Genomic DNA, 115,343 nt, shown 5'->3' on the forward strand with positions numbered 1-115,343 from the left:
AGCGCCGATGGTAGTGTGGGGCTTCCCCATGCGAGAGTAGGGAACTGCCAGGCATCAAATAAAGCAGAAGGCCATCCGTCAGGATGGCCTTTTTGCGTTGATGCAGAAAAAATGCCGGATGCGACGCTGGCGCGTCTTCTCCAGCCTGCTCTTGCCTATCCGTCCTGCTTTTGCATCCGCTCCACCACAAAATCAGCCAGCCCCTCAACATCATTAATATCCAGTAACGCGACATCAAGATTAAGCGGCACATCACTGGCTACAGCAATAACATGCCTGTCTATCACTAATTCTTCCGGTCGATGTCCGGCTCCATCGCGAAACAGCACAATCTTCGCGATCTCTTCATGCTTGAACCCTTCAACCAGAATCAGATCCAGCTTTGAGGTATCCATTCGACTTGCGAGAAAATTCAGATCCAGCGCTTCTTCGTCTGGCGTCTCCGTTATTAGCGCCCAACGCTGCTGGCTGGCAACGATGGTTTGCGCCGCGCCGGCCTTGCGCAGCTCATAGCTATCTTTGCCCGGTTTATCGACATCCATATCATGATGCGTATGTTTAATCAGCCCCGGGCGGATCCCTCTGGCGCATAATACCGGGATAAGTTTTTTCAACAGCGTCGTTTTTCCGGTGCCGCTCCACGCGGCAAAGGCGAGTAGCGGTATCATTGTTTTTCCTGCCATCGGGCAAGCTCCTCTGGCGTATTCACGTTCACAAATGCTTCTTTACGGTCGCTAAAATCAACCGCGTGACCGCCAGCAAGATTCATAAATGCCATTACCCGGCGTTCTCCTGCTTGTAGATATTCCTGCAATAAAGGTTCAATAGCGCGATTTACCAGAGAAATAGTTGGATGATCGCGTTCACCGTCATGGACCCACACAACAGGTGCATCTTTGCGCTGATGATTAAGCCGGGAGACTAAATCGTGGGGAATATAAGGCGTATCGCACGGACAAAACAGAAACCACTCACCTGCTTCCTGCTGCATTACCGAAAGCATTCCCGCCAGCGGGCCAGGATAATCCGCCAGGGAATCCGCTATTACTTTCAGACCACTGGCCTGATAGATTTCCTGATGACGATTGGCATTAACCACGACGTGAGAGAGCTGCGTCATAAGCGCGTCAGCGACATGTTGCCATAATGGTTTGCCGTTTAATTCAAGCAATCCTTTATCTACGCCGCCCATTCGTCTGGCTTTACCGCCCGCCAGTATAACGCCTGTTATCGTCGTCATCAGATTCACCGATATCGCCTCTTTTATTGTGGGATTGACCCTGCTAACGTGTCTGTCTCAAGAGTAAGGAGCATTACTATGAAATGTAAACGTCTGAATGAAGTTATTGAACTCCTCCAGCCAGCCTGGCAAAAAGAGCCAGACCTTAACCTGCTGCAATTTTTGCAGAAACTGGCGAAAGAGTCAGGTTTTGACGGCGAACTGGCGGATTTGACGGATGACATTCTGATCTATCACCTGAAAATGCGCGATTCCGCGAAAGATGCGGTGATCCCTGGGTTGCAGAAAGATTATGAAGAAGACTTCAAAACGGCGCTATTACGCGCGCGTGGCGTAATTAAAGAGTAAAAGCTTGTAAGCGCTACCAACAAAATCATTGTGAAATGATATCCTTCATCATTCGTAATGTTTTCCGGATGATGGGATGAACAACAGCGCTTTTACTTTCCAGACACTACACCCGGATACCATCATGGACGCTCTGTTTGAGCATGGGATCCGGGTGGATTCCGGTCTTACCCCGCTTAACAGCTATGAAAACCGTGTCTATCAATTTCAGGACGAAGATCGTCGACGTTTTGTCGTCAAATTTTATCGCCCTGAACGTTGGACAGCCGATCAAATCCTCGAAGAACATCAATTTGCGTTGCAGCTGGTAAGCGATGAAGTTCCGGTCGCAGCACCTGTGGCCTTTAACGGTCAGACTTTATTGAATCATCAGGGATTTTATTTTGCCGTTTTCCCAAGCGTCGGTGGTCGTCAGTTCGAAGCCGATAATATTGATCAGATGGAAGCGGTTGGGCGTTATTTAGGGCGCATGCACCAGACGGGGCGCAAACAGCTTTTTATCCATCGCCCGACCATCGGTCTGAATGAATATCTCATTGAACCACGCAAGCTGTTTGAAAATGCTACGCTGATACCTTCTGGGCTGAAAGCGGCCTTCCTTAAGGCAACGGATGAGCTTATTACCGCCGTTACAGCACACTGGCGGGAGGACTTCACCGTTCTGCGATTACATGGTGACTGCCATGCCGGAAATATTCTCTGGCGCGATGGCCCAATGTTTGTCGATCTGGATGATGCGCGTAATGGCCCTGCAATTCAGGACCTGTGGATGTTGCTGAATGGCGATAAAGCTGAGCAGCGGATGCAGTTAGAAACTATTATTGAAGCTTATGAAGAATTTAGCGAGTTCGACACCGCTGAAATCGGACTGATTGAACCTTTACGCGCCATGCGTTTGGTTTATTATCTTGCCTGGCTAATGCGGCGTTGGGCTGATCCCGCGTTCCCGAAAAATTTCCCGTGGTTAACCGGGGAAGATTACTGGCTGCGACAGACGGCGACTTTTATAGAACAGGCAAAAGTTCTACAAGAACCCCCTTTGCAATTAACACCTATGTATTAATCGGAGAGAGTAGATCATGAAAAAGATTTGGCTGGCGCTGGCTGGTTTGGTTTTAGCGTTTAGCGCATCGGCGGCGCAGTATGAAGATGGTAAACAATACACCACGCTGGAAAAGCCGGTTGCTGGTGCACCGCAAGTGCTGGAGTTTTTTTCTTTCTTCTGCCCACACTGCTATCAGTTTGAAGAAGTTCTGCATATTTCTGAGAATGTGAAGAAAAAACTGCCGGAAGGTGTGAAGATGACTAAATACCACGTCAACTTCATGGGCGGGGAGCTGGGGCAATCTCTGACACAAGCGTGGGCTGTGGCGATGGCGCTGGGCGTAGAAGATAAAGTGACTGTACCACTGTTTGAAGGCGTACAGAAAACACAGACCATTCGCTCTACGGCCGACATTCGTGATGTCTTCATCAACGCAGGTATTAAAGGTGAAGAGTATGATGCAGCATGGAACAGCTTTGTTGTTAAATCTCTGGTCGCTCAGCAAGAAAAAGCGGCTGCAGATGTACAATTGCGTGGCGTTCCAGCGATGTTTGTTAACGGTAAATATCAGCTGAATCCGCAGGGTATGGATACCAGCAATATGGATGTTTTTGTTCAGCAGTATGCTGATACAGTGAAATATCTGTCTGAGAAAAAATAATTTATTGTAATTCACATAAAGCCCGTGAATATTCACGGGCTTTTTTTGTTGTTTAATCAATATAAATACTTTCTGATAATTCACCTCGTTTCTGGACATTTTAATATCAAGCGCGGATATTAAAAGTTTTGCTGTTTTATCAGGGAATAATAGAAATGATACGTAAGTCAGCCACAGGTGTTATTGTTGCATTAGCCATTATTTGGGGCGGTGGAACATGGTATGAAGGGACTCAAATCCAGTCTGGCGTCGAAAAATTTATTAAAGATTTTAACGACAGTAAAAAGAAGGGAGAGCATGCCTATGATATGACCGCCAGCTATAAAAACTTTGACAAAGGTTTTTTTAGCTCTCATTTTCAAATGCTTATTACCTTTGATAAAGGTGCGCCAGATCTCAATATCAAGCCAGGACAAGGTATTGCATTTGATGTGGATGTCGATCATGGTCCCTTGCCGCTATCAATGCTAAAAAGCGGCAATATCTTACCTGCTATGGCGGCAGCAAAAGTTAAATTAGTCAATAATGAACTGACACAGCCGCTATTTATTGCCGCAAAAGATAGAGCGCCCGTCGAAGCGACATTGCGATTCGCTTTTGGCGGTTCTTTCTCTACAACTCTGGACGTTGCCCCTGCAGAGTATGGAAAACTCTCCTTTGGTGAAGGTCGGTTTACTTTTAATGGTGATGACAGTTCATTGTCTAATCTGGATGTTGAAGGCAAAGTCGAAGATATTGTTCTGGAATTATCGCCAATGAACAAAGTCATGGCGAAAAATTTTACCATTAATTCTCTGACGCGATTAGAAGAAAAGAAATTTCCGGTTGGTGAAAGCGAGTCGAAATTTAATCAGATTTGCATTGTCAATCACGGTAGCGAAGTTGCCAAAATCGACGCTTTCGTCGCGAAAACCACACTAGAGCGCGTAAAAGATAAAGATTATATCAATGTCAATCTGACTTACGAACTTGATAAGTTAACAAAAGGGAATCAACAACTCGGTAGCGGTCAGTGGTCATTGATTGCTGAATCTATTGATCCCTTAGCAGTTCGCCAGTTTATCATCCAGTACAACATTGCGACGCAGAAGCAACTTGCAGCACACCCTGAGTTAGCAAATGATGAAGATGCACTGGAAGCAATGAATACTGCATTGTTCAAAGAGTATTTACCGTTATTACAAAAAAGTGAGCCGATCATTAAACTACCTGTAAGCTGGAAGAACGCTGTCGGTGAACTAAATGCTAATCTGGATATTAGTATTGTCGATCCAGCCAAATCTTCATCATCCACAAACAAAGATATTAAATCGTTCAATCTGGATATGAATGTACCGATTAATGTCGTCACTGAAATAGCTAAACAGCTTAATTTATCTGAAGGAATGGATGCTGAAAAAGCTCAAAAGCTGGCTGATAAACAAATCGGCGGAATGGCAACATTAGGTAAGATGTTTCAGTTAATCACAGTTGACAACAATATTGCCTCGCTGCAACTGCATTATTTGCCAGGTAAAGTTGTTTTTAACGGTCAGGAGATGAGCGAAGAAGAATTTATGTCTCGTGCCGGACGTTTAGTGCATTAAAATGATAACTCGCCTCTGCTAATACGGAGGCGAGTTATAACTACTTATCCTGATGCCGTGATGACATCAGTGAAGTCAGAAGTCGGTCTTTTTCCTGCCACAGTGTGTTCAGCCACTGCTGAAAATGACGTTTGAAGCTTTTGTCATTGATATAGTCGCCATGCAACTCTTCGGCAATGGGTTGTAAATCCACATGCACGACAATCCGCGTCAGTTTGCCACTTAACATATCGAAGAATGGCTGGCGGTTATTGTCCGGATAACACAGCGTAACATTGAGTAGTTTATCGAATTGTTTACCCAGTACATTCAGCGCCATCGCGATACCGGCGGCTTTGGGAGGCAGGAGGTTTTTAAATGTCGAGTGGGTTTGCTGGTGTTTCTGTTCAGTAAAACGGGAGCCTTCAACAAAATTCACAATCGTGGTGGGATGCAGGCGAAACTTTTCGCAAGATCGGCGAGTGGTTTCAACATCTTTACCGCGCCGTTCCGGATGACGTATCAAATAAGCGCGGGAATAGCGCTTCATAAATGGCATATCCAGCGCCCAGCATGCCAGGCCAAGGAAAGGCACCCAGGCCAGTTGCTGCTTGAGAAAATATTTGTTCATTGGAATATGCTTACGAAACAACACGCACAGTACAACAATATCAGCCCAACTGCGGTGGTTACAAATAAGCAGATACCAGTTCTTTTTACTTAGCTCTTCCAGTCCGCGAACTTCCCATTGCAGGTGTGGGTTAAGGTGCAGTAATAGCGCTAATCCTTCACACCAGCAATACATCATAAAATCACAAAAAAGTGATACCTTTCGCCAAATCACTGGCACAGGTAACAATAGTTTTACGATCCCGGCAATGATGATCGGGACAGAACAAAAAATGGTGACCAAAATGGTCAATACGATACTCACCAAAAGTGTTATCGCAGCGAGTATTCTCGTCATAATTAAATTATTCAAAAGGTTAGCCATAGACAGTGCGCTAAAGAAGCGCAAGGCGCAGATTTTAGCAGAAAACGGCCCAAATAACGGATGATCCTTAGATAGAAAAATAATTCATATCTATCCACATTAGAAAAAATCCCTATTACTCAATCACCAGCAATGTTTTTATTTTTAACTTTATGAAAAACAACAACAAATATAATGCTGTAACAAGCATGATAATAAATTAAAAGTGATGTAAATAATTTATACACAAAGTTATCCACATGACGATTTGCGAGCGATCCAGAAGATCTACAAAAGATTTTCACGAAAAGCGGTGAAAAACTCATGTTTTCATCCTGTCTGTGGCATCCTTTACGCATAATCTGATAAACAGGCACGGACATTATGGTTCAGATCCCCCAAAACCCACTAATCCTTGTAGATGGTTCATCTTATCTTTATCGCGCATATCACGCGTTTCCGCCGCTGACTAACAGCGCAGGCGAGCCAACCGGTGCGATGTACGGTGTCCTCAACATGCTGCGTAGTCTGATCATGCAATACCAACCGACGCATGCAGCGGTGGTCTTTGACGCCAAGGGAAAAACCTTTCGTGATGAACTGTTTGAACATTACAAATCACATCGCCCGCCAATGCCGGACGATTTGCGCGCGCAGATCGAACCCCTGCACACTATGGTAAAAGCGATGGGGCTGCCTCTGCTGGCCGTTTCTGGCGTAGAAGCAGACGACGTTATCGGTACTCTGGCGCGCGAAGCCGAAAAAGCCGGGCGTCCGGTATTGATCAGCACCGGTGATAAAGATATGGCGCAGCTGGTGACGCCAAATATTACGCTTATCAACACCATGACGAATACCATCCTCGGCCCGGAAGAGGTGGTGAATAAGTACGGCGTACCGCCAGAACTGATCATCGACTTCCTCGCGCTGATGGGCGACTCCTCTGATAACATTCCTGGCGTACCGGGCGTCGGCGAAAAAACCGCGCAGGCGCTGCTACAAGGTCTTGGCGGCCTGGATACGCTGTATGCCGAGCCGGAAAAAATTGCTGGATTGAGCTTCCGCGGCGCGAAAACAATGGCGGCGAAGCTTGAGCAAAATAAAGAGGTGGCCTATCTCTCTTACCAGCTGGCGACGATTAAAACCGACGTTGAACTGGAACTGACCTGCGAACAACTGGAAGTACAACAACCGGCGGCTGAAGAGTTGTTGGGGCTGTTCAAAAAGTATGAGTTCAAGCGTTGGACTGCTGATGTCGAAGCGGGCAAATGGTTACAGGCCAAAGGGGCAAAACCAGCCGCGAAGCCGCAGGAAACCATTGTTGTCGACGAAACACCCGAAGTGACTGCAACGGTGATTTCTTACGATAACTACGTCACTATTCTGGACGAAGAAACTCTAAAAGCATGGATTACGAAGCTGGAAAAAGCGTCTGTATTTGCGTTTGATACCGAAACCGACAGCCTCGATAACATCTCTGCCAACCTGGTAGGGCTTTCTTTTGCTATCGAGCCAGGCGTAGCGGCCTATATTCCGGTTGCTCATGATTATCTTGATGCGCCCGATCAGATCTCCCGCGAGCGTGCACTCGAGTTGCTAAAACCGCTGTTGGAAGATGAAAAGGCGCTGAAGGTCGGGCAAAACCTGAAATACGATCGCGGCATTCTGGCGAACTACGGCATTGAGCTGCGGGGGATTGCGTTTGATACCATGCTCGAGTCCTACATTCTCAACAGCGTTGCCGGTCGCCACGATATGGACAGCCTCGCGGAACGTTGGTTGAAGCACAAAACCATTACTTTTGAAGAGATTGCCGGTAAAGGTAAAAATCAACTGACCTTTAACCAGATTGCCCTGGAAGAGGCCGGACGCTATGCTGCCGAAGATGCAGATGTCACCTTGCAGCTGCATCTGAAAATGTGGCCGGATCTGCAAAAACACAAAGGGCCACTAAACGTCTTCGAAAACATCGAAATGCCGCTGGTACCGGTACTTTCGCGCATCGAACGTAACGGTGTGAAGATTGACCCGAAAGTGCTGCACAATCATTCTGAAGAACTCACCCTGCGTCTGGCTGAGCTGGAAAAGAAAGCGCATGAAATTGCAGGTGAAGAATTTAACCTTTCTTCCACCAAGCAACTGCAAACTATTCTTTTTGAAAAACAGGGTATTAAACCGCTGAAGAAAACGCCGGGCGGTGCGCCGTCAACGTCGGAAGAGGTACTGGAAGAGCTGGCACTGGACTATCCGTTGCCAAAAGTGATTCTGGAGTATCGTGGTCTGGCGAAGCTGAAATCGACCTACACCGACAAGCTGCCGCTGATGATCAACCCGAAAACCGGGCGCGTGCATACTTCCTATCACCAGGCAGTAACTGCAACGGGGCGTTTATCCTCAACCGATCCTAACCTGCAAAACATTCCGGTGCGTAACGAAGAAGGCCGCCGTATCCGCCAGGCGTTTATTGCGCCGCAGGATTACGTGATTGTCTCGGCGGACTACTCGCAGATTGAACTGCGCATTATGGCGCATCTTTCACGAGACAAAGGCTTGCTGACCGCATTTGCAGAAGGAAAAGATATCCACCGGGCAACGGCTGCAGAAGTGTTTGGTTTGCCACTGGAAACTGTCACCAGCGAACAACGCCGTAGCGCGAAAGCGATCAACTTTGGTCTGATTTATGGCATGAGTGCTTTCGGTCTGGCACGGCAATTGAACATTCCACGTAAAGAAGCACAGAAGTACATGGACCTTTACTTCGAACGCTACCCAGGCGTACTGGAGTATATGGAACGCACTCGTGCGCAGGCGAAAGAGCAGGGATACGTTGAAACCCTGGACGGACGTCGCCTTTATCTGCCGGATATCAAATCCAGCAACGGTGCACGCCGTGCTGCGGCTGAACGTGCAGCCATTAACGCACCAATGCAGGGAACCGCTGCGGATATCATCAAACGGGCTATGATTGCCGTTGATGCCTGGCTACAGGAAGAGCAACCGCGCGTGCGTATGATCATGCAGGTACACGATGAACTGGTGTTTGAAGTTCATAAAGATGATGTCGATGCGGTAGCGAAGAAGATCCATCAGTTGATGGAAAACTGTACCCGCCTGGATGTGCCGTTGCTGGTGGAAGTGGGTAGTGGCGAAAACTGGGATCAGGCGCACTAAGATTTGCCTTAACAAGCCTTTTTTTCGTAACTAAGCAACATAACCAGCCACGATTTGTGATGGGTATTAGAAATTCCTATGCAACAACTGAAAAAAAATTACAAAAAGTGCTTTCTGAACTGAACAAAAAAGAGTAAAGTTAGTCGCGTAGGGTACAGAGGTAAGATGTTCTATCTTTCAGACCTTTTACTTCACGTAATCGGATTTGGCTGAATTTTTTAGCCGCCCCAGTCAGTAATGACTGGGGCGTTTTTTATTGTGCGAAAGAAAAGCTCCGTATTGCCGGATACGTTGTGCTTAACAGGCCTACGGTAGGAAAATAGCTCATTGAGTTTGCATGATTTTATGTGCCAGATACGCGATATCCGGCACATGCGTAAGGGCTAGAAAATTATTCGCCGTCCTGCGTTTCTTCTACAGGCTGCATCTCGCTGAACCAGGTATCCAGTTTCTGCCGCAGCTTATCCACACCTTGCTTCTTCAGAGAAGAGAATGTCTCTACCTGCACATCACCGTTAAACGCCAGCACTGCTTCACGCACCATATTCAATTGCGCTTTACGTGCACCGCTCGCCAGTTTATCCGCTTTGGTCAGCAACACCAGTACGGCGATATTGCTGTCCACCGCCCACTCAATCATCTGCTGGTCGAGATCTTTCAGCGGATGGCGAATATCCATCAGCACGACCAGGCCTTGTAGACTCTGACGTTTTTCGAGGTACTCACCGAGCGCGCGCTGCCATTTGCGCTTCATCTCTTCAGGAACTTCCGCGTAGCCATAGCCAGGCAAGTCGACCAGACGTTTGCCCTCAGCCACTTCAAACAGGTTGATAAGCTGGGTACGTCCTGGTGTTTTCGAGGTACGCGCCAGGCTTTTCTGGTTAGTCAGCGTGTTCAGCGCGCTGGATTTACCTGCGTTGGAACGGCCTGCAAAAGCCACTTCGATCCCGGTATCGGAAGGTAAGTGGCGAATATCAGGCGCACTCATCACAAAATGCGTCTGTTGATAATTCAAATTAGTCAAAGCGGTCGTCTCCGTCAGTCAAAGCTTTGCGGCGATTATACCTGAACCACAATAAAAGACGGATTTTTCGGCGTGAACGGTGTAAGTAAATACCATGTACTTTGTGAGACATTGCCGATTGTTTTTATGAGAAATCGAAGAGAAATTTCTGCGACGCATGTCAAATAGGCTAAATAAATCATGTGATTAGTTTTATACAATAATCTGAAAATGAGTAAATACTGATGATAGTTTATTGTTTGTTTAACACAGAAGCGTAAAGTAGCACCCATAGAGCGAGGACGCTAACAGGAACGATGACTCAGGATGAGGGTCAGGAGCGCCAGGAGGCGAAGACAGAGGATTGTCAGGAAGACAAACGTCCGGAGACGTCACTAAAGGGAAATGGAATCAACACGGAATGTTCCGGCTAATGGAAAAACAGGGTGTGTTGGCGGCCTGCAAGGATTGTAAGACCCGTTAAGGGTTGTGAGTCAGGAAAAAAGGCGACAGAGTAATCTGTCGCCTTTTTTCTTTGCTTGCTTTCTGTTAGATTCCGCCGCAAATCTATACTAAATAAAACGGCTAAAAGACGAATTGATATGAAACCATCATCTTCAAACTCACGCAGCAAAGGTCATGCAAAAGCGCGTCGTAAAACCCGCGAAGAGCTGAATCAGGAAGCTCGTGATCGCAAGCGCCAGAAAAAACGTCGTGGTCATGCACCAGGCAGCCGCGCAGCGGGCGGTAGCACTACTTCGGGTAGCAAAGGCCAGAATGCACCGAAAGATCCACGTATTGGCAGTAAAACCCCTATTCCATTGGGCGTGACTGAAAAAGTCACCAAACAGCACAAACCGAAGAGTGAGAAACCTATGCTTTCACCGCAGGCGGAGTTGGAGTTACTGGAGACGGATGAGCGTCTGGATGCGCTGCTGGAACGTCTGGAAGCAGGCGAAACCCTGAGTGCCGAAGAGCAATCCTGGGTAGATGCCAAGCTGGATCGTATTGATGAGCTGATGCAGAAACTCGGCCTCTCTTATGACGACGACGAAGAAGAGGAAGAAGACGAGAAGCAAGAAGACATGATGCGTCTGCTGCGGGGCAACTAACGGATTGCCGCCGTGGGCCTTCCCGTTCTGCTGATAACCCTTCCGGTTATATGTTATCTGGTGTGGTTATTCGTTAAACTACAGCGGTTGTCGCGGCGACAAAAGTGGCTGCGCAACCGGCTGATGACCCGAAACGGGCATCCGCCGGTACGCCGTAGCCGCCAGAGACGCCATCGGAAGGAGTGAGCATGTCTGTACAGCAAATCGACTGGGACCTGGCCCTGATCCAGAAATATAACTATTCCGGGCCACGATACACCTCGTACCCGACCGCGCTGGAGTTTTCAGAAGACTTCGGTGAACAGGCGTTTTTACAAGCCGTGGCGCGCTACCCAGAGCGTCCCTTATCTCTCTACGTACATATCCCGTTCTGCCACAAACTTTGCTACTTCTGCGGTTGCAACAAGATTGTGACTCGTCAGCAGCACAAGGCCGACCAGTATCTGGACGTGCTTGAGCAAGAAATCGTTCATCGTGCTCCGCTTTTTGCCGGGCGCAAGGTGAGCCAGCTGCACTGGGGCGGTGGAACGCCAACATACCTGAATAAAGCGCAAATCAGCCGCCTGATGAAGCTGTTGCGCGAAAACTTCCAGTTCAATGCCGATGCGGAAATCTCGATCGAAGTCGATCCGCGCGAAATCGAACTGGATGTACTGGATCATTTACGCGCGGAAGGCTTTAATCGCCTGAGCATGGGCGTGCAGGACTTCAACAAAGAAGTACAGCGTCTGGTTAACCGCGAGCAGGATGAAGAGTTCATCTTTGCGCTGCTTAACCATGCGCGTGAGATTGGCTTTACCTCCACCAACATTGACCTGATTTACGGCCTGCCGAAACAGACGCCGGAGAGTTTCGCTTTTACCCTGAAACGCGTGGCGGAACTGAACCCTGACCGTCTGAGCGTCTTTAACTACGCGCATCTGCCAACTATTTTTGCCGCCCAGCGCAAAATCAAAGATGCTGACTTGCCGAGTCCGCAACAAAAACTCGATATTCTGCAGGAAACCATCGCCTTCCTGACACAATCGGGCTATCAGTTTATCGGTATGGATCACTTTGCTCGCCCGGATGACGAGCTGGCAGTGGCCCAGCGTGAAGGCGTGCTGCATCGTAACTTCCAGGGCTACACCACCCAGGGCGATACCGACCTGCTTGGGATGGGCGTTTCCGCCATCAGCATGATTGGCGACTGCTACGCGCAGAACCAGAAAGAGTTGAAGCAGTACTATCAGCAGGTGGATGAACAAGGTAATGCGCTGTGGCGTGGTATTGCGCTAACGCGTGATGACTGTATTCGCCGCGATGTGATTAAGTCGCTCATCTGCAACTTCCGTCTGGATTACGCCCCCATTGAGCAACAGTGGGATTTGCACTTCGCTGATTACTTTGCGGAAGATCTCAAGCTGCTGGCCCCATTAGCAAAAGACGGGCTGGTGGATGTGGATGAGAAGGGGATTCAGGTGACGGCGAAAGGTCGCTTGCTGATCCGCAACATTTGCATGTGCTTTGATACTTATCTGCGCCAGAAAGCGCGAATGCAGCAGTTCTCACGGGTGATTTAAATAGTGAATGGCGCTTCGTTTACAACGGTGATAAACGAAAGCGCCATCAATGTGCTGAGAACAAGGTTGCCTGATGCGCTACGCTTGTCAGGTCTACAAAATCTGTTTTTGTAGGCCGGATAAGGCGTTCACGCCGCATCCGGCATGAACAAAGAGCACTTCATCAGCAATCTGAAACTCAGCTAAACAGCCCAATCATTGCGGCACACAGCACGGCAGCAACGGCAGTTTGCGGCGTGTGGCTGTTAACTGCGCCACTTGATAGCAGATTAATTATTGATTCCAGCATAATGACACTCCCCCCGTTTTTCGGGCATGATCATACTGAACTTACCGGAACAGTAAAGCGCAAAATAACAGCAATTTGCGCTCAATAATCAATCTTTACATGGCGAGCCTGAATCACTCCATCCCCAGCTCTTTTAACTTACGCGTCAGGGTGTTACGCCCCCAGCCAAGTAAGCGTGCTGCTTCCTGTTTATGCCCCTGCGTATGTCGCAACGCGGTAGTCAGTAACGTCCGCTCCAGCTCTGGTTGCGCTTCAGACAGCAAGTTTTGATGACCGGAACGTAGCGCCCGATCTGCCCACTGTGCTAACAGCGTTGCCCAACTGTCCGGCTGCATTTGTGAAGTGCTTTCCGGTACGGTTGATTCAAACAGTTCGCCAGGCAAATCCTGAATCAACACTTCCTGTCCGGCAGCCATTACCGTTAGCCAGCGGCAGGTGTTTTCCAGCTGGCGCACGTTGCCTGGCCACGCCAGACGCGTCAGAGCGGCTTCAGTTTCCGGATGCAGCAACTTTGCTTCTACGCCCAGCTCGCGAGCGGCAACTTGTAAAAAATGGCGTGCCAGACGGGGAATATCTTCCCGACGCTCACGCAGCGGCGGCAGATGAACACGGATAACGTTCAGGCGGTGGAACAAATCCTCACGGAACTTGCCTTCCTGCACCCGCTGTTCGAGATTCTGGTGAGTGGCAGCGATAATCCGCACATCCACTTTCACCGGCGCATAGCCGCCAACGCGATAAAACTGACCGTCTGCCAGCACGCGCAGCAAACGCGTCTGCACATCCAGTGGCATATCGCCAATTTCATCGAGAAATAACGTGCCGCCATCGGCCTGTTCAAAACGCCCCTGACGAATGGTATTCGCGCCGGTAAACGCGCCTTTCTCGTGACCGAACAGTTCTGATTCGATCAAATCCTTCGGGATAGCAGCCATATTGAGCGCGATAAACGGCGCTTTGGCTCGCGGGCTGTGGCGATGCAGGGCATGAGCAACCAGTTCTTTACCAGTGCCGGATTCGCCGTTGATCAGCACGCTAATGGAAGAGCGCGAAAGCCGACCGATAATACGGAACACGTCCTGCATGGCTGGCGCTTCGCCGATGATATCGGTCGTTGGGCCGTTAAGCTGAACATTACGCGGCTGCTGCTGTTCCTGGTAATGACTGATGGCGCGCTCAACCAGCGCCACGGCTTCGTCGATATCAAACGGTTTAGGCAGATAATCAAACGCCCCTTGTTGATAGGCGCTGACGGCAGCATCCAGATCGGAATGTGCGGTCATAATGATGACCGGAAGCATCGGATGGCGCTGTTTAATCTGCTTGAGCAGCGCCAGCCCGTCCATTCCCGGCATACGGATATCTGAAAGCAGCACATCCGGCGTTTTGCTCGCCAGCGCCTCCAGTACCTCCGCACCGTTCTCAAACGTCGTACAGGTTAAACCTGCCCCAGCGAGCGCACGTTCAAGCACCCAACGGATGGAACTATCGTCATCGACTACCCAGACTATCCCTCGTTGCATAAACGTCACCTTTATTTCCTGATAGGCAGGTAAACCGAGAACTCGGTATGACCTGGCCAACTGGTAAATTCAATTTTGCCTGAATGCTGATCAATCAAATTACGGGCGATGGATAAGCCAAGCCCGGTGCCACCTTCGCGGCCGCTGACCATCGGGTAAAACAGCGTATCCTGCAAATGAGGCGGAATGCCTGGCCCGTTATCTTCCACATCAATCCGCGCCGCCAGCCGATATCGTTCGCCGTGTAAGGTCAGTTGAAACGCGGTGCGGGTACGCAGAATGATTTCACCACCTTCCGGCCCCAGCGCCTGTAGCGCATTGCGCACAATATTCAGCAAGACCTGTTCAATTTGATCCGGGTCGTGCGCCAGTTCCGGCAGGCTGGGGTCGTAATCACGAATCAACCGCACGTTGTCCGGCAGTTCCATCGACACCAGCGTCACCACGCGTTCAGCCACTTTGTGAATACTTTCGGTAACGCGCGTACCGGGCAGCTGCGGCCCCAACAGACGGTCGACCAGATTTCGCAGCCGGTCCGCCTGTTCGATAATCACTTTGGTATATTCCAGCAGCGACGGGTCAGGTAACGCTTTGCTGAGCAGCTGTGCCGCGCCGCGTAAGCCGCCAAGCGGATTTTTAATCTCATGCGCCAGGCCGCGGACTAAATCACGGGCAGCAACCTGCTGGGCGTGCTGTAGCTGTTCCTGACTTAAGCGGCGCTGGTTATCCATCGGTGCCATCTCCAGCAGGATCATGCCGTCCGGCATACGCTGAGCCGTCACAGAAAGGATATGCGAGCGACCATCGATGACCAGCGTCACTTCGTTATCGGTAAAACCTTGCCCCGCCTCCAGACTTTCTTGCATCAACTCGATATTTAATGAGAAATAGCTCAACAGTTCCGGTAACGGTGTACCAAACAATTTGCGGGAGCTTTGGGCGAGCAGTTGTTGCGCGGCGGGGTTGGCGTAATGGATCGCCAGATTGTCATCAATTAACAAAATACTGTTAATCAGCGAGTTGAGGATCTGCCCAGCATCGGGCTGCGTGCCTGTTGCCATAAAGCAGTCTCCTGAACAGGTTGCACCATTTTAGTGCATTATAGCTTTTTACGGATAAAAAGCGCGAAGCATCTGAGAATTGACGGAGAAAAAAGCCCATGCAGAGATGGGCTGAAAGTTTCCACGGCAACTAAATCCCGGCGTTGTTGCGCCGGGTAGTACAACTTCAACTATTAGACGCTGTAGTACAGCTCAAACTCTACCGGATGCGGAGTCATACGCACGCGGTCATCTTCTTCGCGACGCAGAGCGATGTACGCATCGATCGCTTCATCAGTGAACACGCCACCGGCTTTCAGGAACTCGCGGTCCAGATCCAGTTCGTTCAGTGCTTCTTCCAGAGAGCCTGCAACCTGTGGGATCTCTTTCGCTTCTTCTGGCGGCAGGTCATACAGGTTTTTGTCCATGGCTTCGCCCGGATGGATCTTGTTTTTGATGCCATCAAGACCGGCCATCAGCAGGGCAGCAAAGCACAGGTACGGGTTAGCCGCCGGGTCCGGGAACCGTACTTCGATACGACGTGCTTTCGGAGAAGAAACCACCGGAATACGGATAGACGCAGAACGGTTACGCGCAGAGTAAGCCAGCATTACCGGTGCTTCGTAGCCCGGGACCAGACGCTTGTAAGAGTTGGTGGTCGGGTTTGCCAGGGCGTTAATCGCTTTCGCGTGTTTGATTACGCCGCCAATGTAGTACAGCGCCTGTTCAGACAGACCTGCGTATTTGTCGCCAGCAAACAGGTTAACGCCGTTTTTAGACAGCGACATGTGGCAGTGCATACCGGAACCGTTATCACCGAACATCGGTTTTGGCATAAAGGTCGCGGTTTTACCGAAGCGGTGCGCCACGTTGTGCACGACATATTTGTAGATCTGAATTTCGTCAGCTTTTTTGGTCATGGTATTGAAGCGGGTAGCCACTTCGTTCTGACCTGCGGTAGCGACTTCGTGGTGATGAGCTTCAACCACCAGACCCATCTGTTCCATCACCAGGCACATTTCAGAACGGATATCCTGAGCTGAGTCTACCGGAGGCACCGGGAAGTAACCACCTTTCACTGCCGGACGGTGACCTTTGTTACCACCTTCGTATTGGGTGGAGGAGTTCCATGCGCCTTCGATATCGTCGATAGCAACGTGGGAACCGGAGATAGATGATCCGAAACGGATGTCATCGAACAGGAAGAATTCAGGTTCTGGCCCGAACAGTACGGTGTCGGCAATGCCAGTGGAACGCAGGTAATCTTCGGCGCGCTTCGCAATAGAGCGCGGGTCACGGTCATAGCCTTGCAGGGTGCCAGGTTCAAGGATGTCGCAACGGATAATCAGGGTGGAGTCGGCGAAGAACGGGTCAATCACTGCGGTGGATGCGTCTGGCATCAGCACCATGTCGGATTCGTTAATGCCTTTCCAGCCGCCAATCGAGGAGCCGTCAAACATTTTGCCTTCTTCGAAGAATTCAGCATTCACCTGATGAGCAGGGATAGTGACGTGCTGTTCTTTACCTTTGGTATCGGTGAAGCGCAAATCAACAAACTTCACTTCGTGCTCGTTCAGCATCGTCAGTACGTGTTCAGCGGACATACTTTAACTCTCCTGGATTGGTCATTGTCGTCGTGGTAACGAAATCTGCAATTATTTTGGCCGTGTCGCCGTAAAAAAGATAAAGCGAAATCTGTGCCAACTTTTAAATTGCCCCTAAAAGGCGTTATCATGCTTAACATCGTGCAAAAGGGCTGCACCATGATGTGAATGTTGCACCAATATAGTGCTTCAATGGAAACATTAAGCACCATGTTGGTGCAATGACCTTTGGATAACCCTTTTTATGCTCCGTGAAAGCGATCACAAAGGGACTCTGCAATACTTGTTTGCGGAGGATGTTTGTGATCCTGTTTTGTAGTGCGATTAATCCGTGTACAATAACGCGCTATTTCTAATGCCTGAGGCAAAGTTGTGATCGAAAAATTGCGTAATATCGCCATCATCGCGCACGTCGACCATGGTAAAACCACCCTGGTAGACAAGCTGCTCCAACAATCCGGTACGTTCGACTCTCGTGCCGAAACCCAAGAGCGCGTGATGGACTCCAACGATTTGGAGAAAGAGCGTGGGATTACCATCCTCGCGAAAAACACCGCTATCAAATGGAATGATTACCGTATCAATATCGTTGATACCCCGGGGCACGCCGACTTCGGTGGTGAAGTTGAACGTGTAATGTCCATGGTAGACTCAGTGCTGCTGGTGGTTGACGCATTTGACGGCCCGATGCCGCAAACGCGCTTCGTAACCAAAAAAGCGTTTGCTTACGGCCTGAAGCCGATTGTTGTTATCAACAAAGTTGACCGCCCTGGCGCGCGTCCTGACTGGGTTGTGGATCAGGTATTCGACCTGTTCGTAAACCTCGACGCGACCGACGAGCAGCTGGACTTCCCGATCGTTTACGCTTCCGCGCTGAACGGTATCGCGGGTCTGGACCACGAAGATATGGCGGAAGACATGACCCCGCTGTATCAGGCGATTATTGACCACGTTCCTGCGCCGGACGTAGACCTTGACGGTCCGTTCCAGATGCAGATTTCTCAGCTCGATTACAACAGCTATGTTGGTGTTATCGGCATTGGCCGCATCAAGCGCGGTAAAGTGAAGCCGAACCAGCAAGTTACTATCATCGATAGCGAAGGCAAAACCCGCAACGCGAAAGTCGGTAAAGTGCTGGGCCACCTCGGTCTGGAACGTATCGAAACCGATCTGGCGGAAGCTGGCGATATCGTGGCGATCACGGGCCTTGGCGAACTGAACATTTCTGACACCGTTTGCGACACGCAAAACGTTGAAGCGCTGCCGGCACTCTCCGTTGATGAGCCAACCGTTTCTATGTTCTTCTGCGTTAACACCTCGCCGTTCTGCGGTAAAGAAGGTAAGTTCGTAACGTCTCGTCAGATCCTGGATCGTCTGAACAAAGAACTGGTACACAACGTTGCGCTGCGCGTAGAAGAAACCGAAGACGCCGATGCGTTCCGCGTTTCTGGTCGTGGCGAACTGCACCTGTCTGTTCTGATCGAAAACATGCGTCGTGAAGGTTTCGAACTGGCGGTATCCCGTCCGAAAGTTATCTTCCGTGAAATCGACGGTCGTAAACAAGAGCCGTATGAAAACGTGACTCTGGACGTTGAAGAACAGCATCAGGGTTCTGTGATGCAGGCGCTGGGCGAACGTAAAGGCGACCTGAAAAACATGAATCCAGACGGTAAAGGCCGCGTACGTCTCGACTACGTGATCCCAAGCCGTGGTCTGATTGGCTTCCGTTCTGAGTTCATGACCATGACTTCCGGTACAGGTCTGCTGTACTCCACCTTCAGCCATTACGACGACGTTCGTCCGGGTGAAGTGGGTCAGCGTCAGAACGGCGTACTGATCTCTAACGGTCAGGGTAAAGCGGTAGCGTTCGCGCTGTTCGGTCTGCAGGATCGCGGTAAGCTGTTCCTCGGTCACGGTGCAGAAGTTTACGAAGGTCAGATTATCGGTATTCACAGCCGCTCTAACGACCTGACTGTAAACTGCCTGACCGGTAAGAAACTGACCAACATGCGTGCTTCCGGTACTGACGAAGCCGTTGTTCTGGTTCCGCCTATCCGCATGACTCTGGAACAAGCTCTGGAGTTCATCGATGATGACGAACTGGTAGAAGTGACTCCGACCTCTATCCGTATTCGTAAACGTCACCTGACGGAAAACGATCGTCGTCGCGCTAACCGCGCACCGAAAGACGATTAATTTCGTTTTTTAGTCATAAAAAACCTGCCAGCGATGGCAGGTTTTTTTTTGCCTGTCGTGAGCACTCACCAATGCGAGTATCTCCCTTATAAGTCTGTGGTTACGTCAATAGAGAGCTTTGTCACAATTATCTGCAAAGTCATACGCCGTTAATTGCTTTCTTTTTTGGCGTAAGCGTAAGATGCCTCATCTGGTTTAAACCAAAAGGATTAAACAATGACGGGAAATCAATCCACCGTAGAAAATGCAAAAGAGAAACTGGATCGGTGGTTAAAAGATGGCATCACTACGCCGGGTGGAAAACTCCCTTCAGAAAGAGAGCTGGGAGAGCTGCTGGGCATTAAACGTATGACGTTACGCCAGGCGTTGCTGAACCTCGAGGCAGAATCCAAAATCTTCCGTAAGGATCGTAAAGGGTGGTTCGTGACTCAGCCGAGATTTAATTACAGCCCGGAGCTGTCGGCGAGCTTTCAGCGGGCCGCAATTGAGCAAGGGCGGGAACCTTCCTGGGGGTTTACCGAGAAAAGCCGTACCAGCGACATTCCCCAGACGCTTGCGCCACTGATTGCAGTGACGCCATCAACCGAACTCTATCGTATTACCGGCTGGGGGGCGCTGGAAGGACATAAAGTTTTCTATCACGAAACATATATTAATCCTGAAGTTGCCCCAGGTTTTATTGAACAACTTGAAAACCACTCATTTTCTGCAGTCTGGGAAAAGTGCTACCAAAAAGAGACGGTAGTAAAAAAATTGATTTTCAAACCCGTCAGAATGCCGGGCGATATCAGCAAGTATCTTGGCGGTTCTGCGGGTATGCCTGCGATCTTAATTGAAAAGCATCGCGCCGACCAGCAAGGCAATATTGTCCAGATAGATATTGAATATTGGCGATTTGAGGCCGTAGACCTCATCATTAATCTGTAGGTGTTTTATGGTGACAACAAATAACGCAAGAAAGATTCTACAACGTGTCGATACTCTTCCTCTTTATTTACATGCCTATGCCTTTCATTTAAATATGCGGCTGGAAAGAGTATTGCCTGCTGATTTACTTGATATCGCGAGTGAAAATAATCTGCGGGGCGTCAAAATTCATGTTCTGGATGGCGAGCGTTTTTCTCTTGGCAATATGGACGATAAAGAACTCTCTGCCTTTGGTGATAAAGCCCGCCGTCTGAACCTTGATATTCATATTGAAACCAGCGCCTCAGATAAGGCATCTATTGACGAAGCCGTCGCCATCGCGTTGAAAACCGGGGCATCGTCCGTACGTTTTTATCCACGTTATGAAGGTAATTTGCGCGACGTATTATCGATCATCGCTAACGACATTGCCTATGTACGGGAAACGTATCAGGACAGCGGTCTGACTTTTACGATCGAGCAGCATGAAGATTTAAAAAGCCATGAGCTGGTGTCGTTGGTCAAAGAAAGTGAGATGGAGTCTCTTTCCTTACTGTTTGATTTTGCGAACATGATCAATGCAAATGAGCATCCCATCGACGCTTTAAAAACGATGGCGCCACATATTACCCAGGTGCATATCAAAGATGCATTGATTGTTAAAGAACAGGGTGGTCTGGGCCATAAAGCCTGTATTTCAGGTCAGGGAGATATGCCCTTCAAAGCGTTATTAACGCACCTTATCTGCCTGGGCGATGATGAGCCGCAGGTGACGGCATATGGCCTGGAAGAAGAGGTTGATTATTATGCTCCGGCGTTCCGCTTTGAAGACGAAGATGATAATCCGTGGATCCCTTATCGCCAGATGAGTGAAACACCACTACCAGAAAATCATTTACTGGATGCGCGGTTACGTAAAGAAAAAGAAGATGCGATTAATCAGATAAATCATGTGCGTAACGTACTACAACAAATAAAACAAGAGGCAAGCCATCTTCTGAACCACTAATAAGTTTTAACTCATACGCAGTTAATAAAACCATTCCATAAGAATGGTCGATATCTTATTGCCTTTAAAACAGTGATTTTAAAAATCGCTTAGGGGATGTTATGCTCACGAAAAAGAAATGGGCGTTATTTAGTCTATTAACACTGTGTGGCGGTACAATTTATAAATTACCGTCGTTGAAAGATGCGTTTTATATCCCGATGCAGGAATATTTCCATTTGACTAATGGTCAAATTGGTAATGCTATGTCGGTAAACTCGTTTGTCACCACAGTGGGCTTTTTTCTGTCTATTTATTTTGCCGATAAACTACCGCGCAGATACACCATGTCACTCTCACTCATTGCGACGGGATTACTGGGTGTTTATTTGACAACAATGCCGGGATATTGGGGCATCCTCTTTGTCTGGGCGCTATTTGGCGTTACCTGCGACATGATGAACTGGCCGGTCTTGCTCAAGTCAGTAAGTCGATTGGGCAATAGCGAACAACAAGGTCGTTTGTTTGGCTTCTTCGAAACAGGGCGTGGCATTGTCGATACCGTGGTGGCATTTTCTGCGTTGGCAGTTTTTACCTGGTTTGGCAGTGGCTTATTGGGCTTTAAAGCGGGTATCTGGTTCTATTCCCTTATTGTGATTGCTGTGGGCGTTATCATTTTCTTTGTCCTCAATGACAAAGAAGAGGCACCGTCCGTGGAGGCGAAAAAAGAAGACGGAGCATCGCAAAACACCAGTATGACCTCGGTGCTGAAAGACAAAACCATCTGGCTTATCGCTTTCAACGTCTTCTTCGTTTACGCGGTTTACTGTGGCCTGACGTTCTTCATTCCATTCCTGAAAAACATCTATCTACTGCCCGTTGCGCTGGTGGGGGCTTACGGCATCATTAACCAATACTGTCTGAAAATGATTGGTGGACCGATTGGTGGCATGATTTCAGATAAGATCCTGAAATCGCCGAGTAAATATCTATGCTACACCTTTATCATCAGTACCGCTGCGCTCGTACTGTTGATTATGCTGCCGCACGAAAGTATGCCGGTCTATTTAGGGATGGCATGTACGCTGGGCTTTGGCGCGATAGTCTTTACACAGCGAGCCGTATTTTTTGCACCTATTGGCGAAGCAAAAATTGCTGAAAATAAAACAGGCGCGGCGATGGCGTTGGGTAGCTTTATCGGTTACGCCCCGGCGATGTTCTGCTTCAGTCTGTATGGCTACATTCTGGATTTAAATCCGGGGATTATTGGCTACAAAATCGTGTTTGGCATTATGGCCTGCTTCGCATTCTGTGGTGCGGTGGTTTCCGTAATGCTGGTTAAGCGAATTAGCCAACGTAAGAAAGAGATGCTGGCGGCTGAAGCTTAATTAATGGCCGGATGTGCTTAATCCGGCCAACGAAAACCGTATCAACCGTAGGCCGCATCCGGCAAAATAAAATCCGCTGAATCCCCAGCGGATTTTTCGAAGTTTCAATTTCAGGATACTTCTTGCTCGGCAACCACCAGTTCAACATTCTCTTCACTTAACAACTGGCAGAAAGAATTGGGAGGCGGGGCATCAGTAAAAAAAGCCCTGACATTCCGCGCATTGCCAATTGAAACAGCAGCAGACGCGGCAAACTTAGTATGGTCTGCCACTAGCAATGTATTCCTCGCATGTTTAATCATCGTTCTCGCGACTAACGCTTCATTGACATCAAATTCCAGCAGGGTGCCGTCATGTTCAATGGCACCTATACTGGTGATTAAATAATCTGCGCGAAAACCTTCAATAAAATCCACGGCTCCTGGGCCGATAATCCCGCCGTTATGAGCGCGTAAAGTGCCTCCCGGCACCATCACTTCAATATCCTGATTCTTATAAAGAATCTGTGCCACACGCAGGCTGTTAGTGATAATGCGTAAATCACGACGGTTGAGTAATGCCCTGGCAACGGCTTCTACGGTTGTACCGATGGTGATGAAGACAGTACAGCGTTCGGGAAGGTAATCGGCGACCGCCTCAGCGATCGCCCGTTTCTCGGCGGTTAGCGAAAGTTCCCGTTGCTCAAAAGCGGTATTCATGACGCTGGAGACGCGCCCGGCTCCTCCATGATGACGGGTGATCAACCCCTGCTCACTGAGTTTTCGGATATCCCGGCGCACGGTTTGCGTTGAAACATCCAGCAGTTGTGCCAGTTCTTCAATATTCATATAACCGCGTTCTGCGATTAGATGAACGAGTTGGTCATGGCGTGGATTACCTGTCACTTCGATGATACTCATGAATACTCCCTTGCCCCTCCTCGGTAGATGTTTACCATTTTACGCATAAAGTGACAAAAATGATTCGGTTTGCTCACGATTAGGAATGCCAGCCCGACCGCCAGGCTGGGTACATTTCATCGCGGCAGCCGCACTGGCAAAACGAATAGCCTCTTTTGTTGGCATTTTTTCTGCCAACGCTACCGCGAGTGCACCGTGAAAAACATCGCCTGCTCCAGTGGTATCAACCACATTGACAGAAAATGCCTCCTGTTGACACAAATGATCATCTTCAATCCACAACGAACCTTCAGAACCCAGCGTGACATACACTTTACCTGCTGTTTGTGTCGTTGCCTGGTACAAGCTTTCTTCAGGTGACTGAAGGCCAGTCATACGTTTCAGCCCTGGCGTAGAGAACACAGCATGATCGGCAAGCGCGACAAGTGGAGAAATATCCTGCGGTGTCATATCGGCGTCTAAAAGTGTTGTCACACCCGCAAGGCGCGCTAGCGAGAATGCTTTTTCAGTACCGCTATGCCAGCGAACATCGGCCAGAATCAGATCATAACGAGAGAAATCGATCGCTTCTAACCATTCGGCATCAGTACCGAGATCGGGACTTGGATAATTAACGATAATCCGTTCGCCATGCTGATCAACGAGGATCGCTGATTGCGACGAACGGGCGTTAGGATATCGGCGGCAAAATGCGGTATTGACGCCCCAACCCTCAAGTTCTGCAAGTAAGGTATTTCCACAACTGTCATCGCCGACGCGACCGATGAAATCAACCTCCACGCCAAGTTTTGCGATTGCAACAGCGGCTGTTGCTGCCGGGCCGCCACCAATCTCAAGATAATGATTTGCCTGATATTTCCCGCCGCCCTCCGGCAGAGTGGGCAAAGAATAAATCCTGTCCTGAACTGTGATACCCACGCATGCAATTCTGGTCATATTTGTCTTGTCCTGTTTAATTTTGTCGTCTTTGGTCAATTTAAATGACACAAATGATCAGATTAGTGATGTGTGTCGTGTTTTTGAACATAAATTACAAATATGCTCAAAAACAGACGAAAACGAATTTTCAATTGTCATTATTTTGTCAATGTCAGACAGGAGAGCATTCATGGCAACCATTGCATTTCTCGGGCTGGGGCAGATGGGTAGCCCAATGGCTAACAATCTATTGCAAAAAGGGCATTCATTGCAGGTATTTGATGTCAATGCACAGGCCGTCGATGCGCTAGTTACGCAGGGGGCCACTGCGGCACAAACCCCAGCGGAAGCGGCAGCAGGCGCTGAATTTATCATCACTATGCTTCCCAATGGGGACATTGTTCGACAGGTGCTGTTGGGGGAAAAAGGCGTCTGTGAAACTGTTTCATCTGACGCGTTAGTGATTGATATGTCGACTATTCATCCCTTACAGACCGATGCATTAATACGGGAATTACAAGAAAAAGGCATCAATATGATGGACGCCCCCGTGGGCAGAACGTCCGTGAATGCGATTGATGGCACATTGCTGATTTTAGCGGGTGGCACTGATGAGCAGATTGCGCGTGCACGCCCGATTCTCATGTGCATGGGTAATGAGCTGGTCGAGGCTGGCGGCCCAGGAATGGGGATCCGCGTGAAGCTAATTAACAACTATATGAGCATTGCGCTTAATGCGCTGTCCTCCGAAGCCGCTGTGTTATGTGAGTCACTGGGATTAAATCTTGATGTCGCAATTAAGGTGATGAGTGGTACTGCAGCAGGGAAAGGACATTTTACGACCACCTGGCCTGGCAAAGTGCTGAAAGGCGATCTTTCTCCCGCCTTCATGGTGGACCTGGCATTGAAAGATCTGCGTATTGCAGTTGACGTCGCTCGGGAAACGGGGGCGCCGCTCAATATGGGGATTGCAGCAGAAAGTTATTACGCCGCAGCAAGCCAAGACGGCAAAGGGCGGCAGGACTGGAGCGCCCTGCTAAATCAGGTTCGCCAGCAGGCTGGTCTTTAATTTTATCTATTAACAGGAGTTTCTATGTCATCCCACTTCACCCCATTTACGCTGAAAGATATCTCCCGCCCAGGTGGTGGATTCGCCATGTTAGCTGTCGATCAGCGTGAGGCCATGCGCCTGATGTTTGCGGCAGCAGGGCAGCCAAAACCCATCGCCGACAGTGTACTCACCGATTTTAAAGTCGCCGCGACCCGAATCCTTTCTCCTTATGCTTCTGCCGTTCTGGCGGATAAACAATTTTGTCTTGAGCAAATAGTCGAGCAGGGCGCTGTTGCTAATTCTTGCGGCCTGATTGTCGCTGCCGATCTTTTTATCCCAGGTAATGGCATCCCGGTTGATAGCGTTGAAATAGATATGTCCGTCGACCCGCATAAAGCCCGTGAAATGGGGGCTAAGGCAATGAAATTACTTGTACTCTGGCGTGAAGATGAACCCGCAGAGGAACGTCTGGCAATGGTTGATAAATTTGTTCGTCGCTGCCGTAGTGCCGGGCTGGTTAGCATTATTGAACCTGTGGTGCGTCCACCTCGTCGCGGTTGGGACTTTGATCGTGAAAGCGCCATTGTTGCCGCCGCCGCAGAGCTTGGTGGAACAGAGGCTGATCTTTACAAAGCCGAGATGCCATTAGGGGGCAAAGGCGATGAAAAAACCTTACTTGCCGCCTGTCAGAAACTTAACGATCAGATGAAGATGCCGTGGGTAATTCTTTCTTCTGGCGTCGATGCCGATATTTTTGGCCGCGCAGTCAGTATTGCCATGAAAGGTGGTGCGTCGGGCTTCCTGGCTGGACGAGCGGTTTGGGCGTCGGTTGTTGGTGCACAAGATCCACAAACTATGCTGCGCGATGTCTCCGTTCCACGCTTGCAACGGCTGGCTGAAATTGTCGATGAAGGTATCGCGCAACGCTAATCCCCTATGGATATCGATTCTGGAGAATAACAATGGATAAAATTACCCAGGTTTTATTTTCAGATATTGGGAAAGTCACCACTCAATATGTTGAAGTACCACACCAGGAACTTAAACCGCACGAAGTACGGATTGCGCCCGTGTTCTACGGGATATGCGGTTCGGATCTGCATGTTTTGAAAGGCGGTCATCCGTTTGCCAAACCGCCTGTCGTCCCCGGTCATGAAATTGCAGCGCGCGTTACGGAAGTTGGCAGCGACGTTAAAAATGTACAGCCGGGCGATCATGTTGTGGTCGATCCCATCATGGCTTGCATGGAATGCCGGGCCTGCAAAGCAGGACGTTTTAATCTTTGTGAACCACCGCAGGTTGCCGGTTTTCGCGCGCCGGGCTTTGCTCGCTCACAGCACATTGTTCCTGCGCGTAATTGCCATGTCGCACCAGCCTCTTTACCGCTAAAAGTGTTGGCCTTTGCCGAACCGGCGGCTTGTGCTCGCCATTGCGTTAACCGGATGCCGAAGACTTCTCTGGAAAGCGTACTGGTTATTGGTGCCGGAACGATTGGATTATCTATCGTGCAGGCACTGCGCATTATGGGAGCAGGGAAGATCACCGTGATTGAACCTGACGCTGCCAAACGCGCCCTGGCGTTAAAGCTGGGCGCAGCAGAAGTTTGGGCTCCAGGGGAACTGGCCGCAGATGTGCGATTTACGGGGGCGATTGATGTTGTTGCAGCGCAGCCCACGCTTAACGATGCATGTACCCGTGTGTATGCCGGAGGCACCGTCGTGTGCATGGGCGTACCGAGTGGGCCGCGTGAAATACCGCTACCGATGATGCAACGTTTCGAGCGTGACTTGCTCAACTCTGGCATGTACATCCCTGAAGATTTCGATGCCGTTATCGAATGGCTGGCGGATGGGCGGTTTGATACCAGTGAACTGGTTACCGATTTATTTGCCATTGAGGATGCAGCGGCAGCGTTCGAACGTGCGCAGCAAAATGATTCCATAAAAGTCATGCTGCAATTTGCGCCGGAATGATTTTCTAAATCTCTGTCTGGCGCTGCGCCACGCTAGCGCCACCCTACAACAATTAAAAAGGACACTGCGATGAGTCAAATCACCAGTCCTGCAACTTATTCAATTAGTCGGCCACAGGACGTAATTGATATTGTTAATAAGAACTCTGCAATCAACACCAGCATCGGCGTTATTTTTATCGCTTTAGGCGGCATATTGATTGATGCCTACCAGGCGGCGATGGTGGGGTTTGGTAATAAATACATTGCCGCTCAATTTGGCATTTCGCCGGGCCTTGCCGCAACCGTTAATGCGTCAGTATTAATCGCCGCGTTAATTGGCGGTTTATTAGCGAACCGAGTAATAAACCGCTTTGGGCAAAAGCGAGCATTTATTATTGGCATGGGGCTGTGCACCATCGGGGCTGCTGCGGTAGCTATTGCGCCCAGTATCTGGTGGGTACTGGTGTGCCGCGTCATCATGGGCTTTGGCTTAGGCATCGACTTCCCTTTGGCAACCAATGCCGTGGCAGAGCTTCGTGGTTCAACGTCGAAGAAAACCGGAACGTCGGTCAACCTCTGGCAAATGGCCTGGTATGTTTCGACAACCGTTGTTTATTTGGTGCTTTTGCCGCTGCTTCTGTCGGGTATCGCTGAAGAACAATTGTGGCGTTACGGAATATTCATCGGAGCTATTTTCGCAGTCATCTTCATGGTTTTGCGTTACTTCTTTATTGGTGAATCCGCAATGTGGGCCGCTCGCGTCGGGCGTTACCAGGAAGCCTGCGACATTCTGGGAAAACGTTATGGTGTTCAGGCTCGCGTTGCGGCACCGGATACAGCAGAAGCGAAATTCTCGGAAAAAGCAGAGAGTAAATACAGTGGTGGATATGGCATCTTATTTAATGATCGTTACCGCAAGCGCACCATTCTTGGCTGTGTCGTGGCAACCATGCAGGCGTGGCAATATAACGCCGTAGGTGTTTATCTTCCTCTTACGTTGGCGGGAATAATAAGTGGTGGACTTACTGGCGCATTGACGGGTTCTGCCGTCGTGAATGCCCTTTGTGGGGTGACTGGCGGGATGATCGGCTCGTTTATTCTCCAACGACTGGGTACTCGCCGACAATCGATGTATGGATTTGCCGTTGTGACCTTAGCATTACTGTCGTTAGGTGCGCTGGCAACGACTAACCCCTGGCTGTCTTTAGGGTTATTGGGATCAATTATTTTCTTCCATTCAGCGGGTCCTGGTGGGCTGGGTATGACCATTGCCACACTCTCTTATCCTCCTGCTATTCGCCCTACAGGGGTCGGATTTGCCCGCGCGATTATGCGCACCGGTGCGATTGCCGGGCTTATTTTCTGGCCGATGCTGTGGGGTGCGTTGAAAACTGAAGCGTTTTACTGGTTGGCAATTGTGCCATTCCTGGGATTCCTGACCTGCGTATTGATTAATTGGGAACCTTTGGGGGCGAATGTGGATGCCGAAGACGCGGAAGTTCTGGCGGAATTGAACAAATAAACATAACGCGTATCGGCATCAGGCCGATGCGCGTATTTATCAGACTGCCCACTTTGTAGTGGGTTATTCCCCAATTTCTCGCCGACCAGGAGAGGAAAATGATGTCTGAAACGTTACCCACAACGCGAGAAGGACTTTCCGGTAAAGCCATGAGACGTGTCGTAATGGGCAGTTTCGCGGGCGCGTTGATGGAATGGTATGACTTCTTTATTTTTGGCACGGCAGCAGGGCTGGTATTTGCTCCGCTTTTTTTCCCGAACAGCGATCCTTTTATAGGTCTTATAGCCTCCTTTGCGACCTTTGGCGTTGGTTTTTTGACCCGTCCTTTAGGTGGTATCGTCTTTGGCCATTTTGGCGATAAAATTGGGCGAAAAATAACACTTATCTGGACACTGGCTATTGTCGGTTGCTCCACATTTTTGATTGGTTTTATTCCGACGTATCAGGAAATTGGGATCTGGGCACCGCTCATATTAATGGCGCTGCGTTTAATTCAGGGCTTTGGCCTTGGTGGCGAGTATGGCGGAGCGGCATTGATGACCATTGAATCTGCGCCCGAATCCCGGCGCGGTTTTTTAGGTTCACTCCCGCAAACGGCTGCGTCTGTGGGTATTATGCTGGCAACCGGTGTTTTTGCGCTCTGTAACCATTTACTGACCCAGGAACAGTTTCTCTCCTGGGGATGGCGTATTCCGTTCTGGCTTTCTGCGGTGATGTTGATCGTTGGATTATTTATCCGCCTGCATACTGAGGAGACACTGGATTTTCAAAAGCAAAAAACGACGAATAATAAAGAAAAGTCTGTTCCTCCGTTGATTGAATTATTCAAAAAACATCCGCGAAATATTTTATTGGCACTGGGCGCGAGGCTGGCGGAGAGTGTCTCTTCCAATATTATTAACGCCTTTGGTATTGTTTATATTTCCAGCCAATTAGCATTATCGCGAGATATTCCCCTGACGGGTATGTTGATTGCCTCGGCGATCGGTATTTTCAGTTGCCCATTGGTTGGATGGTTATCAGATCGTATAGGTCAAAAATGTCTGTATTTATCAGGCGCGGGATTTTGTGTCCTGTTCGCGTTTCCTTTCTTCTTATTGCTGGATAGTAAAAGTACGCTCATCATCTGGTGCAGTATGATCCTCGGCTATAACTTAGGCCCGACGATGATGTTCGCCGTGCAGCCGACACTCTTCACCCGCATGTTCGGCACCAAAGTACGATATACCGGCCTTTCTTTTGCCTATCAATTTTCCGCGATTCTTGGCGGATTAAGCCCTCTTATCGCCTCAAGTTTGCTGGCGCTAGGGGGAGGAAAGCCGTGGTATGTCGCTCTGTTTTTATTTGCTGTCTCAGTTCTTTCTTTTGTTTGCGTCTGGCTGATTGAGCCGACTGATGAACAAGAAACCGCTTCTTACCGCTACATCAGGGAACAATCTCATGAAAACTGAACGGAAAAACGAACATCACCTGGCGCTACAGCTCGCATTTGACGCGCCCTGGCCTGGGCCTGTAGGAGAGTTAGTTACGCTGGAAAAAGGCAATATTCGCCTGCAGATTTATCCGCATGATGGTGCCAGGATAACCTCGTTACAGGCATTTGGTTCTGAAGTATTACGCCAATGGCAGCCGCAACGCAGAGCTTTTCAGTACGGCTGTTTTCCAATGGTGCCGTGGGCAGGGCGACTGGGGAATGCGACGCTGAATGCTGGTGGGCAATGTTATTCTTTACCCGCCAATAAACCACCACATGCGTTGCATGGTATGGCTTGTTACTCAACGTGGGAAATCATCGACAAAACAATAGATTCCCTGACTTTACGTATGCCCCTGGCTTCACCGTGGCCCTGGCAAGGGGAAGTGGTTCAGACTTTTTTGCTGGAGAATGATGCGCTGGTTTTGCAACTGGAAATCCATTCACATACCGATACATTCCCGGCCTCTGCAGGCTGGCATCCGTGGTTTGCGAAAAAGCTGACTCCGCAAAGTACAGAATCGTTGCAGGTGCTTTTTGATGCGGACTGGCAAGAAGAAGCGGGTAGTGATGAACTGCCAACAGGAAATCGCATCTCTCCTCAAGCCGGTCCCTGGGATGACTGTTTTGGTTTTTATGACGGGGTGAAGGTTAAGCTACTGTGACCTGGTAAACTCGCGATGACCATGACCTCTTCTGCAAACAGTCTGGTGGTATTTGATAAACAGCCCGATGCCACCTGTATTAACCCGCTGACTCAGGCACCTAACGCAATAAATCTAACGCCGGAATTGGTGACGCCAGAGAAGCCGCTGGTCATCGAAACTCGTTGGCAATTTACACCTGAATCTTAACCATTCATCTATTGCGAAAAAGCCAGTGAAATTACTCTGCTTTTTCGCAATCAGCATCACAAGATTACCCTTATTGCCACATAGCCAAACCCATCCTTTCCCGCTACAGTTAATTTCTTGTGGCGAGAAAGGAGGCAAAAATGCTCTATATCTTTGATTTAGGTAATGTGATTGTCGATATCGACTTTAACCGTGTACTGGGAACCTGGAGCGATTTAACGCGTATTCCGCTGGCATCGCTTAAGAAGAGTTTTCATATGGGGGAGGCGTTTCATCAGCATGAGCGCGGGGAAATTAGCGATGAAGCGTTCGCAGAGGCGATGTGCCATGAGATGGCTCTACCGCTAAGCTACGAGCAGTTCTCCCACGGCTGGCAGGCGGTGTTTGTCGCGCTGCGCCCGGAAGTGATCGCCATCATGCATAAACTGCGTGAGCAGGGGCATCGCGTGGTGGTGCTTTCCAATACCAACCGCCTGCATACCACCTTCTGGCCGGAGGAATACCCGGAAATCCGTGATGCTGCTGACCATATCTATCTTTCGCAAGATCTGGGCATGCGCAAACCTGAAGCGCGAATTTACCAGCATGTTTTGCAGGCAGAAGGTTTTTCACCCAGCGATACAGTCTTTTTCGACGATAACGCCGATAATATAGAAGGAGCAAATCAGCTAGGCATTACCAGTATTCTGGTGAAAGATAAAACCACCATCCCGGACTATTTCGCGAAGGTGTTATGCTAAAAACCATCCATGAAAAAGCCAGGCATCGTACCCGTCCGCTATGGGCCTGGCTGAAACTACTCTGGCAACGCATTAATGAGGACAACATGACCACCCTGGCAGGTAATCTTGCCTATGTGTCGTTGCTCTCATTAGTGCCGCTGGTTGCCGTTGTTTTTGCACTTTTCGCCGCTTTTCCCATGTTTTCCGACGTCAGCATTCAGTTGCGTCACTTTATTTTTGCCAACTTTCTGCCTGCCACTGGCGACGTTATCCAGCAATATATTGAACAGTTTGTTGCCAATTCCAACAAGATGACCGCCGTCGGGGCATGTGGCCTGATCGTCACGGCGTTATTGTTGATGTATTCCATTGATAGTGCATTGAATGCCATCTGGCGAAGTAAACGGGTACGGCCAAAAATTTACTCGTTTGCTGTGTACTGGATGATCCTGACGTTAGGGCCGCTGCTGGCAGGGGCCAGTCTGGCGATCAGTTCCTATTTGCTCTCCCTGCGCTGGGCGAGCGATCTCAATACTGTCATCGACAATGTGCTGCGTATTTTTCCGCTGCTGTTGTCGTGGATCTCCTTTTGGTTGCTTTACAGCATCGTTCCCACCATCCGCGTACCGAATCGTGATGCTATTGTCGGCGCGTTTGTCGCCGCACTCCTGTTCGAAGCAGGAAAGAAAGGTTTCGCGCTTTATATCACCATGTTCCCGTCATATCAGCTCATTTACGGCGTGCTGGCGGTGATCCCCATTCTCTTTGTCTGGGTGTACTGGACATGGTGTATCGTCTTGCTTGGCGCGGAAATTACTGTCACTCTCGGGGAATACCGCAAACTAAAACAAGCAGCTGAACAAGAAGAAGACGACGAACCATGATTGCATTAATTCAACGCGTAACCCGTGCCAGCGTCACCGTGGAGGGAGAAGTGACGGGCGAAATTGGCGCGGGACTTTTGGTGTTATTGGGTGTCGAAAAGGATGACGACGAACAGAAAGCAAACCGTCTGTGCGAGCGTGTGCTCGGCTATCGTATCTTCAGCGATGCCGAAGGCAAGATGAACCTCAACGTGCAACAGGCGGGCGGTAGTGTGCTGGTAGTTTCCCAGTTTACCCTCGCCGCAGATACCGAACGGGGGATGCGCCCAAGTTTCTCCAAAGGTGCATCACCGGATCGCGCAGAGGCGTTATATGACTATTTCGTCGAACGCTGCCGTCAGCAGGAGATGAACACGCAAACAGGACGCTTCGCTGCGGATATGCAGGTATCGCTGGTCAATGATGGTCCCGTGACATTCTGGTTGCAGGTATGAGTCAGCTTCCAGGGGTGTCACGGGAAACAAGAGAGAGTATCGCTATGTATCACCTTCGGGTTCCACAAACAGAAGAAGAATTAGAGCGCTACTATCAGTTCCGCTGGGAGATGTTGCGTAAACCCCTGCATCAACCAAAAGGTTCGGAACGCGACGCCTGGGATGCGATGGCGCATCACCAGATGGTCGTCGACGAGCAGGGAAATCTGGTGGCAGTAGGGCGACTGTATATTAATGCCGATAACGAAGCATCCATTCGCTTTATGGCCGTTCATCCCGACGTGCAAGACAAAGGGCTGGGAACGCTGATGGCGATGACCCTGGAGTCAGTGGCGCGCCAGGAAGGCGTTAAGCGCGTGACCTGCAGCGCCCGTGAAGACGCGGTGGAGTTTTTTGCCAAGCTGGGGTTTGTTAATCAGGGGGAGATCACCACGCCAACCACCACGCCAATTCGCCATTTTTTGATGATTAAACCCGTCGCCACTCTGGATGACATTCTGCATCGCGGCGACTGGTGCGCGCAGTTGCAACAAGCGTGGTATGAACACATCCCGCTTAGTGAAAAAATGGGCGTGCGCATTCAGCAATATACCGGGCAAAAATTTATCACCACCATGCCGGAAACCGGCAATCAGAATCCGCATCATACGCTGTTTGCCGGGAGTTTATTCTCGCTGGCAACGCTTACCGGTTGGGGGCTAATCTGGTTGATGCTGCGCGAACGCCATCTCGGTGGAACGATTATTCTGGCGGATGCGCATATCCGCTACAGCAAGCCGATTAGCGGTAAACCTCATGCGGTAGCCGACCTCGGTGCCTTAAGCGGCGATCTTGACCGTCTGGCGCGCGGACGAAAAGCACGGGTACAGATGCAGGTCGAAATCTTTGGCGACGAGACGCCGGGGGCAGTGTTTGAAGGCACGTATATCGTTCTTCCCGCGAAGCCATTTGGCCCGTATGAAGAGGGCGGGAACGAAGAAGAGTAGGGTGGATATTTTACTTATCAATAAACGCTTCAGCCGGGAGATTAAAACGCTCGCTTAACGCCTTGATATGGCGAACGGTGAGCGCCCGGCGCCCATTAAGAATATTACTCACATTGGATTTAGAGCCAAGTTCTTGTGCCAAATCAGCTGCTTTAAGCCCATGTTGATCCATGAGCATCCTTAACAGACTTACGCCACAAGGGGTTGCCGCTAATCGCTGATTGAAATGCTGAAATTCTGGAGCGTTATTTTCATAGTCGCGTATCCGTGCGCAGAGTAATTCAAACAAAGGGTTTTCCAGATCGTCACGATCAACTAAAAATTCGATCAGTTTCAGCGCCTTATGGTATTCCTCTTGATCCGCTTTAGGGCCACATAAAGGGATGTCTTTCACTGCGTGGGTGAAGGTCTTAACCAGCATTTCAAAATTGGCCGAGTCTTCTGCTGGAGTGTGATGGGTTCTCATTTTTATGGCTCCGGTACCAGGTTGTGAGTCGGTCGTATTCATTGTGGGTAACAATATATTTGATTAAACATTTTTGGAGCCTGAAATCTATATAGGCGATAAGCCGTAAATGATTGCCTGCAATATTAATAACCCACCATTTATCTCTGTATTTAAAATTATCCAGTGAGGGAATATATCTCTTCATCTCACCCGGATCGCTAAACGCTGTTTTCTCAAGAAGATTTAATAAATCAATAAGTGCATCTTCGTAAGGTGGAAAGCGTTTTATCGCCTCGTTAAAAGGCTTGTGGCTGATAACATGCAGGGTGTAATTCCATTACGAGTTTTCAACATGAAAACACTGTAAGGCAGACCTGTGATATTTTCAAGTTGAAAACAATTTTTATCTGGATCCGGAGTTACCTACCTGCTCTCCAGGCCACATCCCGTAGCGCCGTACGCGCTGTCTCGCTGAAAAAATCCGTGGTGATAAACTCTGCAATTCCTTTTTCCGGTGCCATTGTAAAACTCATTCTTCTGTATGAATGTACAGTTTTATACCCCCGTTTTTGCTGGATGGATACAGGGAAATTCACAGGCGTGAAAAATCTGGAAAGCGCCTCGCAAATGTAAAGACAAACCCGGCAGAGACATGGTTTTGCTGGAGCACTATCAGTAAGCTAGTGGTTTCAAGGGTACGTCAATGACGTGCAAAAAGGATTATTACTCTAAGCCAATGGCGTATAGTTATACTCTTCATCGAAACGGAAATTTTTACTGAAGATGTTCAAAAACTGCTGAACGACGATGAATTCAGTCGTTTTCAGTTTTTCCTGGCCTTGAATCCTGACTATGGTGAGGTAATACCTGAAACTGGTGGGTTAAGAAAGGTTCGATGGGTGTCAGGAGGAAAGGGGAAACGTGCTGGTGTCAGGGTTATTTACTTTCATCAGGTTAAACATTATGAGATCAGATTACTGCTTATTTATCGTAAGGGTATTAAAGATGATCTGTCTCCCCAGGAAAAAGCAATGCTCCGGTTGTTAAATACGAGGTGGTAAATGGATAAGGCACTTTTTGAGCGGTTGACTCACAGCATGGCCCAGATGAATGAAATTATTGAAGGAACGCGACAGCCTTCGCGGACTTTTGAAGTTGATGCTATGAAAATCAAAGAAATACGCCGCGCTTCAGGGTTGTCACAATCTAAATTTGCCGATCTTATTTCTGTAAGCGTAGACACGTTGCGTAACTGGGAGCAGGGGCGGCGTTCACCGACCGGGCCTGCAAAGGCTTTGCTGCGAGCGATTGCCAATGATCCGCAACATGTGCTGCAAGCACTTAACCGTTAGAGGCATGTTTATGCCATACAGAAAGCACCAGCATTCAGAACTCCTATGAAAGCGGCATAGTGCCGCCTGCTCAGGAGTTTTGCTATGACCCGTAATCGTGCTGAACGTCGCCATCATATGGCGCGATTAAAAAAAATCCGCTGTCGTTATCGCACTGCAGGCGATGGAAGCAAAAAAGCATCAGGTATTTGCTTTCGTACTCCCTGTATGTGTTCTTGTTGGATGTGTGGGCATCGACGCTATCATAATGGTCCCCGCGTATCGGAAATTCGTGCAAAAGCACGCTATGCGAATTAAGGGAAAATGATGAACTATTTTAAGGAAGCACATTTTTAGAACTCTTAACAGGAGACTAAAAATGTCCACCTTTAATACGCGTAAAGATAGGGATCGTAATGGTAAAGCGAAGCCGCATAAGCATTCAGGGATCCCAACACTGACAGGTAAATGGCGTCACCCTTCAATGGATTGTTGGGTAAACTACAGTATACCGGGCGATCATGAATGGAAGCGGCTCTATACTACGCTTCGCCGTCGCGCCGATGATCGACGCCAATGCTATAGAGTGATGCGGGGGGATGATCCGGACGGAATCGTTTGGTTCCCGGACTGTTATCCGCAAATTTACTACTACTAGCAATCAAAGACCAGTTGGTGGCAGCACTGACTGGTCTGCGATGGATGATAAATTTTACCTTAAACCTGGTGCGGTAAAGACGCTGACTTTTTTCGGGTACACCATGCGAATAAGGCAACCGAAGACCCATGCAAAACAGATCAAAAAATAAATATTCTTGAATGTGATATATCATAAGAATTCATAGTTCATCCTTATTGTTTGTCTTTTTTCTGTGGGTGCGCCAGCATCTGATTAATAATAAATTATCCCGGACGATAGCTGAACCGTGTTTCAATAATAATTTAAATAAGTGCAACTGTTGCATTATTTCTGGAAAACGTCTCGCAAAAACAAAACAATATGAAAAAATCCGCTTTCGGTAATTAACTTTCTGGCGTAATTTTCGCACATACATTAATGAGAAATATATGTAAGGTGGTGAAAATGGCGATGAATACGGTTTTTCTTCATTTATCAGAAGAGGTAATTAAAAGGCTGAATAAGCTCAGGGGTTGGCGTAAAGTTTCGCGATCTGCAATTTTACGCGAAGCGGTAGAGCAATATCTGGAGCGGCAGCAATTTCCGGTGCGTAAGGCAAAAGGCGGCAGGAAAAGGGGCGAGGCAGTTGGTGTTGAAGAACTATGTAAGCAGCATAAGGAATGACAAAAAGATTTTTTCATTCTTGAATATAAAAACAAAAAGCCAGATGCTCTTATTCTGGCATTAACACAAGGCTGTTTTACCTGAACTTATAATAACTGCAACTGTTACATCATATCTGGAAAACGCCTCGCAAAAATAAAAAGTGATGCGTAAATGAGCTTTCTTTAAAGGTTTTGCAAGAGTATTTTGCTCATCATGCATTCAAAAATGATATACTGGAGGTATATATGAGCGCTATGGCAGGTATGGATATGGGCAGAATTTTACTCGATTTATCCGATGAGGTGATTAAGCGACTTGATGATCTCAAAGTGCAGCGCAATCTTCCTCGCGCAGAGCTGTTACGAGAAGCGGTAGATCAATATCTGGAAAATCAATCGAAAACGACAATATCCAGTGCTCTTGGTATCTGGCAAGGGTGTGATGAAGATGGTGTCGAATATCAGCGTAAGCTGCGCGAGGAATGGTAATGGCAAAAAGAACTGCGCTTTTTGATACCAATATCCTTATCGATTTGTTCAGCGGACGAATTGAGGCAAAACAGGCACTGGAGGCATGGCCCCTACAGAATGCGATTAGTCTGGTCACCTGGATGGAGGTGCTAGTTGGCGCTAAAAAATATGATCAAGAACATCGCACACGGATTGCAATGAGTGCGTTTAACGTTATTGGGATTTCGCAGGATATCGCGGAACGAAGCGTTGCTTTAAGGCAGGAGTATAGAATGAAACTTCCAGATGCCATTATTCTGGCAACAGCACAGATTTATGGCTTTGAACTAGTAACGCGAAATACGAGAGATTTTGCGGGAATAGCAGGTGTCGTCACACCTTATGAGCTGTAATCCGGGCGACCTGCGCCACCCGGAAAACGTCAGAGATTACTCCCCTTCACCCGGAAACAGGAACGGGTTGATGGAACTGCGGGCATAGCCTTCTTGCTCCATTCGCGCGTCCAGTACCAGAGAGGCGAGGTCATCTGCCACGGCTTCAACTTTCGGCTCTTTTTCCTGATAAAGAATCTTCAGGTAAGTGCCGCAGTCATCGCAGCTTTCGGCTTTAATCGCGGCCTGTTCGTCATCCAGCGACCAGTAATGCAGTTTGCCGCTCTGTTCACAGTTGCTGCATTTTACGCGCACCACGTGCCATTCGGTTTCACACAGGTTGCAGTGCAGGTAACGCAGCCCCTGAGAGGTGCCAATTTGCACCATGCTTGAAACCGGCATAGAGCCGCAGACCGGGCAGAACTGACGCTGTTCGCCGTATTCAGCGCGGGCTTTGCCGGGGATCAGATTGGCCATCTGCGCCCAGTAGAGCGACAGTGCAGCCCAGATAAACGGCGCTTTATCGCTGCTGACGGACGAGAAATCAGAGGCAAACAGTGCGCTGGCCATATCTTCCAGCTCCTGGGTCGATGCCTTCTCCAGATTCTCAATCACTGCCAGCGCCGGGCCGCTCATTTCAGGTTTCAGCTCAGCAATCAGCGCCATCAGCAGCTTTTGCCAGTGCTTATCACGCGGCAGAACGTGAATATCCAGCGGGGGCTTGCCCTGTGCGCTGGCTTCTTTAATGCGTGCAGTCAGATCCATCTCCAGCGGATGGTCGTACAGCACCACTTCCTGGGCGTGGGCGATAAGCGCAGCAAAGCGCAGGTAATCACCCAGCGGATTATTTTCTGCCAGCTCGCGCAGACGCTCGGCGCGGCGGTTGTATAAATTCTTGAGCCGAGGGAACAATAACGGCGGAATCATATCCGCCGTACGTTTCTCGCTCGAACCCAGCTCATCTTGCGGGATTATGCGAATACTCATTCAGCTTTCTTTTCCGTTGTCTTGCGGACCTCACGGTACCAGCGCGGGTGATGTTTCTTCGCCCAGGCGCTGGTAACCCATCCTTCCACCATGGCGGTAATCGTGCCTTTCACCCAAAGGGCGGCATAGATATGCACCATGATAACCACAATTAACGCCACTGCGGCAAATGAATGCAGCATTAACGCGAATCGGATCACCGGGATTGAGAAAGCAGGCGCAAAATAAGGACGCCAGATAATCACGCCGCTCACCAGCAGCAGAACCAGGAAAATAATCGCCGCCCAGAAAACGCATTTCTGACCGAAGTTATAACGCCCGGTGTCACCTACTTCCTCGTTGACGACGATCTTACGAATATTCTTTGCCCAAAAGATATCATCCCGATTGATTAGGTTGTGATGCCAGTAACGGAAAAACATGATGATGAACGAGGCAAACATAACTACGCCGACAAACGGGTGCAGAATTCGCGCCAGCTGCGGTGTGCCCATGATTTGCATCAACCAGTTGAAGGAAGGGAAGAAAAAGCCCAGCCCGCTCACCGCCGCCAGGATGAAGCAGAAGGCGGTGATCCAGTGGTTGATACGTTCCGGCGCGGTGTAGCGCACGATGGTGTCACGTCGTTTCATTTGCGCTCCTCGTCTTTCTCTTCGTGCAGATTGTTCTCTTCCTCATCCGCACGGTTCGGACCGACACCCACGTAGTGGAAGATACTGGCCGCAAAGGTAGCCGCAAAGCCAACAGCCGCGAGCGGTTTCCAGATGCCTTTCCAGAATTTCACGGTTTGGCTGATTTCCGGGTTCTCCGGCAAGCCATGATACAGATTTGGCTTGTCAGCATGGTGCAGCACGTACATGACGTGTGTACCACCAACGCCTGCCGGATCGTACAGACCCGCATTGTCGTAACCACGGGTTTTCAGCTCAGCCACGCGCTCGCTCGCCAGCGTTTTCATCGACTCTTTCGTACCGAAGTGAATCGCGCCCGTTGGGCAGGTCTTCACGCAGGCCGGTTCTTGCCCAACCACCACGCGGTCAACGCACAACGTACATTTGTAGACGCGGTTGTCTTCCGGGTTGAGGCGCGGAATGTCGAACGGGCAGCCCGCAATGCAATAACCGCAGCCAATGCACTGCTCGGACTGGAAGTCGACGATACCGTTGGCATACTGAATAATTGCCCCTTCCGCCGGGCACGCTTTCAGGCAGCCTGGATCGGAACAGTGCATACAGCCGTCTTTGCGGATCAGCCATTCCAGTTTGTCGTTCTGCTCCACTTCCGAGAAGCGCATTACCGTCCACGATTTGGCGCTTAAATCATTGGGGTTGTCGTACACCCCAATGTTATTGCCGACGGTATCGCGAATGTCGTTCCACTCTGAACACGCCACCTGACAGGCTTTACAGCCGATGCAGGTGGTGACGTCGATGAGTTTCGCCACTTCTTCCTGGAAGTCCCGCGCCTGAGGCGCGGGGGTCAGACCGTTAGTCGCGGAGCGACGAATAATGTCTTGCGATTGATAAGCCATATGTCGTCTCCGTTATACCTTTTCCACATTCACAAGGAAGGACTTAAACTCTGGCGTCTGCGTGTTCGCATCACCAACGAATGGCGTCAACGTATTGGCAATAAAGCCTTTTTTCGCAACACCTTCATAGCCCCAGTGAATCGGAATACCGATGGTATCGATATCTTTGCCGTTCGCTTTCAGCGTGCGAATGCGTTTGGTCACCACCGCTTTGGCTTTGATATAGCCACGGTTGGAGGAGACTTTCACGGTATCGCCCTGGGCAATGCCAAGTTTATTCGCCAGCGACTCCCCGATTTCCACAAACTGCTCTGGTTGCAAAATCGCGTTCAACAGCGCGTGTTTGGTCCAGTAGTGGAAGTGCTCGGTCAGACGATAGGTGGTTCCGACATACGGGAACTTATCGGCTTTACCCAATGCTTCGGCGTCGTCTTTAAAGATACGCGCAGCCGGGTTCGAGATAACGTTTGGATGCAGCGGGTTAGTTCCCAGCGGCGTTTCAAACGGCTCGTAGTGTTCCGGGAATGGACCTTCCGCCATCTTATCGAGGGCAAACAGACGCCCCATGCCTTCCTGCTGCATGATAAACGGCCCGACGCCACTGCCCGGAGGTGCTGCGCTGTAGTCCGGAATATCCCAGCCGGTCCACTTAGTGCCGTCCCATTTCAGTAACTGACGCTTCGGATCCCACGGGTTACCCTGCGGGTCTGCGGAGGCGCGGTTATACAGGATGCGGCGGTTAAGCGGCCATGCCCATGCCCAGCCCAGCGTGTTACCGAGGCCAGACGGATCGGCGTTATCACGGCGTGCCATCTGGTTACCTGCTGGCGTCCAGCTACCGGCGAAAATCCAGCAGCCACAGGAGGTTGTACCGTCATCGCGCAGTTGGGCGAACGAGCTAAGTTGTTGGCCTTTCTTGACGATAACCGCACCGGTTGCCGGATCGGTAATATCGGCCAGCGCCTTACCGTTACTCTCCATCGCCACTTCTTCTGAAGATGGCTCATGCGGGATAGCGTAGTTCCAGGTCATGTTCAGCACCTGGTCCGGGTTCGCACCACCCTGTTCGGCATACATCTTGCGCAAGCGCAGGAAGATACCGGAGAGGATCTCGCCGTCAGTCAGCGCAATCCCCGGGGCGTCCGCACCTTTCCAGTGCCACTGCAACCAGCGACCTGAGTTAACGATAGAACCGTTCTCTTCCGCGAAGCAGGTCGATGGCAGACGGAACACTTCGGTCTGGATCTTCGACGAGTCAACTTCGTTCAGCTCACCGTGGTTCTGCCAGAAGTTAGAGGTTTCAGTGTTCAGCGGGTCGATGGTGACGAGGAACTTCAGTTTCGACAGACAACCGATCACTTTGTTTTTGTTCGGGAATGAGGCAACCGGGTTAAAGCCCTGGCAGATATAGCCATTGACCTTGCCCTCTTTCATCATCTCGAAGTATTGCAGGACGTCGTAGCCTTTATCCCACTTCGGCAACCAGTCAAAGCCCCAGCTATTTTCCGCCGTTGCTTTATCGCCAAAGAAGGCCTTCATCATGGAGACGAATAATTTCGGGTAGTTGCTCCAGTAGTTAACCTGTCCTTCCAGCAGCGGTTTCGGCGTGCTGGCGGCGAGGTAGGTTTGCAGATCAGTCTGCTTCTCGCTTGGCAGCGTCATGTAACCTGGCAGGCTCTGCGACAGCAGCCCCAGGTCCGTCAGCCCCTGAATGTTGGAGTGACCGCGCAGGGCGTTAACGCCGCCGCCTGCCATCCCCATGTTGCCGAGCAGCAGTTGGATCATCGCCATCGTACGAATGTTCTGCGCACCAACGGAGTGTTGCGTCCAGCCGAGCGCGTAGAGGAACGAGGCGGTTTTATCGTGAGCACTGGTTTCTGCGATGTATTCGCAGACTTTCAGGAACGCGTCTTTTGGCGTACCACAGATGTTTTCAACCACATCTGGCGTGTAGCGGGAAACGTGCTGTTTCAGCAAGTTCCACACGCAGCGCGGATGTTGCAGCGTGGTATCGCGTTTGGCGAAGCCGTTTTCGTCCAGTTCGTAGGTCCAGCTGGATTTATCGTACTTGCGTTTTTCCGCGTCGTAGCCGGTGAACAGGCCATCTTCAAAGCCGTAATCCTCACGCACGATAAGGCTAGCGTTGGTATAGGCTTCGGTGTATTCGCGGTTGAATTTTTCATTGTTCAGCAGGTACAGCAATACGCCTGACAGGAAAGCAATGTCAGTACCGGAACGAATAGGAGCATAGTAGTCAGCCACCGCCGCCGTACGCGTAAAGCGAGGATCGATCACAATCAGCTTCGCGCCGTTGTGAATTTTGGCTTCCATCGCCCAGCGGAACCCGACCGGGTGAGCTTCAGCGGCGTTACCGCCCATCACCACGACGAGGTTGGCGTTCTTGATGTCGACCCAGTGGTTGGTCATCGCGCCGCGACCAAATGTTGGAGCAAGACTTGCTACCGTTGGTCCGTGTCAGACACGCGCCTGGTTGTCGACCGCGAGCATACCCAGCGCGCGGGAGAATTTTTGCGTTAAATAGCCGGTTTCGTTACTCGACGCGGAAGCACACAGCATCCCGGTGGAGAGCCAGCGGTTAACAGTCACGCCTTCGGCGTTTTGCGCAATGTAGTTAGCATCGCGGTCTTCTTTCATCAGTTTGGCGATGCGATCAAACGCCTCTTCCCAACTGATTTGCTGCCATTTATCAGAACCTGGCGCACGGTATTCCGGAAACTTCAGACGGCTTTCGGAGTGGATGAAATCCACCAGGCCAGCGCCTTTCGGACAAAGTGCACCGCGGTTGACCGGGTGATCCGGGTCGCCTTCGATATGGAAGATAGATGCTTTGGCGTTTTTTGCTCCGTCACCGAGGCTGTACATCAACAGCCCACAGCCTACGGAACAATAGGTGCAGGTATTACGGGTTTCGCGGGTGCGCAGCAGTTTATACTGCCGGGTTTCCGCGAGTGCTACGCTGGGTGCAAAACCCAGTGCCGCTGCCGTGGTGCCTGCCATACCGCCAGCGCAGATCTTAAAGAACTGCCTTCTGCTGACCTGCATGGATTGCTCCTTGTTTCGACATTGTCACGTCCCATTTACATTCGCTTGCTGAGTGTGCAGGGAGTGGGAGTTATTTTTCTTTGCGGAAGGGGCCGCAAAGGTCCAGAATTGGCTCAATTTCCCTCCATCCAGGAAGGGTTTGTAACAGAATACCATAATGTTGGTGTGTGTGTTCTTATCTGGTTAATATAAAGTGAAAAAAACACGGCAAAAAGAAGTCAAAAATGTGACAAATATCACAGGCGTTAGCCAAATTGAGTTATGGCGTCGTGACGATTTACAACACCCACGCTTAGATGAGGTGGCGGAAGAAGTTCCCGTTGCGCTGGTGTACAACGGTATTTCGCATGTGGTGATGATGGCATCGCCCAAAGACCTTGAACTGTTTGCGCTCGGTTTTTCGCTTTCCGAAGGAATTATCGAAAGCCCACGCGATATCTTCGGCATGGATGTTGTTCCTTCCTGTAACGGTCTGGAAGTGCAAATTGAGCTGTCCAGCCGCCGTTTTATGGGGCTTAAAGAGCGCCGCCGCGCGCTGGCCGGGCGCACGGGCTGTGGCGTATGCGGCGTGGAGCAACTTAATGACATCGGTAAACCGGTGCAGCCGCTGCCGTTCACTCAGACATTTGATCTCAACAAACTGGATGATGCGTTGCGCCAACTCACCGACTTCCAGCCAGTGGGGCAACTGACCGGTTGTACCCACGCCGCAGCCTGGATGTTGCCATCTGGCGAACTGGCAGGCGGGCATGAAGACGTGGGCCGCCATGTGGCGCTGGATAAACTGTTAGGCCGCCGGGCGCAAGAAGGTGAAAGCTGGCAGCAAGGTGCGGTGCTGGTTTCCAGCCGTGCCAGTTATGAAATGGTGCAAAAGTCGGCGATGTGCGGCGTAGAGATTTTGTTTGCGGTGTCTGCCGCGACCACGCTTGCTGTAGAAGTGGCTGAACGCTGTAATTTGACGCTGGTGGGCTTTTGTAAGCCGGGGCGGGCAACGGTTTATACCCATCCGCAGCGTTTGATTCATAATTAAAGAAATACCGCAATTCTGATTCTGGATTGCGGTTTTATTTTTCTATTAAATAATCCTCAATATATTATTCAGCATTCAAATAATAATTTCATCACAAGAAATTATCTCGTTAACTCCGGTTTATATCGATATACTCCAGTCGCATTAATCCTTTAAGAATTAATCATTATTTATATAAGACATTTTGTTTTAATCATCGCATCAATAAATAAATGTTTCCGATGAGTGAATGAAAATAACAAACCTTGCACCAGTTGTAAAAACAGCAATGTATTTTCAATAGTAGGTGATGGATTATGAGTATTGAAAAATGAGTACATTACAGTTACCTGGCAGTTCATATTCTACAGAAGTTAATTTAAACGGCTTAATTGAGGTGCTCAGCAAGCATCTTTACTCCACTCCCGTGGTTGCCGTGCGCGAGCTGGTGCAGAACGGCCATGATGCGATTGTGCGCCGCAGGATTGAGCAGCCCGATGCGCCAAAGGATAACCAAATTCGTGTGGTGGCTGACGTGGCGAAGTCCACTATCACTATTACCGATACCGGTGCGGGACTGACAGAAAGCTAAATTCACGGCTTCCTGGCGACAGTGGGCGTGGGTTATACCCGAATGTTGCGCCAGCAGGATGACAACACCGGTTTAATTGGTATGTTCGGCCTCGGTTTTTTGTCGGCCTTTGTACTGGCAAAAGAGGTCACGGTGTTGACCACATCCTGGCAAACGCCGGATCAGAGCTGGAAATACCACTCTACTGACGGGCAAAAATATACCGTTACGCCGCATCAGTCCTCGGAAACAGGAACGCAGGTGATTCTGACGCTCAAAGAAGAGTACAGCCATCTGGCGAGTAATAATTTGTTGAACCGCGTTCTTTCCCGCTACTGCATATTGCTGCACGAACCGGTCTATGTCGGCGATGCCAGCGAGCCGGTAAATAAACTTCAACCACCGTGGCGTGACGTTGCCCCCGAAGGCGTAACCATGCACCGCGCACTGGTACAGCGTAAAAATCTCGCCTTTGCCGCCCAGTTTGAATCCTCCTTCGAACCGATTTGCACCATTCCGGTGGTGCCAGCGGGAATGAGCGATGCGGTTGGGATTTTATGGATTCAGGATGGCGCGACCTACGGCACCAGCGATAACCGCAACCTGTCGTTGTTTTTGCGCGGCATGTTACTGGATGATGAAGCGCGTGAGTTGTTACCGCCCTGGGCCGGATTTATTGGCGGCGTGATTGAGTCATCGAAACTGACGCCGACGGCAAGCAGGGAAGATCTCCAGCGGGATGAAACTTGGGTTGCGGTACAAGAGGCGTTAAAAGAGGCGCTGATCTCTGGTTTGTCCGATCTCGCACAAAATCAGCCAGAAATCTGGCGGCGTGTATTAATGCGCCACAACGAAGCGTTGCTGGGTGCGGCCTTGTGTGATGACCGTCTGTTTGATTTGCTCAAAGATCGCTTGCAGGTGCCAACGTCAAAAGGCGCGCTGCTGGCGAAGGATTTACGCGTTAATAACAGCATTCATATTCTGTTAAGCCGCGACGGCGGTTTTGAAGAGATGTTGTTCCACATTCTGCAACGGCCTGTAGCCCGTGGCGATCGCTATGCGGTGGTGCCATTTTTACGCCGTTGGGCGCTGTTATATCACTGCCGGATTATCGAAGTCGGTACGCAAACAGGTAATGAGCAGTTGTTCAGCCTGGCAGAATTACCTGAAGAGCAGGTGGCTTATCTGGAAGAGCATCTCTGCGATGGCGAGCAATTAATTATCTCCCGCTTCGAACCAGCGGTTTTACCGCTCGTGGTCACGCCAGACCGCGAAGCAGAATTAAAACAAATTCTCGAACAGGATGACGCAGATAAACGCATCAGTACCGCAGCGTTAATGCTGGCGCGGCAATTTACCTCGCAAATCCAAAAAACGAAAACCTCAAGTCTGTATATCAATCTTAATAACCCCTGTGTCATGCAACTGGTGACGGCCTTACAACAGCATCAGCAGCCAGCGGCAGCATTACGGTTATTAAAATCACTGAAAGTGATTTTGTGCTCCAGCGGTAATAAAGAACAGCAGTGGGATTTACACCAGGCACTGGAAGATTTTACTCAGGTTATTCCTGTCTTAATTAATCAAGGAAAATAAAATGGATACATGGGAGTGGTACAACAAATATAGTCAGGAGTTGCGCGATGCCGGGCAAGAATATATTCCGCAGCTTATTGATGATTTTTCAGAAAGTGTTTTGCACCTGCAAATAGAAAAATGCGATTCGCTATTGCCGGAAATGAAAGCGCTGAATCAAGTAGCTAAAAATCCGTGGCTGGAAATATTTATCGGTCACTGGGAGATGCGTCATCGCCTGACTAACTATGAAGAAGGCGAAAAAGTGCTGCCAGACGTGGTAGCGCTGTTTGAAAAAGCGCACCGGGAAGAGGCGAAGGATTGCCCGCAATCCATTTGCGTTACCCAAGATTTATCAGCCTGCTACGAAAATATCGATGGTCCAGGCTGGGCGAATGAACGCATGGCAGTATGTGAAGAAACCATTGCGCGCATTGATCCGACCTGGAGCTGCTTTATGTGTTTATCCTGCGAGTATGCCAGTGCACTGGTGGACTCCAACAAAACAGAAGAAGCGTTGGTTTATATCGACAGGCAAATCGAGGCGGTGAAAGCAGCGGGGAGTGAATATTTAGAAGCGCTGCTGGCAACACGCGCTGATATTTTGGTTGCCCTTCAGCGCTACGATGAAGCTCGTGAACTGATTGATGAACTGGCAAAAGAGAATGATTACTGGGGCCGTGATCGCATCAATTATCATCTCAAAAAACTGTACATTATGGCGTTATGCGGGCAGGACGAAGAAGTCTGGGAAGAATTACCGCGTTGGTCAGATCTGACCCCCTATTCATGGGGCATGTGGGTAAAGATTATTACCGTACTGCTTCCTCGCCATCCACAGAGAAACCACTGGCAGCTGGCGCGCATCATCCAGACAATGCTGGATCAACGTTCGCAGGCCGGGGCGCACCGCAAAGCGGTTGATCTGGCAAAACTGCAAATCACTCTGGCGCTGGAGCGTGAATCCGTCTGGGTGGCCAAAATGGCGATGAAACAGGCCCAACGGCACATGCCGAAATTACGTTCGTTAGTGGGCGTTGATCGCGAGTTTCTCGAACTTAGTGAAAAAATCGCCGCCAAAGAGGCGGAGTTGCTTGCTCGTCCGGTTGTAGAAGTCCCTGAAAATAGCGATGAAGAAACGCAGCCAGATCCAGAAAAAGACGTAGAGATATTCCGTCGCGCTTATCTGAACACGCCAGATGATGCGGAATTGCTGGGCAAACTGGTCAATGCGTTAAACGCCTGTAATGCGATTAATGAGTCGATCGAACTTCTGCAACGCCACGTTGAAAGCCATCTTCAGGAAGATAACGGCCTTTGCTTCGATCTACTGGATCTCTTGCTTAACCGTGGCGATCAGCAAGCGATCGAGCACCTGGCGAAGCTGTATGAACAGGCGGGTCTGCTACATATGGCACTGTGGTTCCGTGCGCGGGTGATCAACCAACAGGAAGACTGGAGTGAACTGGAGTCGATTGGGCAACAGTTGCTGGAAAACGAAAAAGGGCGTGAGTGGGTCGGCGTTTATCGCATGTGTTCCTGGGCAGCACAAAAACAGGAAGCCTGGGAGCGACAGCTGGATTATTTACAGCAATTGCAGCAACTGATGATTAGCCGTGAAGAAGATATTCGTAATCTCCAGTGGGATATCATGGCGACCGCCAGCATCTTACAACAGTGGGATTTGGTGCGTGCTATTGCTGCTGAACTGGAAATCGAACTCACGGAAGGCGAAGGTTTTATCGACGAAAAATGGGGGCTGCTAAACATTCGCTTCCGGGAAAATTACGAATACCGCTATTACTATGCTCAACGCATTGGGCCGGTAACAGCAAGGATCATTGAGCCAACTTACCGGACCGATTTCCCGCAACATGTTGATGAAATAGTGGTTTTCGATGCAGAAATGTTGAATACCCGACCTGAAGACGAAGAAGAGCAGAAGAATTTCACGCCACTTTATGGGTGTCTGAAAACCATTATCCCGACCGAGTACGGCGAGTCCTGGTTCTGCGAAGGTGTTATGCCTGGTGAAGAACAGTTTAATGCCTTCCGTGAGGCGCTTCGTGAACGAAACTGGTACTACTGGAGCAACAGTAATGATGACTATACGTTAACCGATAGTCATCAGGGAGAAGGCGCTGATCCGCTGCCTGCATTCTATTTTGTTATTAGCGCACCGCGTTCAGTTTCTAAAGGTGATATCGATAAGACCTTGCACGAATTGACCGCTGACTGGGAACATCCGTTGTGCTGGTGGCGTCTTGCCAAAGAAGCCGGAGCGAATGAAGAGAAACATGCTGCTATTGCCGAGCGTTATGGGATGTAGTGCGTGATTAATGGCGGGGGAAATGACACTCCCTCTCGCCAGGGTTGTGCCGTTAATTAAAATAAGTCCTGTGATTTAGAAATTAAATTACAGGACTTATTCATTTTGTGAATATTATCAATTTATTTATAAACAAAACGCGTGTAGTGACGCTTTCTTTTTTCCTTTATTATATTCACTCTCTTATTTATCTATTTATAAGGCAATTAAATGAAAAGGAATTTATTATCTTCAGCTATTATTATCGGCATAATGGCCCTCGGTATCACCGGATGTGATGATAAAAAAGCCGAAACAGAAACTCCCCCGCCCGCCAATAGTCAACCTGCCGCACCAGCCCCTGAAGCGAAACCTACTGAAGCTCCCGTTGCAAAAGCAGAAGCTAAACCTGAAACGCCTGCGCAACCGGAGGTGGATGAACAAGCGGTTTTCGATGAAAAAATGGATGTCTATATCAAGTGCTACAACAAGTTACAGATCCCTGTACAGCGCAGTCTGGCGCGGTATGCTGACTGGCTGAAAGATTTTAAACAGGGACCAACGGGTAAAGAGAGTCATGTTTATGGCATCTACGGCATTAGTGAATCCAGTCTTTCTGAGTGTGAAAAAGGCGTGAAAAGTGTTGTGGCGTTAACACCTGAGCTGCAACCTATTGATGGCGTAGCGTTGAATTATATTAATACCGCAGTCGCGCTGGGGAATACTATTAATGAAATGGATAAATATTACACCCAGGAAAATTATAAAGACGATGCGTTTGCCAAAGGGAAAACGCTGCACCAGACATTCTTAAAAAATATTGAAGCCTTTGAGCCGGTTGCGGAATCTTATCACTCGGCGATTCAGGAAATTAATGATAAACGCCAGCTTGTGGAACTGAAAAATATTGAACAAAGAGAAGGGAAAACATTCAACTACTACTCTCTGGCGGTCATGATTTCAGCGAAACAAATTAATAACCTGATATCGCAAGAGAATTTTGATGCAGAAGCGGCGATGAAGAAAGTGACTGAACTGGAAACGCTGGTGGCGCAGGCCAAAGAAGCGGATAAAGGCGGCATGAATTTTTCATTCATCCTTTCGGCAGACCAGTATCAGCTTGAGGCTAAAAAATATGTTCGCCGCGTCAGAGATAAAGTCCCGTACTCTGACTGGGATAAAGAGCAACTTCAGGACGCAAATTCAAGCTGGATGGTCCAGGATTCTTTCCCGAAAGCATTACGCGAGTACAACGAAATGGTCGATGATTATAATCGCCTGCGTTAAACATTTTTGATTTTGCTGATCAATGTAATGTCGGATACGGCAGTGGACATCAGCCTGACCGAGCCAGCGCAACAGACGAGCTGCTAACCGAAGTGGCAGTGTTGTGCGGATACGGGAGCATATCAATTCATAGTACCGGGGCGATGAAGCCCCGGCGTGAGAGATTATTGCCCGTAATAAGCATTGGCCCCATGCTTACGCAGGTAGTGTTTATCTAACAGTTCGTTTTGCATGGCAGGAAGCTGCGGCGCAAGCTGGCGTGAGAACAGGCCCATATAGGCGCATTCTTCCAGTACTACGGCATTATGCACCGCATCGGCGGCGTTTTTACCCCAGGCGAACGGACCGTGAGAATGCACCAGTACCGCCGGGATTTGTGCCGGACTCCTGCCGCGCTCTTCGAAAGTTTCAATGATCACTTCGCCGGTCTGGTATTCATACTCGCCGTTAATCTCCTCTGCGGTCATCAGGCGCGTGCAGGGGATGGCACCATAGAAGTAATCGGCGTGCGTGGTGCCCCAGGCGGGGAGATCCAGCCCGGCCTGCGACCAGATGGTCGCGTGGCGCGAGTGGGTATGCACAATGCCACCGATTTCGGCATAGCGACGGTAGAGCGCCAGATGCGTTGGCGTGTCGGACGAGGGCTTTTTGCTGCCTTCCACCACCTTGCCGCTGGCTATCTCAACCACCACCATATCGTCGGCGGTCATCACTTCATACTCGACGCCGGAAGGTTTGATCACCATCCATTGCCGCGTCTCGTCTACCGCGCTGACATTGCCCCAGGTGAACGTCACCAGATGGTGAGCGGGAAGCGCCAGATTCGCCGCCAGCACGTCGGCTTTCAGTTGCTCTAACATATAAATCCAGCCTCCTGCATACGCGCTTCAATCCAGCGCCGTGCCTGAATAATCTCCAGCACCGGCTCGTTGGCTTTTTCGGTCCACATCTCAATCAGAAATGATCCGCGATAGTTAAGCTCATGCAGCGTTTTGAAAATGCCAACAAAATCGACACAGCCTTCGCCAAACGGCACATCACGGAACTGTCCGGGGCTTTGCCCGGTAACGGGTTGAGTGTCTTTCAGGTGGATCGCGGCGATACGGTCAATGCCCAGTTTTAGTTCAGCGGGAACATCATTGCCCCAGGCGCTAAGATTGCCGACGTCCGGGTAGACGGTGAACCACGGCGAGGCGAGCATCTCGTCCCATTTTTTCCATTTGCTGATGGAGTTCATAAACGCGGTGTCCATTATCTCCACCGCCAGCATTACTTGTGAAGCCGCCGCCTGTTCGACTGCCCACGCCAGCCCTTCAGCAAAACGTTGCTGGGTGCCTTCGTCATGGTCTTCGTAATAGACGTCGTAACCCGCCAGTTGAATGGTACGAATGCCGAGATCGCGCGCCAGGCGAATCGCTTTACTCATGATTTCCCGCGCCCGTTCGCGTACCGCCTCGTCCCGGCTGCCAAAAGGAAAACGGCGATGGGCAGACAAACACATTGACGGAATGGCAACACCCGTTTCGATCATCGCAGTGACCAGCGAAGCCCTTTGCGCGGCGCTCCAGTCAAGACGTGAGAGCCGTTCGTCGGTTTCATCCACCGACATTTCGACAAAATCAAAACCGCAGCTTTTTGCCAGCACCAGCCGCTCCGGCCAGGAGAGATCTTTCGCCAGCGCTTTTTCATAAATCCCTAACGGATGATTACGCACGTTGGCCTCCCCAGATAGCGTCGATTTGTGCATGGAAATCGCCAGCTACCTGCGCTGGATTTGCTGCGCCTGCCAGTGCTCGCCCGGCTATAAACGCTTTCACGCGGATATCTTTAAACAGCGGTAGGTCAGCAGGGGTAATCCCGCCAGTAATCGAAAGCTCAAGGCCGATATCGGAAAGCGCTTTCATGCGTGCCAGATCGGCCTCGCCCCACTGTTGCCCGCTGGCCTGCGCATCGCGACCGCGATGATAAATGGCCTGCCGCACGCCAATACGATGCCAGTCGCGGGCGTCGTCCAGCGTCCAGTTACCAAACAGCTCTATCTGAATTTCACCGCCGCAGTTCTGCGCCATGGCGTGGCCTTTTTCTACCGTGGCGAGCGGCGCGGCGCAGATGATGGTCATCCAGTTAGCGCCTGCGGTAAATGCTTGTTGAGCGAGTGTTTCACCAGCGTCGGCGACCTTCCAGTCAGCAACGATGATTTTCTCCGGGCACTGTTCGCGCAAGGCTTTCACCGCGCCAAGCCCTTCGTTTAAGCAGAGAATGGTGCCCGCTTCAACAATATCGACGCTGTCTTTTAACAGCGTAACGTCGCGCTGTGCGGCCTCAAGTGATGAGTGGTCGAGGGCCAGTTGCAGAAGTGGTCTGCTCATAATGTGTGCTCCTTGATGCGGGTGTGATAACCCTGAAGTGCGGCAATGAGATGCTGATAGCGTTGGTATTTTTGTTGGTAAAGCTGATGGGCGGTCATATCCGGTAGCAGGGTGCGTACCGGGTGCTGTAAGCCTCGTTGGGCTTCGCTGAAATCGCGATAAACCCCGGTGCCGACGCGGGCAGCGAGCGCCGCGCCAAAACAACCCGTTTCCTCCACCTGCGGCAATTCGATTCGTAAGCCGCTAACGTCCGCCAGCATTTGCATCCAGACATCGGAATGCGCTGGGCCGCCAGTCACGCGCAGGGTGTGCACATCAGTAAAACGTTCGCGCATCCGGTTGAGGTGGGTCATATGGCTGAACACCACGCCTTCATAGATGGCCTGCAACAGGTGCGCGCGGGTGTGAATGGCCTGCATCCCGTAGAAACCGCTGGTCATCTCGAGTCCGGCGTTGCTGCCGTACAGGAACGGCAGGAAAAAGAGATCGCCACTGGCTTTCGGCAAGCTGGCAACGGCTTGGTTAATCTCATCAAACGAGATTTCTCCCCACTGCGCGGTAAACCATTCGAGGTTGCCGGAAGAGGTGGGGCTGGCTTCGTGAACGATAAATTCACCGTCATTAACGTAGCGGCCATAGACATACGGATGCGCTTCACCGTCACCTAAACCGTGGGTTATGCCGCTGGTCACCGCCCAGGTCCCCATCACCGCATTGAGGGTGAATTCGTCTTCGATCCCGGCGCAGAGTGCGGTGGAAACCACATCAAACAGGCCGCCGACAACGGGCGTACCCGCTTTCAGACCGGTCAGGGCGGCTGTCTGGGCGGTGATCTCCCCGCAGATTTCGGCAGATCCGACAACAGACGGCAGGGCGTGATTGATTTCAGCGATCCCCAGCCAGTCGGTGAGGCACGGGTCATATTCCCCGCGACTCATGTTGTAGAGATTGGACTCGGAAATATTGCTCTCTTCACAACCTTTGACGCCGGTTAAACACCAGCGCAGGTAGTCGTGCGTCATCATCACGCAGCCAATTTGCGCGTAGCGTTCCGGTTCGTGCTCTTTCAGCCAGCGTAACAGCGACACCGGATGCCCGGTCCACAAGGTTTGTCGGGTCAACGGGTAGAGTTTTTCCGGGATACCATCTTCCTGCCAGCGACGAACGATTTCCATCGCCCGGCGATCCGAGGACAAAATGGCGTTACCGAGCGGCTTGTTGTTTTTATCCAGCAAAAACAAGCCCTTTCCTTGTGCGGAGATGCCGATACCGACAATTTGTTCCCCGCTAACGCCGGAATGGGTAAGCAGGGCGCGAATGACAGCCATGCAGCATTGCCACAGTTCTGCCATATCGCGCTCTGCCCAACCTGGCTGCGGGCTTAATGCGCACAGCGGCAGGCGCTGCACGCCTGCCTCCCGGCCTTTGCGGTCATACAGCCCGGCTTTCAGCCAGCTACCGCCACAATCTAACCCCAGCCAGTATTGCGTCATGGTTTATTGCACCTCATCCACGGCTTTCAGCAGATCGGCGCCCTGCGGAACATCTTTAACAAACATGTCGCGAACCTGGTTCCCCAGCGCATCGCTAAAGGCTTTGCGATCGAGATCGGTGATGACTTCTACGCCCGCGTCTTTCATGCCGTCGATGATTTTTTGCTGATTTTCGGCGACTAGTTTGCGCTGGTAATTACCCGCTTCTTGCGCGGATGAGATAAGCACTTGCTGGAACTCCGGGCTTAAGCCATCAAACTTCGCTTTGTTGATTACCACCAGAAGCGGTGAATAGGCGTGGTGTGTCAGAGAAAGATACTTCTGCACTTCATAAAATTTTGCCGACCAGACGACGTTGATCGGATGCTCCTGGGCGTCGATGGTGCGGGTTTCCAGCCCGGTATAGACTTCGGCAAACGGCATCGGGATTGGGTTAGCGCCAAAAACTTTGAATGCCGCGATATTCATCGGGCTATTGTTGGTGCGAATTTTCAGCCCTTTCAGGTCAGCAGGCGTTTTAACCGGTGCGCGCGAGTTGGTGACATCGCGCCAGCCGTTTTCCCAGTAGGCCAGTACTTTCAGTCCTTTACCTTCAAGAGAGGCTTTCAGGTCATCACCGACTTTACCATCAAGCGTTTTATGCGCATGGGCGGTGTCGCGGAACAGGAACGGGACATCGAGCAGGTTGATGACGGGTGAGAGTCCCGTAAAGTTGTTAGAGCCAGACATCTCCATATCAATAGTGCCGCCACGCACGCCGCTGATCATCGCCTGCGCATTACCGAGGGTGCTATCCGGGAACAGTTTTAATTTCAGTTCGCCTTTGGTTTTTTCCTGCAGTAATTCATTAAATTTTTTTGCCGCAATATGTTGTGAATCGGTTTGTGAGGTTTCATAACCGAAACGTAATGATTGTGCCGCCAGAGAAGATGTGCTGAACGCCGCCACTCCGGCAATTAATAATGCATAGGTTACAGAACGTAATTTCATTATGATTTCCTTTTAACTCATCCATTTAAGAGGAGCGGTAATAAGCTCCGGTATAAAAATAAATAATGCTAACAACATGAATAAAACCATGACGTAAGGCACAACGCCTTTTACCGCATCGTCAAATTTAAGTTTCGCCACGCCGCATACCACGTTAAGAACGTTACCGACTGGAGGCGTAATCAGTGATATTGAACAGTTGATAATAAACATGATGCCGAAATAGACCGGATCTATTCCCGCTTCTTTCACTAATGGCATTAATACAGGTGTAAGAATTAAGACGGTAGGCGTTAAGTCCATTACCGTACTGATCACCATAATAGCGAGCATAATGACGATGAATAATAAGCGAGGCGAATCTACCAACGGTTGTAATAGCTCTGATACCATCATGGGTAATTCGGCGATAGTAATAAGCCATGCAGATACCGCAGCAGAGGCCACCAGGAACATCACCACCGAAGTGGTTTTCGCTGCGTTAATCAGTACATGATAAAGCGTGGAGAAGGTCATTTCGCGATAGACCACCACCGAGACGAACAGGGCGTAGAAGGCGGCAACCGCGCCTGCTTCGGTGGGTGTGAATAACCCCGAACGGAAACCGCCAATAATGATTATCGGTAAAAAGAGCGCCCAAATACCGGAAACTAAGGATTGCCAGACTTCCCGCAGTGAGGCTTTCGGCTGACAAGGTAAATTCAGTCGTTTTGCCTGCCACCACCAGGTAATCATCAGTGTGACGCCCATCATGATGCCCGGTGCGATGCCCGCCATAAACAGTTTGCTGATGGAGAGTCCGCTGGAGACGCCGAAGATAATGAGCGGAATAGAGGGTGGGATAATGGCCGCAATAATACCCCCGGAACCGATTAGCCCAGCGGCGCGGTTTACCGGATAGTTGGCCTGACGCATCATCGGCACCAGCAGCGCCGCGACGGCTGCGGTATCGGCAACCGCAGAACCGGACAGGCTTGCCATGATCATTGCCGCTAGTACACCAACGTAGCCCAGACCGCCCGGCCTGTGGCCTACCAGCTTCATTGGCAAGTCGACAATACGTTGCGACAGGCCGCCCGCGTTCATGATCTCACCCGCCAGTACAAAGAAGGGAATGGCTAACAGGGAGAAGCTGTCTGCGCCATTTACCAACGTTTGTGCCAGAATTTGCACATCAAAGATATCCATCCAGAACATCAATGAAATGCCGCACAGCAATAATGCCCAGGCGATGGGAACACCAATCGCGATAGCCCCCAACAAACTGACAATAAATATAAGGATTGTCATCGTCAGGCTCCTTGTTGGTTTCGGCTGGGGGTATTTGTGAACTGCCGGTATAAGTGACGTAATTCCAGCATCGCGATAATCAGGCTGGTGGGGATAGCGGCGGCGTACATTAAGCCAACGGGTACACCGAGAATGGGAGATAAGTTGCTCCAGTCCTGCGCTGTTTTTTCTATAGCGCCCCAGGCCAGCCCCAGACACAGTAATAAAATGAGCGTATGGGTTAGCAGCGAAACACGTTGTTGATTAGCAGGTGAGAGTTTTTCGATTAAAAAAATAACCTGCACATGGCTGTTGTCCATATAAGCAACGATAGCGCCAATAAAGGTTAACCAGACAAATAAAAGCCGGGATAATTCATCAATCGATAATATGCTTGTGTGGAATCCATATCGAAGAATTATATTAATAAAAATAATACAAGACAGTATTGCGATGATGATCGCAAGAATGCCTTCGAGTATCCGTTTCATAACGAGTCCTTCTTGTTATGCAATATGTTTTCATTAATTAATGTTGTTGGTATTCGTAATATTTATTGGAAAGCGACTAATCAGACATTCAATGTGCTATTTAAGTGAAACGGATTAACGAGATTCATTCAGAGTGTGAATGCCGTTACGTAATATTTCTATTCGATGTTGTACATCAGCCTTCGCATTTATTTCGAGCAGCTTGATGCCAGCAAAATGCAATGTTGACGGTTCTGCTACATTAAATAACTCGCGAACATGATCTGTGGTCATCAGGCTTTCTGCGCAGAATGGTGCAAACGGCGCGTGCAAATCCTGCCATTCGCCGTATGTTCCGTTTAGCGTCGTACCAGAGAACATCAACGCGCCGAGTTTCCCGGCCTGTTTCGCCATTTGGGTATGGGTCAGCGGCAGCGCTGTATTGCGCCCTTCAATAGCGGAGCGCGCCCAGTTAATACAGATACTGACGTCATAATCGGCAATGACCTGCAGAACATTTTCTAAAGGCAGAAAACCTTTACGGGGTGCAGAAGACGTCATGGCATCGCAGTGTTCCAGCAGCAGTTTGCACGGCCAGTCCCAGCTGGCGATTTCTTTCAACGAGCGGGCAAAAGCATCCGTCGCTTGCATAACATTGGGATTCGTTGCTAACGGTGCAGCCTGGATCTCCAGTGCGAGTACTTTATTTACCTGCAATGAGTTGATTTTATTCAATAAGTGGCGATAGTACGCCACGCAGGCCTGACGCTGCTCTTCATCGCTGGAGGCGAGGCCAAAACCTTTGTTTTCGCTGCGGCGACGCATGGTTTCCATCACAGCGGTGACGACAAATTTCCAGCTCTCTGGTGTATGACGGAGTAACCATTGATCGCCAAGAGGATGAAAATTTTCCAGGCAGGGTTGTTCCAGACCGCGAATATCAGGGGTATCTGATAATTGTCGCCAGAATTCCTTCTCTTCCTCTTCACTTCTTTGGCGAAAAGAAGGTGCACAGGGATACGCACCGATAATATAACCGGCATTATTCGCTTTCATTTTGTGCTCCAGTAATAATTTTTTTATAAAGCAGAGAGGGCCACTTTAACCACGATTTTCCGTATTGCCGTTGCGGCATTTTTATTACATGCCGGGCGGTGAACATCCTGCGGGAAGAAAATAGCGTAGCTGCCCGGTATCATTTCTATAAATGATTCATGTTCACTATCGTGATAAAAAATAATATCGCGCTGCTCTAATAGGGATTCGCTGACTTTATTATTTCCTGTATCAATAGCAATGCCGATTTTCTCTTCGCCCCATGCCAGGAACTGGATATCGATATAGCGACGATGCACTTCCGGGCGGTTTTCCACCGCCTCGCGCGTCGTTAAATCGATAATTTGCGCATAAATATTTTTACCGTCGATTTCGACAACGCCCGGCTCCAGGACATTGAAGTTGGTAGCGCGCAGAAAATCGAGCGCCTTTTCAATGGCGGCGGGCAAACGGCACGGGTTAGGTTGCGCGATATGTCCAAAAATCATGGCTTATCTCCTTATAATGCCTGGATTTTTTCCCACACACTGTCATCAACGGTGATGCCGTTACGGCGGTTTTCGGCCAGCAGGGTAGTAAATTCGTGGCCGGGTAAGCGAATGGCCTGATTTTCGTCAGCACGCTCGGCACTGGTAACGTAATCCATGATGCGTTGTAGCTTGGCGTCGCGGGTGGTGCCTTCGATCAGTTTGTCTACTTCAATGGCGATAAAGATTTGCGAAATGCCGTATTCGTCGCTGTTATCCTGGGTGACTTCAGCAACTGATGCGCCATCAGAAAGGAGAGTAGCGATCATATCCAGCACAATCGACATGCCCGAACCTTTCCAGTAGCCCATCGGCAAAATGCGGCGATTTTTCTCGATAACGCCAGGTTCTTTGGTCAAATTGCCCTCATCATCAAAGCCACCATCTACCGGGAGCTGACGACCAGCCAGGCGATTAACTTCTAACATGCCGTAAGAGAACATCGACATCGACATATCGACCATGGTGATCGGCGTGGAAGGAATGGCGACGATCAGCGGGTTGGTGCCGATGCGACACTCTTTTGCGCCCCACGGTGGCATTACGGCGATGGAGTTGGTCCAGCAGATGCCAATGTAGCCTTTCTCCGCCGCCTGCCAGCCATAGCTGCCACCGCGCATCCAGTGGTTGGCATTACGTAACGCCACCAGGCCAATCCCATGATTTGCCGCCAGTTCAATGGCGCGATCCATCATCTTTTTCGCCGTCAGGTTACCGATCGAACGCTGGGCGTCCCACTGCTCAATTGCGCCGAGGCTGGTCACGCGTTTTGGTTGGGCGTCAGGAATGATATCGCCATTATCCAGTTGTTGAATGAAGCGTGGGAAACGGTTAACACCGTGAGAATAAACGCCGGACTCGGTGGTGCGGGCGAACATCTCTGCGCAGGCGTCAGCCGTTTCGCTGTCAACGCCGCGTGAAATTAAGACCCGATTAAAGGCTGCTTTTAACTGCTCAAATGTTACTTTCATCCCTGGCTTCCTTGTTTTTTTTGATCGCTCTTTTAGCTTAAAATTCCACTATGCGAAATTTGATTTCAAATATATCGATCGCTTTTTAACAAAGCAATCCGCACCATGATTTTCAAAAATCATCTAAATCAAATAGTTATAAATTATCTGTCGAGATCGTGAACTGCGACACACTTTGCGTTACCATCAGGTCGCGATAAAAAGGGGAAGAAAGCGATGGGAAAAAAAGAGCACGAGTTGGCGCAGGAAAAAGAGCGCCCAGCTGGAAGTCAGAGCCTGTTTCGCGGGTTGATGCTGATTGAGATTTTGAGCAATTATCCAAACGGTTGCCCGCTGGCGCATCTTTCGGAACTGGCAGGTTTAAATAAGAGTACCGTCCATCGCTTATTGCAGGGATTACAGTCCTGCGGCTATGTGACCACCGCGCCCGCCGCAGGGAGTTACCGCCTGACTACCAAATTTATTGCCGTCGGGCAGAAGGCGCTGTCTTCGCTGAATATCATTCATATCGCCGCTCCGCATCTTGAGGCACTGAACATCGCCACTGGTGAAACCATTAACTTCTCCAGCCGCGAAGACGATCACGCTATTTTGATTTATAAACTGGAACCCACAACCGGGATGCTGCGAACCCGTGCCTATATTGGTCAGCATATGCCGCTCTACTGTTCCGCAATGGGCAAGGTCTACATGGCGTTTGGTCACCCGGACTACGTGAAGTCGTACTGGGAAAGCCATCAGAATGAAATCCAGCCGTTAACCCGCAATACCATTACCGAGCTGCCCGCGATGTTCGACGAACTGGCGCACATTCGTGAAAGCGGAGCGGCGATGGACAGAGAAGAAAACGAACTCGGCGTCTCCTGTATTGCTGTTCCGGTGTTTGATATTCATGGGCGGGTGCCGTACGCCGTGTCGATTTCGCTTTCGACATCACGTCTGAAACAGGTGGGGGAGAAAAATCTCCTGAAACCACTGCGTGAAACCGCGCAGGCTATTTCTAATGAGCTGGGATTTACTGTCAGGGACGACCAGGGCGCGATCACATAACGCTTTGGACAAGTGCCAAAACTTTAACATTTCCTTCGTTGGATCAAAGCAGTAGGGACGCGCTCTCTGGCACTCTGCTGTTTTAGTGCAAAGGAGTGATCATGAACCGGTTTATTATTGCGGATGCGACGAAATGTATCGGTTGCCGTACCTGTGAAGTGGCTTGCGCAGTGTCGCATCAGGAAAATCAGGATTGCTCTGCGTTGTCGCCGGGCGAGTTTATTTCCCGTATTCGTGTTATTAAAGACCACAGCTGGACCACGGCAGTAGCCTGTCATCAGTGTGAAGATGCACCGTGCGCGAATGTCTGCCCTGTTGACGCGATAAGCCGCGAACATGGGCATATTTTCGTTGAACAATCACGTTGCATTGGCTGTAAAAGCTGTATGCTGGCTTGCCCGTTTGGTGCGATGGAGGTCGTTTCTTCGCGCAAAAAGGCGAGGGCGATTAAGTGCGATCTGTGCTGGCATCGGGCGACGGGACCGGCTTGTGTTGAAGCCTGCCCGACACAGGCGTTGCAATGTATGGATGTCGAGAAAGTGCAGCGGCATCGGCTACGGCAGCAGCCTGTTTGAAACGTTTTTCCGGCGTTTCTCAACGCCGGAATAGTGCGCTTTGTTTATGCCGGATGCGGCGTAAACGCCTTTTCCGGCCTACAAATTCAATTGATTGCAGAAATTATGTAGGTCTGATAAGCGCAGCGCATCAGGCAATTTTTAATGGCTTTCAGCCCAGGCGCGTTCAATCTCTTCCGCCAGAATCTTCACACCCGCCTCAATTTTCTCCGGCTCTGGTACGTAGTTCATGCGCATACATTGATGCGTATGCGGCCACGGTTTATCCAGCCCTGGGAAGAAGTTGTGGCCCGGCACCATCAGCACGCCGCGCGCTTTCAGGCGCTGATAGAGTTGCTCGGTGGTAATCGGCAAATCCTTAAACCATAACCAGAGGAATATTGCCCCTTCTGGTTTATGAATCAGGCAGCGATCTTCTGGTAAATAGCGGCGAATGATGGCGATAGTCTCCTGAACACGCTGGTAATAGAACGGCTTGATGACCGTTTCTGACAGGCGCAGCAGATCGTTACGCTTAATCATTTCACACATTATCGCCGGACCAATGCCGCCAGGCGCGAGACTGATAATGCCGTTCATATTAGTGATGGCGGTGATGATTTTTTCATTGGCGATGATAATGCCGCAGCGCGAACCTGGCAGACCTAGCTTGGAAAGGCTCATGCATAGCACGATATTCGGATTCCACAGCGGGCGCGCTTCGCTAAAGATGATGCCCGGGAACGGGACGCCATAGGCGTTATCAATCACCAGCGGGATCCCGTGCTGATTCGCCAGCGCATCCAGCTTCAGCAACTCTTCATCGGTTATCACATTACCTGTTGGGTTCGTCGGTCGCGAGACGCAAATCATCCCCGTCTCTTCGCCAATGCGCAGATGTTCGAAATCGACGTGATATTTAAACTGGCCCTCTGGCAGTAGTTCGATATTCGGACGCGTAGAGACAAACAGATCCTCTTCCAGCCCGGCATCCGCGTAGCCAATATATTCCGGTGCCAGCGGGAACAGTACTTTTTTGACCCGGCCATCGGCACGGCGTCCGGCAAACAGGTTAAATAAGTAGAAAAAGGCGCTCTGGCTACCGTTTGTTAGTGCAATATTCTGTGGTTCGATATCCCAACCCAGCTTCTCGCGTAACATACCGGCAAGCAGAGACAGCAGCTCCGTTTTCCCCTGTGGCCCATCGTAATTGCACAGCGCATCAGTGGCTTTGCCACTTTCCAGCATGTCGGTTAGCAGCGTCTGGAAATAATCCTGCATTTCCGGGATCTGCGCCGGATTGCCGCCGCCAAGCATAATCGCGCCGGGGGTGCGTAAACCGTCGTTCAGATCTTCCATCAGCAGCGTAATGCCGGAGTGGCGGGTAAATTTGTCACCAAAAAGGGAGAATGTCATAGCGGGATATCTGTCGAACTCTGTAGCAAGGAAGGTAACAATAACGCTACATTTGCCAGGGTGCAAATCACGCGGTTGACGGGGGATTGACACTTTATGCTGTGGTTTTCGATTAGGTTGGTATTTTAGGCTGGGAGGCTTCCCGACGTACTGCCGCACGGGAAGCCGGAAAAGTTACTGTTGCCCCGCCCAGACGACCATTACTTTATCGTCGCCGTGTTCACGGACAAATCCGTACCCCTGTTTCAGCGAAAGCGCCGTTTGTTTGCCTGCGCCAATGGCTGGATGCCGTGCGCGGAACTGACTGATGCGCTGCCAGTGCGCGACGCTGGCGGCAGATTTACCACTGATATCCTGCCAGTTCATATCAGAACGTGTGCCTTGTAGGGGATCAGAACCGGTGGGGCCGAACGGACGTAAGGATTCATCACCATAAAAGATTTGCACTGCACCTGGCGCGAGTAACAATAACTCTGCTGCTTTGTCGTCCCCTTCGCGGAACAAGCGGGTATCATGCGAGGAGAGATAGCTCAACGCATTGAAATCTTGCAATTTCTCGGTCATTTGCTGCCAGGTGGTATCCATCTGCGCCAGGCAATCGACCGCTTTCGCCGCCTGTTCCTGATAATCGAAATTGATCATCGCGTCGAATCCGTGGCGATAGTAGTCGCTTTGCATTACGCCATGACCCCAGGCCTCGCCGGTCATCCAGAAAGGTTTGTCATCTAATGCTTTCTCGGGGTTAGCTTTTTTCCATTCGCGAAGTGCGGCGCTGGCCTGAGTTTTCAGTTGCTGCCAGGCGGGCAACTCAACATGTTTGGCGGTATCGACCCGAAAACCATCAATACCGTAGTCGCGGACCCATTGGCTTAACCAGTGGGTTAAGTAATCGCGCGGCGTATAGCCGTCAATGGCTTTGGCGTGGGTATCCGGTTTGTTTTTATAGAACACCGGTAGACCAGAAGCGGTAGTTGATTCGGTTTTGATATCCGGCAAAAAGGCTAGCGACATGGTGAGATCGTCGAATCCAGGATTGTCGTAATCGCCGATATCGGTACGGATCCAGTTTTTCCCCCACCATTTATCCCAGCCTGTTTTGTCGCTGAAATTAATGTAATCGTTGAAGCTATGCCAGGTTTGCCCGGCGGTAGGTTTCCAGTCGCTCCAGCGTTCACCCAGCGTTTTTTTCACTTCGTTACCTGAAAGGTATAACGCGCCAAACTGATACTCCTGCATATCTGCCAGTGTGGCATAGCCGGTGTGGTTCATCACCACATCAAAAATAATGCGGATACCGCGCTGGTGCGCGCTATCAACCAGCGTCCGTAGATCGGCTTCGCTGCCCATATTGGCATCAAGATTCGTCCAGTCCTGTGTGTAATATCCGTGGTAGGCATAATGTGGGAAATCGCCTTTTGTACCGCCGCCGACCCAGCCGTGAATTTGCTCAAATGGGGCGCTTATCCATAAAGCATTGACGCCCAGCTGCTGGAGATAATCCAGTTTGTTGGTCAGGCCGCGTAAATCACCGCCGTGGAAAGTGCCAATTTCCTCCATGCCGTCTTTATGACGTCCGTAGCTCTGGTCATTGCTGGGATCGCCGTTTTCGAAACGGTCTGTTAGCACAAAGTAAACCGTGGCGTTATGCCAGTTGAAAGGGGCAGGTGCGTCAGTTTCCGCGCGTTCCAACAGAAGTAAACCATTGCTGGTGGCGGCAGGTTGTAACGTTATTTGGCCGCTCTTCACCGTCGCGATTTGCTGGCTGTAATAATCCCGGACTACCGTACCTTCCGGGAAAGTGCCGCTGACATTAAGCTTCAGTGGTTTTCCATCCCATTTGGGGCATTCGCGGATCTGTTTTGCTACCGGTTCGGCGGTGTTCTGGACCGAAATCATCAACGTTGGTGTGCCGGAGCGGGTATCTATTTGCAGCGTATATTCACCGTTCCTGAACAATCGCCACTGAGGGGGCGTGCTGTCGCAAGGTTTGAGAGAAATCATCTGATTGAGTTTTATCGCATCCGCAGGCTGCCAGCATTGTTGGTTAAAATTTAGCGTCAGCGGTCGCGTACCTTTGGTCAGCTGGGCATGACTAACAAATGTTCCTGCACTTTGTTCAGCAAAGGTGGGAAATCCCTGAGATGTCCAGTCGGCGGCAATGGCAACACTGGGCAGGAGTATCAGAAAACAGGCGGCAAGTTTCATAACGGATGAGTCCTTGTTGCTGCGAATTTCACCAGTTTGCCAGTGATAATACTGGTAAAACTCATCCCTGATGAGGATTGCGCCAGGATGAGACGAAAGGGGGAGTATTTCACCTGAGATTTAAGTTTATTTTTTGCGATAAACCCCACATTTTCTGCGATTTAGCGCCAATCTGAACGGTTAACACGTGACATAGTTTCAGATTTGGACTATTCCTTGGGGTGCTCTTGACAGCTATTTTTGATATGATTTGAGATTCAACTCTCAAATTTGAGAAAAATATAAGGTGTTGGAATGATTAAATCCGACCAGGAGAACTGATGATTTTGACTCCCATACGACGATATGGGGCGATGATTCTTATGTTACTCACTCTGATGTTTTCGAGTGAGGTGTTAGCGAAAACGCACACGACAACAGCGAGTCAAAAGTCCCACATAACCAAAGCTAGTAATAAACAGGTAAGCAGTAAACAAGAGTATTCTCGCAATAGTGCAAAGAGCAGTTCACTTCCTGATTTGCGAAAATACCCTTCCGGAACACCAAGGAAAAAAGCGTTTCTCCGGACCGTAATGCCTTACATTACCAGCCAAAATGCAGCCATTACGGCGGAACGTAACTGGCTGATTTCAAAACAGTACCAGGGCCAATGGTCGCCTGCAGAGCGTGCGCGTCTGAAAGACATCGCCAAACGCTATAAGGTGAAGTGGTCTGGTAATACACGAAAAATCCCGTGGAATACGCTGCTTGAACGCGTAGACATTATCCCGACCAGTATGGTGGCGACGATGGCTGCGGCAGAAAGTGGTTGGGGGACGTCGAAGCTGGCGCGTAACAACAACAACCTGTTTGGCATGAAGTGTGGCAAAGGTCGTTGTAATAATGGTCCGGGTAAAGTGAAAGGCTATTCTCACTTTGATTCTGTCAAAGAGTCGGTGAGCGCCTATGTTACTAACCTGAATACGCACCCGGCTTACGCTTCGTTCCGTAAATCACGTGCACAATTGCGTAAAGCTGATCAGGAAGTCACCGCCACAGCGATGATTCACAAGCTGAAAGGTTATTCAACGAAGGGACAGAGTTATAACAACTACCTGTTCGCGATGTACCAGGATAACCAGCGGTTAATCGCTGCGCATATGTAATTGCATTCCCTCGAGCCTTATCCGACTTGTTGGTCGGATAAGGCTTTTGCTCGCATCAGGTGGTTGTGCTGCGTTACCTGATGCGACGCTGGCGCGTCTTATCATGCCTGGCGGCTTTTCCCCTCCTGCTACAGCAGGACCTCGCTGTTTACATCGCGATACTCTTTCGGCGTTGTGTCATATGCTTTTTTAAATACAGAGTAGAAATATTGCAACGATGGATAACCGCACATTTGCGATATTTCGTTGATTGATAAGGTTGTTGAAATTAGCAGGCTGCGCGCTTTCTCCAGCTTCTCGGCATGAATCATTGCGTGTATGGTTTCGCCCACCTCTTCTTTAAAACGCTTCTCAAGATTGGAGCGTGATATGCCGACAGCGTCCAGCACCTGATCCACTTTAATCCCTTTGCAGGCATGATTGCGGATGTAATGCATGGCCTGAATAACAGCCGGGTCGGTCAACGAACGGTAATCCGTAGAACGCCGTTCAATGACGCGTACTGGCGGGACCAAAATCCGCTGCAACGGCATCGCTTCTTTATCTAACAACCGATGCAGAAGTTTTGCCGCCTGATAGCCCATTTGCCGTGCGCCCTGGGCAACCGAAGAAAGCGCGACGCGAGAAAGATAGCGGGTCAGCTCTTCGTTATCGATGCCAATTACGCATAGTTTTTCCGGTACGGGAATATGCAGATGCTCGCAAACTTGCAGAATATGCCGCGCCCGGGCGTCAGTAACGGCAATAATCCCGGTTTGCGGTGGTAGCGTTTGCAACCAGTCGGCCAACCGGTTTTGCGCGTGCTGCCAGTTTTCTGGTGCAGTTTCCAGTCCCTGATAAACGACACCACGGTACTTTTCTTCGGCGACAAGCTGGCGAAAAGCATATTCGCGTTCGGCTGCCCATCTTTTGCCACTCGACTCTGGCAGACCATAAAAAGCAAAGCGGTTAACGCCTTTTTCTTTTAAATGCAAAAATGCGCTTTCAACCAGCGCATAGTTATCAGTGGCAATGTAATGTACGGGCGGATAGCTTTCTGCCAGGTGATACGAGCCGCCAACCCCGACAATGGGGACGTCGACATCAGCCAACGCTTGCTCGATTTGTTTATCGTCAAAGTCGGCAATAACGCCATCTCCTAACCAGTCCTTGATTTTATCAATGCGGGCGCGGAAATCTTCTTCAATGAAAATATCCCATTCCGATTGTGACGCCTGTAAATATTCCCCCACACCTTCTACAACTTGACGGTCATAGGCTTTATTAGCATTGAACAGTAATGTGATTCGGTGACGTTTAGTAAACATGGTTCTTTTCCTGCTGAATCATGCAAAAACTCAAAACCGGCAACACGTTACCGGTTTTGAGAAAATTTTTATCAAAATCAGGAACGGCGTTTGGTTGCGGAGTCCATCCATACTGCCAGCAACAGAATCGCACCTTTGACGATATACTGCCAGAAGGTCGGAACATCCATCATACTCATGCCGTTATCCAGCGAAGCCATGATGAATGCCCCCATCACAGCCCCCGCAACACTCCCTACGCCGCCAGCCAGACTGGTGCCGCCAATCACGCAGGCTGCAATGGCATCCAGTTCGGCGATATTACCGGCAGAAGGCGAGCCTGCACCAAGCCGTGAACTGAGGATTAACCCCGCGATGGCCACCATCAAACCGTTGATAGCAAACACGACAAGTTTGGTGCGTTCTACGTTAATCCCGGAGAGTCGCGCCGCTTCCAGATTGCCGCCAATAGCGTAAATGCGCCGCCCGAAAGCTGTCCTTGTTGCCATAAACATGCCGCCGAGTAACAGCAACGTCAGCAGCAGGACAGGAGTAGGAACGCCACGGTAATCATTCAGTAGCCAGATTGCGCCTAATACGATGATGGCGGTCAAAGCCTGGCGACCGACCACCGCTGTAGATGCCGGAGACTGTAAACCCAAAGCTTGTCGGCGCATTCTTCCACGCCATTGCCAGCCGACAAAAGCCATTAAGCCAAGCGCGCCAATAATGAAACCGGTGCTGGCGGGTAGATAGCTCTGTCCAATTTGTGACATCGCGGCGCTGGTGGGTGAAACCGTCGTACCGTTGGTGATGCCAATGAGGATGCCGCGAAATGCCAACATGCCCGCCAGGGTGACAATAAATGAAGGCACTTTGCGGTACGCGACCCACCAACCATTCCATGCGCCGAGAAGCAGGCCCAGAACCAGCGTCACAATAATGGTGAGTGGCAGAGGCCAGCCTAACCAGACGTCGCAGATAGCGGCGACGCCGCCTAATAGCCCCATCATCGAGCCGACCGAGAGGTCGATTTCGGCAGAAATTATGACGAACACCATCCCTACCGCAAGGATGCCGGTAATCGCGGTCTGGCGTAGCAAGTTGGAGACGTTACGGGCGCTTAAATAGGCGCCGTCAGTAGTCCAGGTAAAGAACAGCATGATGGCGATGATTGCTGCAATCATCACGAAGACTTGTAAATTCAGTGACTTCAGCACAGAGAAGCCACCGGATGTCGGTACGGCTAATTTCACTTCAGACGGATTGCTTTTCGACATGATGTTCGCTCCTCAATGCGGCTTCCATCACCTGCTCCTGAGTCAGGTTATGATTTATCAGGTTGGCTTTTAGTTTTCCTTCATGCATCACCAGTACGCGATCGCTAAGACCAAGTACTTCAGGTAATTCAGAAGAGATGACAATAACGGCGATACCCTGCTGGACGAGTTGGTTAATTAATTTGTAGATCTCGTATTTCGCGCCAATATCGATACCCCTGGTAGGTTCATCAAGAATGAGAATGCGCGGGTTGAGTAACAGACAGCGTGCCAGGATCGCTTTTTGTTGATTGCCGCCGCTTAAACGTCCAATAGCAAGTTCCGGAGACGACGTTTTCACTTTGAGTCGCTGGATAGATTCCAGAATACATTTTTGCTCTGCGGCATCATCAAGCTGGCTAATACCCCCGGTAAATTTACTGAGTGCGGCGAGGGTAATATTTTTACCAACTGCCATTACCGGAACGATGCCATCACGCTTTCTGTCTTCTGGCACCATTGCAATACCCTGGGCGATGGCTTGCTGGCAATTACGAATATCCACTTGTTTGCCATCAATATAGATTTTCCCTTCCCATTGTCCGGGCCAAACGCCAAAAAGGCATTGAATAGTTTCGGTGCGACCAGCGCCGACCAGTCCAGCAATCCCCAGTATTTCGCCACGTTTCAGGGAAAACGAGACATCGTTAACCCGTTTAATATGACGATTAACCGGATGCCATGCCGTCAGATGTTCTATGCGTAATATTTCATCGCCAGTGGTATGTGGTTCGTTTGGGTACAGTGCCGTTAATTCTCGCCCAACCATCATGGTGATAATATCGTCTTCGCTCATTCCGGCTGCATCACGCGTACCTATGTGCTGACCGTCGCGAATAACACAAATTGTGTCGGAAATCGCTTTGACTTCGTTGAGCTTGTGAGAAATATAGATACATGCGATGCCGTGTTGTTGCAGATCGCGAATAATATCCAGTAAAACTGTGGTTTCCAGCTCAGTTAATGAGGCGGTTGGTTCATCGAGAATTAATAAACGCACCTGTTTATTTAGTGCCTTGGCAATTTCAACGAGTTGTTGTTGCCCAAGCCCTAAATCACCAACGCGGGTATCTGGTGAAATGGATAAGCTGACTTGCGCTAACAGTTTCTGACAGCGTAGCGTCATCTGGTCATAATCCATGACCCCATTGCGGGTTATCTCATTGCCAAGAAAGATATTTTCCAGCACGGTCAACTCTTTCACCAATGCTAATTCCTGGTGAATGATGGCAATACCTTTGCGTTCGGTATCGCGGATGTGACTTGCCTGTATTACTTCACCAGCAAAAGTAATTTCGCCTTCGTAACTGCCAAAGGGATAAATTCCGCATAGCACTTTCATTAATGTTGATTTACCAGAACCATTCTCACCGCAAAGTGAGACGATCTCACCAGCATTTAGCCGCAAACTGACGTTATCTATCGCTTTTACGCTGCCGAAAGTTTTGGTAATGCTCTTCATTTCAAGTAGATAAGACATAACGACTCCACCTAAGCCAATCAGTTCATGCGGCATGGAGAGAAATCACGTCCCCGTTGTCGACAGGGACGTAACGCTTAAAGCTCGCTCTCCTTGTGGAAACCGTCTTTAATCACCGTGTCTTTGATGTTGTTTTTATTCACATCAATAGGTGTCAGCAGGCGGGATGGAACATCTTTCAGCCCATTATTCAGCGTGGTATCTGCTTTAGGTTGTTGATCGTTACCCAGTTCAACGGCAATTTCCGCGGCAGTATTTGCCAGAAGAGTAATCGGTTTATACACCGTCATGGTTTGCGTACCCGCAGCAATACGTTTAATACCGGCGAGATCCGCATCCTGACCGGAAATGGCGACTTTCCCTGACAAACCTTGTGCGCTTAATGCCTGAATAGCCCCGCCAGCAGTAGCATCGTTAGAAGCAACAACAGCGTCAATTTTGTTATTGTTGGCGGTCAACGCGTTTTCCATAATTTTCAGCGCGTTTTCTGGTAACCAGCCATCAACCCATTGGTCGCCTACGACTTTAATTTTCCCGGAGTCAACGTAAGGTTTTAATACTTTCATTTGCCCGGCGCGGAAAAGCTTAGCGTTGTTATCCACCGGAGAGCCGCCCATCAGGAAATAATTTCCTTGCGGGACGATATCGACCAGCGCTTTTGCTTGTAGTTCACCCACTTTTTCGTTATCGAAAGAAATATAAAAGTCGATATCAGCATCATTAATCATGCGGTCGTAAGCTAATACTTTAATGCCTTCTTGTTTTGCTTCTTTTACAACGTTACTTAATACCTGTCCGTTATACGGAATAATGACAAGAACATCGACTCCCCGGTTAATCATGTTTTCAATCTGCGACATTTGAGTTTCTTCGTTGCCATTTGCAGACTGCACAAATACTTTAGCGCCGAGAGATTCAGCTTTTTTCACGAAAATATCCCGGTCTTTCTGCCAGCGCTCAAGACGGAGATCATCAATAGCCATACCGATTTTGACTTCTTTAGCATGTGCCGCAACGTTGGTTAGCAGAAGTGAGGTGCACAGGGTGAGTAAAATGTTCTTTATTTTCATGGTTCAGAGGCCTTCTTTTGTTAGAGGGTAGCTTCAAAAAGTAACAATCACCGCGTTAAACGTGACCAATTTTTAGCAACTAAATGGGGGAAAACAATTACAGATTTTTATCTTTCGATTACGATTTTTCGTTTATTTCTTGATTTATGACCGAGATCTTATTTTTGTTGGTTAATCGAATTTGTTGCATTTTTCTCTTCGAGTAATTACCCAATTTCATCATTCCATTTTATTTTGCGAGCGAGCGCACACTTGTGAATTATCTCAATAGCAGTGTGAAATAACATAATTGAGCAACTTAAAGGGAGTGCCCAATATTACGACATCATCCATCACCCGCGGCATTACCTGATTATGGAGTTCATTATGCAAGCTTATTTTGACCAGCTCGATCGCGTTCGTTATGAAGGCCCGAAATCCTCTAACCCGTTAGCATTCCGTCACTACAACCCCGACGAATTGGTGTTGGGTAAGCGTATGGAAGACCATTTGCGTTTTGCCGCTTGCTACTGGCACACCTTCTGCTGGAACGGGGCGGATATGTTTGGCGTAGGCGCGTTTAACCGTCCCTGGCAGCAACCTGGCGAGGCGCTGGCATTGGCGAAGCGTAAAGCAGATGTCGCATTTGAGTTTTTCCACAAATTACATGTGCCTTTTTATTGCTTCCACGATGTGGACGTTTCCCCGGAAGGCGCATCGTTAAAAGAGTACATCAATAACTTTGCGCAAATGGTCGATGTGCTGGCAGGTAAACAAGAAGAGAGCGGCGTGAAACTGCTGTGGGGAACCGCTAACTGCTTTACTAACCCACGTTATGGTGCAGGCGCAGCTACGAATCCCGACCCGGAAGTTTTCAGCTGGGCAGCAACACAAGTCGTTACGGCGATGGAAGCGACGCATAAACTGGGTGGTGAAAACTATGTGTTGTGGGGCGGTCGCGAAGGTTACGAAACGCTGCTGAATACCGATTTGCGTCAGGAGCGTGAACAGATTGGCCGCTTTATGCAGATGGTGGTTGAGCATAAACATAAAATCGGTTTCCAGGGTACCCTGCTTATCGAACCGAAACCGCAAGAGCCGACCAAACATCAATATGATTACGATGCCGCGACGGTCTACGGCTTCCTGAAGCAGTTTGGCCTGGAAAAAGAGATTAAACTGAATATTGAAGCAAACCATGCAACGTTGGCGGGTCACTCTTTCCACCATGAAATTGCCACGGCCATTGCGCTTGGTCTGTTCGGTTCTGTCGATGCTAACCGTGGTGACGCGCAGTTGGGCTGGGATACCGACCAGTTCCCGAACAGCGTGGAAGAAAATGCGCTGGTGATGTATGAAATTCTCAAAGCGGGCGGTTTTACCACCGGTGGTTTGAACTTCGATGCCAAAGTACGTCGTCAGAGCACCGATAAATATGACCTGTTCTACGGTCATATTGGCGCGATGGATACGATGGCACTGGCGCTGAAAATTGCAGCACGCATGATTGAAGACGGTGAGCTGGATAAACGCGTCGCGCAACGTTATTCCGGCTGGAATAGCGAACTGGGCCAGCAAATTCTGAAAGGCCAAATGTCACTGGCGGATTTAGCAAAATATGCCCAGGAACATAATCTTGCACCGGTGCATCAGAGTGGTCGCCAGGAGCAGTTAGAAAATCTGGTAAACCATTATCTGTTCGACAAATAACGGCTAACTGTGCAGTCCGTTGGCCCGGTTATCGGTAGCGATACCGGGCATTTTTTAAGGAACGATCGCTATGTATATCGGGATAGATCTTGGCACGTCGGGCGTGAAAGTCATTCTGCTCAACGAACAGGGTGAGGTAATTGCTTCACAAACAGAAAAGCTGACCGTTTCGCGCCCGCATCCCCTCTGGTCTGAACAAGACCCGGAACAGTGGTGGCAGGCAACAGATCGTGCAGTGAGAACGCTGGCGCGACAATATTCTTTGCAAGAGGTTAAGGCGTTAGGTATTGCCGGACAGATGCACGGAGCTACGTTACTTGATGCTCGGCAGCAGGTATTACGTCCAGCGATTTTGTGGAATGACGGGCGCTGTGCGCAAGAGTGCGCTTTGCTTGAAACACGAGTCCCGGATTCGCGCGCTATAACCGGCAATCTGATGATGCCCGGATTTACCGCGCCTAAGCTGCTGTGGGTGCAACGTCATGAGCCAGATATATTCCGTCAGGTAGACAAAGTTTTATTGCCAAAAGATTATTTGCGTCTGCGTATGACCGGAGAGTTTGCCAGTGATATGTCTGATGCGGCAGGCACCATGTGGCTGGATGTCGCGAAGCGTGACTGGAGTGATGTCATGCTGCAAGCTTGCCAGCTGTCCCGTGACCAGATGCCAGCATTATACGAAGGCAGTGAAGTTACCGGGACTTTGCTACCCGAGGTGGCAAAAGCATGGGGAATGGCGGCAGTGCCTGTTGTCGCGGGCGGCGGCGATAATGCGGCTGGCGCGGTTGGTGTGGGTATGGTTGATGCCAACCAGGCAATGCTGTCGCTGGGAACTTCTGGTGTTTATTTTGCGGTGAGCGAAGGGTTCTTAAGCAAGCCGGAAAGCGCCGTACACAGCTTTTGCCATGCATTACCACAGCGTTGGCATTTAATGTCGGTGATGTTGAGTGCGGCATCGTGTCTGGATTGGGCTGCGAAATTAACCGGCCTGAGTAATGTCCCAGGCTTAATTGCAGCTGCGCAACAGGCAGATGAAAGTGCCGAGCCAATCTGGTTTTTGCCTTATCTTTCCGGCGAGCGTACCCCGCACAATAATCCACAGGCGAAGGGGGTTTTCTTTGGCCTGACCCATCAACACGGCCCTAATGAACTGGCGCGAGCAGTGCTGGAAGGCGTGGGTTATGCGCTGGCCGATGGCATGGATGTAGTGCACGCCTGCGGCATTAAACCGCAAAGTATTACCTTGATTGGTGGTGGAGCGCGTAGTGAGTACTGGCGTCAGATGCTGGCGGATATCAGCGGTCAGCAGTTGGATTACCGAACGGGTGGTGATGTAGGGCCTGCACTGGGCGCAGCAAGGTTGGCGCAGATTGCGGTGAATCCAGATAAATCGCTCAGTGAATTGTTGCCGCAACTGCCGTTAGAGCAGTCGCATATGCCGAACGCGCAGCATCATGCCGCTTATCAGCCACGACGCGAAACATTCCGTCGTCTCTATCAGCAACTTCTGCCACTAATGGCGTAAACTTATCCCCCGCCTGGCCGGGCAGGGGATAATTCTTGTCTATATATACTACCAATTCATTAATATTTCATATGAATTTATTCTGAAAATCATTTGTTAATGGTGTTTTTCAGTTTTGTCTTTTGTTGGTTAATCGTAATGTATCGCTGGTAGATACGGAGATCATTATGAAAACCTCAAAGACTGTGGCAAAACTATTATTTGTTGTCGGGGCGTTGGTTTATCTGGTTGGGCTATGGATCTCATGCCCATTGTTAAGTGGCAAAGGCTATTTTCTCGGCGTGTTAATGACGGGAACGTTTGGCAATTATGCTTACCTTCGTGCTGAAAAACTCGGGCAACTGGATGACATGTTTATTCGCATCTGCCAGTTAGTTGCGTTAATCACTATCGGTCTGTTGTTTATCGGTGTTTTAAATGCGCCTATCAATGCTTATGAAATGGTGATTTATCCCATTGCCTTCTTTACTTGCTTGTTTGGTCAGATGCGGTTATTGCGTTCAGCGTGAGCTATGTAGCTCTTACAATGTAATATGAAAGGAACTCTGTGATGGAAAACAAAATATCAACCTATTCTCCAGCATTTAGCATTGTGTCATGGATAGCGCTTGGCGGCGGTATTGTTACCTATTTATTAGGGCTATGGAATGCGGAAATGCAGTTAAATGAAAAAGGATATTACTTTGCTGTTCTGGTGCTAGGACTATTTTCAGCCGCATCTTATCAAAAAACTGTGCGGGACAAATATGAAGGCATTCCCACTACATCCATTTATTATATGACCTGTCTGGTTGTCTTTATCATTTCTGTCGCATTACTGATAGTTGGTCTGTGGAATGCAACATTATTACTCAGCGAAAAAGGGTTTTATGGCCTGGCCTTCTTTTTAAGTTTGTTTGGTGCAGTAGCAGTACAGAAGAATATTCGTGATGCTGGAGTTAACCCATCAAAAGAAACTGTGGTTGCTCAGGAAGAATATAGCGAATAATCCTTGCAAGCCCGGTCAGTGTGACCGGGCTTTTGCTCAACTTACAAATCTGTTTCGGTCGATTCGTTGCACCAGCACAGAAAGTAATAAGCTTGTGGCCAGCGTGGCGCAGAAGATCCAGATAATATCCAGTATTGGCCAGTTTTTAAGCTCAATCCCCCGGGTACGCAGCGCATGGATAATCAAAGCGTGGAACCCGTATATACCTAAAGAATGGCGTGATATCAGCCCAAGCCCGGGAACAGTGTGTGTATCCAGCGTATTTTTTACCAGAGTCAGTAACGCGATTGCGCAGATAAAAACCATCGGTCCGCAATAGAGATACCAGGTATCGGCAAAATTTCCGCGCCACTGTAATTCATATAATGTCCCGCGAGAGATGATAAATACCCCCGCAACAAACAGTACGGCGCTCACCCACGACAGTGATTTATGTTGCGTATCCACCATGCCAATGGCGCGGCCCAACATGCCATACAGGATGTAGTAAAAAGTATCGCCATTGATATATAAGTTAATCGGTAGCCATTCGAAGCCGTCGATCTTCTGTGGCACTGTGTTTGGGTTAGCGATGATGCCAATCACCACCATGAGTACCAGCAACATTTTACCGCTAACGTTTTTCACCTGAACCAGCGGCGAAACCAGATAAATCACCGCAATCGCGAAGAAAAACCATAAGTGATAAAACACAGGCTTTTGTAGCAGGTTTTTCAGCGCTAACTCCACATTGATAGCGGTAAAAAGCGCAATGTAGATCAACGCGATGACACTATAAAACAGCAGACATAAGCCAATACGCAAGAAATGACGCGGTTGGGCGCTACGTTCGCCAAAAAAGAGATAGCCGGAAATCATGAAAAATAGCGGCACGCTGACACGGGAGGCAGAATTTAGAACATTCGCGATATCCCAGGTTATGGGGCTGACGCTATGGGCGTTGGTTACATACCAGGTGGTGGTATGAATCATCACCACCATTAAACAGGCTATCCCTCGCAGGTTATCAATCCAATAAATTTTGGGCTGCATCTGTGTCTCTGTAACTGGTTAAAAAAAGGTCTGACCGATAAATCATTCAGCTGGTGCACTGGAATAATCCGAGTTTTATCTCTACAGCTTATAGAGGCTTGAGGAAATTCGTTAGATTCAGCCACTATACCGATATTAATAATAAGACTCACCTGCAAATAAGACGGTAATTTAATGATGATGAACTATTTCTTTCCAGCAATGGCACTTATTGTGTTAGTGGGATGCTCGACACCGCCACCCGAGCAGAAAGCACAGCGGGTAAAGGTTGAGCCGCTGCGTTCATTGAATATGGAAGCGTTGTGCAAGGATCAGGCAGCAAAACGTTATAACACCGGTGAGCAAAAAATCGACGTCACCGCATTTGAACAGTTTCAGGGGAGCTACGAAATGCGTGGTTATACCTTCCGGAAAGAGCAGTTTGTCTGTTCTTTTGACGCAGATGGCCATTTTTTGCATCTTTCCATGCGTTAAGCCCTGCTTTTTCCCGTTTCGTACTGTATATCTTCCATCCAGCGGGTATACTGATCCCTTCCTTTAAATCCACACGTATCCAGCACGAAATAATATGCAAAAGTTTGATACCAGGACCTTCCAGGGCTTGATCCTGACCTTACAGGATTACTGGGCTCGCCAGGGCTGCACCATTGTTCAACCATTGGACATGGAAGTCGGCGCGGGAACCTCTCACCCAATGACCTGTCTGCGCGCGCTGGGGCCAGAACCGATGGCGGCTGCTTATGTCCAGCCTTCTCGTCGCCCGACCGATGGTCGCTACGGCGAAAACCCCAACCGTTTACAGCACTACTATCAGTTCCAGGTGGTCATTAAGCCATCGCCGGACAATATTCAGGAGCTGTACCTCGGTTCTCTGAAAGAGCTGGGCATGGACCCGACTATCCACGATATCCGTTTCGTGGAAGATAACTGGGAAAACCCGACGCTGGGTGCCTGGGGGCTGGGCTGGGAAGTGTGGCTGAACGGCATGGAAGTGACACAGTTCACTTACTTCCAGCAGGTTGGTGGTCTGGAGTGTAAACCGGTTACCGGCGAGATCACCTACGGTCTGGAACGTCTGGCAATGTACATTCAGGGCGTAGACAGCGTTTACGACCTGGTCTGGAGCGACGGCCCGCTGGGTAAAACCACCTACGGCGACGTGTTCCATCAGAACGAAGTGGAGCAGTCCACTTACAACTTCGAATACGCGGATGTGGACTTTCTGTTCACCTGCTTCGAGCAGTACGAGAAAGAAGCGCAGCAGCTGCTGGCGCTGGAAAACCCGCTGCCGCTGCCAGCCTACGAGCGTATTCTGAAAGCCGCCCACAGCTTCAACCTGCTGGATGCGCGTAAAGCCATCTCCGTCACCGAGCGCCAGCGCTACATTCTGCGCATTCGCACTCTGACCAAAGCAGTGGCAGAAGCATACTACGCTTCCCGTGAAGCCCTCGGCTTCCCGATGTGCAACAAAGATAAGTAAGAGGCGGCTATGTCTGAGAAAACTTTTCTGGTGGAAATCGGCACTGAAGAGCTGCCACCAAAAGCACTGCGCAGCCTGGCTGAGTCCTTTGCTGCGAACTTTACTGCGGAGCTGGATAACGCTGGCCTCGCACACGGCACCGTTCAATGGTTTGCTGCTCCGCGTCGTCTGGCGTTGAAAGTAGCTAACCTGGCGGAAGCGCAACCGGATCGTGAAATCGAAAAACGCGGCCCGGCGATTGCCCAGGCGTTCGACGCTGAAGGCAAACCGAGCAAAGCGGCAGAAGGTTGGGCGCGTGGTTGCGGTATTACCGTTGACCAGGCTGAGCGTTTGACTACCGATAAAGGCGAATGGCTGCTGTATCGCGCCCATGTGAAGGGCGAAAGCACCGAAGCACTGCTGCCGAATATGGTTGCGACTTCGCTGGCAAAACTGCCGATCCCGAAACTGATGCGTTGGGGCGCAAGCGACGTACACTTCGTGCGTCCGGTGCACACCGTGACCCTACTGCTGGGCGACAAAGTTATTCCGGCAACCATTCTGGGCATTCAGTCCGATCGCGTGATTCGCGGTCACCGCTTTATGGGCGAGCCGGAATTCACTATCGACAATGCCGATCAGTATCCGGAAATTCTGCGTGAGCGCGGTAAAGTCATCGCCGATTACGAAGAACGTAAAGCGAAGATTAAAGCCGATGCCGAAGAAGCAGCGCGTAAGATTGGCGGTAACGCTGACTTAAGCGAAAGTCTGCTGGAAGAAGTGGCTTCTCTGGTTGAATGGCCGGTTGTTCTGACCGCGAAATTCGAAGAGAAATTCCTCGCTGTGCCGTCTGAAGCCCTGGTTTACACCATGAAAGGTGATCAGAAGTACTTCCCGGTGTACGCGAACGACGGCAAACTGCTGCCGAACTTTATCTTCGTTGCCAACATCGAATCGAAAGATCCGCAGCAAATTATCTCCGGTAACGAGAAAGTCGTTCGTCCACGTCTGGCAGATGCTGAGTTCTTCTTTAATACCGACCGTAAAAAACGTCTTGAAGATAACCTGCCGCGCCTGCAAACCGTGCTGTTCCAGCAACAGCTGGGTACGCTGCGCGACAAAACTGACCGCATTCAGGCGCTGGCTGGCTGGATTGCTGAACAGATTGGCGCAGACGTTAACCACGCTACCCGTGCGGGCCTGCTGTCTAAGTGTGACCTGATGACCAACATGGTCTTCGAGTTCACCGACACCCAAGGCGTAATGGGGATGCACTACGCGCGTCACGATGGCGAAGCGGAAGATGTCGCGGTAGCGCTGAACGAGCAGTATCAGCCGCGTTTTGCCGGTGATGACCTGCCGTCCAACCCGGTAGCTTGTGCGCTGGCGATTGCTGACAAGATGGACACCCTGGCGGGTATCTTCGGTATCGGTCAGCATCCGAAAGGCGACAAAGACCCGTTTGCGCTGCGTCGTGCGGCCCTTGGCGTGCTGCGCATTATCGTCGAGAAGAACCTCAACCTTGATCTGCAAACGCTAACTGAAGAAGCGGTGCGTCTGTATGGCGATAAGCTGACTAATGCCAACGTGGTTGATGATGTTATCGACTTTATGCTCGGTCGCTTCCGCGCCTGGTATCAGGACGAAGGTTACACCGTTGACACCATCCAGGCGGTACTGGCGCGTCGTCCGACCCGTCCGGCAGATTTCGATGCCCGTATGAAGGCGGTATCGCATTTCCGTACCCTGGATGCAGCTGCTGCACTGGCGGCGGCGAACAAACGTGTATCCAACATTCTGGCGAAATCTGACGAAGTGCTGAGCGACCGCGTGAATGCCTCTACCCTGAAAGAGCCGGAAGAAATTAAACTGGCGATGCAGGTGGTTGTTCTGCGAGACAAACTGGAGCCGTACTTTGCTGAAGGTCGTTACCAGGATGCGCTGGTCGAACTGGCCGAGTTGCGTGAACCTGTCGATGCTTTCTTCGATAAAGTGATGGTCATGGTTGATGATAAAGATCTGCGTATCAACCGCCTGACCATGCTGGAAAAACTGCGCGAATTGTTCCTGCGCGTTGCGGATATTTCGCTGTTGCAGTAATAACAGCGTTATTAAATAGCCTGCCACTTGGCAGGCTTTTTTTATCGCTAATAATACAGCTACCTTTAATAATTTTCTGCTGAATAAAAATTATCTCATATATTAATTTCATGAGATTTTTTTAGGATTTTATTAAAGAGAGGAAAGGAATTTATTACGCTAGAATAGCTGCGGGTGCTTGAGACTGTTTGTCTCAGGTATCACCGAAAGGCAGACAGAGAAAAGCCCCACCTGACTATAAATCAAAGTGAGGCTACCCTATGCCTGAACACCATAAGGTTAGCCTCTTACTCGTTGGAAATCAACACAGGAGGCTGGGAATGCCGCAGAAATATAAATTGCTTTCTTTAATAGTGATTTGTTTTACGCTTTTATTTTTCACCTGGATGATAAGAGATTCACTGTGTGAATTGCATATTAAACAGGAGAGTTATGAGCTGGTGGCATTTTTAGCCTGCAATTTGAAAGAGTAAGAGTCTTCGGCGGGAAGTTATTCCCGCCTTTCTTACGGTGTTGGGTATTCTCAATGCACCCTAATTTATTTCTTTGATGAATATTATTTAAAAAATACGAACGGATTTGGCTATTAAATAGGTTTTTAATTGAGAACAGGAATGGTTCGGAGCCTTCATGAATAAACTGCTTTTACTGTTGATAATGCTTTATCAACGACATCTTTCTCCTCGCAAAGGATATCGCTGTGCTTACAGTGTGTTGTACCAAACGCAGGGATGTTCGGGGGCAGTCAAAGAGATTATTCAACAGAAAGGTGTTATTGCAGGCTGGGGCGAGATACGTCAGCGTTTTGCAGATTGCCGACTTGCGGCACAGACAATCAGGCAGAAGCAACACCTGAACGAGGTTATACGTAAAAAGAAGAATAATGAGTGTAATGATTGTGATTGTTCCGGGTGTGATGGTACGGTCTGTCGTGATTGCCACATCCCGATGCCGGATCTGGATTGTTCCTGGGACTGTTCTTCTCTACATATAAAGCGGTTTTTCCAATAAAAAAATCCCCGCCAAATGGCAGGGATCTTAGATTCTGTGCTTTTAAGCAGAGATTACAGGCTGGTTACGTTACCAGCTGCTGGGCCTTTAGCGCCGCTTTCGATGGTGAAGGACACTTTCTGACCTTCGTCCAGAGATTTGTAACCATCGTTCTGGATAGCAGAGAAGTGTACGAACACGTCTTTAGAGCCATCGTCAGGAGTGATGAAGCCGAAGCCTTTGTCAGCGTTGAACCATTTTACGATACCAGTCATTTTACCGGACATAGTGTATTACCTTTAATAATTAAGTGTGCCTTTCGGCGATATGGCGTGCTTTACAGATTTTGAAGCGTTAAAGGAAATGTGCACTACGAGGGGTATCAACGATAACTCTTGAAGGGACTTGCCTTACTACACTGCTTTAATGGTCTGTACGTCAAACCGTTGATGTGCATTAAGCCACGCATTGGAGGTGGATGCAACAATTATTTTTCAAATTTATGATTAATCGGTCGGAAAACGGCCCTGTCATCAGGACCGTAAACATCAAAAAAGTTAATAAAACTCTATTCCATCAACTGCTTACTTAATGCCGGATTGGCCTGAATCAGACGCATTAATTTTAGTTCAGCACTGGAAGGCTTCACTCGTCTGGATTCCCATTCCTTTACCATCGCAACGGATACGCCCAAAACACGGGCGAAATCATCAATTTTTAACCCCGTTCCTTTGCGTAATTGCTCAATCTCGGTACAGGGCGTAGGTCTGTGCGTCAGGGTAATCTTCTGTGTTTCATCTTTAAAAACAATTTGTTCCAGGCTGCTCAACAGCTCAAGCATTGGATCTTTATATTCCATTGAAAACTCCTCAAATCACACTGCGGGATCGTGAATTGCATTGAAGCTCATTAAGAATAGTCGGGAAAAACTGACTCAGCGGGAAGCAGCCGGAGTGTGATTCGATTCAGCTTATCAATAACTGTGACTTATAGTTGCCTAACGATATGATTAATGCCGATATATTTCGCAGAATCCCGAATTGTAAAGATTCCGAAAATTTCACTTACCGAAGAGAAGTAAGGTTCTGGCTAAAAAACGCAATAGCAATGCCTGTTTTTAACAATGAAACAACAAATTAACCTTCCTTCATTTTCTACATCATTTTCCCAGGAAGATTATGCATAAAGGGTATCTTGCAAGCTTGTCCTGGACTATCCTTGTCACGTCAGACACGCGTGTGTCGTTGTGCGCTTTTTTTGGGTGAAAGGAGTAAGAAAATGGCGACAGGAAAGTCCTGCTCTCGCTGGTTTGCGCCTCTTGCGGCGTTATTAATGGTAGTTAGCCTGAGTGGGTGTTTTGATAAAGAAGGCGATCAGCGTAAAGCGTTTATCGACTTCCTGCAGAATACAGTGATGCGTAGCGGTGAACGTCTACCAACCCTGACTGCCGATCAGAAAAAACAATTTGGTCCTTTTGTCTCTGATTACGCGATTCTGTATGGCTATTCCCAACAGGTGAATCAGGCGATGGATTCCGGTCTGCGTCCGGTTGTAGACAGCGTTAACGCAATTCGTGTACCACAGGATTATGTCACGCAAAGTGGTCCGCTGCGTGAAATGAACGGTTCGCTGGGTGTACTGGCGCAACAGCTACAAAATGCGAAGTTGCAGGCCGATGCTGCGCACTCTGCGCTGAAACAGACTGATGACCTGAAACCGGTCTTTGATCAGGCATTCACCAAAGTGGTGACGACACCGGCTGATGCGTTACAACCGTTGATTCCGGCGGCACAAACCTTTACACAACAACTGGTAATGGTTGGTGACTATATTTCCCAGCAGGGTACTCAGGTAAGCTTTGTGGCGAATGGCATTCAGTTCCCGACTTCGCAGCAGGCGAGTGAATATAACAAACTGATTGCGCCATTACCGGCACAGCATCAGGCGTTTAATCAGGCCTGGACCGCAGCAGTAACTGCAACCCAATAAAGAGTAAAAGCCCGAGAGATTTTCGGGCTTTTCTTCACGCAGTCGCGGTTATTCCGCGACTTGCGGATTCACACAGTTCTTCTCGACATTCCCTTGTAACGCATTAATCAAATTATCCACCGCACAGGCGGCCATGCCATAACGCGTCTCATGAGTAGCAGAACCAATATGTGGGACTGCGACGACATTTGTCATTGAGAGCAGCGGTGAATCTACTGACAGTGGCTCTTGTTCGAAGACATCCAGTCCGGCGGCGTGAATTTCCCCTTTCTGCAATGCCGCAATCAGTGCATTTTCGTCAACCACCGGTCCACGTCCTGCATTAATGAAGATGGCGGAGGATTTCATTTTGGCGAATTGTTCAGCGCCAAACAGGTGATGCGTTTCTTCAGTTAGCGGCAGGATCAGGCAAACGAAATCCGATTCTTGTAACAGCGTATCCAGATCGCAATAACGGGCGTTAAAGCGTTCTTCGGCTTCTTTATGGTGGCGGCGAGCGTTATAGAGGATAGGCATGTTGAAGCCAAAGTGTGCCCGTTGTGCCAGTGCCATGCCGATCCGTCCCATCCCGACAATGCCAAGAGTTTTATGATGCACGTCGCTGCCGTACCAGTCCGGGCCAATGCTCGCGGTCCATTCGCCTGCTTTTACGCGTTCTGCTATCTCGACAACCCGACGCGCGGTACACAGCACCAATGCCATCAGCGTATCGGCCACCGTTTCCGTTAATACGGTTGGCGTATGCATTAGCAGGATTTTTCGGGCGGTAAGCGCATCGACATCGAAATTGTCGTAGCCTACAGAGATAGTTGATGTGGCACGCAGTTTCGGCATTTTGTCCAGCAACACGGCATCAACATTTTCATTTGAACCTAACAAGCCCTCGGCTTCGGCAAAAATTTCCGCGTTTTGCGCGACGGTCTGTGGAGTGAGGTCTGTCACCTGGTGAACGGTGAAATGTGCTTGCAGGCGTTGCAGTAAATCATCAGGTAAGGCTTTGTAGAGGATAACGGGCGGCTTCATGCTTCTCTCCATTCACTGATAAGGCGATCACCTTAGCCTGAAAAAAGAAGCAGGAAAACCTAAGAATACCAGGTGATTGGATCACCACCTGGCATGAAAGTGATTACAGCGGGCTTAAGGTAATTTCTACGCGACGGTTTTGGGCTTTGCCTTCTGCGGTGCTGTTGCTGGCGATCGGGTTAGCCGGACCAAGACCCTGGGTACGAATACGGCTGGCGTCAACGCCCTGGGTAATCAACGCGCTGGCAACGGAATCTGCACGCTGCTGCGACAGACGCATGTTCAGGTCATGACCACCAGTGCTGTCGGTGTAGCCAATCACGTTAACCGCCGTTTTCGGGTACTCTTTCAGTACCATTGCAACACCGGTCAGGGTGTTAGCACCTGCTGGTTTCAGAGTGGCGCTGCTGCTGTCGAAGGTCACATTGTTCGGCATGTTGAGGATAATGTTGTCCCCGCTGCGCGTTACGCTAACGCCGGTGCCGCGCATTTTGTCGCGCAGTTTCGCTTCCTGCACATCCATGTAATAGCCAACGCCGCCGCCCAGTGCCGCGCCTGCTGCTGCGCCAATCAGTGCGCCTTTACCACGATCTTTCTTCGAAGAAGAGAGTGCGCCAATGCCCGCGCCAACGAGAGAGCCCAGACCCGCGCCAATAGCAGATTTACCCGCTTCGCGTTCGCCGGTGTAAGGGTTAGTTGTACAGCCAGATACCGCCAGAGCGCCACTCACAACGGCGGCAATAAGATAAACACGTTTCTTCATTGTTAATCCTTAATAACCTTTTTATTCTTTGCCACGGGTTTCGTGGCGGAAGATTATGCCGTGTGAACATGAAGATTATTCCTGGGAATACTCGGAAATTTGTAAGTAATATTTAACTGCTCAATACATCTAACTTTTCAGGAGCCTTCGGTTTGGCCAACTCATCCTCACGTTATTCTGTTCTTACTGCCGCCCACTGGGGACCAATGCTGGTTGAAACCGACGGTGAAACAGTTTTCAGCTCGCGTGGTGCGTTAACCACAGGAATAAAAAACTCCTTGCAGAGTGCGGTTCGCGACCAGGTTCATAGCAATACGCGGGTGCGATTTCCGATGGTGCGTAAAGGCTTTCTTGCGTCACCAGAAAATCCACAAGGGATTCGCGGGCAGGATGAATTTGTTCGCGTGAGTTGGGATGAGGCACTGGATCTTATTCACCAACAACACAAACGCATTCGCGGAGCTTATGGTCCGGCGTCGATTTTTGCCGGTTCCTACGGCTGGCGTTCAAATGGCGTGCTGCATAAAGCGTCAACCTTGTTACAACGCTATATGGCGCTGGCAGGCGGCTATACCGGCCATCTGGGGGATTATTCGACTGGCGCAGCACAGGCGATCATGCCGTATGTTGTGGGGGGCAGCGAAGTTTATCAGCAGCAGACCAGTTGGCCGCTGGTGCTTGAACATAGCGATGTGGTGGTGCTGTGGAGTGCTAACCCTCTAAATACACTGAAAATTGCGTGGAATGCATCCGATGAGCAGGGGCTTTCTTACTTTTCCGCACTGCGTGATAGCGGGAAAAAGTTGATCTGCATTGATCCCATGCGATCGGAAACCGTTGATTTCTTCGGCGATAAAATGGAATGGGTAGCACCGCATATGGGAACAGATGTGGCGTTGATGCTGGGGATCGCCCATACGCTGGTGGAAAACTGCTGGCACGACGAAGAGTTTCTGGCACGTTGTACTATCGGCTATGGTGTCTTCGCTTCTTATTTACAGGGCGAGAGTGATGGCATAGCGAAAACTGCCGAATGGGCGGCGGAGATTTGTGGTGTTCCGGCAGATAAAATCCGCGAACTGGCGGCTATTTTCCATCAAAATACCACCATGCTGATGGCAGGATGGGGAATGCAGCGTCAGCAGTTTGGCGAGCAAAAGCACTGGATGCTCGTCACGCTGGCGGCAATGTTGGGGCAAATCGGTACACCTGGTGGCGGTTTTGGGCTTTCTTATCATTTTGCCAACGGTGGTAATCCCACGCGCCGTGCTGCGGTGCTTTCATCCATGCAGGGCAGTTTGCCGGGTGGTACGGATGCGGTAGATAAAATCCCCGTTGCCCGTATTGTCGAGGCTCTTGAAAATCCTGGTGGCGCATACCAACACAACGGCATGAATCGTCACTTTCCGGATATACGCTTTATCTGGTGGGCGGGCGGCGCCAATTTTACACATCATCAGGACACTAATCGTCTGATTCGAGCCTGGCAAAAACCGGAACTGGTGGTCATTTCAGAATGCTTCTGGACGGCGGCGGCGAAACATGCCGATATCGTCCTGCCTGCAACCACGTCTTTTGAGCGTAACGATCTCACCATGACCGGAGATTACAGCAATCAGCATCTTGTTCCGATGAAACAAGTCGTGCCGCCGCGTGACGAAGCGCGTAATGATTTCGATGTCTTTGCTGAATTAAGCGAACGTTGGGAGAAGGGTGGCTACGCGCGGTTTACTGAAGGGAAAACTGAGCTGCAATGGCTGGAAACTTTTTATAACGTCGCCCGACAACGAGGGGCAAGTCAGCAGGTTGAATTACCATCGTTTGACGCGTTTTGGGAAGCAAACCAATTCATTGAGATGCCGGAAAACCCAATCAGCGAACAGTTTATCCGGTTTGCTGATTTTCGCCGCGACCCACAGACGCATCCGTTAAAAACGGCCAGTGGTAAGATTGAAATCTTCTCGCAGCGTATCGCGGATTACGGTTACCCGGATTGTCCGGGGCATCCCATGTGGATGGAGCCGGATGAGTGGCAGGGCAATGCCGAACCGGAACAGTTGCAGGTACTTTCTGCCCATCCCGCACATCGTTTGCACAGCCAGCTAAATTACAGTTCTCTGCGTGAATTATATGCGGTGGCAAACCGTGAACCTGTCACCATTCACCCTGATGATGCACGAGCGAGAGGCATAAAAGAGGGCGACACGGTACGAGTGTGGAACTCGCGCGGGCAAATTCTTGCCGGCGCAGTCATTAGCGAAGGTATTAAACCTGGCGTGATTTGCATTCACGAAGGGGCATGGCCCGATCTGGATTTAACCGCTGGCGGCATTTGTAAAAACGGCGCTGTGAACGTGTTGACGAAAGATCTCCCCAGCTCGCGGCTGGGGAATGGATGCGCGGGTAACACGGCGTTAGCGTGGCTGGAGAAATACACTGGCCCGGAACTGCCACTTACGGCGTTTGATTCGCCTGCCAATCCATAATCCAGGTGGGAAGTTGGGTTTCTTCCTGCCAGGCGCAGTCGACAATATGGAATCCTTGCGCATGGTAGAAATTTATCGCGGGCTGGTTTTTCTGGTAAACCTCCAACAATAAATGGGGATGGCGTTGTTGCACATGTTGCATCAGCGCCTTACCAATACCGCGCCTGACGGCCTTTGGTGCGACAAACATCGCAGCTAAAAATCGTCCTTCCATCACGCTGACAAAACCGAGAAGCTTGCCATCTTCTTCCCACACCCAGTTTTGCGCGTTGGCAAGATAAGCATCACGCACCAGTGGAATGCAGTCACGCCAGTAGCTTTCTTCTATGAAAGGATGTCCCCAGGTTGTACTTTCCAGCCATAATTCAAGGATCGCAGGTAATTCCAAACGTTGCGCTTCTCGAATCATTATTTCCTCCCCGGATGGCAACAGCAGCCAACGACATGATCGTTCACCAGTCCGCATGCCTGCATAAAGGAGTAACAAATCGTCGTACCAACAAATTTGAAGCCGCGTTTTTTCAGTGCTTTGGAAAGCGCATCAGAGGCGGGTGTTGAGGTGGGGATTTCGCTCAACGTTTTGGCTTGTGTCACCTGTGGTTGATGGTTTACGAACGACCAGACAAAGTCGGCAAACGGTTCGCCGTTCTGCTCCATTTGCAGGTATGCCCGTGCGTTACCAATTATCGCCTGAATTTTCCCACGATGGCGGATAATCCCGGCATCAAGCACCAGTCTTTCAACGTCCTCTTCCTGCATAGCCGCGACTTTTACCGGATCGAACTGATGAAAACAGGCGCGATAGTTTTCACGTTTTTTGAGAACGGTAATCCAGGATAACCCTGCCTGTTGTCCTTCAAGGCAGATCATTTCGAATAGTTTATTACTGTTGGTTTCAGGCACGCCCCACTCATTATCGTGGTAGGCAATATAAAGCGGGTCCTGACTCACCCAGCCGCAACGTTCCATACTTTCCCTCGCTATGTACCAGATCGTAAATATTTCACCCTCTTGTCTTGACGCATCGGTGAAAAAGTCAATATTTAATACAGGGCTAAGATGCCCGATATCCTACATACAATGACAATAATATTGCCGAATTCGGCTCTTCCATGGAGTCGTGTTAATGATCATAAAAAAATGCGGTGGTCGCTGGCACTTAAGTCTGCTGGCGAGCGTGGTAATCAGTTCTTTTTTTCTCAACACAGCTTACGCCTGGCAGCAAGAATATATCGTTGATACGCAACCAGGACATACCACTGAGCGTTATACCTGGGATAGCGATCACCAACCGGACTACAACGATATTTTGTCGCAACGTATTCAAAGTAGCCAAAGAGCGCTGGGACTGGAAGTTAATCTGGCGGAAGAAACCCCTGCGGATGTGACCAGCAGTATGAGTATGGGCTGGAATTTTCCTTTATATGAGCAGGTTACAACGGGTCCAGTCGCCGCATTACATTACGATGGCACAACCACCTCCATGTATAACGAGTTTGGCGACAGTACTGCAACGCTGACTGATCCGTTATGGCATGCCAGCGTCAGTACGTTAGGATGGCGTGTTGATTCCCGACTTGGCGATTTCCGTCCCTGGGCGCAAATCAGCTACAACCAGCAATTTGGTGAAAATATCTGGAAGGCTCAATCAGGCCTAAGTCGCATGACGGCGACAAATCAGAATGGTAATTGGCTTGATGTGACCGTAGGAGCCGATATGTTGCTTAACCAACATATTGCCGCCTATGCCGCGTTATCCCAGGCGGAGAATAGCGCCAATGATAGTGATTATTTATATACCATGGGCGTGAGTGCCAGATTTTAACGTATTTGTTACAACTATGGGCTACTAATAACAACCATTGCAATGATAGTGTGTGCTAACTGACCAAATAATTATTGCGGTGAATATTTGTCACGTCATTCATTCCTGAACTAAGGCATTTCATTCCGTTTTGATGGCATTTCATGCCGTTTTTTCCCCTGCATAAAATGCACTTCGTTATGTTTGTCGGCAGAGAATTTTCCTTTTTACTACCGCAGGAATACTGCCATGACACCTTCAAACTATCAGCGTACGCGCTGGCTTACCCTTATCGGTACCATTATCACCCAGTTTGCGCTGGGGTCAGTTTATACCTGGAGCCTGTTTAATGGCGCGCTCTCTGCCAAACTGGATGCGCCGGTCAGTCAGGTTGCTTTCTCCTTCGGCCTGTTGAGTCTGGGACTGGCAATTTCTTCTTCTGTTGCTGGCAAGTTACAGGAACGTTTTGGTGTCAAGCGCGTCACAATGGCTTCCGGTATTCTGCTGGGGGTAGGTTTCTTCCTTACCGCGCATTCCAACAGCCTAATGATGCTGTGGTTAAGCGCCGGTGTGCTGGTTGGTCTGGCAGATGGTGCGGGTTATCTGCTGACCCTTTCTAACTGCGTGAAGTGGTTCCCGGAGCGTAAAGGTCTGATCTCCGCATTCGCCATTGGTTCTTATGGCCTGGGAAGCCTGGGTTTCAAATTCATCGACACACAATTGCTGGAAACGGTCGGTCTGGAAAAAACCTTTGTAATTTGGGGCGCGATTGCGTTGGTGATGATTGTCTTTGGCGCGACGTTAATGAAAGATGCGCCGAAACAGGAAGTGAAAACCAGTAATGGCGTAGTAGAGAAGGACTACACTCTGGCAGAGTCTATGCGTAAACCGCAATACTGGATGCTGGCGGTGATGTTCCTTACTGCCTGCATGAGCGGTCTGTATGTGATTGGTGTGGCGAAAGATATTGCTCAGAGCCTGGCGCATCTTGATGCAATTTCCGCGGCCAACGCAGTAACGGTTATTTCTATTGCTAACCTTTCTGGTCGTCTGGTGCTGGGCATTCTGTCTGACAAAATCGCCCGTATCCGTGTTATCACCATTGGTCAGGTGATTTCGCTGGTGGGTATGGCGGCCCTGCTGTTTGCACCATTGAATGCAGTGACGTTCTTTGCGGCGATTGCCTGTGTGGCGTTTAACTTCGGTGGCACAATTACCGTTTTCCCGTCACTGGTCAGTGAGTTCTTCGGTCTCAATAACCTGGCGAAAAACTACGGCGTGATTTATCTCGGCTTCGGTATCGGTAGTATCTGCGGTTCGATTATCGCCTCACTGTTTGGCGGCTTCTATGTGACTTTCTACGTCATTTTTGCCCTGCTGATTCTGTCATTGGCGCTTTCAACGACCATTCGCCAGCCAGAGATCAGAGTGTTGCGCGAAGTACATGGTTGAGTTTAGCGACAGGTTTTAGACTTGTCCTGAGATTAAAAGGGCCATAAAGCTGGCCCTTTAAAGCGTTCAATTACCACATAAGTCTCCTTTCATACTTGTATTTTTGTAAATTTGTGCTTCAAGTACACTCTTTCCCCACACTTTTTCCCTTTGCTGTGGTCTACTTATCAGCGTGTGCAGATTTTCCTTATCTGACGACCTTCGCACTTTTCCCTTGCCTGGCTTGAAAGGCCATAATGCAGGGTGTTATCACCTGTTTTTCCAGGGTTTGTTTGCATGAGATATATCAAAACGATAACGCAGCAAAAGCTAAGCTTTTTGCTCGCTGTCTATATCGGTCTGTTTATGAATTGCGCAGTCTATTTCCGTCGGTTTGACGGTTACGCGCATAACTTCACTTTTCTTAATGGCGTCTCGGCGGTTATCGAACTGGCAGGGACGGTTCTGGCAACCTTCTTCTTTTTACGCTTAATTTCACTCTTTGGCAGAACGGCCTGGAAAGTGCTGGCGTCATTGCTGGTGCTGATTTCTGCCGGGGCCAGCTACTACATGACATTTATGAATGTCATGATTGGCTACGGGATTGTCGCTTCGGTGATGACCACCGACATCGACCTGTCGAAAGAAGTGGTTGGCTGGACGCTTATCGCATGGGTTGTACTGGTGAGTATTATCCCGTTGCTATTTATCTGGATGAACCGCTCACAAGACACTTTCTGGCGTCAACTTTGTACCCCGAAAACTCGCTGGCGTAGTGCGCTTACCGTGCTTTTGGCGGGCTTGTTGGTATGGGGGCCAATCCGTCTGATGGATGTAGTGCAAAAGCGTGCAGACCGTATGGCCGGAGTGGATATGCCGAGCTACGGCGGCGTGCTGGCGAACTCTTATTTGCCTTCAAACTGGCTTTCTGCGTTGGGGCTGTATGCCTGGGCGCAAGTGGATGAATCGTCAGACAATAGGTCGCTGATGAATCCGGCAAAAAAATTCACCTATACCCCGACGCAAAATCTCGACGATACCTATGTGGTTTTCATCATTGGAGAAACTACGCGTTGGGATCATATGGGGATGCTGGGCTACGAGCGCGATACCACGCCGAAGCTGGCCAAAGAGAAAAACCTGGTGATGTACCGTGGTTATTCTTGTGATACCGCGACTAAATTATCACTACGCTGTATGTTTGTGCGTGAAGGTGGAACGGAAGATAACCCACAACGTACGCTTAAAGAGCAGAACGTATTTGCGGTTCTCAAACAGCTGGGCTTTAGCTCTGATTTGTACGCCATGCAGAGTGAGATGTGGTTCTACAGCAACACCATGGCTGACAACATTGCCTATCGCGAGCAAATTGCAGCAGAGCCGCGTAACCGTGGGAAAGCGGTGGACGATATGTTGCTGGTCAATGAGATCGAACGTTCTCTGGAGAAAAAACCAGAAGGTAAGCATCTGATTGTGCTGCACACCAAAGGGTCACACTACAACTATACTCAACGTTATCCCCGTGAGTTTGCCCAGTGGAAGCCAGAGTGCTATGCCATTGACCGCAAATGCCCACGAGCGCCGATGATTAACTCATATGATAACTCCATCACCTATGTTGATCATTTTATCGACACCGTTATCGACAAATTCCGCGATAAGAAGGCCATTATTTTCTATGCAGCGGACCACGGTGAGTCAATTAACGAGCGTGAGCACTTGCATGGCACACCACGCGAATATGCGCCACCGGAGCAGTTCCGCGTACCGATGATGGTCTGGATGTCGGATAAATATCTGGAGAATCCGGCCAACGCGCAGGCATTCGCGCAATTGAAGAAAGAAGCGGATATCAAAGTGCCACGCCGTCATGTAGAACTGTACGACACCATTTTAGGTTGCCTTGGTTATACTTCACCGGACGGTGGTATCAACGAAAACAACAACTGGTGTCGAATCCCTCAGGCGAAGAAGGCAGAAGCTAACTAAATGCACTGCTGAGTTTCTCGCCGATCAAAAGGCATTTTGCTATTAAGGGATTGACGAGGGCGTATCTGCGCAGTAAGATGCGCCCCGCATTCGGTGATTGGCGCAGCCTGGTAGCGCACTTCGTTCGGGACGAAGGGGTCGGAGGTTCGAATCCTCTATCACCGACCAAATTCGGAAAGCCTGCTCAGCGAGCAGGCTTTTTTGCATTTGTAGCCCATGAGGATGAGAACCTCCGGGGGCAGGGAGGTTCGACTCGACGTAGGCCTGATAAGACGCGGCAGCGTCGCATCAGGCAACGGCACCGCACTTATTGTCGGATGCGGCGCGACCGCCTTATCGACCTACACACCACACATTTCCCTGCCAAATTTGCGCCCCATATCTCACTATCCATTAACGGATTTGTGACAGAATCCATTGTCTTTTTCTATATTTGCTTAAATCTTTTTTTGCGTTACTTATGGCTGGCGCTGGCATTTTCCGCTGTGCAGTTTAGCGTTCATGGTATTAATCGCTCAGATATCCACCTTTCCATCAGATTTTTTTCACTAAATGCATAAAACTTAATCACCAATTGTTGCCAAATATTAAGCTGATTGTTCTGGTTATGTTGGCGTAGCACAAATTTCTCTGCTGCAAATAGTTGTTTGAAGTTTTTTTAATCTTTGTTTGTGGATTCTCACCGTTGGTGTAAATCCCGGTGGGCTGTATTGACGTTTTCACATTCTGTTGACAGATTGTAGGTCACGAGGGGCATTTTATGGAGGATCCGCACTGTAACACTGATGTTAATTAGTACGGCATCCCCACCTCATAACGTTGACCCGACCGGGCAAAAAACAAAAAAGGTCAGGCAGCGACAACCCACTGCAAAGGGTTAAAACAACAAACATCACAATTGGAGCAGAATAATGCGTATTTCCTTGAAAAAGTCAGGGATGCTGAAGCTTGGTCTCAGCCTGGTGGCTATGACCGTCGCAGCAAGTGTTCAGGCTAAAACTCTGGTTTATTGCTCAGAAGGATCTCCGGAAGGGTTTAACCCGCAGTTGTTTACCTCCGGTACCACCTATGACGCCTCTTCCGTACCGCTTTATAACCGTCTGGTTGAATTTAAAATCGGCACCACCGAAGTGATCCCGGGCCTCGCTGAAAAGTGGGAAGTCAGCGATGACGGTAAAACCTATACCTTCCACCTGCGTAAAGGTGTGAAGTGGCACGACAACAAAGAATTCAAACCGACGCGCGAACTGAACGCCGATGACGTGGTGTTCTCGTTCGATCGTCAGAAAAACGCGCAAAACCCGTACCATAAAGTTTCTGGCGGCAGCTACGAATACTTCGAAGGCATGGGCTTGCCGGAGCTGATCAGTGAAGTGAAAAAGGTGGACGACAACACCGTTCAATTCGTGCTGACTCGCCCGGAAGCGCCGTTCCTTGCTGATCTGGCAATGGACTTCGCCTCTATTCTGTCAAAAGAATATGCAGACGCGATGATGAAAGCCGGTACGCCGGAAAAACTGGACCTCAACCCAATCGGCACCGGCCCGTTCCAGTTACAGCAGTATCAAAAAGATTCCCGTATTCGCTACAAAGCGTTTGATGGCTACTGGGGTACCAAACCGCAGATCGATACGCTGGTCTTCTCAATTACCCCTGACGCTTCCGTGCGTTACGCGAAATTGCAGAAAAATGAATGCCAGGTAATGCCGTACCCGAACCCGGCAGACATCGCTCGCATGAAGCAGGATAAATCCATCAACCTGATGGAAATGCCGGGGCTGAACGTCGGTTATCTCTCGTATAACGTGCAGAAAAAACCACTGGATGACGTGAAAGTTCGCCAGGCTCTGACCTACGCAGTGAACAAAGATGCGATCATCAAAGCGGTTTATCAGGGCGCGGGCGTAGCAGCGAAAAACCTGATCCCGCCAACCATGTGGGGCTATAACGATGACGTTCAGGACTACACCTACGATCCTGAAAAAGCGAAAGCCTTGCTGAAAGAAGCGGGTCTGGAAAAAGGTTTCTCCATCGACCTGTGGGCGATGCCCGTACAACGTCCGTATAACCCGAACGCTCGCCGCATGGCAGAGATGATTCAGGCTGACTGGGCGAAAGTCGGCGTGCAGGCCAAAATCGTCACCTACGAATGGGGTGAGTATCTCAAGCGTGCGAAAGATGGCGAGCACCAGACGGTAATGATGGGCTGGACTGGCGATAACGGGGATCCGGATAACTTCTTCGCCACCCTGTTCAGCTGCGCCGCCTCTGAACAAGGCTCCAACTACTCAAAATGGTGCTACAAACCGTTTGAAGGTCTGATTCAACCGGCGCGTGCCACCGACGACCACAACAAGCGTGTTGAACTGTACAAACAAGCACAGGTGGTGATGCACGATCAGGCTCCGGCACTGATCATCGCTCACTCCACCGTGTTTGAACCGGTACGCAAAGAAGTTAAAGGCTATGTGGTTGATCCATTAGGCAAACATCACTTCGAAAACGTCTCTATCGAATAATTAAAAGCCATACAAGACTGATGGCAAAGGCAAAACTGCCTGATGCGCTCCGCTTATCAGGCCTACGAAAATTCTGCAATGTATTGAGTTTGCACGATTTTGTAGGCCGGATAAGGCGTTAACGCCGCATCCGGCATAAACAAAGCGCACTTTGTCAACAATCTGCATACCCGGTGGTGCTGTGCCTCTGCGCGCAGCGCCATCCGGCAGCAATACTTCATTCCCTGTCCGGCACGGGCGGGAATTGATTTGTGAGCAATACAGACACGCAGTTCCAGGCTGCGGGTCACTACAGAGAATCCGGGTTATGTTGCAGTTTATTCTCCGACGTTTGGGACTCGTCATCCCCACGTTTATCGGTATTACCCTTCTCACATTTGCCTTTGTCCACATGATCCCGGGCGATCCGGTGATGATCATGGCGGGTGAACGTGGGATCTCCCCAGAGCGTCACGCGCAATTGCTGGCAGAACTCGGCTTGGATAAACCGATGTGGCAGCAGTATCTCCATTACATTTGGGGCGTAATGCACGGCGATTTAGGCATTTCGATGAAAAGCCGCATCCCGGTTTGGGAAGAGTTCGTGCCGCGCTTCCAGGCCACGCTGGAACTTGGTGTCTGCGCGATGATTTTTGCTACGGCTGTCGGTATTCCGGTTGGTGTGCTGGCTGCGGTTAAACGCGGTTCCATTTTCGATCACACTGCGGTTGGCCTGGCGCTGACCGGCTACTCCATGCCGATCTTCTGGTGGGGCATGATGCTGATCATGCTGGTTTCGGTGCACTGGAACCTGACGCCTGTCTCCGGTCGCGTGAGCGACATGGTGTTCCTCGATGATTCCAATCCGTTAACCGGTTTTATGCTGATCGACACCGCTATCTGGGGTGAAGACGGTAACTTTATCGATGCCGTCGCGCATATGATCTTACCTGCGATGGTGCTGGGCACAATTCCGCTAGCGGTTATCGTTCGTATGACGCGCTCTTCGATGCTGGAAGTACTGGGTGAAGATTATATCCGCACCGCGCGCGCCAAAGGCCTTACTCGTATGCGGGTGATTATCGTCCATGCGCTGCGTAACGCGATGCTGCCGGTGGTGACCGTTATCGGCCTGCAGGTGGGAACATTGTTGGCGGGGGCGATTCTGACCGAAACCATCTTCTCGTGGCCCGGTCTGGGGCGCTGGTTGATTGACGCACTGCAACGCCGCGACTATCCGGTAGTGCAGGGCGGCGTATTGCTGGTGGCGACGATGATTATCCTCGTCAACCTGCTGGTCGATCTGCTGTACGGCGTGGTGAACCCGCGTATTCGTCATAAGAAGTAAGGGAACGTCATGTCACAGGTTACTGAAAATAAAGTGATTACTGCACCGGTGCCGATGACCCCGTTACAGGAGTTCTGGCACTATTTTAAACGCAACAAAGGCGCGGTTGTCGGGCTGGTTTACGTCGTCATCGTGCTGTTTATCGCGATCTTTGCCAACTGGATTGCGCCGTATAACCCGGCAGAACAGTTCCGCGATGCGCTACTAGCCCCGCCAGCCTGGCAGGAAGGCGGCAGCATGGCGCACTTGCTCGGTACAGATGACGTCGGTCGTGACGTTATGTCGCGCCTGATGTACGGCGCGCGCTTGTCGCTGCTGGTCGGCTGTCTGGTGGTGGTGTTATCGCTGATTATGGGCGTTATTCTCGGCCTGATCGCCGGTTACTTCGGCGGCCTGGTCGATAACATCATCATGCGCGTGGTCGATATCATGCTGGCGCTGCCAAGTCTGCTGCTGGCGTTGGTGCTGGTGGCGATTTTCGGCCCGTCGATTGGTAACGCCGCGCTGGCGCTAACCTTCGTTGCCTTGCCACACTATGTGCGCTTAACTCGCGCCGCCGTGCTGGTGGAGGTGAATCGCGATTACGTCACCGCGTCTCGCGTGGCAGGTGCCGGGGCGCTGCGCCAGATGTTTATCAATATTCTTCCCAACTGCCTTGCGCCGCTGATTGTTCAGGCGTCGCTCGGTTTCTCTAACGCCATTCTCGATATGGCTGCTCTTGGTTTCCTCGGCATGGGGGCGCAGCCGCCAACACCGGAGTGGGGCACCATGCTCTCCGATGTGTTGCAGTTCGCGCAAAGCGCCTGGTGGGTCGTGACCTTCCCGGGTCTGGCGATCCTGCTGACGGTGCTGGCATTTAACCTGATGGGTGACGGTTTGCGTGATGCGCTCGATCCCAAACTGAAGCAGTAAGAGGTTCGAGATGGCGTTATTAAATATAGATAAATTATCGGTGCATTTCGGCGACGAAAGTGCACCGTTCCGCGCCGTAGACCGCATCAGCTACAGCGTAAAACAGGGCGAAGTGGTCGGGATTGTGGGTGAGTCTGGCTCTGGTAAGTCGGTCAGTTCACTGGCGATTATGGGGCTGATTGATTATCCGGGCCGCGTGATGGCAGAAAAACTGGAGTTTAACGGCCAGGATTTGCAGCGTATCTCGGAAAAAGAGCGCCGCAATCTGGTGGGTGCCGAAGTGGCAATGATCTTCCAGGACCCGATGACCAGCCTTAACCCGTGCTACACCGTGGGTTTCCAGATTATGGAAGCGATTAAGGTGCATCAGGGTGGCAACAAAAGTACCCGCCGTCAGCGGGCGATTGACCTGCTGAATCTGGTCGGTATTCCCGATCCGGCATCGCGTCTGGATGTTTACCCGCATCAGCTTTCCGGCGGCATGAGCCAGCGCGTGATGATCGCCATGGCGATTGCCTGTCGGCCAAAATTGCTGATTGCCGATGAACCGACTACCGCGCTGGACGTGACCATTCAGGCGCAAATCATCGAACTGCTGCTGGAGTTGCAGCAGAAAGAGAACATGGCGCTGGTGTTAATTACCCATGATCTGGCGCTGGTGGCGGAAGCGGCGCATAAAATCATTGTGATGTATGCCGGTCAGGTGGTGGAAACGGGCGATGCGCACGCCATCTTCCATGCGCCGCGTCATCCGTATACCCAGGCATTGCTGCGTGCGCTGCCGGAATTTGCTCAGGACAAAGAACGTCTGGCATCGTTGCCTGGCGTCGTTCCCGGCAAATACGATCGCCCGAACGGCTGCCTGCTTAACCCGCGCTGCCCCTATGCGACAGACAAATGCCGCGCTGAAGAACCGGCGCTGAATATGCTTGCTGACGGGCGTCAGTCCAAATGCCACTACCCACTTGATGATGCCGGGAGGCCGACACTATGAGTACGCAAGAGGCCACCCTGCAACAACCGCTGTTGCAGGCTATCGACCTGAAAAAACATTACCCGGTGAAGAAAGGCATGTTCGCGCCGGAACGTCTGGTTAAAGCGCTGGACGGCGTTTCGTTTAACCTTGAACGTGGCAAAACGCTGGCGGTAGTAGGTGAATCTGGCTGCGGTAAATCGACCCTCGGTCGGTTGCTGACGATGATTGAAACACCTACCGGCGGTGAACTGTATTACCAGGGGCAGGATCTGCTCAAGCACGATCCGCAGGCGCAGAAGCTGCGTCGGCAGAAAATCCAGATCGTCTTCCAGAATCCCTATGGTTCGCTGAATCCGCGTAAAAAAGTCGGGCAAATTCTTGAAGAGCCGCTGCTGATTAATACCAGCTTAAGCAAAGAACAGCGTCGGGAAAAAGCCCTGTCGATGATGGCAAAAGTTGGCCTGAAAACCGAGCATTACGACCGCTATCCGCATATGTTTTCCGGCGGTCAGCGTCAGCGTATCGCCATTGCCCGTGGTCTGATGCTCGACCCGGATGTGGTGATTGCCGATGAACCGGTTTCTGCGCTGGACGTCTCGGTGCGTGCGCAGGTGCTCAACCTGATGATGGATTTGCAGCAGGAGTTGGGGCTGTCTTATGTCTTCATCTCGCACGACCTGTCGGTGGTGGAGCACATTGCTGATGAAGTGATGGTGATGTACCTGGGCCGCTGCGTGGAGAAGGGAACGAAGGACCAAATCTTTAATAACCCGCGCCATCCGTACACTCAGGCGCTGCTCTCCGCTACACCACGCCTGAACCCGGACGAACGCCGCGAGCGCATCAAACTCACCGGTGAACTGCCAAGCCCGCTGAATCCACCGCCGGGCTGCGCCTTCAACGCCCGCTGTCGTCGACGCTTCGGCCCCTGCACCCAGTTGCAGCCGCAGCTAAAAGACTACGGCGGTCAACTGGTTGCCTGCTTTGCTGTTGATCAGGATGAAAATCCGCAGAAGCCAGCGGTATAACCCACCCGATGAGACCGGTTTTCATGCTGGTCTCATGTCAAATATGACCCTCTTGTGCTTTAACTATCACTTATAGATCTTTTGTGACCATTTTTGTTGCCAATGGATTATATATGAGCTAAATTATAATCATTAATAAAAAATGGTTCATTTATGATGCTTAACGAATTTATCTGACCATAAATGATCTTTTTTTGTCTTTTATCAATTGAAAGGTTCTTTAATGATCTACACGGGGTCACAAAATCTGGCTCAAGAGTTGAAAGCGATCGGCGACCAGCTCCAGGAGTTGCAGAAGAAACTTATTCAGGGGCCGAATATTAGTCAACCACGCCCCCTCCTGACCATTGAGACTCCCCGTCATTTGGGGGAACAACTGAACGCACGTCGCAAAGAATTGGGCATTGATTTATACACACTTGAACTACAAACAGGGATCTCAACGTCCACGTTAAAGCGACTTTTTAAGGATCCTGAACAGGTTAAATTCGGCAGTGTGTTCGCTGTGGCGAATGTTCTTGGAGTGAAACTATGCATCGGCGAGTGAAAGTGTTGCTCTATGGTCAGGTAGTGGGTGAACTCTCTCAGAACGACAGTGGTTTTTTGTTCCAGTACGCCCAGGATTACCACGGACCGGCAATCTCAATCAGCCTGCCCGTCGCACAGCGTCAGTTTCCCAGTGAGACGTTGCATCCTTATTTCGCCTCACTGGCGCCAGAAGGATGGCTGCGTCAACGCTACAGCCAGATACAGCATCGTGACGAAAACGATCTGCTGGGAATGCTTATTGATAACGGCAAGAATCTGCTGGGGGCAATCCAGATTTTACCTTGGGAGGAATAATGGCGAATTGTCGTATTCTGTTAACGCCGTTGAATGAACGTGACGAACAGCGCGGATATTCGACACAGGGGTTGAAGCGACTGAGCGGCACTGCAAAATTGACCCCCAGGCTGGGGTTTACGCGAACTCAGTTTGTGCAGGAACTTCCGCGTCAACAAAAAGGGATGAGTATTTCCGGTTACCAGCCCAAATTGCAATTAGTGCTGGATGAAGGAGAGTTCCGCGTCGTAGATCATCAGGGAAATTTTATCCTTAAGCCCTCTCCAGCCGACTTTCCCGGTTTGGCCGAAAATGAACACGCAACAATGACATTGATGTCTCGTTTGGGATTTGACGTACCTGTGCATGGCCTGCTGAGTTTTGCACCACAATCAGAGGAGGAGCTTGAATACGCGTTTGTTATCCGGCGCTATGACCGGGATGACAAGGGGCAGCCAGTGCATCAGGAGCAACTTGATGGCGCGATGCAGATTACAGATAAATATGGCAAAACGGGAAATGATAACGAGCAATACGTCAGCTATGAAACGCTGGCCCGATTTTTAATTGCCCATGTTAACGACAACATCGCATTTAAAATCGATCTCTTTCGTCGCATTGTTTACGCCTGGTTGCTGGGTAATAACGACATGCATTTACGAAACTTTGGCTTAGTGTACTCCGATGGTTTGATGCCAGCGTTAGCGCCGGTGTATGACTTTGTTTCTGTCGCTCCCTATCCGGAATATTTTCACTCAAACTATCTGGCGCTGCCGTTATTGATGCGAGAAGAAGGCGGTCGGGAACTGACTCCTGGATTTGACAGTGGTTATGGCGAGTATATCGGGCAGGATTTTTTGCTGTTGGGTGAATCGATGGGATTAGCGCCCAGATTGCTGGAAAAAATCTTTCAGGATATACGTAAAGAAAATACCATTGTTATGGAAACGTATGAACAGTCCTTTATGACTCAGGAGCATATCCAGGCTGTACTGAAATGCTATCGACATCGTCTGGGGCTGCTGTGAGCAGCCCCCGTTACTTTTACTCAATCAGCTTCAACAGCGGCGAAAAGCACAGCAAAATGCCATAAAACAGGATAAGCCATGTTTTTAGCCCGCGTAGTTTTTTCAGTTGTGAAACTTTAGAGATCAGGAAAAACGGAATCAGGCACGACACAATGCCATATAACGGGCTTCCTAACTGAAAGAACACCAGCACCGATACACGAAACGAAACCCAAATCGTCAACGTAATGACGATAAAAGCGCAAATTGCCAGAGTCAGCATACGCGAGTTAATTTTCTGGGTATCAATAATTCGGCTTAACAGATTGAGAATAATGCCTTTAATGGCCTCGTGGAAACCGAGGTAAATGCCAAAGAATGCGGTCAGTACGGCAAAGATATTCAGTACCGTAGAGGTGATATGAATGATATGCCCGGGGATCACCTGCGCGGCTAGTGCCAGTGCCGAGATATTTTGTTCAAAGGCAGAAACGGCTTCTTCGTGGCTAATTGAGAAGGTAAACGAAAAGGCAAAAAACAGGATCACCGCGATGAGCGTGATATAGCTAATCCGGTGGGTACGCAGCGCGAGCCGAGTTGCCAGTACTTTATCTGTTTCCCGTTTACGATAGGCAATATTCATCGGGTTAAGCACCTGAATAAATACCGCAGAGAAGAAACAAAATGGAATGGTGAGCAGGACGTCGCGGAAAAATACGGAGGCTTGTGGGAAGGCGGTTATATTGGCGAAATTCCAGTGCGGGATCATCGCAAAACCGAACACGACAATAATGCCGACTTTGACCACCACCATTGGCCCGGAGATCTTAAATAGCAACCTTTCACCACCAGACGCAATCGCTACCAGTACGGCGAAAATAGCGACTTTATAAAGTAGAGATTGTGAAAGATCGGCATCGGTTAAACCGAAGGTTTTCAGGTATGAGGCGCTGTCGAAAACCACGGAGAGAGAGTAGATAAAAATCCCGTGGATAATCATCAAAAAGTAGATAACCCCGAGGAAAATTCCCCAGTTTTTGCCCAGGTAATGACTGATAATATCTGTATAGTCATTACAGGAATCACTTTCTGAAAGTGTCTTTAAATAAATGTCCTGCACTATCCAGGTTGCCGGATAAGCAATGATTGCAGCGGTAATAAATACCCAAATCCCCTTCAGGCCAATTTGTACCGGCATCAGCACGGTTCCGGCACCAATCGCCATTCCTATACATAATAAAACCCAGCCGAAGTCGTAGCGCGTAAACGGCAATTTGTGATCGTGTAATGGTTGTGTGTTGTGCTGCATAAAGTCCTGTCCAGAAAGAAGTCAGCCTCGTAAAAATGAATAACCCCAGCTTCTCTTGCGCAACTGGTAGAGAAGTTGAATACGCAGTGTGTAACGAATGAGACAACAGATTCACTGGGGAGATTGCGAGGAGGCGCAATTCTACAAAATTGCGCATTTCACTACCAGTCTGGAGTCAGCTCGGATATGAACTGCAACTATTGCAAACAAAGAAATTAAGCTGGAAGGCATCACGCAATGAGGAAAATTGCCGGATGCTGACGATAAAAAGCAATCGTAAAATCAGCGGCAAGCCGGAAGGATTCCGGTGAGGCGCAATGTTGCGGGGGCTTTATCCCCGGCGGCATTGGTTGCTGGAGAGAGAAAACCCCCGCACGTTGCAGGTGTTCACCTGACAACATCACGGGGGCCATTCTTGAACCCAAACAACTCAAGGATAGCCGCGAAACGTTGTCATTACAACAGAGGCGGCTATATGACGCTCGCAGAGTTGAGCATGGCCTTCTGGCATGATTTAGCGGCTCCGGTCATTGCTGGCATTCTCGCCAGCCTGATCGTGAGCTGGCTGAATAAGCGGAAGTAATATGCAACGTGGGCGTCAGGCTGCCGTAATGGCAATTTGCGCCCGGACCAGGCCGCAGGGGTGAAACTCTGCGGCCTTTTTCGTAAGAAAAATGCAACGGTTGCAAGCCGGTCATATTCTGCGGAATGCGCAGCACAGAGTGAAGAAGTGACGGATTTCGAAGCAGAAAAACAGCTGTAGAATCAGCCGCAAGCCGGAAGATTCCGGTGAGGCGCAATGTTGCGGGGGCTTTATCCCTGGTGGCATTGGTTGCTGGAGAGAGAAAACCCCCGCACGTTGCAGGTATGCACCTGACAACATCACGGGGGCCATTCTTGCATCTAGACCATTCAAGAATAGCCGCGAAACGTTGTCATTACAACAGAGGCGGCTATATGACGCTCGCAGAGTTGGGCATGGCCTTCTGGCACGATTTAGCGGCTCCGGTCATTGCTGGCATTCTTGCCAGCCTGATCGTGAGCTGGCTGAACAAACGGAAGTAATATGTCATGCGGGCGTCAGGCTGCCGTAATGGCAATTTGCGCCCGGACCAGGCCGCAGGGGTGAAACCCTGCGGCCTTTTTCGTAAGAAAAATGTAACGGTTGCAAGCGAATAATATTCTGCGGAATGCGTAGCTCAGAGTGAAGAAGTGACGGATTCCGGAACAGAAAAACAATCGTAGAATCAGCGGCAAGCCGGAAGGATTCCGGTGAGGCGCAATGTTGCGGGGGCTTTATCCCCGGTGGCATTGGTTGCTGGAGAGAGAAAACCCCCGCACGTTGCAGGTGTGCACCTGACAACATCACGGGGGCTAATCTTGAACCTAGACCACTCAAGGATAGCCGCGAAACGTTGTCATTACAACAGAGGCGGCTATATGACGCTCGCAGAGTTGGGCATGGCCTTCTGGCACGATTTAGCGGCTCCGGTCATTGCTGGCATTCTCGCCAGCCTGATTGTGAGCTGGCTGAATAAGCGGAAGTAATATGTCATGCGGGCGTCAGGCTGCCGTAATGGCAATTTGCGCCCGGACCAGGCCGCAGGGGGAACTCTGCGGCCTTTTTCGTAAGAAAAATGTAACGGTTGCAAGCGGATAATATTCTGCGGAATGCGCAGCACAGAGTGAAGAAGTGACGGATTCCGGAACAGAAAAACAATCGTAGAATCAGCGGCAAGCCGGAAGGATTCCGGTGAGGCGCAATGTTGCGGGGGCTTTATCCCCGGCGGCATTGGTTGCTGGAAAGAGAAAACCCCCGCACGTTGCAGGTGTACACCTGACAACATCACGGGGGCCATTCTTGAAACTAGACGACTCAAGGATAGCCGCGAAACGTTGTCATTACAACAGAGGCGGCTATATGACGCTCGCAGAGTTGAGCATGGCCTTCTGGCATGATTTAGCGGCTCCGGTCATTGCTGGCATTCTCGCCAGTCTGATCGTGAGCTGGCTGAATAAGCGGAAGTAACGTGTCATGCGGGTGTCAGGCTGCCGTAATGGCAAGTTGCGCCCGGATCAGGCCGCAGGGGGGAACTCTGCGGCCTTTTTCGTAATTACTGCGGATAAGGCACCCAGTCGCCACCGTTCAGGCGAACATACGGTTTATTTTGATATTGAATGACCACCGCATTCGAGTTCTCGGAAACAGGCGCAGTCTGTGGTAATCCACTAGTGAGTTTTTTCCAGTCAACATTGTCTTCGGTGAAAATCTTGCCATCGAGAACGCGAACCACCAGATCAGAGATTGCCAGGAAGCTGCTTGGTTGGTCGATGACAATTGGCGCGCCCTGATGTGGTGTTTTCATACCGAAGAATTTCACGCCAACCGGTACATCAGTGATTGCCGGGCTGGGGATATCACGCAAACCAGAAACTTGCATTCTGTCACCTTTCAACGCGCCACCGTGTTCCGGTACTACGACGACCATCACTTTACGACCCGATTTCTCCAGTTCAGTAAAGAAGGCGTCCAGTTCATCAAAGAACTTCTGCGCTCGCGCTTTGTAATCCGCTGTTTTGCTGACGCCCGGATAATGGTTGCCGTCATGCAGTGGAAGCGTGTTGTAGAACGTGGCGCTACGGCTGTTTTTATCTTTTTCGGTAACGTCCAGCCAGCGGTTAAGCACGGCAGTATCGTCATAAACCGGCGAACCATCAAAGCCCAGCAAAATGACGGGAAGATTTGTTTGATCCATCAATTCGGTCTGCATACCGCCGTTTTCGCGAACTTCTTTCAGGAAGCCGCCAAACTGGCCGTTATGTCCCATCATCAGGTGCTGGGTAAAGCCCAGTTTTGACAAGTTATCGAACAGATAGCAGTCATTATTTGCTGGTTGATACAGATTGGTGTGCGATGGCTGACCGCAACTGGCGCGCAGCAGACGAATCGCCGCCGGACCGCTGTATGAGGTTGCAGAGTTGAAATTCTTGAACTCAATATCAAAATGCGACCACAACGGATGTGACATTAATCCGGCAGCTTCAATATCCGACCATGAAAGCGAACAGATATTAATCACCAGAAGCTCAAATGGCTGCGCATCCGCTGGCAGCGCGGATGGGAAGGTCGATTTACGTTTCGCCTCGGCGTTATAGAAATTATTCAGCCAGGCATTGAGGTTTGCGGTTGTCGGTGGTGCAGTTTGCGCTGGCATATCTCCAACTACTGGCGTGCCGTCGGTTGCCGCGACTGTTGCCGCAGCGTTACCGCCCGTCGTTGTTACCGTGGTGGTCGGTTGACCGGCTGGCCACAGGGAGAAACTTGGACCAGCCAGCGTAAGTACGTTCAGCCATACCAGAATGGCGACCACAAAAACGGTGATGCGAATCCATTGCGACAAGAATAACCAGGCCACTAACAAAACAAAGACAGCACCAATCATCTGCCAGTTAATAAAGCGCGTGACCAGATCGATTAAATAATCGGGACTAAAGCCTGCCACTTGTGACCCCTGGCTCATAATACTTTCCGGGCCAGGTAGCCAGGTATCATGCCAGAAGAGGGCAAAGCCGATTGGCAGGGCGATCCAGTGGCGCAGGCGATGCAGGCTGTAGCGCGGAATCGGCATCAGCAGGAACGCGGCAAATACCAGATTGAGTAGCGGATGGAAGTTAAGGTAGCCCGCCCACAACAGGCCGAACTTAACCAGAAAATAAAAGTTCCAGCCAGAAAGGCCGCGCCAGTATTGCCAGAGTGAAGAAGGCATAGCGGTATTTTGGGTAAATTGAGTCATTTTTTGGTAGCCCTGGCTTTTTCTGCACGGCGTAACGTACCGGCCGGTTTTACATAACGAGGTTTCGCAAATAACAAACGCAGGGTGTCACGAATGCGCCGTAGGGAATGGCGCGCCAGATAGCCCAGCGGGAAAAAAACAAGCGCACAAACGACAATGATTTCAATGATATCGCTGATGGTCATCATGATGAATGCTCCACAGGATCACTCAACAGTCGCAGCGGTTCCGGTATTCGTCGCCAGTTACGCCCATCATGCTCGGCATTGATTACCGGCATGGAGGCCTGAGTTAAAGGCAGTGGCACCCCCCATTGTTCCGGGGCAAGTAAACGCATTTGCACCAGTTCAGCGCTGATTTGGTCATCTTCAAACCAGACCATGCGGTTAGAGAAAATGTCGCCAGTAGGTAACGGGAAAATGTGATTCAACGCAGTATCCAGATCGTTGATCCTGCAGAATGAGAGGAACAGGACCAGTCGATTTCCACCAACGGTCATAATGTCGCCAGTGCGATTTGGACGGCACAGCGTCAGGGCTTGCTCAACGCGGATGCCCGGTACTGGGCGTAAAGCGACCAGCACGCCTTTACCATGAGCAGGCAACAACGTGTTATTCATCATGTTATTGACCGCCTCACAGAACACATCCCACTTTTGAAAACCGCGCAGCTTCAGCGGTTGGGTCATTGACAGCAAGGTCGAGATATCTTCCGGAACATAGCGGCTGAACTTCTGCCCTTGCACGCTTTCAATCATCGTCAGACAGCGGGAGAGCGGGGCGTTCCAGGGAATAACCATGTTAGCGCCACAGGCCAGTAGCAGGCGTTCATCCGTGGCGCGCAGGCTGGCGGTATTTTCCCGCACGAGGATCTTCATCGCACTACCACGCTGGCGACGCAGGGTATGAATGCTGCGGGCCAGTGGTTCAATTTGCCCATTTTGCTGTAAAGAGAAAACGACGGTTGCAGCCTGTGCAGTCCGGGCTTCATTGAACAGAGTTTCGTTGTTGTCGAACAGTTGCCAGTGTTCTGATAACGGGGGGGCGCCTTCCAGCACAGCAATATTGCTAAGAATGCGTTTTTCATCGCTGCGTGGTTGGATCTCCGCTTCTTCACGCTGAACTAACGTCCAGATACCCTCTTGCTGCTGAACGATGAGTTGCTGACGGGCGCTAACCCCTTTTTCGTTGCACCAGAAGGCGATATCCAGCAGATGTTGATCGCCCTGAAAACGCAAACTGGCAAGCCCAAAAAGTGAGCGGTATTCCTCCAGCAACAATGAAAATTGTTTATCGTTATTATTTCCTGGATTAATTACCAGCAGTGAGCAATGGTATAATCTGCTCCACTTGTTCATTTTATCCAGCCATGAACGAAGCCGCTCAGTTGGAATGTTTTGCCATGCATTATTGGCACAAACAAGAATGAAAAGATAATTTTCGGGATCAATAGAACATTGTAAATCACGGGGCAAATAGTATAGCCCCTTTTCATGATTTAGCATTGAAAATAATTTTATTTTTTCCGGTCCGTGAGAATCATCTAATTTGAAGGTTTTTTCGGGATCGTTATCCATGCTAATGACCGCGACTTTCGCGGTTTCAGCTTCAGAAGCCATCGTTTGATTCACAAGGCTGATAGCATCTTCTTGACGATCGACGTTAAACCACCAGACGCCGCCTGCTGGCATATGCCGCAACTCATCCCACAAAGATGAGATACCGATAGAGAATACAGGGTCCACAACGTCCCTCAAGTCACCATTTTGTCTGATTATCAGTTTACTAGCGAAAGCTAAGAAATAAACCTACCATTGAAATTAAAACTTATCAGATTTAGCATGTGAATCAATTTAGCAGGCTGGAAGCCTTATGATATCAGTCTTTTCGTTTTTTACTTTCGTTAGTTGCGTACATGAAAGTTAAAAAATGAACGGATTACGTATTGCCGTCTGGCATTATACGGGCAAAATTCTGTCGATTAGAATTGACTGATGCGTGGCGGGTATATTTTATCGAGATTAAGCATAATGAATAACAACGAACAGGATACTCTGCCTGATCCCGCGATAGGCTATATCTTTCAGAATGATATTTTGGCGTTAAAGCAGGCGTTTTCACTGCCTGATATCGATTATGCCGATATTTCTCAGCGTGAGCAGTTAGCAGCGGCGTTAAAACGCTGGCCATTGTTGGCTGAGTTTGCGCAACAGAAGTAGGGGAGTAGTGAATGGCCGTACTGGGATTACAGGGGGTGCGGGGAGGTGTGGGTACAACAACCATCACCGCCGCGTTGGCCTGGGCATTGCAAATGTTGGGAGAAAATGTCCTGGTGGTTGATGCCTGCCCGGACAATTTGTTGCGCTTGTCGTTCAACGTTGATTTTACCCATCGTCAGGGCTGGGCCAGAGCCATGCTGGATGGTCAGGACTGGCGAGATGCCGGGATGCGCTATACCTCGCAGCTCGATCTGCTGCCTTTTGGTCAGTTAACCATTGAAGAGCAAGAGAATCCCCAGCACTGGCAAACTCAGTTGAGTGCAATTTGCGAAGGCTTGCAGCAGCTGCAGGCCAGTGGGCGTTATCAATGGATTTTGATCGACTTACCGCGCGACGCCTCGCAGATAACGCATCAAATCCTAAGCCTGTGCGATCACTCGCTGGCAATCGTTAAAGTGGATGCTAACTGCCATATTCGGCTGCATCAGCAAGCACTGCCTGCTGGCGCGCATATATTGATTAATGATTTCCGCATTGGCAGCCAGGTTCAGGAAGATATTTACCAGTTGTGGTTGCAAAGCCAGCGCCGGTTACTGCCAATGTTGATTCATCGCGATGAAGCAATGGCTGAATGCCTGGCGGCGAAACAGCCGTTAGGTGAATACCGCAGTGATGCGCTGGCGGCGGAGGAAGTTCTGACGCTGGCAAACTGGTGCCTGTTGAACTATTCCGGTCTGAAAAAGCCAGTCGGGAGCGCGTCATGAGTATCTTGACCCGGTGGTTGCTTATCCCGCCGGTCAACGCGCGTCTTATCGGGCGTTATCGGGATTATCGTCGTCACGGCGCATCGGCTTTCAGCGCGACGCTTGGCTGTTTTTGGCTAATCCTGGCCTGGGTGTTCATTCCGCTTGAACACCCGCGCTGGCAGCGTATTCGCGCAGAACATAAAAATCTTTACCCACATATCAACGCTTCGCGTCCGCGCCCGTTGGATCCGGTCCGCTATGTCATTCAGACTTGCTGGTTGTTGATCGGCGCTTCACGCAGAGAGACGCCAAAACCACGCTGGCGGGCATTTTCTGGCTTGCAGAATATCCGTGGGCGTTACCATCAATGGATGGACAAACTGCCAGAGCGTGTCAGCCAGAACACGCAACATCTTGATGAGAAAAAAGAACTGGGCCATCTGAGCGCCGGAGCACGGCGTTTTATTCTTGGCGTCATTGTGACTTTCTCGCTGATTCTGGCGCTAATTTGCGTCACTCAGCCTTTTAACCCGTTGTCGCAATTTATCTTCCTGATGTTGCTGTGGGGCGTGGCGCTAATGGTGCGGCGTATGCCAGGGCGCTTCTCGGCGTTGATGTTGATTGTGCTGTCGCTGACTGTCTCGTGTCGCTATATCTGGTGGCGATATACCTCGACGTTGAACTGGGATGATCCGGTCAGCCTGGTATGTGGCTTAATCCTGCTATTTGCGGAAACTTATGCGTGGATTGTGCTGGTGCTCGGCTACTTCCAGGTGGTATGGCCACTGAATCGTCAGCCAGTACCGCTGCCGAAAGACATGTCGCAATGGCCGTCGGTGGATATCTTTGTACCGACCTACAACGAAGATCTCAGCGTGGTGAAAAACACCATTTATGCTTCGCTGGGTATCGACTGGCCGAAAGACAAACTCAACATCTGGATCCTTGATGACGGCGGCAGGGAAGAGTTTCGCCAGTTTGCGCAAAACGTTGGGGTGAAATATATCGCCCGAACGACGCATGAACATGCGAAAGCAGGCAACATCAATAATGCACTGAAATATGCCAAAGGCGAGTTCGTGTCGATTTTCGACTGCGACCACGTTCCCACACGCTCGTTCCTGCAAATGACCATGGGCTGGTTCCTGAAAGAAAAGCAGTTGGCGATGATGCAGACGCCTCACCACTTCTTCTCACCAGATCCGTTCGAACGCAACCTGGGGCGTTTTCGTAAAACGCCGAACGAAGGCACGCTGTTCTACGGTCTGGTGCAGGACGGTAATGACATGTGGGATGCCACTTTCTTCTGCGGTTCCTGTGCGGTGATTCGTCGTAAGCCGTTGGACGAGATTGGCGGCATCGCGGTCGAAACCGTGACTGAAGATGCGCATACTTCTCTGCGTTTACACCGTCGTGGCTACACTTCCGCTTATATGCGTATTCCCCAGGCGGCGGGGCTGGCGACTGAAAGCCTTTCGGCGCACATTGGGCAGCGTATCCGTTGGGCGCGCGGGATGGTGCAAATCTTCCGTCTTGATAACCCGCTTACCGGTAAAGGGCTGAAATTCGCCCAACGGCTGTGCTACGTCAACGCTATGTTCCACTTCTTGTCGGGGATTCCACGGCTGATCTTCCTGACCGCGCCGCTGGCGTTTCTGCTGCTGCACGCCTACATCATTTATGCGCCTGCGTTGATGATCGCCCTGTTTGTGCTGCCGCATATGATTCACGCCAGCCTGACCAACTCGAAGATTCAGGGTAAATATCGCCACTCCTTCTGGAGCGAAATCTACGAGACGGTGCTCGCCTGGTATATCGCCCCGCCGACGCTGGTGGCGCTGATTAACCCGCACAAAGGCAAATTTAACGTCACCGCCAAAGGTGGTCTGGTGGAGGAAGAATACGTCGACTGGGTGATCTCGCGACCGTACATCTTCCTCGTATTACTCAACCTGGTCGGTGTTGCTGTCGGCATCTGGCGTTACTTCTATGGCCCGCCGACTGAAATGCTCACCGTGGTCGTTAGTATGGTTTGGGTGTTCTACAACCTGATTATTCTCGGCGGCGCAGTAGCGGTATCGGTAGAAAGCAAGCAGGTACGTCGTTCACACCGTGTTGAGATGACCATGCCAGCGGCGATTGCCCGGGAAGATGGGCATCTTTTCTCCTGCACCGTTCAGGACTTCTCTGACGGCGGCCTGGGGATCAAGATCAACGGTCAGGCGCAGATTCTGGAAGGACAGAAAGTGAATCTGCTGCTCAAACGCGGTCAGCAAGAGTATGCCTTCCCGACTCAGGTTGCGCGCGTGATGGGTAACGAAGTGGGGCTGCAATTGATGCCGCTCACTACCCAGCAACATATCGATTTTGTGCAGTGTACGTTTGCCCGTGCGGATACATGGGCGCTCTGGCAGGACAGCTACCCGGAAGATAAGCCGCTGGAAAGTCTGCTGGATATTCTGAAGCTCGGCTTCCGTGGCTACCGCCATCTGGCGGAGTTTGCGCCTTCTTCGGTGAAGGGCATTTTCCGTGTGCTGACTTCTCTGGTTTCCTGGGTTGTTTCGTTCATTCCGCGTCGCCCGGAGCGGAGCGAAACGGTACAACCATCGGATCAGGCTTTGGCTCAACAATGATGATAACGCGATGAAAAGAAAACTATTCTGGATTTGTGCAGTGGCTATGGGGATGAGTGCGTTCCCCTCTTTCATGACGCAGGCGACACCGACGACGCAACCACTGATCAATGCTGAGCCAGCTGTACCCGCCCAGGCGGAGCAAAATCCGCGGGTCGGACAGGTGATGCCAGGCGTGCAGGGCGCGGATGCGCCAGTCGTGGCGCAGAACGGTCCTTCGCGCGATGTGAAGCTGACCTTTGCGCAAATCGCGCCGCCGCCGGGCAGCATGGTACTGCGTGGCATTAACCCGAACGGCAGCATAGAGTTTGGTATGCGCAGTGATGAAGTGGTGACGAAGGCGATGCTTAACCTTGAATATACGCCGTCGCCATCACTGCTGCCGATACAGTCACAGTTGAAAGTCTATCTGAACGATGAGTTGATGGGCGTGCTGCCAGTGACCAAAGAGCAGTTGGGTAAAAAGACGTTGGCGCAAATGCCGATTAATCCGCTGTTTATCACCGACTTCAACCGCGTGCGGCTGGAGTTTGTTGGTCATTATCAGGATGTCTGTGAAAACCCGGCCAGCACAACGCTCTGGCTGGATGTTGGACGCAGTAGCGGACTGGATCTGACATATCAATCACTGAATGTGAAAAATGATCTGTCGCACTTCCCGATTCCGTTTTTCGACCCGAGGGATAACCGAGCCAATACGTTGCCGATAGTTTTTGCTGGTGCGCCGGATGTTGGTCTGCAACAGGCTTCGGCGATTGTTGCGTCGTGGTTTGGTTCTCGTTCTGGCTGGCGCGGACAGAACTTCCCGGTACTCTATAATCAGCTTCCGGACCGCAATGCGATTGTCTTTGCGACCAATGACAAGCGACCGGACTTCCTGCGCGATCATCCGGCAGTAAAAGCCCCGGTGATTGAGATGATCAACCATCCGGAGAATCCTTACGTCAAACTGCTGGTGGTGTTTGGTCGTGACGACAAAGACCTGTTGCAGGCAGCGAAAGGTATCGCTCAGGGTAACATTCTGTTCCGTGGTGAAAGCGTGGTAGTGAATGAAGTGAAACCGCTGCTACCGCGTAAACCGTACGATGCGCCAAACTGGGTGCGAACCGATCGTCCGGTCACCTTTGGTGAGCTGAAAACCTATGAAGAACAGTTACAGTCCAGCGGGCTTGAGCCGGCAGCGATTAATATCTCGCTGAACTTGCCGCCAGATCTCTACCTGATGCGCAGCACCGGTATCGATATGGATATCAACTATCGCTACACCATGCCGCCGGTGAAAGACAGCTCGCGGATGGATATCAGCCTGAACAACCAGTTCCTGCAATCTTTCAACCTGAGCAGTAAACAGGAGGCGAACCGCCTGCTGCTGCGGATCCCGGTGTTGCAAGGTTTGCTGGATGGTAAAACTGATGTCTCCATTCCGGCGCTGAAACTGGGGGCGACCAACCAGTTGCGTTTCGATTTTGAGTATATGAACCCAATGCCGGGCGGTTCGGTGGATAACTGCATTACCTTCCAGCCGGTGCAGAATCACGTCGTGATTGGCGATGACTCAACTATTGATTTCTCAAAGTATTACCACTTCATCCCGATGCCGGATCTGCGCGCGTTTGCTAATGCGGGCTTCCCGTTCAGCCGGATGGCGGATTTGTCGCAAACCATTACCGTGATGCCAAAAACACCAAACGAAGCACAGATGGAAACACTGCTTAATACCGTGGGCTTTATTGGTGCACAGACGGGCTTCCCGGCGATCAACCTGACGGTGACCGATGATGGCAGCACCATTCAGGGGAAAGACGCCGATATCATGATAATTGGCGGTATCCCGGACAAGTTAAAAGATGACAAGCAGATCGATTTGCTGGTGCAGGCTACCGAAAGTTGGGTGAAAACGCCGATGCGCCAGACTCCGTTCCCCGGCATTGTACCTGACGAAAACGACCGCGCAGCAGAAACTCAGTCCACGCTGACCTCTTCCGGTGCGATGGCGGCGGTGATTGGCTTCCAGTCACCGTATAACGACCAGCGCAGTGTGATTGCGTTACTGGCGGATAGTCCACGCGGTTACGAGATGCTCAACGATGCGGTGAACGACAGCGGTAAACGCGCCACTATGTTTGGTTCCGTAGCGGTGATTCGCGAGTCCGGTGTTAACAGCCTGCGCGTTGGCGACGTCTATTACGTCGGTCATCTGCCGTGGTTTGAACGTTTATGGTACGCACTGGCGAACCATCCGATTCTGCTGGCGATACTGGCGGCAATCAGCGTGGTGCTGCTGGCCTGGGTACTGTGGCGTCTGCTGCGCATCATCAGCCGTCGTCGTCTTAATCCGGATAATGAGTAATCGATGATGAAAGTTTTGCGTAGTGGGATCGTGACGATGCTGCTGTTGGCTGCCTTCAGTGTTCAGGCAGCTTGCAACTGGCCTGCCTGGGAGCAGTTCAAAAAGGATTACATCAGTCAGGAAGGGCGCGTCATTGACCCCAGTGACGCACGCAAAATTACCACCTCTGAAGGGCAAAGCTACGGCATGTTCTTTGCCCTGGCGGCTAATGATCGTGCGACATTTGACAACCTACTTGACTGGACCCAGAACAATCTTGCTCAGGGGGCCTTAAACGAACATTTGCCTGCCTGGCTGTGGGGCAAAAAAGAGAACAGTAAGTGGGAAGTGCTGGACAGCAATTCGGCCTCTGATGGTGATATCTGGATGGCCTGGTCGTTGCTTGAGGCGGGGCGATTGTGGAAAGAGCAACGTTATACCGACATCGGCAGCGCATTGTTAAAACGCATTGCGCAAGAGGAAGTGGTGACGGTGCCGGGGCTGGGTTCGATGCTGTTACCGGGAAAAGTCGGCTTTGCCGAGAATAACTCCTGGCGTTTGAACCCGAGTTATCTACCACCGATGCTGGCACAGTATTTCACCCGCTTTGGCGCGCCCTGGACTACGTTGCGCGAAACGAATCAACGTTTGCTGCTGGAAACTGCACCGAAAGGTTTTTCGCCTGACTGGGTGCGTTATGAAAAAGATAAAGGCTGGCAGCTGAAAGCTGAAAAAACGCTGATCAGCAGCTATGACGCCATTCGCGTTTATATGTGGGTCGGCATGATGCCAGATACTGATCCGCAAAAAGCACGGCTGTTAGCGCGTTTTAAACCGATGGCGACATTTACTGAGAAGAACGGCTATCCGCCGGAGAAAGTTGATGTCGCTACGGGTAAAGCGCAGGGGCAAGGGCCGGTAGGTTTTTCTGCGGCTATGTTGCCGTTTCTTCAGGACCGTGACGCGCAGGCTGTACAGCGCCAGCGTGTGGCAGATAACTTTCCTGGCAGCGATGCCTATTACAATTATGTGCTGACCCTGTTCGGACAAGGCTGGGATCAACACCGTTTCCGCTTCTCGACAAAAGGTGAGTTATTGCCTGACTGGGGCCAGGAATGCGCAAATTCACACTAAACATCCTCACACTTTCCCTCGGTCTGGCTGTGATGCCGATGGTCGAGGCGGCGCCAACCGCCCAGCAACAGTTACTGGAGCAGGTACGAGTTGGCGAAGCGAC

General features: G+C 50.1%; 106 protein-coding genes, 1 tRNA gene and 3 pseudogenes (1 of these 110 running past the window's edge). 67 read left to right on the forward strand and 43 right to left on the reverse strand.

Annotated elements, in window-relative coordinates:
* Positions 1 to 155 precede the first annotated feature (155 nt).
* Both mobB and mobA read right to left on the reverse strand, forming a co-directional pair.
* A complete protein-coding gene (gene mobB / locus D9741_RS03645; RefSeq protein WP_130216157.1) occupies positions 156 to 683 on the reverse strand; it encodes a molybdopterin-guanine dinucleotide biosynthesis protein MobB in 528 nt (175 codons plus the stop codon).
* Positions 665 to 1,249 carry a molybdenum cofactor guanylyltransferase MobA gene (mobA, locus tag D9741_RS03650; protein ID WP_130216159.1) on the reverse strand — a complete coding sequence of 195 codons (585 nt, stop codon included), beginning with the start codon at positions 1,247 to 1,249 and terminating at the stop codon, positions 665 to 667. Before mobA ends, mobB begins: the two co-directional genes overlap by 19 nt.
* Positions 1,250 to 1,318: 69 nt before the next feature.
* Here mobA and D9741_RS03655 point away from each other — a divergent pair, with 69 nt between their 5' ends.
* The 4 genes from D9741_RS03655 to D9741_RS03670 all read left to right on the forward strand — a co-directional run bounded on the left by D9741_RS03655 (position 1,319) and on the right by D9741_RS03670 (position 4,880).
* Complete coding sequence (locus D9741_RS03655) at positions 1,319 to 1,588, forward strand: YihD family protein (protein WP_001295263.1); 270 nt, start codon at positions 1,319 to 1,321, stop codon at positions 1,586 to 1,588.
* 76 nt (positions 1,589 to 1,664) lie between these two features.
* The gene (gene srkA / locus D9741_RS03660; protein WP_130216161.1) at positions 1,665 to 2,651 is read left to right on the forward strand and encodes a stress response kinase SrkA; all 987 of its coding nucleotides are present in this window, start codon (positions 1,665 to 1,667) and stop codon (positions 2,649 to 2,651) included.
* Between the two features lie 16 nt (positions 2,652 to 2,667).
* Complete coding sequence (gene dsbA / locus D9741_RS03665) at positions 2,668 to 3,294, forward strand: thiol:disulfide interchange protein DsbA (protein WP_064527999.1); 627 nt, start codon at positions 2,668 to 2,670, stop codon at positions 3,292 to 3,294.
* A 155-nt stretch (positions 3,295 to 3,449) separates the two neighbouring features.
* The gene (locus tag D9741_RS03670) at positions 3,450 to 4,880 is read left to right on the forward strand and encodes a DUF945 family protein (protein ID WP_130216163.1); all 1,431 of its coding nucleotides are present in this window, start codon (positions 3,450 to 3,452) and stop codon (positions 4,878 to 4,880) included.
* 40 nt (positions 4,881 to 4,920) lie between these two features.
* Here the strand turns inward: D9741_RS03670 and D9741_RS03675 are convergent, their stop codons facing one another.
* A complete protein-coding gene (locus D9741_RS03675; RefSeq protein WP_130216165.1) occupies positions 4,921 to 5,853 on the reverse strand; it encodes an acyltransferase in 933 nt (310 codons plus the stop codon).
* Between the two features lie 363 nt (positions 5,854 to 6,216).
* Here D9741_RS03675 and polA point away from each other — a divergent pair, with 363 nt between their 5' ends.
* Entirely contained in the window at positions 6,217 to 9,003 is a 2,787-nt protein-coding gene (gene polA / locus D9741_RS03685) for a DNA polymerase I (protein ID WP_130216169.1), read from the forward strand.
* A gap of 391 nt (positions 9,004 to 9,394) precedes the next feature.
* Here the strand turns inward: polA and yihA are convergent, their stop codons facing one another.
* The gene (yihA, locus tag D9741_RS03690) at positions 9,395 to 10,027 is read right to left on the reverse strand and encodes a ribosome biogenesis GTP-binding protein YihA/YsxC (RefSeq protein ID WP_130209968.1); all 633 of its coding nucleotides are present in this window, start codon (positions 10,025 to 10,027) and stop codon (positions 9,395 to 9,397) included.
* A 296-nt stretch (positions 10,028 to 10,323) separates the two neighbouring features.
* Here yihA and D9741_RS03695 point away from each other — a divergent pair.
* From D9741_RS03695 to hemN, 3 genes and pseudogenes are all read left to right on the forward strand, one after another.
* Positions 10,324 to 10,490 (forward strand): annotated as a pseudogene (locus D9741_RS03695) (hypothetical protein).
* A 118-nt stretch (positions 10,491 to 10,608) separates the two neighbouring features.
* Positions 10,609 to 11,118, forward strand: coding sequence for a Der GTPase-activating protein YihI (gene yihI / locus D9741_RS03705; protein WP_130216171.1), 510 nt, complete (start codon positions 10,609 to 10,611; stop codon positions 11,116 to 11,118).
* 188 nt (positions 11,119 to 11,306) lie between these two features.
* Positions 11,307 to 12,680, forward strand: coding sequence for an oxygen-independent coproporphyrinogen III oxidase (gene hemN, locus D9741_RS03710; protein WP_130216173.1), 1,374 nt, complete (start codon positions 11,307 to 11,309; stop codon positions 12,678 to 12,680).
* A gap of 178 nt (positions 12,681 to 12,858) precedes the next feature.
* On the opposite strand, the gene D9741_RS03715 is transcribed toward hemN, so the two are convergent.
* The 4 genes from D9741_RS03715 to glnA form a co-directional block, all read right to left on the reverse strand.
* Positions 12,859 to 12,969 (reverse strand): YshB family small membrane protein, encoded by a 111-nt coding sequence (locus D9741_RS03715; RefSeq protein WP_064527982.1) that lies wholly within the window; start codon positions 12,967 to 12,969, stop codon positions 12,859 to 12,861.
* A gap of 113 nt (positions 12,970 to 13,082) precedes the next feature.
* Positions 13,083 to 14,492, reverse strand: coding sequence for a nitrogen regulation protein NR(I) (gene glnG / locus D9741_RS03720; RefSeq protein ID WP_088563506.1), 1,410 nt, complete (start codon positions 14,490 to 14,492; stop codon positions 13,083 to 13,085).
* A gap of 11 nt (positions 14,493 to 14,503) precedes the next feature.
* Positions 14,504 to 15,553 carry a nitrogen regulation protein NR(II) gene (glnL, locus tag D9741_RS03725; protein WP_000190577.1) on the reverse strand — a complete coding sequence of 350 codons (1,050 nt, stop codon included), beginning with the start codon at positions 15,551 to 15,553 and terminating at the stop codon, positions 14,504 to 14,506.
* 173 nt (positions 15,554 to 15,726) lie between these two features.
* Positions 15,727 to 17,136 carry a glutamate--ammonia ligase gene (glnA, locus tag D9741_RS03730; protein WP_001271717.1) on the reverse strand — a complete coding sequence of 470 codons (1,410 nt, stop codon included), beginning with the start codon at positions 17,134 to 17,136 and terminating at the stop codon, positions 15,727 to 15,729.
* Between the two features lie 372 nt (positions 17,137 to 17,508).
* Here glnA and typA point away from each other — a divergent pair, with 372 nt between their 5' ends.
* The 4 genes from typA to D9741_RS03750 all read left to right on the forward strand — a co-directional run bounded on the left by typA (position 17,509) and on the right by D9741_RS03750 (position 22,614).
* Entirely contained in the window at positions 17,509 to 19,332 is a 1,824-nt protein-coding gene (gene typA, locus D9741_RS03735; protein WP_001514692.1) for a ribosome-dependent GTPase TypA, read from the forward strand.
* 216 nt (positions 19,333 to 19,548) lie between these two features.
* Positions 19,549 to 20,259: a GntR family transcriptional regulator gene (locus D9741_RS03740; protein ID WP_000147433.1), complete on the forward strand. Its 711-nt coding sequence runs from the start codon at positions 19,549 to 19,551 to the stop codon at positions 20,257 to 20,259.
* Positions 20,260 to 20,266: 7 nt separating this feature from the next.
* Positions 20,267 to 21,247, forward strand: a complete 981-nt coding sequence (locus D9741_RS03745; protein ID WP_130216175.1) for a TIM barrel protein — start codon at positions 20,267 to 20,269, stop codon at positions 21,245 to 21,247.
* A gap of 101 nt (positions 21,248 to 21,348) precedes the next feature.
* Positions 21,349 to 22,614 (forward strand): MFS transporter, encoded by a 1,266-nt coding sequence (locus D9741_RS03750; protein ID WP_130216177.1) that lies wholly within the window; start codon positions 21,349 to 21,351, stop codon positions 22,612 to 22,614.
* Positions 22,615 to 22,724: 110 nt separating this feature from the next.
* Here the strand turns inward: D9741_RS03750 and D9741_RS03755 are convergent, their stop codons facing one another.
* On the reverse strand, positions 22,725 to 23,513 hold the full coding sequence (locus D9741_RS03755) for a DeoR/GlpR family DNA-binding transcription regulator (RefSeq protein WP_000022286.1): 789 nt from the start codon (positions 23,511 to 23,513) through the stop codon (positions 22,725 to 22,727).
* A 39-nt stretch (positions 23,514 to 23,552) separates the two neighbouring features.
* Positions 23,553 to 24,449, reverse strand: a complete 897-nt coding sequence (locus tag D9741_RS03760) for a PfkB family carbohydrate kinase (RefSeq protein WP_130216178.1) — start codon at positions 24,447 to 24,449, stop codon at positions 23,553 to 23,555.
* Between the two features lie 172 nt (positions 24,450 to 24,621).
* Between D9741_RS03760 and yihU the strand changes: the two genes are divergently transcribed.
* From yihU to fabY, 10 genes and pseudogenes are all read left to right on the forward strand, one after another.
* Positions 24,622 to 25,500, forward strand: a complete 879-nt coding sequence (gene yihU / locus D9741_RS03765; protein ID WP_059275685.1) for a sulfolactaldehyde 3-reductase — start codon at positions 24,622 to 24,624, stop codon at positions 25,498 to 25,500.
* Between the two features lie 24 nt (positions 25,501 to 25,524).
* A complete protein-coding gene (locus tag D9741_RS03770) occupies positions 25,525 to 26,412 on the forward strand; it encodes an aldolase (protein ID WP_046082144.1) in 888 nt (295 codons plus the stop codon).
* A gap of 32 nt (positions 26,413 to 26,444) precedes the next feature.
* Positions 26,445 to 27,455 (forward strand): alcohol dehydrogenase catalytic domain-containing protein, encoded by a 1,011-nt coding sequence (locus D9741_RS03775; RefSeq protein ID WP_130216180.1) that lies wholly within the window; start codon positions 26,445 to 26,447, stop codon positions 27,453 to 27,455.
* Between the two features lie 69 nt (positions 27,456 to 27,524).
* Positions 27,525 to 28,958, forward strand: a complete 1,434-nt coding sequence (locus D9741_RS03780; RefSeq protein WP_130216182.1) for an MFS transporter — start codon at positions 27,525 to 27,527, stop codon at positions 28,956 to 28,958.
* Positions 28,959 to 29,059: 101 nt separating this feature from the next.
* The gene (locus tag D9741_RS03785) at positions 29,060 to 30,409 is read left to right on the forward strand and encodes an MFS transporter (protein WP_130216314.1); all 1,350 of its coding nucleotides are present in this window, start codon (positions 29,060 to 29,062) and stop codon (positions 30,407 to 30,409) included.
* Positions 30,399 to 31,286: pseudogene (locus tag D9741_RS03790) on the forward strand (aldose 1-epimerase). Before D9741_RS03785 ends, D9741_RS03790 begins: the two are co-directional and overlap by 11 nt.
* A gap of 140 nt (positions 31,287 to 31,426) precedes the next feature.
* Positions 31,427 to 32,026, forward strand: a complete 600-nt coding sequence (yihX, locus tag D9741_RS03795; RefSeq protein ID WP_001521802.1) for a glucose-1-phosphatase — start codon at positions 31,427 to 31,429, stop codon at positions 32,024 to 32,026.
* A complete protein-coding gene (locus D9741_RS03800) occupies positions 32,020 to 32,892 on the forward strand; it encodes a virulence factor BrkB family protein (protein WP_000920721.1) in 873 nt (290 codons plus the stop codon). The genes yihX and D9741_RS03800 overlap by 7 nt, the downstream gene beginning before the upstream one ends.
* Entirely contained in the window at positions 32,889 to 33,326 is a 438-nt protein-coding gene (dtd, locus tag D9741_RS03805) for a D-aminoacyl-tRNA deacylase (protein ID WP_000560983.1), read from the forward strand. Before D9741_RS03800 ends, dtd begins: the two co-directional genes overlap by 4 nt.
* A 44-nt stretch (positions 33,327 to 33,370) precedes the next feature.
* Entirely contained in the window at positions 33,371 to 34,312 is a 942-nt protein-coding gene (gene fabY / locus D9741_RS03810; RefSeq protein ID WP_001297068.1) for a fatty acid biosynthesis protein FabY, read from the forward strand.
* A 10-nt stretch (positions 34,313 to 34,322) separates the two neighbouring features.
* Here fabY and D9741_RS03815 read toward each other — a convergent pair whose 3' ends face one another.
* Together D9741_RS03815 and D9741_RS03820 are read right to left on the reverse strand one after the other, a co-directional pair.
* On the reverse strand, positions 34,323 to 34,778 hold the full coding sequence (locus tag D9741_RS03815; RefSeq protein ID WP_130216184.1) for a helix-turn-helix domain-containing protein: 456 nt from the start codon (positions 34,776 to 34,778) through the stop codon (positions 34,323 to 34,325).
* A complete protein-coding gene (locus D9741_RS03820) occupies positions 34,735 to 35,085 on the reverse strand; it encodes a type II toxin-antitoxin system HigB family toxin (protein ID WP_130216316.1) in 351 nt (116 codons plus the stop codon). The genes D9741_RS03815 and D9741_RS03820 overlap by 44 nt, the downstream gene beginning before the upstream one ends.
* Before the next feature lie 424 nt (positions 35,086 to 35,509).
* On the opposite strand from D9741_RS03820, the gene D9741_RS03830 reads away from it, so the two are divergent.
* The 5 genes from D9741_RS03830 to D9741_RS03865 all read left to right on the forward strand — a co-directional run bounded on the left by D9741_RS03830 (position 35,510) and on the right by D9741_RS03865 (position 38,238).
* Positions 35,510 to 35,821 carry a hypothetical protein gene (locus tag D9741_RS03830; RefSeq protein WP_000897302.1) on the forward strand — a complete coding sequence of 104 codons (312 nt, stop codon included), beginning with the start codon at positions 35,510 to 35,512 and terminating at the stop codon, positions 35,819 to 35,821.
* On the forward strand, positions 35,822 to 36,112 hold the full coding sequence (nadS, locus tag D9741_RS03835; RefSeq protein ID WP_000356397.1) for a NadS family protein: 291 nt from the start codon (positions 35,822 to 35,824) through the stop codon (positions 36,110 to 36,112).
* 1,063 nt (positions 36,113 to 37,175) lie between these two features.
* Entirely contained in the window at positions 37,176 to 37,394 is a 219-nt protein-coding gene (locus D9741_RS03855) for a CopG family transcriptional regulator (RefSeq protein WP_130216194.1), read from the forward strand.
* A 227-nt stretch (positions 37,395 to 37,621) separates the two neighbouring features.
* Entirely contained in the window at positions 37,622 to 37,864 is a 243-nt protein-coding gene (locus D9741_RS03860; RefSeq protein ID WP_130216196.1) for a CopG family transcriptional regulator, read from the forward strand.
* On the forward strand, positions 37,864 to 38,238 hold the full coding sequence (locus tag D9741_RS03865; RefSeq protein WP_001129490.1) for a type II toxin-antitoxin system VapC family toxin: 375 nt from the start codon (positions 37,864 to 37,866) through the stop codon (positions 38,236 to 38,238). The genes D9741_RS03860 and D9741_RS03865 overlap by 1 nt, the downstream gene beginning before the upstream one ends.
* A gap of 36 nt (positions 38,239 to 38,274) precedes the next feature.
* Here D9741_RS03865 and fdhE read toward each other — a convergent pair whose 3' ends face one another.
* The 4 genes from fdhE to fdnG are packed head-to-tail and all read right to left on the reverse strand — an operon-like array spanning position 38,275 to position 43,798.
* A complete protein-coding gene (fdhE, locus tag D9741_RS03870) occupies positions 38,275 to 39,204 on the reverse strand; it encodes a formate dehydrogenase accessory protein FdhE (RefSeq protein WP_130216198.1) in 930 nt (309 codons plus the stop codon).
* Positions 39,201 to 39,836 (reverse strand): formate dehydrogenase cytochrome b556 subunit, encoded by a 636-nt coding sequence (gene fdoI, locus D9741_RS03875; protein WP_130216200.1) that lies wholly within the window; start codon positions 39,834 to 39,836, stop codon positions 39,201 to 39,203. Before fdoI ends, fdhE begins: the two co-directional genes overlap by 4 nt.
* Entirely contained in the window at positions 39,833 to 40,735 is a 903-nt protein-coding gene (fdoH, locus tag D9741_RS03880; RefSeq protein WP_000331381.1) for a formate dehydrogenase O subunit beta, read from the reverse strand. Before fdoH ends, fdoI begins: the two co-directional genes overlap by 4 nt.
* A 12-nt stretch (positions 40,736 to 40,747) precedes the next feature.
* Positions 40,748 to 43,798, reverse strand: coding sequence for a formate dehydrogenase-N subunit alpha (gene fdnG, locus D9741_RS03885; RefSeq protein WP_130216202.1), 3,051 nt, complete (start codon positions 43,796 to 43,798; stop codon positions 40,748 to 40,750).
* A gap of 193 nt (positions 43,799 to 43,991) precedes the next feature.
* Here fdnG and fdhD point away from each other — a divergent pair, with 193 nt between their 5' ends.
* The 4 genes and pseudogenes from fdhD (at position 43,992) to D9741_RS03905 (ending at position 50,548) form a co-directional block, all read left to right on the forward strand.
* Entirely contained in the window at positions 43,992 to 44,828 is an 837-nt protein-coding gene (fdhD, locus tag D9741_RS03890) for a formate dehydrogenase accessory sulfurtransferase FdhD (protein WP_130216204.1), read from the forward strand.
* Positions 44,829 to 45,138: 310 nt separating this feature from the next.
* Positions 45,139 to 46,974: pseudogene (locus D9741_RS03895) on the forward strand (ATP-binding protein).
* Position 46,975: 1 nt separating this feature from the next.
* Positions 46,976 to 49,282: a hypothetical protein gene (locus tag D9741_RS03900; RefSeq protein ID WP_130216206.1), complete on the forward strand. Its 2,307-nt coding sequence runs from the start codon at positions 46,976 to 46,978 to the stop codon at positions 49,280 to 49,282.
* 210 nt (positions 49,283 to 49,492) lie between these two features.
* Positions 49,493 to 50,548, forward strand: a complete 1,056-nt coding sequence (locus tag D9741_RS03905; protein WP_130216208.1) for a YiiG family protein — start codon at positions 49,493 to 49,495, stop codon at positions 50,546 to 50,548.
* A gap of 164 nt (positions 50,549 to 50,712) precedes the next feature.
* On the opposite strand, the gene araD is transcribed toward D9741_RS03905, so the two are convergent.
* From araD to yiaK, 10 genes are all read right to left on the reverse strand, one after another.
* Positions 50,713 to 51,408 carry an L-ribulose-5-phosphate 4-epimerase gene (gene araD / locus D9741_RS03910; protein WP_130216210.1) on the reverse strand — a complete coding sequence of 232 codons (696 nt, stop codon included), beginning with the start codon at positions 51,406 to 51,408 and terminating at the stop codon, positions 50,713 to 50,715.
* Positions 51,402 to 52,262 carry an L-ribulose-5-phosphate 3-epimerase gene (locus D9741_RS03915; RefSeq protein ID WP_130216212.1) on the reverse strand — a complete coding sequence of 287 codons (861 nt, stop codon included), beginning with the start codon at positions 52,260 to 52,262 and terminating at the stop codon, positions 51,402 to 51,404. Before D9741_RS03915 ends, araD begins: the two co-directional genes overlap by 7 nt.
* Positions 52,255 to 52,917, reverse strand: a complete 663-nt coding sequence (gene ulaD / locus D9741_RS03920) for a 3-keto-L-gulonate-6-phosphate decarboxylase UlaD (protein ID WP_130216214.1) — start codon at positions 52,915 to 52,917, stop codon at positions 52,255 to 52,257. Before ulaD ends, D9741_RS03915 begins: the two co-directional genes overlap by 8 nt.
* A complete protein-coding gene (lyxK, locus tag D9741_RS03925) occupies positions 52,914 to 54,410 on the reverse strand; it encodes an L-xylulokinase (protein ID WP_130216216.1) in 1,497 nt (498 codons plus the stop codon). The genes ulaD and lyxK overlap by 4 nt, the downstream gene beginning before the upstream one ends.
* 3 nt (positions 54,411 to 54,413) lie before the next feature.
* Positions 54,414 to 55,400 carry a 2,3-diketo-L-gulonate TRAP transporter substrate-binding protein YiaO gene (yiaO, locus tag D9741_RS03930; RefSeq protein WP_130216218.1) on the reverse strand — a complete coding sequence of 329 codons (987 nt, stop codon included), beginning with the start codon at positions 55,398 to 55,400 and terminating at the stop codon, positions 54,414 to 54,416.
* Positions 55,401 to 55,412: 12 nt separating this feature from the next.
* A complete protein-coding gene (gene yiaN, locus D9741_RS03935; protein ID WP_135385341.1) occupies positions 55,413 to 56,690 on the reverse strand; it encodes a 2,3-diketo-L-gulonate TRAP transporter large permease YiaN in 1,278 nt (425 codons plus the stop codon).
* 2 nt (positions 56,691 to 56,692) lie between these two features.
* Positions 56,693 to 57,160 (reverse strand): 2,3-diketo-L-gulonate TRAP transporter small permease YiaM, encoded by a 468-nt coding sequence (yiaM, locus tag D9741_RS03940; protein ID WP_130216222.1) that lies wholly within the window; start codon positions 57,158 to 57,160, stop codon positions 56,693 to 56,695.
* A gap of 114 nt (positions 57,161 to 57,274) precedes the next feature.
* Positions 57,275 to 58,195: a DUF4862 family protein gene (locus tag D9741_RS03945; RefSeq protein WP_130216224.1), complete on the reverse strand. Its 921-nt coding sequence runs from the start codon at positions 58,193 to 58,195 to the stop codon at positions 57,275 to 57,277.
* A 23-nt stretch (positions 58,196 to 58,218) separates the two neighbouring features.
* Positions 58,219 to 58,683, reverse strand: coding sequence for a YhcH/YjgK/YiaL family protein (locus D9741_RS03950; protein ID WP_130216226.1), 465 nt, complete (start codon positions 58,681 to 58,683; stop codon positions 58,219 to 58,221).
* A gap of 11 nt (positions 58,684 to 58,694) precedes the next feature.
* Positions 58,695 to 59,693, reverse strand: coding sequence for a 3-dehydro-L-gulonate 2-dehydrogenase (yiaK, locus tag D9741_RS03955; protein WP_130216228.1), 999 nt, complete (start codon positions 59,691 to 59,693; stop codon positions 58,695 to 58,697).
* Between the two features lie 216 nt (positions 59,694 to 59,909).
* On the opposite strand from yiaK, the gene yiaJ reads away from it, so the two are divergent.
* Both yiaJ and D9741_RS03965 read left to right on the forward strand, forming a co-directional pair.
* On the forward strand, positions 59,910 to 60,743 hold the full coding sequence (yiaJ, locus tag D9741_RS03960) for an IclR family transcriptional regulator YiaJ (protein ID WP_130216230.1): 834 nt from the start codon (positions 59,910 to 59,912) through the stop codon (positions 60,741 to 60,743).
* 101 nt (positions 60,744 to 60,844) lie between these two features.
* On the forward strand, positions 60,845 to 61,318 hold the full coding sequence (locus D9741_RS03965) for a 4Fe-4S binding protein (protein ID WP_130216232.1): 474 nt from the start codon (positions 60,845 to 60,847) through the stop codon (positions 61,316 to 61,318).
* A 141-nt stretch (positions 61,319 to 61,459) separates the two neighbouring features.
* On the opposite strand, the gene avtA is transcribed toward D9741_RS03965, so the two are convergent.
* Positions 61,460 to 62,713 carry a valine--pyruvate transaminase gene (avtA, locus tag D9741_RS03970; RefSeq protein WP_130216234.1) on the reverse strand — a complete coding sequence of 418 codons (1,254 nt, stop codon included), beginning with the start codon at positions 62,711 to 62,713 and terminating at the stop codon, positions 61,460 to 61,462.
* Positions 62,714 to 62,887: 174 nt separating this feature from the next.
* Positions 62,888 to 64,918, reverse strand: a complete 2,031-nt coding sequence (gene malS, locus D9741_RS03975; RefSeq protein WP_130216236.1) for an alpha-amylase — start codon at positions 64,916 to 64,918, stop codon at positions 62,888 to 62,890.
* Positions 64,919 to 65,238: 320 nt separating this feature from the next.
* Between malS and D9741_RS03980 the strand changes: the two genes are divergently transcribed.
* Positions 65,239 to 66,063: a protein bax gene (locus D9741_RS03980; RefSeq protein ID WP_130216238.1), complete on the forward strand. Its 825-nt coding sequence runs from the start codon at positions 65,239 to 65,241 to the stop codon at positions 66,061 to 66,063.
* Positions 66,064 to 66,191: 128 nt separating this feature from the next.
* Here the strand turns inward: D9741_RS03980 and xylR are convergent, their stop codons facing one another.
* From xylR to xylF, 4 genes are all read right to left on the reverse strand, one after another.
* Positions 66,192 to 67,370 carry a D-xylose utilization transcriptional activator XylR gene (gene xylR / locus D9741_RS03985; RefSeq protein ID WP_130210034.1) on the reverse strand — a complete coding sequence of 393 codons (1,179 nt, stop codon included), beginning with the start codon at positions 67,368 to 67,370 and terminating at the stop codon, positions 66,192 to 66,194.
* A gap of 77 nt (positions 67,371 to 67,447) precedes the next feature.
* Entirely contained in the window at positions 67,448 to 68,629 is a 1,182-nt protein-coding gene (gene xylH, locus D9741_RS03990) for a xylose ABC transporter permease XylH (protein ID WP_130210036.1), read from the reverse strand.
* Positions 68,607 to 70,148, reverse strand: coding sequence for a xylose ABC transporter ATP-binding protein (locus D9741_RS03995; RefSeq protein WP_130216240.1), 1,542 nt, complete (start codon positions 70,146 to 70,148; stop codon positions 68,607 to 68,609). Before D9741_RS03995 ends, xylH begins: the two co-directional genes overlap by 23 nt.
* A 77-nt stretch (positions 70,149 to 70,225) precedes the next feature.
* Complete coding sequence (xylF, locus tag D9741_RS04000) at positions 70,226 to 71,218, reverse strand: D-xylose ABC transporter substrate-binding protein (RefSeq protein ID WP_130210040.1); 993 nt, start codon at positions 71,216 to 71,218, stop codon at positions 70,226 to 70,228.
* Between the two features lie 366 nt (positions 71,219 to 71,584).
* Here xylF and xylA point away from each other — a divergent pair, with 366 nt between their 5' ends.
* The 4 genes from xylA to yiaA all read left to right on the forward strand — a co-directional run bounded on the left by xylA (position 71,585) and on the right by yiaA (position 75,420).
* Positions 71,585 to 72,907, forward strand: a complete 1,323-nt coding sequence (gene xylA / locus D9741_RS04005; RefSeq protein ID WP_064527882.1) for a xylose isomerase — start codon at positions 71,585 to 71,587, stop codon at positions 72,905 to 72,907.
* A gap of 70 nt (positions 72,908 to 72,977) precedes the next feature.
* On the forward strand, positions 72,978 to 74,432 hold the full coding sequence (gene xylB / locus D9741_RS04010) for a xylulokinase (protein WP_130216242.1): 1,455 nt from the start codon (positions 72,978 to 72,980) through the stop codon (positions 74,430 to 74,432).
* 167 nt (positions 74,433 to 74,599) lie between these two features.
* A complete protein-coding gene (gene yiaB / locus D9741_RS04015; protein ID WP_130216244.1) occupies positions 74,600 to 74,941 on the forward strand; it encodes an inner membrane protein YiaB in 342 nt (113 codons plus the stop codon).
* A gap of 41 nt (positions 74,942 to 74,982) precedes the next feature.
* Positions 74,983 to 75,420, forward strand: coding sequence for an inner membrane protein YiaA (yiaA, locus tag D9741_RS04020; RefSeq protein WP_130216246.1), 438 nt, complete (start codon positions 74,983 to 74,985; stop codon positions 75,418 to 75,420).
* A 36-nt stretch (positions 75,421 to 75,456) separates the two neighbouring features.
* On the opposite strand, the gene D9741_RS04025 is transcribed toward yiaA, so the two are convergent.
* Complete coding sequence (locus D9741_RS04025; RefSeq protein WP_130216249.1) at positions 75,457 to 76,452, reverse strand: acyltransferase; 996 nt, start codon at positions 76,450 to 76,452, stop codon at positions 75,457 to 75,459.
* A gap of 174 nt (positions 76,453 to 76,626) precedes the next feature.
* Here D9741_RS04025 and D9741_RS04030 point away from each other — a divergent pair, with 174 nt between their 5' ends.
* The 5 genes from D9741_RS04030 (at position 76,627) to yidD (ending at position 81,022) form a co-directional block, all read left to right on the forward strand.
* The gene (locus D9741_RS04030; RefSeq protein WP_130216250.1) at positions 76,627 to 76,926 is read left to right on the forward strand and encodes a YsaB family lipoprotein; all 300 of its coding nucleotides are present in this window, start codon (positions 76,627 to 76,629) and stop codon (positions 76,924 to 76,926) included.
* A 94-nt stretch (positions 76,927 to 77,020) separates the two neighbouring features.
* Positions 77,021 to 77,932 (forward strand): glycine--tRNA ligase subunit alpha, encoded by a 912-nt coding sequence (gene glyQ / locus D9741_RS04035; protein WP_001168544.1) that lies wholly within the window; start codon positions 77,021 to 77,023, stop codon positions 77,930 to 77,932.
* 9 nt (positions 77,933 to 77,941) lie between these two features.
* Positions 77,942 to 80,011 (forward strand): glycine--tRNA ligase subunit beta, encoded by a 2,070-nt coding sequence (gene glyS / locus D9741_RS04040; RefSeq protein WP_130216252.1) that lies wholly within the window; start codon positions 77,942 to 77,944, stop codon positions 80,009 to 80,011.
* A 320-nt stretch (positions 80,012 to 80,331) separates the two neighbouring features.
* A complete protein-coding gene (hokA, locus tag D9741_RS04045) occupies positions 80,332 to 80,484 on the forward strand; it encodes a type I toxin-antitoxin system toxin HokA (protein WP_130216254.1) in 153 nt (50 codons plus the stop codon).
* Positions 80,485 to 80,641: 157 nt separating this feature from the next.
* Positions 80,642 to 81,022 carry a membrane protein insertion efficiency factor YidD gene (yidD, locus tag D9741_RS04050; protein WP_130216256.1) on the forward strand — a complete coding sequence of 127 codons (381 nt, stop codon included), beginning with the start codon at positions 80,642 to 80,644 and terminating at the stop codon, positions 81,020 to 81,022.
* Between the two features lie 53 nt (positions 81,023 to 81,075).
* Here the strand turns inward: yidD and cspA are convergent, their stop codons facing one another.
* Together cspA and D9741_RS04060 are read right to left on the reverse strand one after the other, a co-directional pair.
* Positions 81,076 to 81,288, reverse strand: coding sequence for an RNA chaperone/antiterminator CspA (gene cspA, locus D9741_RS04055; RefSeq protein ID WP_000014594.1), 213 nt, complete (start codon positions 81,286 to 81,288; stop codon positions 81,076 to 81,078).
* A 281-nt stretch (positions 81,289 to 81,569) separates the two neighbouring features.
* A complete protein-coding gene (locus tag D9741_RS04060; protein WP_130216258.1) occupies positions 81,570 to 81,860 on the reverse strand; it encodes an HTH-type transcriptional regulator in 291 nt (96 codons plus the stop codon).
* A gap of 419 nt (positions 81,861 to 82,279) precedes the next feature.
* On the opposite strand from D9741_RS04060, the gene D9741_RS04065 reads away from it, so the two are divergent.
* Positions 82,280 to 82,990 (forward strand): DUF3053 domain-containing protein, encoded by a 711-nt coding sequence (locus D9741_RS04065; protein WP_130216260.1) that lies wholly within the window; start codon positions 82,280 to 82,282, stop codon positions 82,988 to 82,990.
* A gap of 48 nt (positions 82,991 to 83,038) precedes the next feature.
* On the opposite strand, the gene ghrB is transcribed toward D9741_RS04065, so the two are convergent.
* Positions 83,039 to 84,013 (reverse strand): glyoxylate/hydroxypyruvate reductase GhrB, encoded by a 975-nt coding sequence (ghrB, locus tag D9741_RS04070; protein ID WP_130216262.1) that lies wholly within the window; start codon positions 84,011 to 84,013, stop codon positions 83,039 to 83,041.
* A 103-nt stretch (positions 84,014 to 84,116) separates the two neighbouring features.
* Entirely contained in the window at positions 84,117 to 84,776 is a 660-nt protein-coding gene (locus D9741_RS04075) for an OmpA family lipoprotein (RefSeq protein WP_000747625.1), read from the reverse strand.
* Between the two features lie 152 nt (positions 84,777 to 84,928).
* On the opposite strand from D9741_RS04075, the gene bisC reads away from it, so the two are divergent.
* The gene (gene bisC / locus D9741_RS04080; protein ID WP_130216264.1) at positions 84,929 to 87,262 is read left to right on the forward strand and encodes a biotin sulfoxide reductase; all 2,334 of its coding nucleotides are present in this window, start codon (positions 84,929 to 84,931) and stop codon (positions 87,260 to 87,262) included.
* Here bisC and D9741_RS04085 read toward each other — a convergent pair.
* The gene (locus D9741_RS04085) at positions 87,231 to 87,671 is read right to left on the reverse strand and encodes an N-acetyltransferase (protein ID WP_130216266.1); all 441 of its coding nucleotides are present in this window, start codon (positions 87,669 to 87,671) and stop codon (positions 87,231 to 87,233) included. The two genes, bisC and D9741_RS04085, sit on opposite strands and share 32 nt — an antisense overlap.
* The gene (gene tag / locus D9741_RS04090; protein WP_130216268.1) at positions 87,671 to 88,231 is read right to left on the reverse strand and encodes a DNA-3-methyladenine glycosylase I; all 561 of its coding nucleotides are present in this window, start codon (positions 88,229 to 88,231) and stop codon (positions 87,671 to 87,673) included. Before tag ends, D9741_RS04085 begins: the two co-directional genes overlap by 1 nt.
* A gap of 157 nt (positions 88,232 to 88,388) precedes the next feature.
* Here tag and D9741_RS04095 point away from each other — a divergent pair, with 157 nt between their 5' ends.
* From D9741_RS04095 to D9741_RS04155, 12 genes are all read left to right on the forward strand, one after another.
* Positions 88,389 to 89,087, forward strand: a complete 699-nt coding sequence (locus D9741_RS04095; RefSeq protein ID WP_130216270.1) for an autotransporter outer membrane beta-barrel domain-containing protein — start codon at positions 88,389 to 88,391, stop codon at positions 89,085 to 89,087.
* A 228-nt stretch (positions 89,088 to 89,315) separates the two neighbouring features.
* Entirely contained in the window at positions 89,316 to 90,518 is a 1,203-nt protein-coding gene (locus D9741_RS04100) for an MFS transporter (RefSeq protein ID WP_130216272.1), read from the forward strand.
* A gap of 276 nt (positions 90,519 to 90,794) precedes the next feature.
* A complete protein-coding gene (eptB, locus tag D9741_RS04105; RefSeq protein WP_130216274.1) occupies positions 90,795 to 92,486 on the forward strand; it encodes a kdo(2)-lipid A phosphoethanolamine 7''-transferase in 1,692 nt (563 codons plus the stop codon).
* Between the two features lie 91 nt (positions 92,487 to 92,577).
* Positions 92,578 to 92,654: transfer RNA gene (locus D9741_RS04110), tRNA-Pro, on the forward strand.
* Positions 92,655 to 93,397: 743 nt separating this feature from the next.
* The gene (gene dppA, locus D9741_RS04115) at positions 93,398 to 95,005 is read left to right on the forward strand and encodes a dipeptide ABC transporter substrate-binding protein DppA (protein WP_130216276.1); all 1,608 of its coding nucleotides are present in this window, start codon (positions 93,398 to 93,400) and stop codon (positions 95,003 to 95,005) included.
* 307 nt (positions 95,006 to 95,312) lie between these two features.
* The gene (dppB, locus tag D9741_RS04125; RefSeq protein WP_000938857.1) at positions 95,313 to 96,332 is read left to right on the forward strand and encodes a dipeptide ABC transporter permease DppB; all 1,020 of its coding nucleotides are present in this window, start codon (positions 95,313 to 95,315) and stop codon (positions 96,330 to 96,332) included.
* A gap of 9 nt (positions 96,333 to 96,341) precedes the next feature.
* Complete coding sequence (dppC, locus tag D9741_RS04130; protein ID WP_000084683.1) at positions 96,342 to 97,244, forward strand: dipeptide ABC transporter permease DppC; 903 nt, start codon at positions 96,342 to 96,344, stop codon at positions 97,242 to 97,244.
* 10 nt (positions 97,245 to 97,254) lie between these two features.
* On the forward strand, positions 97,255 to 98,238 hold the full coding sequence (gene dppD, locus D9741_RS04135; RefSeq protein ID WP_016234992.1) for a dipeptide ABC transporter ATP-binding protein: 984 nt from the start codon (positions 97,255 to 97,257) through the stop codon (positions 98,236 to 98,238).
* Positions 98,235 to 99,248: a dipeptide ABC transporter ATP-binding subunit DppF gene (gene dppF, locus D9741_RS04140; RefSeq protein ID WP_130216278.1), complete on the forward strand. Its 1,014-nt coding sequence runs from the start codon at positions 98,235 to 98,237 to the stop codon at positions 99,246 to 99,248. The genes dppD and dppF overlap by 4 nt, the downstream gene beginning before the upstream one ends.
* Positions 99,249 to 99,471: 223 nt before the next feature.
* On the forward strand, positions 99,472 to 99,795 hold the full coding sequence (locus D9741_RS04145; RefSeq protein ID WP_130216280.1) for a helix-turn-helix transcriptional regulator: 324 nt from the start codon (positions 99,472 to 99,474) through the stop codon (positions 99,793 to 99,795).
* A complete protein-coding gene (locus D9741_RS04150) occupies positions 99,780 to 100,091 on the forward strand; it encodes a HipA N-terminal domain-containing protein (protein WP_001490601.1) in 312 nt (103 codons plus the stop codon). The genes D9741_RS04145 and D9741_RS04150 overlap by 16 nt, the downstream gene beginning before the upstream one ends.
* Positions 100,091 to 101,098 carry a HipA domain-containing protein gene (locus tag D9741_RS04155; protein ID WP_130216282.1) on the forward strand — a complete coding sequence of 336 codons (1,008 nt, stop codon included), beginning with the start codon at positions 100,091 to 100,093 and terminating at the stop codon, positions 101,096 to 101,098. Before D9741_RS04150 ends, D9741_RS04155 begins: the two co-directional genes overlap by 1 nt.
* 16 nt (positions 101,099 to 101,114) lie before the next feature.
* Here the strand turns inward: D9741_RS04155 and D9741_RS04160 are convergent, their stop codons facing one another.
* Complete coding sequence (locus tag D9741_RS04160) at positions 101,115 to 102,386, reverse strand: amino acid permease (RefSeq protein WP_130210096.1); 1,272 nt, start codon at positions 102,384 to 102,386, stop codon at positions 101,115 to 101,117.
* Positions 102,387 to 102,861: 475 nt separating this feature from the next.
* On the opposite strand from D9741_RS04160, the gene D9741_RS23455 reads away from it, so the two are divergent.
* From D9741_RS23455 to D9741_RS23460, 4 genes are all read left to right on the forward strand, one after another.
* The gene (locus tag D9741_RS23455) at positions 102,862 to 102,969 is read left to right on the forward strand and encodes a type I toxin-antitoxin system toxin Ldr family protein (RefSeq protein WP_074399497.1); all 108 of its coding nucleotides are present in this window, start codon (positions 102,862 to 102,864) and stop codon (positions 102,967 to 102,969) included.
* A 374-nt stretch (positions 102,970 to 103,343) separates the two neighbouring features.
* Positions 103,344 to 103,451: a type I toxin-antitoxin system toxin Ldr family protein gene (locus D9741_RS04175; RefSeq protein WP_002431793.1), complete on the forward strand. Its 108-nt coding sequence runs from the start codon at positions 103,344 to 103,346 to the stop codon at positions 103,449 to 103,451.
* 375 nt (positions 103,452 to 103,826) lie between these two features.
* Positions 103,827 to 103,934 carry a type I toxin-antitoxin system toxin Ldr family protein gene (locus D9741_RS04185; RefSeq protein WP_002431793.1) on the forward strand — a complete coding sequence of 36 codons (108 nt, stop codon included), beginning with the start codon at positions 103,827 to 103,829 and terminating at the stop codon, positions 103,932 to 103,934.
* Positions 103,935 to 104,307: 373 nt separating this feature from the next.
* Entirely contained in the window at positions 104,308 to 104,415 is a 108-nt protein-coding gene (locus tag D9741_RS23460) for a type I toxin-antitoxin system toxin Ldr family protein (RefSeq protein ID WP_074399497.1), read from the forward strand.
* 85 nt (positions 104,416 to 104,500) lie between these two features.
* Here the strand turns inward: D9741_RS23460 and bcsG are convergent, their stop codons facing one another.
* The 3 genes from bcsG to bcsE are packed head-to-tail and all read right to left on the reverse strand — an operon-like array spanning position 104,501 to position 107,936.
* The gene (gene bcsG, locus D9741_RS04195; RefSeq protein WP_130216284.1) at positions 104,501 to 106,180 is read right to left on the reverse strand and encodes a cellulose biosynthesis protein BcsG; all 1,680 of its coding nucleotides are present in this window, start codon (positions 106,178 to 106,180) and stop codon (positions 104,501 to 104,503) included.
* Positions 106,177 to 106,368 carry a cellulose biosynthesis protein BcsF gene (bcsF, locus tag D9741_RS04200; RefSeq protein WP_130216286.1) on the reverse strand — a complete coding sequence of 64 codons (192 nt, stop codon included), beginning with the start codon at positions 106,366 to 106,368 and terminating at the stop codon, positions 106,177 to 106,179. Before bcsF ends, bcsG begins: the two co-directional genes overlap by 4 nt.
* On the reverse strand, positions 106,365 to 107,936 hold the full coding sequence (gene bcsE, locus D9741_RS04205; RefSeq protein ID WP_130216288.1) for a cellulose biosynthesis c-di-GMP-binding protein BcsE: 1,572 nt from the start codon (positions 107,934 to 107,936) through the stop codon (positions 106,365 to 106,367). The genes bcsF and bcsE overlap by 4 nt, the downstream gene beginning before the upstream one ends.
* 273 nt (positions 107,937 to 108,209) lie before the next feature.
* On the opposite strand from bcsE, the gene bcsR reads away from it, so the two are divergent.
* The 6 genes in view from bcsR to bcsC are tightly spaced (at most 11 nt apart) and all read left to right on the forward strand, a layout consistent with a single transcriptional unit that may run on beyond the window.
* Positions 108,210 to 108,398, forward strand: a complete 189-nt coding sequence (gene bcsR / locus D9741_RS04210; RefSeq protein WP_064527810.1) for a cellulose biosynthesis protein BcsR — start codon at positions 108,210 to 108,212, stop codon at positions 108,396 to 108,398.
* 11 nt (positions 108,399 to 108,409) lie between these two features.
* A complete protein-coding gene (gene bcsQ / locus D9741_RS04215; RefSeq protein WP_130216290.1) occupies positions 108,410 to 109,162 on the forward strand; it encodes a cellulose biosynthesis protein BcsQ in 753 nt (250 codons plus the stop codon).
* Complete coding sequence (bcsA, locus tag D9741_RS04220) at positions 109,159 to 111,777, forward strand: UDP-forming cellulose synthase catalytic subunit (RefSeq protein WP_130210108.1); 2,619 nt, start codon at positions 109,159 to 109,161, stop codon at positions 111,775 to 111,777. The genes bcsQ and bcsA overlap by 4 nt, the downstream gene beginning before the upstream one ends.
* A 10-nt stretch (positions 111,778 to 111,787) precedes the next feature.
* Positions 111,788 to 114,127, forward strand: a complete 2,340-nt coding sequence (bcsB, locus tag D9741_RS04225; RefSeq protein WP_130216292.1) for a cellulose biosynthesis cyclic di-GMP-binding regulatory protein BcsB — start codon at positions 111,788 to 111,790, stop codon at positions 114,125 to 114,127.
* A gap of 6 nt (positions 114,128 to 114,133) precedes the next feature.
* Positions 114,134 to 115,240, forward strand: a complete 1,107-nt coding sequence (gene bcsZ / locus D9741_RS04230; RefSeq protein ID WP_130216318.1) for a cellulose synthase complex periplasmic endoglucanase BcsZ — start codon at positions 114,134 to 114,136, stop codon at positions 115,238 to 115,240.
* Positions 115,222 to 115,343: the 5' portion of a cellulose synthase complex outer membrane protein BcsC gene (gene bcsC, locus D9741_RS04235; protein WP_130216294.1), read on the forward strand. Its footprint extends 3,352 nt past the window's final position; the window shows 122 of its 3,474 coding nt (coding positions 1-122); it begins with the start codon at positions 115,222 to 115,224; the stop codon falls past the right edge of the window. Before bcsZ ends, bcsC begins: the two co-directional genes overlap by 19 nt.

Source organism: Escherichia sp. E14V7, from assembly GCF_004212225.1.
Taxonomy (GTDB): Bacteria; Pseudomonadota; Gammaproteobacteria; order Enterobacterales; family Enterobacteriaceae; genus Escherichia.

Coding starts and splice junctions, on each gene's coding strand:
- mobB (WP_130216157.1), bottom strand. CDS start 683: ATGGCAGGAAAAACAATGATACCGCTACTCGCCTTTGCCGCGTGGAGC.
- D9741_RS03655 (WP_001295263.1), top strand. CDS start 1,319: ATGAAATGTAAACGTCTGAATGAAGTTATTGAACTCCTCCAGCCAGCC.
- srkA (WP_130216161.1), top strand. CDS start 1,665: ATGAACAACAGCGCTTTTACTTTCCAGACACTACACCCGGATACCATC.
- dsbA (WP_064527999.1), top strand. CDS start 2,668: ATGAAAAAGATTTGGCTGGCGCTGGCTGGTTTGGTTTTAGCGTTTAGC.
- D9741_RS03670 (WP_130216163.1), top strand. CDS start 3,450: ATGATACGTAAGTCAGCCACAGGTGTTATTGTTGCATTAGCCATTATT.
- D9741_RS03675 (WP_130216165.1), bottom strand. CDS start 5,853: ATGGCTAACCTTTTGAATAATTTAATTATGACGAGAATACTCGCTGCG.
- polA (WP_130216169.1), top strand. CDS start 6,217: ATGGTTCAGATCCCCCAAAACCCACTAATCCTTGTAGATGGTTCATCT.
- yihI (WP_130216171.1), top strand. CDS start 10,609: ATGAAACCATCATCTTCAAACTCACGCAGCAAAGGTCATGCAAAAGCG.
- hemN (WP_130216173.1), top strand. CDS start 11,307: ATGTCTGTACAGCAAATCGACTGGGACCTGGCCCTGATCCAGAAATAT.
- D9741_RS03715 (WP_064527982.1), bottom strand. CDS start 12,969: ATGCTGGAATCAATAATTAATCTGCTATCAAGTGGCGCAGTTAACAGC.
- glnG (WP_088563506.1), bottom strand. CDS start 14,492: ATGCAACGAGGGATAGTCTGGGTAGTCGATGACGATAGTTCCATCCGT.
- glnL (WP_000190577.1), bottom strand. CDS start 15,553: ATGGCAACAGGCACGCAGCCCGATGCTGGGCAGATCCTCAACTCGCTG.
- glnA (WP_001271717.1), bottom strand. CDS start 17,136: ATGTCCGCTGAACACGTACTGACGATGCTGAACGAGCACGAAGTGAAG.
- D9741_RS03740 (WP_000147433.1), top strand. CDS start 19,549: ATGACGGGAAATCAATCCACCGTAGAAAATGCAAAAGAGAAACTGGAT.
- D9741_RS03745 (WP_130216175.1), top strand. CDS start 20,267: ATGGTGACAACAAATAACGCAAGAAAGATTCTACAACGTGTCGATACT.
- D9741_RS03750 (WP_130216177.1), top strand. CDS start 21,349: ATGCTCACGAAAAAGAAATGGGCGTTATTTAGTCTATTAACACTGTGT.
- D9741_RS03755 (WP_000022286.1), bottom strand. CDS start 23,513: ATGAGTATCATCGAAGTGACAGGTAATCCACGCCATGACCAACTCGTT.
- D9741_RS03760 (WP_130216178.1), bottom strand. CDS start 24,449: ATGACCAGAATTGCATGCGTGGGTATCACAGTTCAGGACAGGATTTAT.
- yihU (WP_059275685.1), top strand. CDS start 24,622: ATGGCAACCATTGCATTTCTCGGGCTGGGGCAGATGGGTAGCCCAATG.
- D9741_RS03770 (WP_046082144.1), top strand. CDS start 25,525: ATGTCATCCCACTTCACCCCATTTACGCTGAAAGATATCTCCCGCCCA.
- D9741_RS03775 (WP_130216180.1), top strand. CDS start 26,445: ATGGATAAAATTACCCAGGTTTTATTTTCAGATATTGGGAAAGTCACC.
- D9741_RS03780 (WP_130216182.1), top strand. CDS start 27,525: ATGAGTCAAATCACCAGTCCTGCAACTTATTCAATTAGTCGGCCACAG.
- D9741_RS03785 (WP_130216314.1), top strand. CDS start 29,060: ATGTCTGAAACGTTACCCACAACGCGAGAAGGACTTTCCGGTAAAGCC.
- yihX (WP_001521802.1), top strand. CDS start 31,427: ATGCTCTATATCTTTGATTTAGGTAATGTGATTGTCGATATCGACTTT.
- D9741_RS03800 (WP_000920721.1), top strand. CDS start 32,020: ATGCTAAAAACCATCCATGAAAAAGCCAGGCATCGTACCCGTCCGCTA.
- dtd (WP_000560983.1), top strand. CDS start 32,889: ATGATTGCATTAATTCAACGCGTAACCCGTGCCAGCGTCACCGTGGAG.
- fabY (WP_001297068.1), top strand. CDS start 33,371: ATGTATCACCTTCGGGTTCCACAAACAGAAGAAGAATTAGAGCGCTAC.
- D9741_RS03815 (WP_130216184.1), bottom strand. CDS start 34,778: ATGAGAACCCATCACACTCCAGCAGAAGACTCGGCCAATTTTGAAATG.
- nadS (WP_000356397.1), top strand. CDS start 35,822: ATGGATAAGGCACTTTTTGAGCGGTTGACTCACAGCATGGCCCAGATG.
- D9741_RS03855 (WP_130216194.1), top strand. CDS start 37,176: ATGGCGATGAATACGGTTTTTCTTCATTTATCAGAAGAGGTAATTAAA.
- D9741_RS03860 (WP_130216196.1), top strand. CDS start 37,622: ATGAGCGCTATGGCAGGTATGGATATGGGCAGAATTTTACTCGATTTA.
- D9741_RS03865 (WP_001129490.1), top strand. CDS start 37,864: ATGGCAAAAAGAACTGCGCTTTTTGATACCAATATCCTTATCGATTTG.
- fdhE (WP_130216198.1), bottom strand. CDS start 39,204: ATGAGTATTCGCATAATCCCGCAAGATGAGCTGGGTTCGAGCGAGAAA.
- fdoI (WP_130216200.1), bottom strand. CDS start 39,836: ATGAAACGACGTGACACCATCGTGCGCTACACCGCGCCGGAACGTATC.
- fdoH (WP_000331381.1), bottom strand. CDS start 40,735: ATGGCTTATCAATCGCAAGACATTATTCGTCGCTCCGCGACTAACGGT.
- D9741_RS03900 (WP_130216206.1), top strand. CDS start 46,976: ATGGATACATGGGAGTGGTACAACAAATATAGTCAGGAGTTGCGCGAT.
- D9741_RS03905 (WP_130216208.1), top strand. CDS start 49,493: ATGAAAAGGAATTTATTATCTTCAGCTATTATTATCGGCATAATGGCC.
- araD (WP_130216210.1), bottom strand. CDS start 51,408: ATGTTAGAGCAACTGAAAGCCGACGTGCTGGCGGCGAATCTGGCGCTT.
- ulaD (WP_130216214.1), bottom strand. CDS start 52,917: ATGAGCAGACCACTTCTGCAACTGGCCCTCGACCACTCATCACTTGAG.
- lyxK (WP_130216216.1), bottom strand. CDS start 54,410: ATGACGCAATACTGGCTGGGGTTAGATTGTGGCGGTAGCTGGCTGAAA.
- yiaO (WP_130216218.1), bottom strand. CDS start 55,400: ATGAAATTACGTTCTGTAACCTATGCATTATTAATTGCCGGAGTGGCG.
- yiaN (WP_135385341.1), bottom strand. CDS start 56,690: ATGACAATCCTTATATTTATTGTCAGTTTGTTGGGGGCTATCGCGATT.
- yiaM (WP_130216222.1), bottom strand. CDS start 57,160: ATGAAACGGATACTCGAAGGCATTCTTGCGATCATCATCGCAATACTG.
- D9741_RS03945 (WP_130216224.1), bottom strand. CDS start 58,195: ATGAAAGCGAATAATGCCGGTTATATTATCGGTGCGTATCCCTGTGCA.
- D9741_RS03950 (WP_130216226.1), bottom strand. CDS start 58,683: ATGATTTTTGGACATATCGCGCAACCTAACCCGTGCCGTTTGCCCGCC.
- yiaK (WP_130216228.1), bottom strand. CDS start 59,693: ATGAAAGTAACATTTGAGCAGTTAAAAGCAGCCTTTAATCGGGTCTTA.
- yiaJ (WP_130216230.1), top strand. CDS start 59,910: ATGGGAAAAAAAGAGCACGAGTTGGCGCAGGAAAAAGAGCGCCCAGCT.
- D9741_RS03965 (WP_130216232.1), top strand. CDS start 60,845: ATGAACCGGTTTATTATTGCGGATGCGACGAAATGTATCGGTTGCCGT.
- avtA (WP_130216234.1), bottom strand. CDS start 62,713: ATGACATTCTCCCTTTTTGGTGACAAATTTACCCGCCACTCCGGCATT.
- malS (WP_130216236.1), bottom strand. CDS start 64,918: ATGAAACTTGCCGCCTGTTTTCTGATACTCCTGCCCAGTGTTGCCATT.
- D9741_RS03980 (WP_130216238.1), top strand. CDS start 65,239: ATGATTTTGACTCCCATACGACGATATGGGGCGATGATTCTTATGTTA.
- xylR (WP_130210034.1), bottom strand. CDS start 67,370: ATGTTTACTAAACGTCACCGAATCACATTACTGTTCAATGCTAATAAA.
- xylH (WP_130210036.1), bottom strand. CDS start 68,629: ATGTCGAAAAGCAATCCGTCTGAAGTGAAATTAGCCGTACCGACATCC.
- D9741_RS03995 (WP_130216240.1), bottom strand. CDS start 70,148: ATGTCTTATCTACTTGAAATGAAGAGCATTACCAAAACTTTCGGCAGC.
- xylF (WP_130210040.1), bottom strand. CDS start 71,218: ATGAAAATAAAGAACATTTTACTCACCCTGTGCACCTCACTTCTGCTA.
- xylA (WP_064527882.1), top strand. CDS start 71,585: ATGCAAGCTTATTTTGACCAGCTCGATCGCGTTCGTTATGAAGGCCCG.
- xylB (WP_130216242.1), top strand. CDS start 72,978: ATGTATATCGGGATAGATCTTGGCACGTCGGGCGTGAAAGTCATTCTG.
- yiaB (WP_130216244.1), top strand. CDS start 74,600: ATGAAAACCTCAAAGACTGTGGCAAAACTATTATTTGTTGTCGGGGCG.
- yiaA (WP_130216246.1), top strand. CDS start 74,983: ATGGAAAACAAAATATCAACCTATTCTCCAGCATTTAGCATTGTGTCA.
- D9741_RS04025 (WP_130216249.1), bottom strand. CDS start 76,452: ATGCAGCCCAAAATTTATTGGATTGATAACCTGCGAGGGATAGCCTGT.
- D9741_RS04030 (WP_130216250.1), top strand. CDS start 76,627: ATGATGATGAACTATTTCTTTCCAGCAATGGCACTTATTGTGTTAGTG.
- glyQ (WP_001168544.1), top strand. CDS start 77,021: ATGCAAAAGTTTGATACCAGGACCTTCCAGGGCTTGATCCTGACCTTA.
- glyS (WP_130216252.1), top strand. CDS start 77,942: ATGTCTGAGAAAACTTTTCTGGTGGAAATCGGCACTGAAGAGCTGCCA.
- hokA (WP_130216254.1), top strand. CDS start 80,332: ATGCCGCAGAAATATAAATTGCTTTCTTTAATAGTGATTTGTTTTACG.
- yidD (WP_130216256.1), top strand. CDS start 80,642: ATGAATAAACTGCTTTTACTGTTGATAATGCTTTATCAACGACATCTT.
- cspA (WP_000014594.1), bottom strand. CDS start 81,288: ATGTCCGGTAAAATGACTGGTATCGTAAAATGGTTCAACGCTGACAAA.
- D9741_RS04060 (WP_130216258.1), bottom strand. CDS start 81,860: ATGGAATATAAAGATCCAATGCTTGAGCTGTTGAGCAGCCTGGAACAA.
- D9741_RS04065 (WP_130216260.1), top strand. CDS start 82,280: ATGGCGACAGGAAAGTCCTGCTCTCGCTGGTTTGCGCCTCTTGCGGCG.
- ghrB (WP_130216262.1), bottom strand. CDS start 84,013: ATGAAGCCGCCCGTTATCCTCTACAAAGCCTTACCTGATGATTTACTG.
- D9741_RS04075 (WP_000747625.1), bottom strand. CDS start 84,776: ATGAAGAAACGTGTTTATCTTATTGCCGCCGTTGTGAGTGGCGCTCTG.
- D9741_RS04085 (WP_130216266.1), bottom strand. CDS start 87,671: ATGATTCGAGAAGCGCAACGTTTGGAATTACCTGCGATCCTTGAATTA.
- tag (WP_130216268.1), bottom strand. CDS start 88,231: ATGGAACGTTGCGGCTGGGTGAGTCAGGACCCGCTTTATATTGCCTAC.
- D9741_RS04095 (WP_130216270.1), top strand. CDS start 88,389: ATGATCATAAAAAAATGCGGTGGTCGCTGGCACTTAAGTCTGCTGGCG.
- D9741_RS04100 (WP_130216272.1), top strand. CDS start 89,316: ATGACACCTTCAAACTATCAGCGTACGCGCTGGCTTACCCTTATCGGT.
- eptB (WP_130216274.1), top strand. CDS start 90,795: ATGAGATATATCAAAACGATAACGCAGCAAAAGCTAAGCTTTTTGCTC.
- dppA (WP_130216276.1), top strand. CDS start 93,398: ATGCGTATTTCCTTGAAAAAGTCAGGGATGCTGAAGCTTGGTCTCAGC.
- dppB (WP_000938857.1), top strand. CDS start 95,313: ATGTTGCAGTTTATTCTCCGACGTTTGGGACTCGTCATCCCCACGTTT.
- dppC (WP_000084683.1), top strand. CDS start 96,342: ATGTCACAGGTTACTGAAAATAAAGTGATTACTGCACCGGTGCCGATG.
- dppD (WP_016234992.1), top strand. CDS start 97,255: ATGGCGTTATTAAATATAGATAAATTATCGGTGCATTTCGGCGACGAA.
- dppF (WP_130216278.1), top strand. CDS start 98,235: ATGAGTACGCAAGAGGCCACCCTGCAACAACCGCTGTTGCAGGCTATC.
- D9741_RS04145 (WP_130216280.1), top strand. CDS start 99,472: ATGATCTACACGGGGTCACAAAATCTGGCTCAAGAGTTGAAAGCGATC.
- D9741_RS04150 (WP_001490601.1), top strand. CDS start 99,780: ATGCATCGGCGAGTGAAAGTGTTGCTCTATGGTCAGGTAGTGGGTGAA.
- D9741_RS04155 (WP_130216282.1), top strand. CDS start 100,091: ATGGCGAATTGTCGTATTCTGTTAACGCCGTTGAATGAACGTGACGAA.
- D9741_RS04160 (WP_130210096.1), bottom strand. CDS start 102,386: ATGCAGCACAACACACAACCATTACACGATCACAAATTGCCGTTTACG.
- D9741_RS23455 (WP_074399497.1), top strand. CDS start 102,862: ATGACGCTCGCAGAGTTGAGCATGGCCTTCTGGCATGATTTAGCGGCT.
- D9741_RS04175 (WP_002431793.1), top strand. CDS start 103,344: ATGACGCTCGCAGAGTTGGGCATGGCCTTCTGGCACGATTTAGCGGCT.
- D9741_RS04185 (WP_002431793.1), top strand. CDS start 103,827: ATGACGCTCGCAGAGTTGGGCATGGCCTTCTGGCACGATTTAGCGGCT.
- D9741_RS23460 (WP_074399497.1), top strand. CDS start 104,308: ATGACGCTCGCAGAGTTGAGCATGGCCTTCTGGCATGATTTAGCGGCT.
- bcsG (WP_130216284.1), bottom strand. CDS start 106,180: ATGACTCAATTTACCCAAAATACCGCTATGCCTTCTTCACTCTGGCAA.
- bcsF (WP_130216286.1), bottom strand. CDS start 106,368: ATGATGACCATCAGCGATATCATTGAAATCATTGTCGTTTGTGCGCTT.
- bcsR (WP_064527810.1), top strand. CDS start 108,210: ATGAATAACAACGAACAGGATACTCTGCCTGATCCCGCGATAGGCTAT.
- bcsQ (WP_130216290.1), top strand. CDS start 108,410: ATGGCCGTACTGGGATTACAGGGGGTGCGGGGAGGTGTGGGTACAACA.
- bcsA (WP_130210108.1), top strand. CDS start 109,159: ATGAGTATCTTGACCCGGTGGTTGCTTATCCCGCCGGTCAACGCGCGT.
- bcsB (WP_130216292.1), top strand. CDS start 111,788: ATGAAAAGAAAACTATTCTGGATTTGTGCAGTGGCTATGGGGATGAGT.
- bcsZ (WP_130216318.1), top strand. CDS start 114,134: ATGAAAGTTTTGCGTAGTGGGATCGTGACGATGCTGCTGTTGGCTGCC.